The 84403-nt window shown below is 68.5% G+C and carries 88 protein-coding genes and 1 pseudogene (1 of these 89 running past the window's edge); 39 read left to right on the top strand and 50 right to left on the bottom strand.

Annotated elements, in window-relative coordinates; all coding sequences use genetic code 11:
• Positions 1-341 precede the first annotated feature (341 nt).
• The gene (locus tag ACP7A5_RS09390; RefSeq protein ID WP_426041670.1) at positions 342-764 is read left to right on the top strand and encodes a hypothetical protein; all 423 of its coding nucleotides are present in this window, start codon (positions 342-344) and stop codon (positions 762-764) included.
• A gap of 260 nt (positions 765-1024) precedes the next feature.
• On the opposite strand, the gene ACP7A5_RS09385 is transcribed toward ACP7A5_RS09390, so the two are convergent.
• From ACP7A5_RS09385 to ACP7A5_RS09360, 6 genes and pseudogenes are all read right to left on the bottom strand, one after another.
• Positions 1025-2347: an ABC1 kinase family protein gene (locus ACP7A5_RS09385; protein ID WP_426041669.1), complete on the bottom strand. Its 1323-nt coding sequence runs from the start codon at positions 2345-2347 to the stop codon at positions 1025-1027.
• A gap of 4 nt (positions 2348-2351) precedes the next feature.
• Positions 2352-2822: a DUF427 domain-containing protein gene (locus ACP7A5_RS09380; protein WP_426041668.1), complete on the bottom strand. Its 471-nt coding sequence runs from the start codon at positions 2820-2822 to the stop codon at positions 2352-2354.
• Between the two features lie 307 nt (positions 2823-3129).
• Positions 3130-3519, bottom strand: a complete 390-nt coding sequence (locus ACP7A5_RS09375; RefSeq protein ID WP_426041667.1) for a response regulator — start codon at positions 3517-3519, stop codon at positions 3130-3132.
• A complete protein-coding gene (locus tag ACP7A5_RS09370; RefSeq protein ID WP_426041675.1) occupies positions 3516-5384 on the bottom strand; it encodes a PAS domain S-box protein in 1869 nt (622 codons plus the stop codon). The genes ACP7A5_RS09375 and ACP7A5_RS09370 overlap by 4 nt, the downstream gene beginning before the upstream one ends.
• A gap of 87 nt (positions 5385-5471) precedes the next feature.
• Positions 5472-6185 (bottom strand): annotated as a pseudogene (locus tag ACP7A5_RS09365) (PAS domain-containing protein); the annotation flags it as partial.
• A 108-nt stretch (positions 6186-6293) separates the two neighbouring features.
• Positions 6294-6656 (bottom strand): GAF domain-containing protein, encoded by a 363-nt coding sequence (locus tag ACP7A5_RS09360; RefSeq protein ID WP_426041666.1) that lies wholly within the window; start codon positions 6654-6656, stop codon positions 6294-6296.
• Between the two features lie 281 nt (positions 6657-6937).
• On the opposite strand from ACP7A5_RS09360, the gene ACP7A5_RS09355 reads away from it, so the two are divergent.
• On the top strand, positions 6938-7777 hold the full coding sequence (locus tag ACP7A5_RS09355; protein ID WP_426041665.1) for a Ku protein: 840 nt from the start codon (positions 6938-6940) through the stop codon (positions 7775-7777).
• A 174-nt stretch (positions 7778-7951) separates the two neighbouring features.
• Here the strand turns inward: ACP7A5_RS09355 and ACP7A5_RS09350 are convergent, their stop codons facing one another.
• A complete protein-coding gene (locus ACP7A5_RS09350; protein ID WP_426041664.1) occupies positions 7952-8353 on the bottom strand; it encodes a metallopeptidase family protein in 402 nt (133 codons plus the stop codon).
• A 148-nt stretch (positions 8354-8501) separates the two neighbouring features.
• On the opposite strand from ACP7A5_RS09350, the gene ACP7A5_RS09345 reads away from it, so the two are divergent.
• Together ACP7A5_RS09345 and ACP7A5_RS09340 are read left to right on the top strand one after the other, a co-directional pair.
• Entirely contained in the window at positions 8502-10865 is a 2364-nt protein-coding gene (locus ACP7A5_RS09345; RefSeq protein WP_426041663.1) for an ATP-binding protein, read from the top strand.
• A gap of 21 nt (positions 10866-10886) precedes the next feature.
• Positions 10887-11741, top strand: coding sequence for an HAD family hydrolase (locus tag ACP7A5_RS09340; RefSeq protein ID WP_426041662.1), 855 nt, complete (start codon positions 10887-10889; stop codon positions 11739-11741).
• Positions 11742-11811: 70 nt separating this feature from the next.
• On the opposite strand, the gene ACP7A5_RS09335 is transcribed toward ACP7A5_RS09340, so the two are convergent.
• From ACP7A5_RS09335 to ACP7A5_RS09325, 3 genes are read right to left on the bottom strand one after another with little or no spacing between them, the layout of a single operon-like run.
• A complete protein-coding gene (locus ACP7A5_RS09335; protein ID WP_426041661.1) occupies positions 11812-12144 on the bottom strand; it encodes a PilZ domain-containing protein in 333 nt (110 codons plus the stop codon).
• 24 nt (positions 12145-12168) lie between these two features.
• The gene (locus tag ACP7A5_RS09330; protein ID WP_426041660.1) at positions 12169-12951 is read right to left on the bottom strand and encodes a kinase; all 783 of its coding nucleotides are present in this window, start codon (positions 12949-12951) and stop codon (positions 12169-12171) included.
• A 41-nt stretch (positions 12952-12992) separates the two neighbouring features.
• A complete protein-coding gene (locus ACP7A5_RS09325; protein ID WP_298158803.1) occupies positions 12993-13313 on the bottom strand; it encodes a 2Fe-2S iron-sulfur cluster-binding protein in 321 nt (106 codons plus the stop codon).
• 78 nt (positions 13314-13391) lie between these two features.
• Here ACP7A5_RS09325 and ACP7A5_RS09320 point away from each other — a divergent pair, with 78 nt between their 5' ends.
• The gene (locus tag ACP7A5_RS09320) at positions 13392-13625 is read left to right on the top strand and encodes a hypothetical protein (RefSeq protein WP_426041659.1); all 234 of its coding nucleotides are present in this window, start codon (positions 13392-13394) and stop codon (positions 13623-13625) included.
• Positions 13622-13999 (top strand): PIN domain-containing protein, encoded by a 378-nt coding sequence (locus ACP7A5_RS09315; RefSeq protein ID WP_426041658.1) that lies wholly within the window; start codon positions 13622-13624, stop codon positions 13997-13999. Before ACP7A5_RS09320 ends, ACP7A5_RS09315 begins: the two co-directional genes overlap by 4 nt.
• A gap of 157 nt (positions 14000-14156) precedes the next feature.
• On the opposite strand, the gene ACP7A5_RS09310 is transcribed toward ACP7A5_RS09315, so the two are convergent.
• The 4 genes from ACP7A5_RS09310 to sdhC are packed head-to-tail and all read right to left on the bottom strand — an operon-like array spanning position 14157 to position 17607.
• Positions 14157-14954, bottom strand: a complete 798-nt coding sequence (locus tag ACP7A5_RS09310; protein ID WP_425990228.1) for a succinate dehydrogenase iron-sulfur subunit — start codon at positions 14952-14954, stop codon at positions 14157-14159.
• 1 nt (position 14955) lies between these two features.
• Positions 14956-16740 carry a succinate dehydrogenase flavoprotein subunit gene (gene sdhA, locus ACP7A5_RS09305; protein ID WP_426041657.1) on the bottom strand — a complete coding sequence of 595 codons (1785 nt, stop codon included), beginning with the start codon at positions 16738-16740 and terminating at the stop codon, positions 14956-14958.
• A gap of 10 nt (positions 16741-16750) precedes the next feature.
• A complete protein-coding gene (gene sdhD, locus ACP7A5_RS09300) occupies positions 16751-17155 on the bottom strand; it encodes a succinate dehydrogenase, hydrophobic membrane anchor protein (RefSeq protein WP_426041656.1) in 405 nt (134 codons plus the stop codon).
• Complete coding sequence (gene sdhC, locus ACP7A5_RS09295; protein ID WP_426041655.1) at positions 17152-17607, bottom strand: succinate dehydrogenase, cytochrome b556 subunit; 456 nt, start codon at positions 17605-17607, stop codon at positions 17152-17154. The genes sdhD and sdhC overlap by 4 nt, the downstream gene beginning before the upstream one ends.
• Positions 17608-17818: 211 nt before the next feature.
• On the opposite strand from sdhC, the gene ACP7A5_RS09290 reads away from it, so the two are divergent.
• A complete protein-coding gene (locus ACP7A5_RS09290; RefSeq protein WP_426041654.1) occupies positions 17819-18400 on the top strand; it encodes a hypothetical protein in 582 nt (193 codons plus the stop codon).
• A gap of 146 nt (positions 18401-18546) precedes the next feature.
• On the opposite strand, the gene ACP7A5_RS09285 is transcribed toward ACP7A5_RS09290, so the two are convergent.
• Together ACP7A5_RS09285 and ACP7A5_RS09280 are read right to left on the bottom strand one after the other, a co-directional pair.
• Complete coding sequence (locus tag ACP7A5_RS09285; RefSeq protein ID WP_426041653.1) at positions 18547-18963, bottom strand: HIT domain-containing protein; 417 nt, start codon at positions 18961-18963, stop codon at positions 18547-18549.
• A complete protein-coding gene (locus tag ACP7A5_RS09280; RefSeq protein WP_426041652.1) occupies positions 18963-19847 on the bottom strand; it encodes an SIMPL domain-containing protein in 885 nt (294 codons plus the stop codon). The genes ACP7A5_RS09285 and ACP7A5_RS09280 overlap by 1 nt, the downstream gene beginning before the upstream one ends.
• Before the next feature lie 197 nt (positions 19848-20044).
• On the opposite strand from ACP7A5_RS09280, the gene mdh reads away from it, so the two are divergent.
• From mdh to ACP7A5_RS09265, 3 genes are all read left to right on the top strand, one after another.
• Positions 20045-21007 (top strand): malate dehydrogenase, encoded by a 963-nt coding sequence (gene mdh / locus ACP7A5_RS09275; RefSeq protein WP_303694706.1) that lies wholly within the window; start codon positions 20045-20047, stop codon positions 21005-21007.
• Positions 21008-21231: 224 nt separating this feature from the next.
• Positions 21232-22299 (top strand): peptide chain release factor 1, encoded by a 1068-nt coding sequence (gene prfA, locus ACP7A5_RS09270; RefSeq protein WP_426041674.1) that lies wholly within the window; start codon positions 21232-21234, stop codon positions 22297-22299.
• Positions 22300-22409: 110 nt separating this feature from the next.
• On the top strand, positions 22410-23354 hold the full coding sequence (locus tag ACP7A5_RS09265) for an IPTL-CTERM sorting domain-containing protein (protein WP_426041651.1): 945 nt from the start codon (positions 22410-22412) through the stop codon (positions 23352-23354).
• Here ACP7A5_RS09265 and ligD read toward each other — a convergent pair.
• The 3 genes from ligD to greA all read right to left on the bottom strand — a co-directional run bounded on the left by ligD (position 23349) and on the right by greA (position 26791).
• A complete protein-coding gene (ligD, locus tag ACP7A5_RS09260; protein WP_426041650.1) occupies positions 23349-25901 on the bottom strand; it encodes a DNA ligase D in 2553 nt (850 codons plus the stop codon). The genes ACP7A5_RS09265 and ligD overlap by 6 nt on opposite strands.
• Before the next feature lie 33 nt (positions 25902-25934).
• Positions 25935-26102: a hypothetical protein gene (locus ACP7A5_RS09255; RefSeq protein ID WP_425990210.1), complete on the bottom strand. Its 168-nt coding sequence runs from the start codon at positions 26100-26102 to the stop codon at positions 25935-25937.
• A 212-nt stretch (positions 26103-26314) separates the two neighbouring features.
• Complete coding sequence (gene greA / locus ACP7A5_RS09250) at positions 26315-26791, bottom strand: transcription elongation factor GreA (protein ID WP_426041649.1); 477 nt, start codon at positions 26789-26791, stop codon at positions 26315-26317.
• A 223-nt stretch (positions 26792-27014) separates the two neighbouring features.
• Here greA and ACP7A5_RS09245 point away from each other — a divergent pair, with 223 nt between their 5' ends.
• Together ACP7A5_RS09245 and ACP7A5_RS09240 are read left to right on the top strand one after the other, a co-directional pair.
• On the top strand, positions 27015-28250 hold the full coding sequence (locus tag ACP7A5_RS09245) for an NAD(P)/FAD-dependent oxidoreductase (RefSeq protein WP_426041648.1): 1236 nt from the start codon (positions 27015-27017) through the stop codon (positions 28248-28250).
• The gene (locus tag ACP7A5_RS09240) at positions 28247-29392 is read left to right on the top strand and encodes a serine hydrolase domain-containing protein (RefSeq protein ID WP_426041647.1); all 1146 of its coding nucleotides are present in this window, start codon (positions 28247-28249) and stop codon (positions 29390-29392) included. Before ACP7A5_RS09245 ends, ACP7A5_RS09240 begins: the two co-directional genes overlap by 4 nt.
• Here the strand turns inward: ACP7A5_RS09240 and ACP7A5_RS09235 are convergent.
• The 3 genes from ACP7A5_RS09235 to ACP7A5_RS09225 are packed head-to-tail and all read right to left on the bottom strand — an operon-like array spanning position 29377 to position 32855.
• On the bottom strand, positions 29377-30861 hold the full coding sequence (locus tag ACP7A5_RS09235; RefSeq protein ID WP_426041646.1) for an MFS transporter: 1485 nt from the start codon (positions 30859-30861) through the stop codon (positions 29377-29379). The genes ACP7A5_RS09240 and ACP7A5_RS09235 overlap by 16 nt on opposite strands.
• Positions 30862-30871: 10 nt before the next feature.
• On the bottom strand, positions 30872-31804 hold the full coding sequence (gene rarD / locus ACP7A5_RS09230) for an EamA family transporter RarD (RefSeq protein ID WP_426041645.1): 933 nt from the start codon (positions 31802-31804) through the stop codon (positions 30872-30874).
• Between the two features lie 4 nt (positions 31805-31808).
• The gene (locus ACP7A5_RS09225) at positions 31809-32855 is read right to left on the bottom strand and encodes an aspartate-semialdehyde dehydrogenase (RefSeq protein WP_426041644.1); all 1047 of its coding nucleotides are present in this window, start codon (positions 32853-32855) and stop codon (positions 31809-31811) included.
• Between the two features lie 168 nt (positions 32856-33023).
• Between ACP7A5_RS09225 and zapE the strand changes: the two genes are divergently transcribed.
• The 3 genes from zapE (at position 33024) to ACP7A5_RS09210 (ending at position 35707) form a co-directional block, all read left to right on the top strand.
• Entirely contained in the window at positions 33024-34148 is a 1125-nt protein-coding gene (gene zapE, locus ACP7A5_RS09220) for a cell division protein ZapE (RefSeq protein WP_426041643.1), read from the top strand.
• Between the two features lie 65 nt (positions 34149-34213).
• Entirely contained in the window at positions 34214-34759 is a 546-nt protein-coding gene (locus ACP7A5_RS09215) for a YbjN domain-containing protein (protein ID WP_426041642.1), read from the top strand.
• Positions 34760-34939: 180 nt separating this feature from the next.
• Entirely contained in the window at positions 34940-35707 is a 768-nt protein-coding gene (locus ACP7A5_RS09210) for a sulfite exporter TauE/SafE family protein (RefSeq protein WP_426041641.1), read from the top strand.
• A gap of 42 nt (positions 35708-35749) precedes the next feature.
• Here the strand turns inward: ACP7A5_RS09210 and ispG are convergent, their stop codons facing one another.
• The 4 genes from ispG to ACP7A5_RS09190 all read right to left on the bottom strand — a co-directional run bounded on the left by ispG (position 35750) and on the right by ACP7A5_RS09190 (position 41977).
• Positions 35750-36886, bottom strand: coding sequence for a flavodoxin-dependent (E)-4-hydroxy-3-methylbut-2-enyl-diphosphate synthase (gene ispG, locus ACP7A5_RS09205; RefSeq protein WP_426041640.1), 1137 nt, complete (start codon positions 36884-36886; stop codon positions 35750-35752).
• A gap of 198 nt (positions 36887-37084) precedes the next feature.
• Positions 37085-38128, bottom strand: coding sequence for a helix-turn-helix domain-containing protein (locus ACP7A5_RS09200; protein WP_426041639.1), 1044 nt, complete (start codon positions 38126-38128; stop codon positions 37085-37087).
• A gap of 254 nt (positions 38129-38382) precedes the next feature.
• Positions 38383-40656, bottom strand: a complete 2274-nt coding sequence (gene ptsP / locus ACP7A5_RS09195; protein WP_426041638.1) for a phosphoenolpyruvate--protein phosphotransferase — start codon at positions 40654-40656, stop codon at positions 38383-38385.
• 46 nt (positions 40657-40702) lie between these two features.
• Positions 40703-41977, bottom strand: a complete 1275-nt coding sequence (locus tag ACP7A5_RS09190; RefSeq protein WP_426041637.1) for an aspartate kinase — start codon at positions 41975-41977, stop codon at positions 40703-40705.
• A gap of 84 nt (positions 41978-42061) precedes the next feature.
• Between ACP7A5_RS09190 and ubiG the strand changes: the two genes are divergently transcribed.
• Both ubiG and ACP7A5_RS09180 read left to right on the top strand, forming a co-directional pair.
• Positions 42062-42838, top strand: coding sequence for a bifunctional 2-polyprenyl-6-hydroxyphenol methylase/3-demethylubiquinol 3-O-methyltransferase UbiG (gene ubiG / locus ACP7A5_RS09185; protein ID WP_426041673.1), 777 nt, complete (start codon positions 42062-42064; stop codon positions 42836-42838).
• A gap of 99 nt (positions 42839-42937) precedes the next feature.
• Positions 42938-43144: a hypothetical protein gene (locus tag ACP7A5_RS09180; protein ID WP_426041636.1), complete on the top strand. Its 207-nt coding sequence runs from the start codon at positions 42938-42940 to the stop codon at positions 43142-43144.
• Here ACP7A5_RS09180 and ACP7A5_RS09175 read toward each other — a convergent pair.
• From ACP7A5_RS09175 to ACP7A5_RS09145, 7 genes are all read right to left on the bottom strand, one after another.
• Positions 43141-43641 carry a GNAT family N-acetyltransferase gene (locus ACP7A5_RS09175; RefSeq protein ID WP_426041635.1) on the bottom strand — a complete coding sequence of 167 codons (501 nt, stop codon included), beginning with the start codon at positions 43639-43641 and terminating at the stop codon, positions 43141-43143. The genes ACP7A5_RS09180 and ACP7A5_RS09175 overlap by 4 nt on opposite strands.
• On the bottom strand, positions 43638-44099 hold the full coding sequence (locus ACP7A5_RS09170; RefSeq protein ID WP_426041634.1) for a DUF6265 family protein: 462 nt from the start codon (positions 44097-44099) through the stop codon (positions 43638-43640). Before ACP7A5_RS09170 ends, ACP7A5_RS09175 begins: the two co-directional genes overlap by 4 nt.
• 44 nt (positions 44100-44143) lie before the next feature.
• Complete coding sequence (locus tag ACP7A5_RS09165) at positions 44144-44965, bottom strand: AraC family transcriptional regulator (protein ID WP_426041633.1); 822 nt, start codon at positions 44963-44965, stop codon at positions 44144-44146.
• 157 nt (positions 44966-45122) lie between these two features.
• Positions 45123-45557, bottom strand: a complete 435-nt coding sequence (locus ACP7A5_RS09160; RefSeq protein ID WP_426041632.1) for a DUF1178 family protein — start codon at positions 45555-45557, stop codon at positions 45123-45125.
• Positions 45554-46390, bottom strand: a complete 837-nt coding sequence (locus ACP7A5_RS09155) for a carbon-nitrogen hydrolase family protein (protein WP_425990173.1) — start codon at positions 46388-46390, stop codon at positions 45554-45556. Before ACP7A5_RS09155 ends, ACP7A5_RS09160 begins: the two co-directional genes overlap by 4 nt.
• Positions 46390-46647 (bottom strand): glutaredoxin 3, encoded by a 258-nt coding sequence (gene grxC / locus ACP7A5_RS09150; RefSeq protein WP_425990171.1) that lies wholly within the window; start codon positions 46645-46647, stop codon positions 46390-46392. The genes ACP7A5_RS09155 and grxC overlap by 1 nt, the downstream gene beginning before the upstream one ends.
• Before the next feature lie 69 nt (positions 46648-46716).
• Positions 46717-47523, bottom strand: a complete 807-nt coding sequence (locus ACP7A5_RS09145) for a ComF family protein (protein WP_426041631.1) — start codon at positions 47521-47523, stop codon at positions 46717-46719.
• Here ACP7A5_RS09145 and ACP7A5_RS09140 point away from each other — a divergent pair.
• Positions 47522-48406: a methyltransferase domain-containing protein gene (locus tag ACP7A5_RS09140; protein WP_426041630.1), complete on the top strand. Its 885-nt coding sequence runs from the start codon at positions 47522-47524 to the stop codon at positions 48404-48406. The genes ACP7A5_RS09145 and ACP7A5_RS09140 overlap by 2 nt on opposite strands.
• On the opposite strand, the gene ACP7A5_RS09135 is transcribed toward ACP7A5_RS09140, so the two are convergent.
• Together ACP7A5_RS09135 and ACP7A5_RS09130 are read right to left on the bottom strand one after the other, a co-directional pair.
• Positions 48403-48855 (bottom strand): OmpA family protein, encoded by a 453-nt coding sequence (locus tag ACP7A5_RS09135; RefSeq protein ID WP_426041629.1) that lies wholly within the window; start codon positions 48853-48855, stop codon positions 48403-48405. The two genes, ACP7A5_RS09140 and ACP7A5_RS09135, sit on opposite strands and share 4 nt — an antisense overlap.
• A gap of 82 nt (positions 48856-48937) precedes the next feature.
• Positions 48938-49285 carry a YMGG-like glycine zipper-containing protein gene (locus ACP7A5_RS09130; protein WP_426041628.1) on the bottom strand — a complete coding sequence of 116 codons (348 nt, stop codon included), beginning with the start codon at positions 49283-49285 and terminating at the stop codon, positions 48938-48940.
• A 257-nt stretch (positions 49286-49542) separates the two neighbouring features.
• On the opposite strand from ACP7A5_RS09130, the gene ACP7A5_RS09125 reads away from it, so the two are divergent.
• From ACP7A5_RS09125 to ACP7A5_RS09115, 3 genes are read left to right on the top strand one after another with little or no spacing between them, the layout of a single operon-like run.
• Positions 49543-49803, top strand: coding sequence for a hypothetical protein (locus ACP7A5_RS09125; RefSeq protein ID WP_426041627.1), 261 nt, complete (start codon positions 49543-49545; stop codon positions 49801-49803).
• Between the two features lie 45 nt (positions 49804-49848).
• Complete coding sequence (locus ACP7A5_RS09120) at positions 49849-50841, top strand: diacylglycerol/lipid kinase family protein (RefSeq protein WP_426041626.1); 993 nt, start codon at positions 49849-49851, stop codon at positions 50839-50841.
• 2 nt (positions 50842-50843) lie between these two features.
• Positions 50844-51695 (top strand): metallophosphoesterase family protein, encoded by an 852-nt coding sequence (locus ACP7A5_RS09115; protein ID WP_426041625.1) that lies wholly within the window; start codon positions 50844-50846, stop codon positions 51693-51695.
• Between the two features lie 21 nt (positions 51696-51716).
• Here the strand turns inward: ACP7A5_RS09115 and ACP7A5_RS09110 are convergent, their stop codons facing one another.
• Positions 51717-52661, bottom strand: coding sequence for an MBL fold metallo-hydrolase (locus tag ACP7A5_RS09110; RefSeq protein ID WP_426041624.1), 945 nt, complete (start codon positions 52659-52661; stop codon positions 51717-51719).
• A gap of 81 nt (positions 52662-52742) precedes the next feature.
• Here ACP7A5_RS09110 and ACP7A5_RS09105 point away from each other — a divergent pair, with 81 nt between their 5' ends.
• Together ACP7A5_RS09105 and ACP7A5_RS09100 are read left to right on the top strand one after the other, a co-directional pair.
• On the top strand, positions 52743-53345 hold the full coding sequence (locus tag ACP7A5_RS09105; protein ID WP_426041623.1) for a DUF2975 domain-containing protein: 603 nt from the start codon (positions 52743-52745) through the stop codon (positions 53343-53345).
• Positions 53345-53605 (top strand): helix-turn-helix domain-containing protein, encoded by a 261-nt coding sequence (locus ACP7A5_RS09100; protein ID WP_426041622.1) that lies wholly within the window; start codon positions 53345-53347, stop codon positions 53603-53605. Before ACP7A5_RS09105 ends, ACP7A5_RS09100 begins: the two co-directional genes overlap by 1 nt.
• Before the next feature lie 105 nt (positions 53606-53710).
• On the opposite strand, the gene ACP7A5_RS09095 is transcribed toward ACP7A5_RS09100, so the two are convergent.
• The 3 genes from ACP7A5_RS09095 to ACP7A5_RS09085 all read right to left on the bottom strand — a co-directional run bounded on the left by ACP7A5_RS09095 (position 53711) and on the right by ACP7A5_RS09085 (position 54755).
• Positions 53711-53887 (bottom strand): DUF1328 domain-containing protein, encoded by a 177-nt coding sequence (locus ACP7A5_RS09095; protein WP_309628863.1) that lies wholly within the window; start codon positions 53885-53887, stop codon positions 53711-53713.
• Between the two features lie 92 nt (positions 53888-53979).
• A complete protein-coding gene (locus tag ACP7A5_RS09090) occupies positions 53980-54378 on the bottom strand; it encodes a hypothetical protein (RefSeq protein WP_426041621.1) in 399 nt (132 codons plus the stop codon).
• Positions 54378-54755 (bottom strand): glycine zipper domain-containing protein, encoded by a 378-nt coding sequence (locus tag ACP7A5_RS09085; RefSeq protein ID WP_426038650.1) that lies wholly within the window; start codon positions 54753-54755, stop codon positions 54378-54380. The genes ACP7A5_RS09090 and ACP7A5_RS09085 overlap by 1 nt, the downstream gene beginning before the upstream one ends.
• A gap of 204 nt (positions 54756-54959) precedes the next feature.
• On the opposite strand from ACP7A5_RS09085, the gene ACP7A5_RS09080 reads away from it, so the two are divergent.
• The 9 genes from ACP7A5_RS09080 (at position 54960) to ACP7A5_RS09040 (ending at position 66831) form a co-directional block, all read left to right on the top strand.
• Positions 54960-55613: a fumarylacetoacetate hydrolase family protein gene (locus ACP7A5_RS09080; RefSeq protein WP_426041620.1), complete on the top strand. Its 654-nt coding sequence runs from the start codon at positions 54960-54962 to the stop codon at positions 55611-55613.
• Complete coding sequence (gene maiA / locus ACP7A5_RS09075) at positions 55610-56242, top strand: maleylacetoacetate isomerase (protein ID WP_426041619.1); 633 nt, start codon at positions 55610-55612, stop codon at positions 56240-56242. The genes ACP7A5_RS09080 and maiA overlap by 4 nt, the downstream gene beginning before the upstream one ends.
• Positions 56243-56306: 64 nt before the next feature.
• On the top strand, positions 56307-57212 hold the full coding sequence (locus tag ACP7A5_RS09070) for an aldo/keto reductase (RefSeq protein WP_426041672.1): 906 nt from the start codon (positions 56307-56309) through the stop codon (positions 57210-57212).
• A gap of 192 nt (positions 57213-57404) precedes the next feature.
• Positions 57405-60101, top strand: a complete 2697-nt coding sequence (mutS, locus tag ACP7A5_RS09065) for a DNA mismatch repair protein MutS (protein ID WP_426041618.1) — start codon at positions 57405-57407, stop codon at positions 60099-60101.
• Positions 60101-62770 (top strand): [protein-PII] uridylyltransferase, encoded by a 2670-nt coding sequence (gene glnD / locus ACP7A5_RS09060; RefSeq protein WP_426041617.1) that lies wholly within the window; start codon positions 60101-60103, stop codon positions 62768-62770. The genes mutS and glnD overlap by 1 nt, the downstream gene beginning before the upstream one ends.
• A 155-nt stretch (positions 62771-62925) precedes the next feature.
• Positions 62926-64521 carry a murein biosynthesis integral membrane protein MurJ gene (gene murJ / locus ACP7A5_RS09055; protein WP_426041616.1) on the top strand — a complete coding sequence of 532 codons (1596 nt, stop codon included), beginning with the start codon at positions 62926-62928 and terminating at the stop codon, positions 64519-64521.
• Entirely contained in the window at positions 64521-65564 is a 1044-nt protein-coding gene (gene trpS, locus ACP7A5_RS09050) for a tryptophan--tRNA ligase (RefSeq protein WP_426041615.1), read from the top strand. The genes murJ and trpS overlap by 1 nt, the downstream gene beginning before the upstream one ends.
• Positions 65565-65665: 101 nt before the next feature.
• Positions 65666-66355 (top strand): GNAT family N-acetyltransferase, encoded by a 690-nt coding sequence (locus ACP7A5_RS09045; protein ID WP_426041614.1) that lies wholly within the window; start codon positions 65666-65668, stop codon positions 66353-66355.
• Positions 66356-66366: 11 nt separating this feature from the next.
• Positions 66367-66831 (top strand): OsmC family protein, encoded by a 465-nt coding sequence (locus ACP7A5_RS09040; protein ID WP_426041613.1) that lies wholly within the window; start codon positions 66367-66369, stop codon positions 66829-66831.
• A gap of 24 nt (positions 66832-66855) precedes the next feature.
• Here the strand turns inward: ACP7A5_RS09040 and ACP7A5_RS09035 are convergent, their stop codons facing one another.
• The 7 genes from ACP7A5_RS09035 to ACP7A5_RS09005 all read right to left on the bottom strand — a co-directional run bounded on the left by ACP7A5_RS09035 (position 66856) and on the right by ACP7A5_RS09005 (position 74251).
• Complete coding sequence (locus ACP7A5_RS09035) at positions 66856-67629, bottom strand: dienelactone hydrolase family protein (protein WP_426041612.1); 774 nt, start codon at positions 67627-67629, stop codon at positions 66856-66858.
• 203 nt (positions 67630-67832) lie between these two features.
• Positions 67833-69437 carry a bifunctional phosphoribosylaminoimidazolecarboxamide formyltransferase/IMP cyclohydrolase gene (gene purH, locus ACP7A5_RS09030; RefSeq protein ID WP_426041611.1) on the bottom strand — a complete coding sequence of 535 codons (1605 nt, stop codon included), beginning with the start codon at positions 69435-69437 and terminating at the stop codon, positions 67833-67835.
• Between the two features lie 81 nt (positions 69438-69518).
• Positions 69519-69749: a hypothetical protein gene (locus tag ACP7A5_RS09025; protein WP_426041610.1), complete on the bottom strand. Its 231-nt coding sequence runs from the start codon at positions 69747-69749 to the stop codon at positions 69519-69521.
• Between the two features lie 54 nt (positions 69750-69803).
• On the bottom strand, positions 69804-71693 hold the full coding sequence (locus tag ACP7A5_RS09020; RefSeq protein ID WP_426041671.1) for an HWE histidine kinase domain-containing protein: 1890 nt from the start codon (positions 71691-71693) through the stop codon (positions 69804-69806).
• Positions 71596-72462, bottom strand: coding sequence for a hypothetical protein (locus ACP7A5_RS09015; RefSeq protein WP_426041609.1), 867 nt, complete (start codon positions 72460-72462; stop codon positions 71596-71598). Before ACP7A5_RS09015 ends, ACP7A5_RS09020 begins: the two co-directional genes overlap by 98 nt.
• The gene (locus ACP7A5_RS09010; RefSeq protein WP_426041608.1) at positions 72455-73012 is read right to left on the bottom strand and encodes a biliverdin-producing heme oxygenase; all 558 of its coding nucleotides are present in this window, start codon (positions 73010-73012) and stop codon (positions 72455-72457) included. The genes ACP7A5_RS09015 and ACP7A5_RS09010 overlap by 8 nt, the downstream gene beginning before the upstream one ends.
• Positions 73013-73276: 264 nt before the next feature.
• Complete coding sequence (locus tag ACP7A5_RS09005) at positions 73277-74251, bottom strand: ABC transporter ATP-binding protein (protein WP_426041607.1); 975 nt, start codon at positions 74249-74251, stop codon at positions 73277-73279.
• A gap of 75 nt (positions 74252-74326) precedes the next feature.
• Between ACP7A5_RS09005 and ACP7A5_RS09000 the strand changes: the two genes are divergently transcribed.
• Both ACP7A5_RS09000 and ACP7A5_RS08995 read left to right on the top strand, forming a co-directional pair.
• Positions 74327-74563, top strand: coding sequence for a zinc-finger domain-containing protein (locus ACP7A5_RS09000; protein ID WP_426041606.1), 237 nt, complete (start codon positions 74327-74329; stop codon positions 74561-74563).
• A 106-nt stretch (positions 74564-74669) separates the two neighbouring features.
• The gene (locus tag ACP7A5_RS08995) at positions 74670-75227 is read left to right on the top strand and encodes a hypothetical protein (RefSeq protein WP_426041605.1); all 558 of its coding nucleotides are present in this window, start codon (positions 74670-74672) and stop codon (positions 75225-75227) included.
• A 16-nt stretch (positions 75228-75243) separates the two neighbouring features.
• On the opposite strand, the gene ACP7A5_RS08990 is transcribed toward ACP7A5_RS08995, so the two are convergent.
• The gene (locus tag ACP7A5_RS08990) at positions 75244-76434 is read right to left on the bottom strand and encodes an NAD(P)/FAD-dependent oxidoreductase (protein ID WP_426041604.1); all 1191 of its coding nucleotides are present in this window, start codon (positions 76432-76434) and stop codon (positions 75244-75246) included.
• Positions 76435-76726: 292 nt separating this feature from the next.
• Here ACP7A5_RS08990 and clpB point away from each other — a divergent pair, with 292 nt between their 5' ends.
• Together clpB and ACP7A5_RS08980 are read left to right on the top strand one after the other, a co-directional pair.
• On the top strand, positions 76727-79312 hold the full coding sequence (clpB, locus tag ACP7A5_RS08985; RefSeq protein WP_426041603.1) for an ATP-dependent chaperone ClpB: 2586 nt from the start codon (positions 76727-76729) through the stop codon (positions 79310-79312).
• A 426-nt stretch (positions 79313-79738) separates the two neighbouring features.
• Positions 79739-80080 (top strand): GIY-YIG nuclease family protein, encoded by a 342-nt coding sequence (locus ACP7A5_RS08980; protein WP_426041602.1) that lies wholly within the window; start codon positions 79739-79741, stop codon positions 80078-80080.
• A gap of 255 nt (positions 80081-80335) precedes the next feature.
• On the opposite strand, the gene ACP7A5_RS08975 is transcribed toward ACP7A5_RS08980, so the two are convergent.
• Positions 80336-80566 carry a hypothetical protein gene (locus ACP7A5_RS08975; protein ID WP_426041601.1) on the bottom strand — a complete coding sequence of 77 codons (231 nt, stop codon included), beginning with the start codon at positions 80564-80566 and terminating at the stop codon, positions 80336-80338.
• Positions 80567-80825: 259 nt separating this feature from the next.
• Between ACP7A5_RS08975 and ACP7A5_RS08970 the strand changes: the two genes are divergently transcribed.
• Positions 80826-81254, top strand: a complete 429-nt coding sequence (locus ACP7A5_RS08970) for a DUF2141 domain-containing protein (protein WP_426041600.1) — start codon at positions 80826-80828, stop codon at positions 81252-81254.
• 81 nt (positions 81255-81335) lie between these two features.
• Positions 81336-82802, top strand: a complete 1467-nt coding sequence (locus tag ACP7A5_RS08965; RefSeq protein WP_426041599.1) for a carotenoid oxygenase family protein — start codon at positions 81336-81338, stop codon at positions 82800-82802.
• A 37-nt stretch (positions 82803-82839) separates the two neighbouring features.
• Here ACP7A5_RS08965 and ACP7A5_RS08960 read toward each other — a convergent pair whose 3' ends face one another.
• Positions 82840-83619 carry a LytTR family DNA-binding domain-containing protein gene (locus ACP7A5_RS08960; protein ID WP_426041598.1) on the bottom strand — a complete coding sequence of 260 codons (780 nt, stop codon included), beginning with the start codon at positions 83617-83619 and terminating at the stop codon, positions 82840-82842.
• 68 nt (positions 83620-83687) lie between these two features.
• Between ACP7A5_RS08960 and ACP7A5_RS08955 the strand changes: the two genes are divergently transcribed.
• Positions 83688-84113, top strand: coding sequence for a DUF2141 domain-containing protein (locus ACP7A5_RS08955; protein ID WP_426041597.1), 426 nt, complete (start codon positions 83688-83690; stop codon positions 84111-84113).
• 40 nt (positions 84114-84153) lie between these two features.
• On the opposite strand, the gene ACP7A5_RS08950 is transcribed toward ACP7A5_RS08955, so the two are convergent.
• On the bottom strand, positions 84154-84403 hold the 3' portion of the coding sequence (locus ACP7A5_RS08950; protein WP_426041596.1) for a TetR/AcrR family transcriptional regulator. It continues 467 nt past the right edge of the window; 250 of the gene's 717 nt are visible here — the last part of the coding sequence; the start codon falls outside the window, past its right edge; its stop codon occupies positions 84154-84156.

The raw sequence follows: 84403 nt of genomic DNA, 5'->3' as shown, positions 1-84403 counted from the left end.
GCTACGCCCTCCCTACGCCCCAACCCTCGCAAGCGGTGCGCTCGTGACGTCCATCCCGAACACCAAAAGGGGGTCCCTATTGCACGCCTGTAGGGGTCCCTTTTGGACGCCGATTGACAAGAGTGGGGCTTCAGCCCGGTTTTCCGAGCGTCGGTAACGGGTCGCAACCAGACCGTCGCGTACCGGTGGGTAGCGGACATTGCATTGGCGAGGCACAGTGGCTGCATAGCCAGACCCGGTCATTCCCGCACTGCCCGCTGCAAACTCTCGAAAGCGGCGTGAAGTGATCCAGGCGACGCCAGATCACCGATGACCGCAAACCTGCTGATATGGAGGCCGCCATGTCAAAATCTGTTTCCCAGAAAATGGGCATCAGGCCGGCAGCGCGATCGCATTTCGTGAATGCGCCAGCAACGGCTTTGACAGCGATGGCGCACCCCTGCCTCAAAGTCTGCGAACGACTCGAAGGCGATTTCGACTACATCCATTTCTTCGCGTTGACCCAAGCCGCGATGGACCACACTTTTCCCAAGCTCAAAGCCCATCTTGGGAAAACGGGCATGCTTTGGCTGTCATGGCCGAAGAGCAGAAAGCTGGAAACCGACCTGACATTGCCGCAAGTCATCAGGATCGGCTACAGCCACGGACTGGTCGAAAGCACCGCTCTCAGCGTCGATGAGACGTGGTCGGCCTTGAAGTTCACGCATCCCAAACCCGGCAAGATTTACAACAACAGTTACGGCCAACTTCCCGGCGAGCCTTGAATGATCAAGGTCGGCGGGAGGGGCATATGTCCGCTATGGGTCAAACCCGGCGGTTGGAGGTCTGCCCCGGGCCAGACGCGCCGAAGGGCTGTCGAGGATGGTCGGACGTCCGCTGCCGAACCGTGACAGCCCCCGGCTTCGAGGCATTGCGTCACCGCGAGTTCGGTTCGAAGACCCCCGCCGTTCTGCAGTTCCTAAAGAGAGCCTGATTCACGCTTTCGAAAGAAGCGCGCAGCGGGTCTGTCTCGAACGATCAGGCTCTAGAGCCAGGGCTGGACAAGAGCCCTGAGATCGATCCGGGCTTTCAGCCTGGCCGCCAGCAGGGCGGTGCCGCTGATCTTTCGCTGGACGAACAGGATGTCCGAAGGCGGCAGATGCCATGCAGCACTGTCCGCCGCGATCTCCAGCCCTGGTTCGCGCAACGCCGCCAGGAAGCGGCGATCGCCGAAGTCGAACGGACCGGGGCGCTGAAGCTCGCCGAGGATCACATCGATCATGGCGTCGACGCGCCCGCCATGTCGCGCGACGGCGGCCGGGCCGATGAAGCCCGCCGAGAGCGCTGCGGCCCGCGCGGCCATCCGGTCGCCGGACAGACCCGCGTGCAGGAGCTGGCGGTACCCCATGGCTGTGGCCGGCTGCACCGGGCGGGCGGCGCCGAAATCGAGCAGCACCAGCCGGCCGCTATCGGGCTGGACGCGGTAGTTGGCGAAGTTCGGATCGGTCTGCATGACGCCGAACTGGAACAGCTCGCGCAGCACCAGGGTCATGAGGGTGCGAACGGCCGCGTCGCGCGCCGCCTGGGGGGCGGTCTCGAGCGTCTCGATCGGAAGGCCCGACAGGAAGGTCATCGCCAGAACCCGGGACGTCGTCAGCTGTGGATCGAGGGTGGGCACGATGACCTCGGGGGTATCGGCCAGCAGGCGCTCGAACAGCATCATCTGTTCGCCCTCGCGTTCGTAGTCGGCCTCTTCGGCAAGCTGGCGTTTGGCCTCGGCAAGGAGCGGCGCGATGTCGAGGCCCCTGGGCAGGGCGCCGGACATCCTCAGCAAGGTGGCGACGTTGTCGACATCGGACACGATGCTTTCGCTGACTCCCGGGTACTGCACCTTGATCGCCAGTTCGCGGCCGTCGCGGGTGATGGCGCGGTGAACCTGGCCGATCGACGCCGCAGCCATCGGATGCAGGTCGAACCGCTGGAACCGGGTTCGCCAGTCGGGGCCCCACTCGCGCACCAGAACCTTCTGCAACTGGGCCGGGGGCATGTGGTGGGCGCTGTCGCGCAACCGCGCCATGATGGCAGTCAGCTCCGCAGGCAGCAGGTCCCCGGCGTCCATCGAAATGATCTGGCCCAGCTTCATGGCCGCACCCCTCAGATGGGACAGGCGGTCGGCGATCCGTCCGACGTTCGACGGCGTCAGGAGCAGGTCTCGCAGCTGCGGGCGCTCGCCCTCCGCGAGCCGTCGCGCGCCCTCCGCCACCATGCCTCCGGCGACGGATCCCGCCAGCCGGCCGAACTGGCTCAGCCGCGACAGGCGCCCGCGCGGCACCGACCGTCCGTGGGATGAGCCCGTGTCCCGGCTCACGCTCTCACCACGCTAGCGTTCCGGGGCCGCCCTTGAACGGTCCGGCCAGACGCGAGGTGATCCAGCCGCCGTAGAACCCGCCGACCTGGGGCTCGACCGTCTCGCCGTCGACGCTGCAGTGATCGAAGGGGCCGGCATAGAAGGCGATATGATCCCGCAAGCCTTCAAACGGAGGCGTCGGCTCCGGATAGCTCCAGCCGACGCGCGGCAGGACCTGGGCGCCGATCACGACGTCCCAATAGGTCGCCGCGCCCTTCCACTCGCAGAACGAGCCGCCGCCAGCGCGACGCAGCAGCCCAGGCGCGATGTCCGAGGGCGGAATATAGTAGCTGGGCGGATGACTCGTCTCCAACGTCCGCACCGCAGAGCGGGTGTCGGCCACGATGACGCCCGCGTGGACGATCAGAACATGCACGCTGGTCGGCTGGGCTATGGCCGGGCGCGGATAGGCCCACACGCTTTCCTGACCGGGCATCACCGGATCGGGCCGGGAATTCACGCCAGGGCCAGAACCTGTCACCGTCCCTGCCCCCCGCAATCGACCAACCGCTTCCGCATGATGCGGATATGGGAGGACGGCCCGCAAAGTCATCCCGGTGCGACATCGACGCCCATCAGGCGCTCGCGGTCATTGAACGCCTCGCGCCCGCCCTTGCTGCCATCTCCAGCCTTTCGCGTCGGGATCGCCTGACGCGACGACTTCCCGATCTTGCCATGGCGACGGTCGCTGGAACGCGAAGCGCGCTCCCAAGACCTGCTCGACTTGCCGGAATGGAGCGGCGTCAAAGATGGAGTACATTCGCCCGCTTTCGCCCAGCCATCACCATGCGGACCCGTTGCAACAGCCCGTCCGGCGTGAACGGCTTGGCCAGGTAGCCCGAGCACCCCAGCGCTGCCGCTTCGCGGATCGTCTCGCTCAATCGGTTGGCGCTGACAATCAATACCGGCGGAAACCACGCCATCCGCCCCATGGCCTTCAGGACATCCAGTCCGTCTATACGCGGCATGTGGACATCCAGCAGCACGAGCGAGAATCGTGACCGCTTCAACAGGTCGATAGCCGCCTCGCCGTTGTTGACCAGCGACACCTCGAACCCGGCCTGGGTGAGAATGATGTCCATCATCTCGCCGATTGTCGGGTCGTCTTCAGCGATCAGAACAGCGTGTTTCATGCAGCGGCATCGACGTTGGAAGTTTCAACGTTCGAAGCGGTCAACTGGTTGGCAATGGTCGCCATCAGGTCGCGGATCTGGATCGGCTTGCCGACATGGCCATCCATCCCCGCCGCACGACAGGCTGCGACCTGCTCGGGTTGAACATTGGCCGTCAATGCAAGGATCGGCGTGCGCGACACTGGCCCCGACATCGCACGAATGGCCCGCGTGGCGTCCAGCCCATCCATGACCGGCATGTGCACGTCCATCAGGATCAGGTCATAGTCGCCGCTCGCAGCAGCCTGGACCGCTGCTGCGCCGTCGTCGAACGTCTCCAGCACGATATCCCAGCCGCCCAGGATGGCCCGCACCAGTTCGCGATTCGCGGCCGCGTCGTCCGCCATAAGAATCCGGGAGCCCGCTGGTACCTCCGCCAGGGTCTGCGCCTCGACGGTCGCACTGGTCCGCGCCGCGTCAAGCGGCACTTCCAGCCAGAAGGTAGAACCGTGACCCGGCCGGCTGTCCGCTCCGATCTCCCCACCCATCAGTTCGATCAGGCGACGCGAAATGGCCAGGCCTAATCCGGTCCCGCCATAGACCCGCGTGGTCGAGGCATCGGCCTGGGTAAAGCGGTCGAACAGGGCGTCGATCTTGTCGGCCGCGATGCCAATCCCGCTGTCGGTCACCGCGATCCGCAACCGCCCGTCGGCCCAGCCCATGTTCAGTAGAACCCGGCCATGCCCGGTGAACTTCACCGCATTGGACAGGAAGTTCAGCATAACCTGTCGCAATCGCCCCTCGTCGCCCATCAGGGCTTCGGGCAGTCCGGGCTCGACCTCAATATCCAGCGCCAGTCCCTTGGCCACGCACTGCGCCTCAACGATCCCCGCTGCGCCCTCAGCCATGGCCTTCGGATCGAACGGCATGGGATCCAGCCCCACGGCATCCGCTTCCAGTTTGGAATAGTCCAGAATGTCATTGATCACGCTCAGCAGCGCTTCCGACGACGTCGCGATCCGGTCCGCAAAGCGCCGCTCGGCGTCCGGCAGGCTCTGGCTACCTTTCAGCAGCCCCGAAAACCCGATCACGCTGGTCAGGGGCGTACGCAGCTCATGGCTCATATTGGCGAGGAATTCGGACTTGGCCCTGGCGCCCGCCTCCGCGACGTCACGGGCCTCAATCAGCGCCTCCTCAAGGGCTTTGGTCTCCGTAATATCGCGGACCACGTCTTGAAACTCGATCGGCTGCCCTATGGCGTCACGAATGACCTTGGGATGGGCCTCCAACCAGACAAACGATCCGTCCTTGCGGACACCGCGATAAGGCACGCGCGGCGACGGCGTTTCCGGCCCACTTCGCGCATAGTCGGCAAATACAGCCAGAACCCGGTCTACGTCTTCGGGGTGCATGAAGTCACCGGCCGGCTGACCAACCATCTCGTCAGGCCGGTAGCCCATGGGCCCCTCAATCGCGGGAGATAGATAGCGGAACACCCCGTCTATTCCGTAGGTTGCGATGATGTCGGTTGAGTTGTCCGCCAGTAGCCGATAGCGCGCTTCGCTAGCCTTGATCGTCTCTTCCGCCTGAACCCGCTCGGTCACGTCCTGGAAGACGCCATAAAGCGCGATTGTCGTTCCGTCCGGCCCGCATTCGGGCCGACATTGGGAAATCACGGCGCGTTCCTCGCCGTCCGAACGCATCAGTCGCAGTTGGAACTCGCCGGCCTCGCCCGTCTCCATCGCGTTGGCACACCAGTCACGGACGGCCTGCTGGTCGTCCGGATGATAGAAACCAACCGCGTCGTCGAGGTTGGGGTCAAAGGCCTCGGGCGTCACGCCATGGATCCGATAGACCTGCTCTGACCATCGGACATGCCCAGACACAGCGTTCAGCTTCCATGAGCCCAGACCCGCCAGGTTTTCCGCCAGCTTCAGAGTATCGACCAGTTCGGCCTGCTCGGCTTCAACGACCTTCCTGGCGGTGATGTCGCGGACATGGTCCTGCATTTCAAAAACCCGTCCGTCAGCGTCGCGCAAGGCACGGGGCGACGCCTCCAGCCAGACGATCGTCCCATCTGCCTTGAAGACCCGGTATTCGTAGCGCGTGACCTCCGCCCCTGAACCCGCTTCGAGATAGGCCTTCACCTTGGCGCAAACGGCGGGAAGGTCTTCGGGGACGGTAAAGTCGCCTCATTTCCGGCCGATCATTTCTTCCGGTTCGCGTCCGAGGATGGCTTCAACCGACGGCGACACATACAAAAACGATCCGTCTGCCGCGTAGCGCGCGACGATGTCGGTGGCGGTCTCGCTCAGCAGTCGAAACAGGCTTTCGCTCGCCTCGATACGCTCTTGCCCGCGCACTGACTCGGTGATGTCCTGAAAGATGCCGAACAGAGCGACGACCTGACCATCCTGGTCGAGCTCAACCTTGGCCCGGGTCCGCGTGACTCGCTGATCGCCGGCCCGGTCTATGCGCAAGAGCGTGTCATAGCCTTCCCCCTTCGCCAGGGCCCGCTCGATCAGAGCCCAGACGTTCGCCCGGTCCTCCGGGTCATACCGGGGGCTCATGGTATCGAACGTTGGATCGATCGATCCAGGCTCCAGCCCGTGGATGCGGAACACTTCATCCGACCATTCGATCGCCCGCGTCGCGACGTCGTATCGCCAATGACCGACCCCGGACATCGCCTCAGCCATTTCCAGCTTGGCTGCGTGCTCGTATTGGCGGCGTATCAATCGGGCCTTGTCGATCTCATGACCTGCCAGCCGGGCCAGAAGCGCCAGACTATCCATCTAAGCGGCTGTGGGCGCGGGCCGGGCTGCAGTATCGATGACACAGACCGCGCCGTCCTGCGCTCCATCAGCGGTCGTTATGACCGCCCCGGCATAGAACCGCACGCCATCGCGCGTTACCAATCCATTGTCCTGAAACCGGGGATCAAGCGTGGCGTCCTCGACCACCATCGTCGATCCTGCCGGCCCGCCAACCATGTGGGCGCAGAAGGATTCGTCCCGCGTCGTCTGATCTGCGTCATAGCCCCGGTTCGAACGAAACCATTGCCGGTCCTGATCCAGCACAGTGATCAGAGCGATAGGCGCGCCGAACAGTGCCGCCGCAAGTTCGGTCAGCCGGTCGAACGCTTCGCTCTTTGCCATCGCCAAATCCCTGTGAACGCTCAGGGTTAATGCCCGATACCGAACAAAGCGATACCTGGTAAGGTGCGCTTTGGGTCGGGATGCCCACTCGGAGAGCGGGCCGGGAAGGCGACCGTCGCCCGTCGCCTGCTGACGCCGGAACCGCCGGATCATCGCGCTCGATGCACGCCCGCGGGTGACCGGGAGGAGGAGGGGTCCGGGACGCCTCGACCACGCACCGGGCTGAGGCACTGAACCAACCGGCAGGACAAGCATTCGACTCGGTCCCGAGGAGTCGTCCCATGCCCGCACGCCCCACCTGGCAAGGCCATCTGAAGCTGTCGCTCGTCACCTGTCCGGTGGCGCTCTATGCGGCGACGACCAGGACGAACGACGTCTCGTTCCACCTGATCAATCCGAAGACCAACAATCGCATCCGCATGGTCGCGACGGACCCCGATACGGGGCCGGTCGAGCGGTCCGATCTGGTCAAGGGCTATGAGGTGTCGAAGGACGAATACGTCCTGTTCGACACCGCCGATTTCGACAAGGTGAAGCTGGACTCGACGCGGACCATCGACATCGAACAGTTCGTCGACGCCGACGACATCGACCGGCTGTACTGGGCCGACCCCCTCTATGTCGTGCCCGACAAGGGGGTGGGGGTCGAGGCCTTCGCCGTCATCCGCGAGGCGATGGCCAAGCAGAACAAGATCGCCATCGGCTCGCTGGTGCTCAGGAACCGCGAGCGGCGCATCGCCCTGGAGGTCCGGGGCAAGGGGCTGGTGGCCTGGACGCTGCGGGCGCACGACGAGGTGCGCGACGCCGACGACTATTTCGACGACATCCCGACGATGAGGGCGGATGCCGACATGGTCGATATCGCCGCGCGGATCATCAGCCAGAAGGATGCGGACTTCGATCCGACGCTGTTCAAGGACCGCTACGACGAGGCGTTGAAGGCGATGATCAAGGCCAAGCAGATGGGCCAGGGCGTGGTCGAGGCGCCGGAACCGGATGACACCAATGTCGTGGATTTGATGGCGGCGCTCAGGAACAGTCTGAAGGGGTCGGCGGGGGGAGCTGCGGCGAAGAAGCCGGCGGCGAAGAAGAAGGCTCCGGGGAAGAAGAAGGCGGCCTGAGTTTCCCTTCTCCCCTTGCGGGAGAAGGTGGCAGCCGAAGGCTGACGGATGAGGGGTCTCGCCGGCGGGTGGAGTTAGGGGGCAGACGGTAAATTGGCGAGGTCAGCGTGACCCCTCATCCGACCTCCGCTCCGCTTCGGCCACCTTCTCCCGCAGGGGGCGAAGGAAGCATCATCAATCCTCGGCCTCGATGCCGTCGATGTCGTCGTCGTCGAGGCCCATGTGGTGGCCGATCTCGTGGATGAGGACGTGGGCGATGATCTCGGCGAGGCCGACGTCGCCGCGCTCGCACCATTCGTCGAGGATCGGGCGGCGGTAGAGGAAGACGCGGGACGGCTCGGGCGCAGGGCCGAAGCCTTCGCGGTCGCCGATATGGACGCCATGATAGAGGCCGGTCAGGTCGAACGGGTCCTCGAGATCGACCGCGGCCAGGGTCTCCTCGTCGGCGAAATCGTCGATGCGGATGACCACATCCCCGGCGACGGACCTGAACGGCTCCGGCAGGGCGTCCAAGGCCTGGCGCGCCAGCCGGGCGAAGTCGTCGAGCGAAGGGGCCGCTTGGTCGTTCCAGGTCATGGTGGGGGAGTTAGGCGCTCGTCCGGGGCAGCGCCACCGTGGCGCACGGGACTCACCGTCGCGCACGCCCCGACGACTTGTTAACCATCCATTCGCGCCCGGCGCGGCTTCGGCTATGGTCGCGATTCGATCCAGCGGGTGAACGGGTATGGCGGAGGCCGATATCGCCTTTGCGGCGGCGGCGGGAGCGGCGGGGCTGGCCCTGTCGATCAGCGTCTGGGCGTGGCGTCTGCGCCGGGCCGTGGCCGCGCGCGAATCCATGATTGAGCGGGAACGCGCCGCGACGGCGGTGAGCCGGGCGCAGCACGACGGCGCCCTGACCGCCTTCGACGACGTGCGCATCGGGCTGACGCCGGGCGAGCCGCCGCTGTTGCTGGGGCGGCCCGAAAGCATCGAGGCGGTGCGGCTGGCCTTCGCCAGGGATGTGCAGGGGACGCCGGGCGCGGCCCTGGCCGAGGCCCTGCATGCCGGCCTGCCCGAGGCGATCGACGCCCTGCTGGCCGAGGGGACGCCGTTCGAGGCGCACGACGGCGACGCCTGGAAGATCGAGGGCAGCGCCGTCAACGGCACCGCCTGGCTGAGGCTGTCGCCGGTGGTGCGGAGCGTCTCGCAGGTGGACATCCAGGGTAAGCAGGGCGAGGGCGCCGGCGAGCAGGGGTTCGCGGCCGGGCTGATCGCCGACGCCTCGCCATCGCCGACCTGGGTCGTGGATCATGACGGGCGTCTGGTCTGGGCCAACAAGGCGTGGCTGGCCGAGGTGAAGTGCGGAACGGTCGAGGCGGCGCGCGAGGCCCGGGCCAGTTTCGACCGCGGCGCCGACCAGCTGGCGGCCGAGGCGGCGCGGGTCGGGACGCATCAGGAAGGCTTCCGCTGGACCGCCGGAGACGGACGTCGCCGGGCCTGGAAGATCCTGGCCGAGCCCCTGTTCTCGGGCGGCGCGGCCGGGCCGGGCGGGCCGGTGCTGGTCTTCGCCATCGACATGACCGAGGCCGAGGAGACGCGCGATACCCTGCGTCGTCACGTTACGGCCCATGACGAGACCCTCAACCATCTGGCCGATGCGGTGGCCATCTTCGGGCCGTCCAAGAAACTGGCCTTCCACAACATCGCCTTCCAGGTGCTATTCAACCTCGATCCGGCCTGGCTGAACGAACGGCCGACGCACGCCGAGCTGCTGGACCGGCTGCGTCAGCGCCGGATGCTGCCCGAGGTCATCGACTATGCGGGCTGGAAGGCCACGGAGCTGGAGTTCTACGAGGCGACGGAAGCCGCCGCCGACGACAGCTGGTCCTTGCCGGACGGGCGGACTCTGCGACTGGTGCGCCAGCCCCATCCCCTGGGCGGCATATTGCTGCTGTTCTCGGACATCACGGGCGAGCTGAGCCTGCGCAGCCGGTTCAACGCCCAGCTTCAGGTGCAGACGGCCACGCTCGACAAGCTCAACGACGCGGTCGCCGTGTTCGGCTCGGACGGGCGGCTGCGGCTGCACAACGAGGCGTTCGAGACCTTCTGGAGCCTGTCGGCCGAACAGCTGGAGGAGGCGGGGGAGTTCGACGCCATCGCCGAGCTGTGCAAGACGGCCCTGCCCGACGCGGCCCTGTGGCTGGGGCTGAAGGCGCGGGTGGCCGATCCCGATCCCGAGAGCCGCATCGCCGTCTCGGGCGAGGGGCGCACGACCGACGGGCGGACGGCGGCCTGGCAGACCCGGCCCCTCCCCGACGGCGCGACCCTGGTGGCCTTCTCCGACGTGACGGCGCGGCGCGAGCTGGAACAGGCCCTGGCCCAGCGCGAGGCGGCCCTGAAGGAAAGCCAGGCGCTGAAGCGCGAGTTCGTCGGCTCGGTCAGCTATGAGCTGCGGACGCCGCTGACGACCATCGTCGGCTATTCCGAACTGCTGGAGACGATGGGCGATCTGCCGGAACGCAGCCGCCAGTACGCGGGGGCCATCCGCGTCGCCGCCGGCCAGCTGACCCACTCCATCGACGATGTGCTCGACATGGCCCAGATCGACGCGGGGGAGATGGAGCTATCGCTCGGCGACGTGCGCATCCGCGACCTGTTCGCCGAGGCCGTCGAGAAGCACCGGCCGCGGATCGAGGGACGCGGCGCAACGCTGAAGGCCGTCGCCGCCGCCAACCTGCCGGCCATCCGGGCCGATGCGAGGCGGCTGGCGCAGGCCGTCGATCATCTGCTGGACAATGCCGGGCGCTCGGTGTCGGAGGGCGGGTCGGTGTCCCTGCGGGCCGAGGCCAACTCAAGCGAGCTGCGCATACGGGTCGAGGATACCGGCCGCGGCATCCCCTATCATCTGCAGGCGCACGTCTTCGACCGGTTCGTGAAGCGCGAGCGCGGCGGGCCGGGCGTCGGTCTGGCCCTGGTCAAAGCCCTGGTCGAGCTGCACGGCGGCTGGGCCGAGGTGGAAAGCGAACCCGGCAAGGGCGCGGCCTTCATCCTGCACCTGCCGCTGGAGGCCGACAGCCGGGCTGCGGCGCCGGAATTGGCGCTGGGTTGAGCGGAAGAATAAAGACGAGCCATGAGCAAGCTCCTGAAGACCGCCCTGATCTACGATTTCGACGGGACCCTGGCGCGGGGGAATATGCAGGAGGTGACCTTCATTCCCTCGGTGGGGATGGGAATCGGCGACTTCTGGGGCGAGGCGGACCGGCTGACCAAGTCGGCCGATGGCGACAATATCCTGATGTATATGCAGCTGATGCTGCAGCGGGCGCGGCACAGCGACCAGCCGATCACCAAAAAGCTGCTGGCCGAGCACGGTCAGGACGTGAAGCTGTTCGACGGGCTGAAGTCGGATCTGACCGGCACCGGCTGGTTCGAGCGGATCGACGCCATCGGCGCGAAATACGGGCTGGAGATCGAACACTACATCATCTCGGCGGGCCTGGAGGAGATGATCGACGGCTGTCCGATCCGCGACGCCTTCCACCACGTCTTCGCGTCGAAATTCGCCTATGACGACCACGGGGTGGCGATCTGGCCGGCGGTGGGGGTCAATTACACGACCAAGACCCAGTATCTGTTCCGCATCAACAAGGGGGTCCTGAACCACTGGGACCACGAGCGGATCAACCGGTTCACCGCCGACGAGGACCGGGCGATTCCGTTCGAGCGGATGATCTTCCTCGGCGACGGCGACACCGACGTGCCGACCATGAAGATGATGCACACCAAGGGCGGCTTCTCGATCGCCGTCTATGATCCCCGGAACTCGGAGAAGGATCAGAAGAAGATCTATTCGCTGATCTCCGAGGACCGGGTCAATTTCGTCGCCGCCGCCGACTATCGCGAAGGCCAGCCGCTCGACCTGATCGTGAAGGGGCTGATCGGGCGGATCGCGATCAATGCCAGCACCATGCCGAGGATCGAGTAGCCAGCAATTCTTTCGTCATTCCGGGCGAAGCGTAGCGAAGACCCGGAATGACGAAAGAAGAGGATGGGACCTACTGTCCTCCTGCCCTGATCCACGCCTCGCGGGCCGGGAGCAGGCGGGAGGGGACGAGGCCGCGCAGGGCGGACTGGCCCTTGAGCGTGAGCCCGGCCTCTGCGCCCTTGCGCCAGGCGACGTCCGCCTCGATGGCGAGGCCCGCCGCAACGTCCACAATGGTGACTCGGGCGGGCAGGGAAAGCTGACGATCGGTGCGGACCTTGAGGCCGCCCGCCGAGGTGTCGACGATCACGCAGGCCATCTCTATCCCGGGCGCGACCAGGACGGCGCGCGCGTTCGCGGGCGAGCGGGGCTGGAGGCGACGGTCGATGGGTTGGGTCAAGGCCACGGTACTCAACGCGCGGCGAGCGCTTCAGGCGCCGCCGTGATCCCGGATGTGAAGCACGGCGCGGTCTCCGTCCAGTTCGATGACGCTGTCCGCCGTGACGCCGCCGGCCAGCATGTGGCGGGTGATGCGCTCGAAGGCCTGGATGAAGCGGGCCAGTTCGGTACGGCGGGCCCCGGGCACGGCGGCAGGACGGATGCCGAGCAATCCCGCCTCCTGTTCGACCCGCCAGTCGAGGATGCGGTCGAAGGTCGGGGCCTTGAGGAACAGCAGGGCGTCGAAGGTGGCGAACAGGCGGGCGTAACGGGTCGCCAGTGAATGGTTGATCGCGCGGCGCCAGACGGCGTCCGGGTCGTCGATCCGCTCGAGGTCATTGATGGATTCCGACAATTCGGCCGGTCCTTGCGGCGTCGCTCCGAGGCACCAGCCTTCCAGCAGGACAGCGCGGGGCCGGCCGGTGAAGACGGGCCAGTCCGCCTCGGCCCGGCGGTCGTCTGCGAGCTTGTCGAAGGCGGGGATCGCCGCACGGTCCCCTGGCCCGGCGGCGCGCAGGCGGGCCAGAGTCTGATCCAGGAGGGCGAGGTCGTGGGTGGCGGGCGGACCGCGCACGGCGAACAGAGGATGGACGCGGACGGCGAGATCGGCGCGCTCTGCGCGGGTCAGATAGACGTCGTCGAGGGACAGGGCGGCGCAGGCCAGGTGCGTCGCCGCCTCGGCCGCCAGGGTGCTCTTGCCGGACCCTTGAGCGCCCGCGATGGCGATCAGGGGGATGTGGCCCGGCCGCGCGTGGTGGCGGATCAGGTCGTCCACGGCCTGGATCAGCCGCGGATCGACGATGGCAGACTCCGGGGTCAGTGCTGGTTGGCCGGCAGGCGCACGATCAGGCCGTCGAGGGCGTCGGAGACCCGGATCTGGCATGAGAGGCGCGAGTTCGGCTCCACCTCCTCGGCGAAGTCGAGCATCGACTCCTCCATGGCAGAGGGCTTGCCGGTCGCCTCGCGCCAGGCCTCGTCGACATAGACATGGCAGGTGGCGCAGGCGCAGGCCCCGCCGCAGTCGGCGTCAATGCCGGGCACATTATTGCGGACCGCCCCCTCCATGACGGAGAGGCCCGACTTGACCTCAACGGCATGTTCGCGGCCGTCGTGCTCGATGTAGGTGACCTTGGGCATGAGGCGGTCTTGGCAAAGCCTCGAGCCGGAGGCAAGACCGTAAGTTGGTGCCGTATGAAAGATATGGTATCGGCGTCCATGGGCGATCTTCGCAAAATTACAGCCTTCGTACCCGTGGAGCTGATGGACCGGGCGCAATCTCTGTCAGGCGCGGGTGTAACGGAAACCCTGCGGCAAGCTCTGGAGCGCTATGCCGTATCCGAGTGGTCAAAGCGGATGCTGGCGCTGCAAGGCCAGGTCGATTGCAGCGACTTCGATCTCGACGCCCTTCGAGAGGATCGTGAGTTCGATGCTTTCGGAAATGTCGTTTGATCGCAGCGGACACCAGCAGCGTCATTAACTTCCTGACCCGTCAAGAGACCCCTGACGCGCGTCTCGTGGAAGCAGCGTTTCGGGCCGAGACGCTGCGACTGCCGCCGCCGGTGGTCGCAGAACTCCTGTCTTCGCCCAAAGCCGAACCTGCCCTCAGGGGCATAATCGACATGGCGGGGATGCTGCCGATCAGTGAGCATTTCTGGATCGGCGCCGGTGAAATCCGGCGCCGACTTCTGAGCAAAGGACTCAAGGCGCGGCTCGCGGACACGCTGATTGCCCAGTGCTGCCTCGACGCCGGCGTTCCACTGATCACGCGCGACGGCGACTATCGCCACTTCGCGACCCATTGCGGCTTAAAGCTGGCTCTCTAGAGCCTGATCCGTTGAGGAGGAATCGCTACCCGATTCCGCCGATGCGGTGAATCAGGCTCCAGATATGAGCGAGAGCATGATTCACGCCTTCACCAGAACCGCGTAGCGGTTCTGTCTCAAGCGATCATGCTCTAGCCGAACTCCTGATCCGCAGACTTCAGGCCGCCTGCTTCTTGCGTCCCGGGGCGATCATCAGCTTCTTGGTCTCGGCGATGGCCTTGGCCGGGTTCAGGCCCTTGGGGCAGACCTGGGCGCAGTTCATGATCGTGTGGCAGCGGTAGAGCTTGAACGGGTCCTCGAGGTCATCGAGCCGCTCCTGGGTCTTGTCGTCGCGGCTGTCGGAGATCCAGCGATAGGACTGCAGCAGGGCCGCGGGACCCAGGTACTCGGTCTGGTTCCACCAGTAGCTGGGGCAGGAGGTCGAGCAGCAGGCGCACAGGATGCATTCATAGAGACCGTCGAGCTTCGCGCGGTCCTCGGGCGACTGCAGGCGCTCGGTGGTGGGATCCGGATCGTCGGACTGGAGGTAGGGCTTGATCGAGTCGTACTGGGCGTAGAACAGGGTCAGGTCCGTCACCAGATCCTTGATCACGGCCTGGTGCGGCAGGGGGCCGATGGCGATGGTCGAGGACGAGCATTCGTCCCAGCCCTTGGTGCAGGCCAGGGTGTTGCGGCCGTCGATGTTCATCGAGCAGGAGCCGCAGATGCCCTCGCGGCACGAGCGCCGGAACGACAGGGTCGGGTCGATCTCGTTCTTGATGTGGATCAGGGCGTCCAGCAGCATCGGGCCGTGATCGTCGGCCGAGACCTCGAAGACGTCCCACGAGGGGTTGGCGTCGACGTTGGGGTCATAGCGATAGACCTTGTAGGTCTTGACGTTCCTGGCGCCCTTGGGAGCCTTGTGGACCTTGCCCCTGGTCGGGGCCGAGCCGCGCGGGAGGGTGAGTTGAACCATCTCAGTAAACCCTCGCCTTGGGCTTGATGTACTCGATGTCGCTGGACATCGTGTAGGTGTGAACCGGTCGGTAGTCGATCGTGACGTCCTCGCCGGGTCTCTTCCAGGCCAGGGTGTGCTTCATCCATTCGTCGTCGTGACGGTCAGGGAAGTCCTCGCGAGCATGGGCCCCCCGGCTTTCCTTGCGGTTGGCCGCGCTCTCGATCGTGACCAGGGCCTGGTCGATCAGGTTGTCGTATTCCAGCGCCTCGACCAGATCCGTATTCCAGATCATGCCGCGATCGGTGGTCTTGATGTCGGCCGAGCGGGCGGCGATGTCGCGCAGCCTGGCGACGCCCCCGTCGAGGGTCTCGCCGGTGCGGAACACGGCCGCGTCCGACTGCATGGCGTGCTGCATCTCGTTGCGCAGTCTGGCCGTCGACTGGGAGCCGTTGGCGAAGCGGAAGCGATCGAGACGCGCCAGATGTCCGGCGGTCACCGAGGCCGGGGCGGCCGGGACCGGGGCGGCCCTGTCCACGACCTCGCCGGCCCGAAGGCCGGCGGCGCGTCCGAAGACGACGAGATCGGTCAGGCTGTTGGAGCCCAGACGGTTGGCGCCGTGGACCGAGACGCAGGCCGCCTCGCCCACGGCCATCAGGCCGGGGACCACGGTGTCGGCGTTGTCTCCGACCTTGGTCAGGACCTCGCCGTGATAGTTGGTAGGGATGCCGCCCATGTTGTAGTGGACGGTCGGGATGACCGGGATCGGCTCCTTCGTGACATCGACGCCGGCGAAGATCTTGGCGCTCTCGGAGATGCCCGGCAGGCGCTCGTGCAGCACCGCCGGGTCGAGGTGATCCAGGTGCAGGTTGATGTGGTCCTTGTTCGGACCGACGCCGCGACCCTCGCGGATTTCCATCGTCATGGAACGGCTGACGACGTCGCGTGAGGCCAGATCCTTGGCCGACGGGGCGTAGCGTTCCATGAACCGCTCGCCCTCGGAGTTGGTCAGATAGCCGCCCTCGCCCCGGGCGCCCTCGGTGATCAGACAGCCGGCGCCATAGATGCCGGTCGGGTGGAACTGGACGAACTCCATGTCCTGCAGCGGCAGGCCGGCGCGCAGGACCATCGCATTCCCATCACCCGTGCAGGTGTGGGCCGAGGTGGCCGAGAAATAGGCGCGGCCGTAGCCGCCGGTGGCCAGGATGACGAGCTTGGCGCGGAACTGGTGGATGGTGCCGTCGTCGAGCTTCCAGGCCGTGACGCCCGTGCATTTGCCGTCCTGCATGATCAGGTCGAGGGCGAAATACTCGATGAAGAACTCGACCTCGCGGCGCACCGACTGGCCGTAGAGGGTGTGGAGGATGGCGTGGCCGGTGCGGTCGGCTGCGGCGCAGGTGCGCTGGACCGGGCCCTCGCCGTAGTTCTTCGTCATGCCGCCGAAGGCGCGCTGATAGATCTTGCCTTCGTCGGTGCGCGAGAAGGGCACGCCCCAGTGTTCCAGCTCGTAGACGGCCTTGGGGGCCTCGCGGACCAGATATTCGATGGCGTCCTGGTCGCCCAGCCAGTCCGACCCCTTGACGGTGTCGTACATGTGCCACTTCCAGGAATCCTCGCCCATGTTGCCGAGCGCGGCGGAGATGCCGCCCTGGGCCGCCACGGTGTGGGAGCGAGTCGGGAAGACCTTGGTGACGCAGGCGACCTTCAGTCCCTGCTGCGCCGCCCCGAGGGCCGCGCGGAGGCCCGAGCCCCCGGCGCCGACGACGACGACGTCGTATTCGTGATCGACGATTTGATAGTCAGCCATTTTTTCTCGATCAGATCCCGAAACCGGCCGGCAGCGGCGCCGAACCCAGCGCCAGCCGTACGATGAAGAAGACGCTGGCGGCGGCCAGCGCGAGGAAGATCAGGTTCAGCAGGCCCAGCAGCAGGGCCTTGTTCCCCGGACGGTGGATGTAGTCCTCGACGATCACCTTCCAGGCCAGGCTGGCGAAACCGAAGAAGACCAGGGCCGTGACGATCAGAAGCCCGGCGTTCAGCCGGCTGGCGAACCACTGGAGAACGACGTCGTATCCGGCGCCGGCCAGGGTGAAGGCGGTCGACAGCAGCCAGACGCCGAGCGGCATCATCAGGGCCAGCAGAACCTTTTCCAGGGTCCATTCCCCGGCGCCGTGGCGTTCGGAGACCCGGACGCCGTTCTTGTACTGGGCCTGAGCGCTCACAGCGAAACCCTTCCGGTGACGAACAGGGCGACCCAGAACAGGATGGCCAGGGGGACGGGGCCGTAGACGGCGATCGACGACAGCCGGTCGGCGGACGTGATCGTCAGGCCGGCGCCGGTGTCGTTGATCAGGTGGCGACCGCCGTTCAGCAGGAGCGAGAACAGCGCCGCCGTCAGGCCGAAGCCGACGAACAGGCCCAGGGGCGAGCCCGCCAGATCGAGAGCGGCGGCCCAGGCCTCCGGTCCGAAGGCGGCGGCGGCGATCCATGCGACGACGAAGATCGCGCCGACGCTGGCCGCGCCGATGGTGACGCGGAACAGGATCGAGGCCGTCATGGTGATATGCCAGCGCCAGGTCTGCAGATGCGGAGACAGGGGACGAGGGCGGCCGTTGGGCTGGGGGACGAAGCGACCGGTCTGGTCGTCGGCCGCGTCGCCGGTAGGGTTCGACATGCGAATGGTTCTCAAAAAACTGAGACGGAACAGGCGTCAAGCGTGAGTGGCACAGGCTTTACGGACGGTGGCAGGCCGGTGTCAACGCGAGGGTGCAGGGCAAAACGGGCTTGCCGTCACCCTCATCCCGCACTGCGGGGGGCCGATCACGATTTCGCGTGTCGCACGTCGGCGCTGGCCATCGCCGCCGCGAGACGACAAGCTGCCCCCCATGGTCGTTTTCGCACTGATTTCGCTCGCCGTTTCCCCCGCTGCAGTGACGGGGCAGTCGGCGCCCGTGGCCTATACGGCCCAGGTCTATCAGGCGCCGGTGGTGCGACCTTTCGAGCCACCGTCGAATTTCGGCCGTGTCACGGAGGAAGGCGACGGCGGGGGCGATACCCGTCTTCGCGTCATTACGGCCCCGGTCTCGGTCGAGGCCTACCGCCGCAGCTACGAGCATGCGCCGTCGCGGGCGGACAATGCCTACGATGCTGGAGTCAACAACGCCGAGCGCAGCATGGATGCGCGCATGGGGCCGCTGGACGGGCGCTGGCTGTTGAAGGACGGCGAGGGGCGGACGCTGATGACCGTGTCCCTGATGGACCAGGGCGAGACCAGGCCGCTGGAGGGCGGCTATCGCACCGCCGACGCCACGGCCGAGGTCGGACCCCTGACGACGGCCGAACGGTCGGCGGGCGTTCTGGTGCTGGAGATGGGCGGCGGACGACTGTCGCTGCAGTCTTCGGGCGAAGGCTGGAGCGGGACGCTGGCCCAGGGCGACCGCGAGCGGGCGGTCACGCTGGTTCGCTGATTCAGCCCAACCCCGTGCATCCCCGCGAAGGCGGGGACCCAGTGCTGTGGGCGATGGGCTGCGCCAGGTGCGCGTTGACCGTGATCCCGCGCACCGAGGTGCAGCTAAAACCGGGGTCCCCGCCTTCGCGGGGATGCACGGAAATCTTAGGCGAGATCGATCAGATCGAGAGCGCGGGCTCTCGCGGCCGGATCGTAGGGTTCAGCCGGGCCCCGACCCCAGACCGGGTCGGGCCACAGGTCGTCGTCGCGGCGGCGGCCGACGACATGCAGGTGCAGCTGGGCGGTGACATTGCCGAGGGCGGCGACGTTCAGCTTGTCGATCGGGCAGCCCGCCGCCCCGGCCAGGGCGCGGACGATCGCGCCGGCCCGGATCGTCTCCTCCATCAGCACGGCGCGGTCGGAGACCGGCAGATGCTCCAGCTCGGTCGCGCCGGCGACCCGGGGGATCAGGATGAGCCACGGGAAACGGGCGTCGTCCTGCAGCCGGACGTGACACAGGGGCCAGTCGGCGGCGAAGACGGACCCGGCCGCGAAGGCCGGGTCGACGACGAACGCCGCCACTAGTTGAGGCCGTAGACCACGCAGGCCTGGTCGGTGAGCGTCTGCAGCGGCGGCTGGAGCGCCAGCCGCGCCGCCTCGATCTGGGCCTCAGAGGGGGCCTGACCCGGTGCGGGCGGCGGCGGGGGAGGCGGGGCCATGGCCATCATCCGGCTGCCGGTCACGACAACGTCTTCCGACACAGTGGTCGCCTGGGACGCGCCGGATCCATAGGAGGGCCAGCCGGCGAGGACGTCGGTCTGGCAGGCCCGGCCGGTCGGATCGATGACCCGCACCGATCCCAGGGTCGCGCCGGCGTTCTCTGCGGCCGCGCGCGCCCGGTTGGCGGCGTCCCGCACGGCCTCGCGGGCGAGATTGGACCTGGCGACATTGTCGGGCTCCAGGCTGAAATAGACCTGGCTGATGGAGTTGGGCTGGGAGGCGACCACGGTCGCGTAGATCCGCTCCAGCAGGGCCGTGTCGCGGACCGACAGGCTGACGGTGGCCTGGGCCTGATAGCGTTCGATGCGGTCGGCCCGGGTGTTGTCGCGCAGGATCCCGTTCTCGTCGCGATACTGATCGTAGAGGGGCTGGGTCGTCAGGCTGGTCTCGACGCGGACTTTTTCAACGCCATAGGCGGCCAGGGTCTGTGACAGGGCGCGGACCTGGTCGGCGGCCTTCCTCGAGGCCTCGGCGACGCTTCGGTCCACGACCTGGAAGGTGGCGTTGAAGCCGGCGCGGTTGGCCTGGAGCTCGACCCGGACGTAGCCGATCGAGGCGATGACCGGATCGCGCATCCACCAGGGGGCGGGGACATACTGCTGGCCGATGGTGGCGGGGGGCGTCTGGGCCATTGCGGGCGCGGCGATGGCGGATAACAGAAGGGCGGTGGCGAAGTGTGCGCGCATCGGTGTCGGCTCCTCGTCTGTGAGACGGCGACCGTCGCAGGACGCCCGCCGCCGGTAAACCCCCGCTTCCCCGCTTGCGACCATGCCGCACCGGGTCTAGACCGCCGCCCGACGGTTTCTGACATCGCACTGCACAACCCGGCCTCAAGTCGCGCTCAGCGCGGCCGGCCACCGACAAGCCCCTGACGGAGAACTCCATGGCTCGCGCGAAGATCGCCCTCATCGGCGCCGGTATGATCGGCGGCACCCTGGCCCACGTGGCCGCGCGCGAAGCCCTGGGCGACGTGATCCTGTTCGACATCGCCGAGGGCACGCCCCAGGGCAAGGCGCTCGACATCGCCGAGGCCACCGCCGTGTTCGGCTCCTCGGTCTCGCTGAAGGGCGCCAACGCCTATTCCGAAATCGCGGGCGCCGACGTCTGCATCGTCACCGCCGGCGTGCCCCGCAAGGACGGCATGAGCCGTGACGACCTTGTCTCCATCAACCTGAAGGTCATGAAGGCCGTCGGCGAGGGCATCAAGGCCCACGCCCCGAACGCCTTCGTCATCTGCATCACCAACCCGCTCGACGCCATGGTCTGGGCCCTGCAGAAATTCTCGGGGCTGCCGCACGAGAAGGTCGTCGGCATGGCCGGCGTGCTCGACTCGGCCCGTTTCGCCTATTTCCTGTCGGAAAAGACCGGCGTCTCGGTGCAGGACATCCACGCCTGGACCCTGGGCGGCCACGGCGACGATATGGTGCCGATGGTGCGTCACTCGACCATCGGCGGCCTGCCCCTGCCCGACGCGGTTTCGGCCGGCTTCCTGTCGCAGGCCGATCTGGACGCCATCGTCACCCGCACCCGCAAGGGCGGCGGCGAGATCGTCGCCCTGCTCAAGACCGGCTCGGCCTTCTACGCCCCGGCGGAATCGGCCATCGCCATGGCCAAGTCCTATCTGCTGGACCAGAAGCGCGTCCTGCCCTGCGCCGTCTGGCTGTCGGGCGAATACGGCCTCAAGGACCTCTATGTGGGCGTGCCGGCCCTGATCGGCGCGAACGGCGTCGAGAAGATCGTCGAGTTCACCACCAACGACGAGGAAAAGGCGATGTTCGAGAAGTCGGTCGCCTCGGTCCAGGGTCTGCTGCAGGCCTGCAAGGATATCGAGCCCTCGCTGGCTTGACCGACCCGGTCCCTCTCCCCCTGCGGGGAGAGGGCCTGGCACCCGCGGGCAAGGCGGAGACCCGGGCCATCCGGGCGTCCGTGCCTAACCGTCTTGAGGCCGACGCCCGCCGCACACAGTGGTCACAACCGTGCGTGAACGGCCCGGGACACGCACGCGCATCGACACGGCGAGGCCCGACGGAGTAAGACCGCGCCTCGCTTCCGCCGATGGATACCCCGCCCTTGCGCCTGCCCCAGTCCAAGCTCGACCAGGTCCTGGACCGCTTTCATCAGGTGGAGGCCCGCATGGGTGCGGCCACCGACGGCCAGGAGATCGTGCGCCTGTCGAAGGAGCACGCCGAGATGAAGCCGGTCGCCGATGCCGTCATGGCGCTGGCGAAGACCCGGGCCGAGATGGCCGACCTCGAGGCCATGGCCGCTGACCCGGAAATGGCCGACATGGCCGCCGACGAGCTGCAGGTCCTCAAGGACACCCTGCCGGACATGGAGCGGAACGTCGCCCTGCTGCTGGCCCCGCGCGATGCCGACGAGAACGCCTCGGCCGTGCTGGAAGTGCGCGCCGGCACCGGCGGGGACGAGGCCGCCATCTTCGCCGGCGACCTGTTCCGCATGTATTCGCGCTACGCCTCCACGCGCGGCTGGCGCGTCGAGCTGGACAGCGCCACCGAGGGTGAGGCCGGCGGCTACAAGGAGATCATCGCCACCGTCACCGGCGACGGCGTGTTCGGCCGGCTGAAGTTCGAGAGCGGCGTGCACCGCGTCCAGCGCGTGCCGCAGACGGAGACCCAGGGCCGGATCCACACCTCGGCCGCCACGGTCGCGGTCCTGCCCGAGGTCGAGGACGTCGAGATCGACATCCAGGACAAGGACATCCGCATCGACACCTTCCGCGCCTCCGGCTCGGGCGGCCAGCACGTCAACAAGACCGATTCCGCCGTGCGCATCACCCACTTCCCGTCCGGAATCGTGGTGACCTCCTCAGAGAAGTCGCAGCACGTCAACCGCGACAAGGCGATGAAGAACCTGCGCGTCCGCCTCTACGACCAGCAGCGCCAGATGAAGGACAACGCCCGCTCGGATGCCCGCAAGTCCCAGGTCGGGTCGGGCGACCGGTCGGAGCGCATCCGCACCTACAACTATCCGCAAGGGCGGGTCAGCGACCACCGCATCAACCTGACCCTGCACAGCCTGCCCCAGATCATGGAGGGCGACCTCGACCCCCTGCTCAACGCCCTGATCGCCGAGGATCAGGCGGCGAGGTTGTCGGATCTCGAGGCGGAGTTCGCCTGACCTGCCGGAAACTGACCGCGCGCCCATAAGCATTGCGGCCAGCCGAGCGCCTCTATACGCAGGCCGACAGTAGTTTTCCCGCCCTCCCGGCGGAAAACCGGGGGGTACCAATGTTCAAACTGCTTCGCTGGGCGACCCTCGCGGTCGCGTTTTCCGTGCTGTTCGGCCTGTCGGCTCCAGCCTCGGCCCAGACCGTCACGGTCTACGGGTCCAACAGCACGGGCCATGCGGGCGGCGTCTTCGACGCCTCGGGCAATTATTTCGTTTCCCGGAACGGCTTCCTGCAGCGGGTCACCGGCAACGGCACGGTATTCACCGACCTGCTGACGCTCGCCAACTATTCGACCGGAATGGCCGTCCGCGGCGGCAACCTCTATTATTCCGACGAGAACGCCAACGCGATCTACCGCATCGCCACCAACTGCGTCGCGCCCTGCACCCCGACCCTGGTCGCGAACACGCCGACCAATAATCCCGAACAGATCGCGTTCGACGCCGCCGGCAACCTCTTCTACTCGAATTTCCAGAGCTTCGACGTCTACCGGCTCGCCGCAGGCTGCGTGGAGCCCTGCACATCCATCGTCCATGCGAACGGCGGCGGCTTCCAGTTCCGAACCTTCGGCGTCGCGATCGCCGCCAATGGCGATCGCTATTTCTCGACGAGCGCCGGCCGCATCGTCCGGACTCCGGCAGGGTGCGCGGAGCCATGCACGGGAACCCTGGTCACCACGGTCCCGGGCAACCAGGGCGGGTCGCTGACGTTCACGAACGGTGTGCTCTACATGAACGCGAACACCAGCATCTACGCTGTGCCGACGACCGGCGCGGCCGCCACTGTCTATGCCGCCAGCCCGAGCTTCGTGTTCCCGTACGGACTGGCGACGGCACCGAACGGCGACCTGGTCTTGGCCGATCTCGCCTCGGCCAACATCTTCCGCATCGCTCCCGTGATCGTTCCCGTCCCGACCCTGTCGGAATGGGCGATGATCCTGCTGGGCCTGATGCTGGCGGCCGGGGCGATACTGATCGTCCAGCGCCGCACTACCGTCCTATAGGACCGTTTTCAGCAACGACCTGAGGTTCACTGCCCCGGCCCGGAAATCCTTCCACGGGTCGGGCTTCTTCAGCAGCGCGGGATAGCTCCTCAGGGTGAAGGCCTTCGGTTCCAGCCCCACCTTAACCTGCCCCCAGCTCAGCGGACAGGCGATCCCCGCCCCCGGACGGGCGCGCGACGACCAGGGCGCGACCGCCGTCGCCATCCGGCCGTTGCGCAGATAGTCGAGGAAGATCTTTCCGCCCCGCGCCTTCTTGGCCAGGGTCGTCGTGAACCGATCCGGCGCATCGAGCCTCACCTGTTCCGACACGGCCCTGGCGAAGGCCTTGCACTGGTCCCACTCGATCCGGCTCCTGGCGTCCGCCCTGATCGGCACGACGACGTGCAGCCCCTTGCCGCCGGTGGTCTTGCAGAACGGATTGAGCCCAAGCCCCTCCAGTCGCGTCTTCATCGTCCTGGCCGCCGCGATCACATCGTCGAAATCCAGTCCCTCGTCGGGATCGAGGTCGAAGGTGATCTGGTCCGGCGTCTCCGGGTCGCCGGGCGCGCAGCCCCAGGGGTGCAGCTCCAGACCGCCCGACTGGCCGATAGCGACCAGACCGCCGACGTCGACCACGCCGACATAGGGTTTGCGCTCCTTCACATCGATCAGCTTCAGCCGCGGGTTCGAGCCCGGCATGGCGTGACGCTGGAAGAAGACCTCGCCGCCGATCCCCTCGGGCGCCCGGATGATCGACACGGGCCGGTCGGCGACATGGGGCAGGATCCGCTCAGCCGCCGCCTCATAGAACTGGACCAGCTCAAGCTTGGTGATCGCCGGATGGCCATCCGCGGCGGGCCACAGCACCCTGTCGGGATTGGAGATGGTCAGGCCCGCGACCACCGCCCGCGCCTTGCCGGAGGGTTTCGCGGGTTTTGCGGCCTCCTGCGGCGCCGTATCGACCTCGGTCGCCGGCTTGTCCTCACGAAGCCCCTTGAACGCCGCCTGCCTCAGCGAGCCCGAGTCGGTGTAGCCGCCGTGTTCGATCTCCGCGACCAGCACGGGCCTGACCCAGTGGATCCCCGCGCCGCCGCGCGCCGCCCCCTTGCCGACGAAGGGCGATCTGTCCGCCGCCGCCGCCTTCAGCGCCGGCAACAGGGTCTTGAGCAATGATTGATTATAGCCGGTCCCGACCCGGCCCAGAGGCCTTAACCCATGTCCTGCCGGCGCATCGATGTCCTGGACGCCGACAATCAATGATCGAAACCGCGACCCCTCCGAGGTCCAGCCGCCGATGACCACCTCGTCGCGGCCCCGGCATTTGGACTTGACCCAGGTCGTCGACCGCCCGGCCGAATACGGCGCGTCCAGCCTCTTGGAGATCACCCCCTCCAGATCCATCCGACAGGCGCTTTCCAGCACCGCCTGGCCGGTCGAGGCGAAATGCTCGACATAGCGAACCCGCGACCGCGCCCCTTTCGGGATCCGGTCCATATAGGCCAGCAGCCGCGCCTTGCGATGCGACAGGGGCAGGGTGCGCAGGTCTTCGCCGCCCTCGAACAGCAGGTCGAAGGCGAAATAGATCAGCCCGCCGGTATCCCCGTCCGAGATCGCCGCCTGCAGGGCCGAAAAGTCCGGCCTGTGGTCCTCGGCCAGGGCGCACAGCTCCCCGTCCACCACCGCGTCCGGCCATTGCGCCGCATCGGCCGCCTGCTTGGGGAATTTCTTTGTCCAGTCCAGCCCGGACCGAGTCCGCAGCTTCGCCTTGCCGCCGCCGATCCCGAACTGCATCCGATAGCCGTCGAACTTGATCTCGTGCACCCAGCCGGGGCCCGGCGGCGGATGATCGACGACCTTGCACAGCTGGATCGGCGTGAAGGCGGGCGGCCTGGTCGCCGTGCTGGCCAGGGCCTTCGACGCCTTCGGTTTCGGCGGCGCCTTCTGGCCGGTCTTCTTCGACGAGACCCACTCGGTCTTGCCCCCGGCGATCTCCGCCAGCGACCGGCCGGTGGTGACCGAGGCGTCGATTTCCATCAGGGCGTCGCCCTCGCCGGCCACGGCGAACGCGTCCTTCTCCTTGATCAGAAGCCAGTTCGATCGTTTGGACGGCTTGCCGCGATCGGACTTCAGCCGGATCAGGGCCCATTTTCCGACCAGCCGCTCGCCGTGCAGGACCATCTTGATCTGGCCCTTGCGGAAAGCCTCATCGAAGTCTGGCTCCTGCGGCTCCCAGGTTCCCTCGTCCCACATCTGCACCGTGCCGGCGCCATAGTTGCCGGCGGGGATGGTCCCCTCGAAGCCGCCGTAGTCCAGCGGATGGTCCTCGACCTCGACCGCCAGCCGCTTGACCGAGACATCGCGCGACGGCGCCCGGGTCACCGCCCACGACTTCAGGACCCCGTCGATCTCTATGCGGAAGTCATAATGCAGCCGCGTCGCCGCATGCCTCTGGATCAGATAGCGGCGGGGCGCGGCCTTCTTGCCGACGGCTTTGCGACCCTTGGGCTCGGGCGTCTCCTCGAACCGGCGCCTGGCCTGATAGGTCTCGAGCTCGCCCTTCGCCGCCATGCCGTCCTCCCGGCCCCAGGCGGGGCCGTGGAGTTAAACGGCCTGGTCTTCCGGCGGTTGCCAGTCGGGGTGATCGACGTCCTCGCCCCGCGCTTTCGCTTCCTTCTTCGCCAGCTTTGCCGCCGCCTTGCGGGCGGCCTTCTCGGCGTCCGCCTTGTCGCGTTCCATGCGTTCGAAGCCGTAGTTGGGTTTCCTGGCCATGAAGAGAGATGTCCTTTCGAGCAGAGAGCTCATTCCTGCACACCGTGCACCCCTGCCCCCGGGTCTGGCTAGAGCCAGGCCGAGGATAAACTGCGTCCGGGGTCCAGATGGAAACGTTCGTCAACGGGAACAGAAGTGGTGATGCCTGATCCCGGACGCCGGAATTCGCGGTCCTGGACCCCGACCTTCGTCGGGGTGTACGGAGAGATTTCTCAGTCCACCGCGATGATTTCCACAGACTGTCCGGCCACCATCGCCTCGTCGCCGACGCCCTTGCCGATCAGGGCGCGGGTCAGGGGCGAGACGTGGCTGACGGAACCGTTGGCGGGGTCCGCCTCGTCCTCGCCGACGATGCGCCAGGTCTGGGTGCGGCCGTCGTCCCGCGCGATGGTGACCGAGCCGCCGAAGCGCACGCGACCGTCGACCTCGGTCTCGACCAGCTGGGCGGTGGCGCGCCGCGCCGACCAGTAGCGCAGGTCCCGTGTCGCCCGCGCCATCGCTGTCCGGTCCGCCTCGATCGAGCCGGAGGCCTGGGCCGAGGCATAGGCGGCCCTCGCCGACGCCAGCGCATCCTCGATGGCGGCGAGGCCCGCGGCCGTCACCAGATTGGGATGGGTGGAGATGGGTCGGTCCGGCAGATCGGCGGCCGTGGCCTCCAGATCCTCCTCGCGCGTGAAGGCGACGCTCATGATCGGAAAAGTGTATGCGGGACACGGACGTTCCCGCGCAAGCAAGTCGTCTCCTCCCCATCGCAGATGGGGAGGTGGCAGCGAGCCTTTCGCGAGCTGACGGAGGGGCTCTTCGTGCGGCAAGACCCCTCCGTCTCTTCGCTTCGCTACGAGCCACCTCCCCATTCGCCAAGCGGCGAACGGGGAGGAGACCTTTGGCCGGCATCGCGTTACACCCCCGCCCATGACCACCCCCTCCGACCACGCCGTCCACATCATCGGGGCCGGTCCCTCCGGCCTCATGGCCGCCGAAACGCTCGCCAGGGCCGGCGCCCGCGTCGTGGTCCACGATCGCATGCCGTCGGTCGGGCGCAAGCTGCTGATGGCCGGGCGCGGCGGGCTCAACCTGACCCACACCGAGGATCAGCCGGCCTTTCTGGCCCGCTATGCCGAGGCCGCAGAGCCGATCTCCGACTGGCTCGACGCCTTTTCCCCCGACGACATGACCCAGTGGGCGCAAGGGTTGGGCCAGCCGACCTTCGTGGGCTCCAGCGGTCGCGTCTTTCCGCGCGCCATGAAGGCCTCGCCCCTGCTGCGCGCCTGGCTGACCCGGCTGGCCGGGCTCGGCGTCGAGATCCGCGCCCGCTCACGCTGGACCGGCTGGCGGGGCGAGGCCCTGACCTTCGACACGCCCGAAGGCGAGCGGGTCGAACATCCCGCCGCGACCGTCCTCGCCCTGGGCGGCGCCAGCTGGCCCCGGCTCGGTTCGGACGGGCTCTGGGTCCCGGCGCTGGAGGGCGCGGGCGTCGCCGTCTCGCCCCTGGTCCCCGCCAACGCAGGGTTCGACGTCGCCTGGTCCGACATCCTGAGCGAACGGTTCGCCGGTCAGGTGCTGAAGCCCGCCAGCCTGACCTTCGGCGACCAGACGGTGCGCGGCGAGATGGTCGTCACCCGCTACGGCGTCGAGGGCGGGGCGATCTACGCCCTCTCCGCGCATTTGCGCGCCGCCATCGCCGCCGAGGGCTCCGCCACCCTGGTCGTCGACCTGCGCCCCGACCTGACCGAGGCGGCCCTCGCCGAGCGCCTGTCCCGCCCGCGCGGCAAGGATTCCATGACCAACCACCTGCGCAAGGCCGGGGGCCTGTCGCCCGTCGCCGTCGCCCTGCTGCGCGAGATCGGCGACATTCCGCCGGGGTTCGACAAGCTGGCCAAACGGATCAAGGCGGTGCGGCTGAAGGTGACCGGCATCCAGGGGCTGGAGCGGGCCATCTCCACGGCGGGCGGCGTCGAATTCGCCGCTCTGAATCCATCGTTGATGCTGACCTCCAAGCCCGGCGTCTTCGTCGCCGGGGAGATGATCGACTGGGAGGCGCCCACGGGCGGCTACCTGCTCCAGGCCAGCCTCGCCTCGGGCGTCGTCGCGGCCAATGGCGTGCAGCAGTGGCTCGTGTCGCAAACCCCGGATAAGACCCCGGCATGACCAATGCCCCCGAGATTTCCGGCGTCTGCCCGCCCCGCTTCCATGCTGTGAAAGACGCTTTCGCCGCAAACTTCACCGACGCCCCCGACGGGCTGAACGAACAGGCGGCCCGCTTCTCGGTCGTCATCGCGGGCGAGACGGTCATTGACCTGTGGGCCGGGGTCGCCGATCCGCGCGAGAAGACGCCTTTCACGGACAACAGCCTCGTCCCCGTCTTCTCGTCCGGCAAGGCGGTCATGGCCCTGCTGATGGCCTCGGCCGTCCAGCGCGGCAGGCTGGCCTATGAGGAGAAGGTCGCCCACCTGTGGCCGGCCTTTGGCGCCAACGGCAAGGCCGAGGTCACCGTGGCCCAGCTGCTGTCGCATCAGGACGGCCTGCCCGGCTTCGACGAACCCGTCGATCCCGCCATCTGGTTCGACCAGGGCGCCGTGCTCGACCGCCTGGCCGCCCAGGCGCCGATGTGGCCGCCGGGAACCGCCTCCGGCTACCACCCCGTCACGGTCGGCTTCCTCGCCAACGAGGTCCATCGCCTTGCTGACGGCCGCAGTCTGGGTCAGGCCCTGCGCCAGGATTTCGCCAGGCCGTTCGGCCTCGACCTGTGGATCGGCCTGCCCGTGGCCGAGCACGATCGCGTCGCCGCCCTGCGCAAACCCTCGAAGGGCCCCGAACTCGGTCCAATAGACGCCATCAAGACCGCCGCCTTCCTCGACAAGGGCTCGGCTCCCGGCGGGCGCGGCTCGGCCGAATGGCGCTCCATCGAGATCCCGTCCGCCAACCTGCACGGCACGGCCCTGGCCCTCGCCCGCATCATGGGGGTCTTCGCCAACGAGGGCGCGCTCGACGGCCAGACCATCCTCTCCCCCGCCGTCCTCGTCGAGGCGACGAAGCCGCGCATCTCGGGACCTGACAAGGTCCTGCCCTTTGACATCACCTGGGCGGCGGGCCTGATGCGCAACGCGGGGCTGAACGTCTTCGGCCCCAACCCGGACGCGGTCGGCCACTGCGGCTGGGGCGGCAGCTGCGTCATGGCCGACCCGGAGATCAGGCTCTCGGCCGCCTACGCCATGACCCGCCAGTCGCCCTATTTGATCGGCGACCCGCGGGCGCAACGGTTGATCGAGGCCCTCTACACGGCCTTCTGAACCCCATCTTTTTGAGTTCTGGCGGGCGCGGTCAACAGCCCGATGACCCCGGCCAGTCCTGCGCAGACCGCGCAGGCGAGCATCACCCACTGGAAGGCCCGGTGGAAGGCGGCGACCGCCACCTCGGACAAATCGCCCTCGCCCGCCATCACCGCGCCGAGCTGGGCCCGTGCATCGGGCGCATCGACAGCCGCCACGAACACTGCGGACAGCAGGACGCCCAGCAGGGCGATGGCCAGCAGGCCCGCGATCCGGGCCACGGCGTTGTTGACGCCCGAGGCCACGCCCGTGTGGCCCTCCTTCACCGCCCCCATGACCGCCGCCGTCAACGGTCCGACGGCCAGGGTCATGCCCACGGCCATCACCGTCATCCCGGCCAGCGGCCCCGCCACATAGCCGGCGTCCGGCGGCATCAGGGCCAGCAGGATCAGGCCCGTCCCCGCCAGCACAGGCCCGAGGCTGAGGGACAGCTTCGCCCCGAACCGGTCGGCCAGCCTGCCCGCCGCGCCGGAGAACAGCCCCATCACCGCCGCGAACGGCAGCATGGCCGAACCCGCCCCGGTCGCCGACCAGCCGTGCACCCGGATCAGCTCGAACGGCAGGAAGAACATCGCCCCACCGAGCGCGAAATAGAGCAGCAATGTAAGAAGGTTGATTCCGGAGAATACGGGCGAACGGAACAGCGCCAGCGGCATCATCGGATGCGCCTCCTTCGCCTCAGCCCACAGGAATCCCGCCAGCAGCACGACCCCGCCCATCAATCCGCCGATCACCCCCGGATGGGTCCAGCCCAAATCGGGCGCCGCCGTCAGCCCCCAGATCAGGGCGCCCAACCCGCCGATGGCCAGCATCGCGCCCGGCCAGTCCAGCCCCTTCGCCGTCTCGTCCCGGCTCTCCGGCACAGCCCTCAGGGCCACGACCACCGTGATCGCGGCCAATGGGACATTGATCCAGAAGATCGCCCGCCAGTCGGCATGGTCCGCCAGCCAGCCGCCGACCAGAGGCCCGACCATGCCGAACAGGGCCCCGGCCCCGGCCCAGGCCCCGAAGGCCGCCCCGCGCTCGTCTTGCGGAAAGGTCGCCCCGATCAAGGCCAGCGCCCCCGGCGTCAGCAGGGCCGCGCCGATCCCCTGCGCCGCCCGCCCGGCGATCAACAGTTGCGCGGTGGGCGCGAGTCCACAGGCTATGGACGACAGGGCGAACAGGACGACCCCGATCAGGAACACCCGCCGCCGTCCGAACCGGTCCCCCGCCGCCCCGCCGATCAGGACCAGCGCCCCGAGCGTCAGCAGATAGGCGTTGGAAATCCATTGCGCCGCCGCCGGCCCCGCCCCGAGGTCACGCTGGATGGCGGGCAGGGCGACGCCGAGCGCCGAACCGTCGATGAAGGTCAGGCTGGACCCCAGCACCGTGGCGACCAGGATCCACCGCTTTTGCGCCTTCGACAGGTCTGCGTGAGCCTCCGCCATGGACGGGAGGCTAGACCGGTTGCGCGGCCTCCGCCATCGCCCGCCTGGCCGCGCGCGCCCGCAACAGGGCCGCCGCCGCGAACACCCCGGCGCCCAGCCAGATGAAGGCGAAGGATATGGCCCGGAGCGGCGTAAACAGTTCGCCGGTCGCCAGACCGACGCAGAACTGCAGCGTCGGCGCGAGGAACTGGATGAAGCCCATGGTCGACAACGGCATCCGCCGCGCCGCCCAGGCGAACAGCACGAGGGGGAGCACCGTCGCCGGCCCGTTCAGCAGGGCCCAGCCGAAGCCCTCCCATGTCGCGAACCCATGGCCCAGCCCCTGAGTCTGCAGCCAGACCACGAACATCAGACCGAACGGGAGCAGCAACAGGCATTCGATGAACAGCCCTGTCTGGGCGTCCACCGGAATCCGTTTCTTGATCACCCCGTAGGCGCCGAAGCTCAGAGCGAGCGCGATGGAGATCCACGGCGGCCGGCCCAGGGCGAGGGCCTGGAACAGCACCCCGATCGCCGCGAGACCGATGGCGACCCAGCCCCATTTGTCGATCCGCTCGCGGAACAGCCACAGCCCCACAACCATGTTGAGCAGCGGATTGATGTAGTAGCCGAGGCTCGCCTCGAGCGTCGCATGGTGCGTCGTCGCCCAGACGTAGAGGCCCCAGTTCACCGCGATCAGCACCGTCGCCAGCGCCAGCCAGGCCAGGGTCTTCGGCTGGCCCAGCACGGCCCGCACCTGTTTCGACTGACCGGCCAGCAGCACCAGCCCGCCGGCGAACAGCACCGACCAGAGGGCCCGGTGCGACAGGATCTCGGGCGCGGAAAAGCCCAGCGCCGCCTGGCCCATGAACAGCAGGGGCATGAACCCCCACATGACGTAGCAACCCACCGCCGACAGGAAGGCGGCCCGAGTCGGGGCAGGCGTCGGAGCCGGCGGCGCCATGGCCCTAGACGGTCAGGCTGCGATATCCGCTTTTCGGCTTGATCGTGCCCGTCTCGTCCAGCAACTGCGCGATCTGGACCGCGTTCAGGGCCGCGCCCTTGCGCAGGTTGTCGGACACGACCCAGAAGACCAGGCCGTTCTCGACCGTGTGATCCTTGCGGATGCGCGAGACATAGACGGCGTGCTCGCCGGCCGCATCGACGGGCGTGATATAGCCGTCGTGCTCCTGCTTATCGATCACCTGCACGCCCGGCGCCTCGCGCAGGATGGCGCGCGCCTCGTCGGGGCTGATCGGCTTTTCGAACTCGACCGTGACGGCCTCGGAGTGGCCGACGAAGACCGGCACGCGGACGCAGGTGACCGTCAGTTTGATGTTCGGGTCCAGCATCTTGTGGGTCTCGTCCGACATCTTCTGCTCTTCGTCGGTGTAGCCGTCCTCGTTGAACGAGCCGATGTAGGGGATCACGTTGAAGGCAATCTGCTTGGGGAATTTCTTCGGCTTGGCGTCGCCCAGGCCATAGATGGCCTTGGTCTGGTTCCACAGCTCGTCCATGCCTTCCTTGCCGGCGCCCGACACGGATTGATAGGTCGAGACCACCACCCGCTTCGCCCTGGCCGCGTCGTGCAGCGGCTTCAGCGCCACCACCAGCTGGGCGGTCGAGCAGTTGGGGTTGGCGATGATGTTCTTCCTGCCCGCCAGCTTGATCGCGTCCGGGTTCACCTCGGGCACGATCAGGGGCACGTCCGGGTCCTTGCGGAAGGCCGAGGAGTTGTCGATCACCATCGGGCCCAGCTTGCCGATCTTTTCGGACCAGGCGCGCGACACGTCCCCGCCTGCCGACATCAGGACGATGTCGACCCTGGAAAAGTCGAAGCTCTCGATGTCCTGGCATTTGATGGTCTTGTCGCCCCAGGCGACGTCCATCCCCTTGGATTTGCGCGAGGCGACCGCGTGCATCTCGTCAACGGGGAACTCGAGTTCCTCGAGGATGGTCAGCATTTCGCGCCCGACATTGCCGGTGGCGCCCACGATAGCGACAACATATCCCATAAGCGTAGTCCTTCGGACGCGCTAACGCTCGCCACGCGGTGGCTCGCTGCTTGAGCGCGAAAGTTGGGGAGTCCGAGATAAGCAAATCTCGAGGTTCCGCATTTAGGCGTTCGCGCCTGCGAAGCAACCGCTTTTCAGCCGAGGGCGGGCCGGTTAAGGCCCAGTTCCATGCCGTCACACATTGCCCGCGCTTATGCCGATCGCCTGAAGTCGGGGCTGCTGACCGCCGATCCGGCGCAGCAATCCGCGATCGCGGCCCTGACACGGCTGGAAAAGGACCTCGGCAAGCGCGGCTTCTTCGGCGGCCTGCCGGAGGTGCGCGGCCTCTATCTCTGGGGGCCTCCGGGGCGCGGCAAGTCCATCCTGATGGACCTGTTCTTCGCCAGTGCGCCCGAGCCGCGAAAGACCCGCGCCCATTTCCACGCCTTCATGGCCCGGGTCCACGACCTGATCCGCCAGTGGCGCGAGGGCGACCGGAAGGCGCGCCAGGCCGTCTTCGGCACGCACAGGGGCGACGACCCCGTCGAGCCGGTCGCCGCCCTGATTGCCTCGGAAGCGCGCCTGCTCTGCTTCGACGAGCTCCAGGTCACCGACATCGCCGACGCCATGATCCTGGGCCGGCTGTTCGACGCCCTGTTCGAGAGGAAGGTCGTGGTCTGCATCACCTCCAACCGCGCCCCGGACCAGCTCTACAAGGACGGCATCAACCGGCCCCTGTTCGTCCCCTTCATCGAACGCATCAGGGAGCGCTGTCAGGTCGTCGCGCTCTCGGGCGCCCGCGACTGGCGGCTCGACCGGATCAAGGCCTCCCGCGTCTGGTATGACCCTGGAATGCAGCAGGGGGGCGAGGTCGGCGCCCGCCGAGAGGGTTTCGAACAGCTGTGGATCGACCTGAAGGGCGACATGCCCGAATGCCCGGCGCATCTGGCCGTTCTGGGCCGCGACGTGGTCATCCCGCGCACCGCCGGCGGCCTCGCCCGCGCCACCTTCGCCGAACTGTGCGAACAGCCCCTTGGGCCGCAGGACTATCTGGCCATCGCCGGGCGGTTCCACACCCTGTTCCTCGACGGCGTGCCGCTGCTGACGCCCGACAATCGACAGGCCGCCCGCCGCTTCGTCACCCTGATCGACGCCCTGTATGAGGCCAAGACACGCCTGGTCGCCATGGCGGCCGGCGCCCCCGAAAGCCTCTATCCGACCGGCGACGGCGCCTTCGAGTTCGAACGCACGGTGTCCCGTCTGAACGAGATGTCGTCGCAGTCCTGGCTGGAACGGGCCGAGCACACGGACTGAACCCCTTGCCGGCCTTCCGTTCGCCGCAAAGGCCTCTAGGCTCGCCCTCTCAACGGAACATGCCCATGAAATCCATCGCCGCCGCCGCCGCCGCCCTCCTCGCCGTCACCACCGCCCCGGCCCTCGCCCAAGACGCGCCCGCTGCGCCCGCGACCCAGTCAGCCCCGGCCCGCTGGAGCGGCCTGACGGTGGCGGAGATCACCGGCCGGCTCACCGCCGCCGGCCTGACCGTCGCCCCGCCCCAGACGAACGCCGACCGGGTCTATCTGCGCGTCGATGACGGCCCGATGCGCTGGGTCATGACCCTGTTTTCCTGCACCGACGGCGCCTGCCCGGACGTGCAGTTCACGGCCGTCTTCTCCGGAGCCGACGCCACGCCGGACATCGTCTCGCGCTGGAACGGCGACCGCCGCTTCGTGAAGGCCTTCTACGCCGCGCCCGAGACCGAAGGCGCCGACCCCCAGGCCGTGGCCCAGTACGACGTCCTCCTCAGCGCGGGCGCGGGCCCGCAGCAGCTCGACGATCCCATCCAGGTCTGGCGCAGCCTCGCCAGCGACCTCGGCCGCACGGTGGCGACGCCGCAGGCGGGGGCGGGGGCGGTGGCGAACTGAGCCCTCATTCCCCTGCAGCCGGCGCCAGGTGCTGGCGGCGCGGCGGAGAGTCTCCGCTGACAAGTCCGTGTGAGGGTGTGTGGCCAGGCAACCCGATCGGGTAAAATCGGTTAAGACGGGACCGGTGACGCTTCCAAGCGCGCACGATCGATACCCTACAGGGGCCGAATGGACACGTTCTTGCTGTTTCTTCTGGTCGGCTTGGTCGCCCAGGCGGTCGATGGCGCCCTGGGTATGGCCTATGGCGTGATCTCGTCGTCGGTGCTTCTGGCCCTGGGCGTGCCGCCCGCGACGGCTTCGGCCAGCGTGCACGGGGCCGAGGTCTTCACCACCGCCGCCTCGGCCGGCAGCCATATCTGGCATCGCAACGTGGACTGGCGGCTGCTGACGCCGCTTGCCGTCGCCGGGGTGATCGGCGGCTGTCTGGGCGCCTATGTGCTGGCCGGCATCGACGGCAGGGTCATCAAGCCCTTCGTGGTCGCCTATCTGGCGCTGATGGGGGTCTACATCCTGTGGCGCGCCGGGCATGACAGCCCCCTGCGCCGCATACGCTCATGGGTGACGGCCCCGCTGGGGCTGGTCGGCGGCTTTCTGGACGCCATCGGCGGCGGCGGCTGGGGCCCGACGGTGTCCTCGACCCTCATGGGGGCCGGTCAGGAGCCGCGTCGCGCCATCGGCACGGTCAACACCGCCGAATTCTTTCTGACCGTGGCCATCTCGGCGACCTTCGTCTGGGCCCTGGTGACCGGACACTGGAAGGATGCAGACGCCCTGACCAACCATGCCTCGGCCGTGGCCGGCCTGGTGGTCGGCGGGCTGGCGGCGGCGCCCTTCGCCGGCCTCATCGCCAAACGGGTGCCGCGGCGGGTTCTCGCCTATGGGGTCGGGATCGTGCTGGTGCTGCTGGCCGGCGTCCAGGGATTGCAGCTGGCGGGCGTGCTGGCCTGAGGCCGGATCAGGCGTCGGGCGTGGCGATGTAGAGCCTCATCGTCACTCGGCGGCTTCGAGGGCGGCGGTGCGGGCGGCGTCCAATTCGGCCGCGCGGGCCTCCACCAGCTCGACGATGTGGTCGATCATCCCGCCATTGGCCAGTTTGTGGGCCATCTTGCCGTTCAGGTAGACCATGCCCGAGCCGGCGCCGCCGCCGGTGAAGCCCACGTCGGTGTAGAGCGCCTCGCCCGGGCCGTTGACGACGCAGCCGATGATCGACAGCGACATGGGCGTGGTCACATGGGCCAGCTTCTCTTCCAGGAGGCCGACCGTCTCGATGACGTTGAAGCCCTGACGCGCGCACGACGGGCAGGCGATGATGTTGACGCCCCGGTGGCGCAGGCCGAGCGACTTCAGAATGTCGAACCCGACCTTGATCTCCTCGACCGGATCGGCGGCGAGGGAGACCCGGATGGTGTCGCCGATCCCGGCCCAGAGCATATTGCCCATGCCGATGGCGGACTTGATCGTGCCCGAACGCAGCGGGCCGGCCTCGGTGACGCCGAGGTGCAGGGGGCAGTCGATGGCCTCGGCCAGCTGCTGGTAGGCGGCGACGGTCAGGAAGGGGTCTGAGGCCTTCACCGAGATCTTGAACTCGTGGAAGTCGTGGTCCTGAAGGATGCGGGCGTGGTTCAGGGCCGATTCGACCATGGCCTCGGGGCAGGGCTCGCCGTATTTCTCCAGCAGCTCCTTCTCCAGCGAGCCGGCGTTGACGCCGATGCGCATGGAGCAGCCGTGGTCCTTGGCCGCCTGGATGACGTCGCGGACGCGCGACGCATTGCCGATATTGCCCGGGTTGATGCGCAGACAGGCAGCGCCGGCCTCGGCCGCCTCGATGCCGCGTTTGTAGTGGAAGTGGATGTCGGCCACGAGCGGGACCTTCGCCTCACGGGCGATGGTGCGGAAGGCGGCCGTCGAGGCCTCATCGGGGCAGGAGACACGGACGATATCGGCCCCCGCCTCTTCCAGCTCGCGGATCTGACCGATGGTCGCGTTGGCGTCCGAGGTCAGGGTGTTGGTCATCGACTGGACGCTGATCGGGGCATCGCCGCCGACCGCGACATTGCCCACCATGATCTGGCGAGACTTCCGGCGCTCGATGTGGCGCCAGGGACGGATGTGGGAATGGTCGCTCATGACAGGGTCAATATAGGCGCGGAGCGGAGACAAGGCCATGACGGCTTGCTGTCTCCTCCCTGCGCCGCAGGCGTGGGGAGGTGGCTCGAAGCGTAGCGGAGAGACGGAGGGGTTCTTCGTGCGGCAAGAACCGCTCCGTCAGCTCGCGAAGAGCTCGCTGCCACCTCCCCATCGCTGCGCGACAGAGAGGAGACGAGATCAGCGCGCCAAGGTCTGCTGCCCGGTAGAGACGGTCTGAACCATGGCCGCCTGCTGGGTCGAGGCCGCCGCGCGGGCTGCTGCGGCCTGGGCGGCGAGGGCCTGGGCCTGGACCTGGGCCGCGGTCTGGCGGGCGAGGGCGGCAGCGCGGGTGTTCAACTGGCTGAGCGGCGTCAGTGCGGCGGTCAGGGCCCCTCCATACTCTCCGTTCAGATAGACGTCGAAGGCGGTGGGATCGGAAACGTCGATGGTTCCGGAGAGGCCGATCGGAGCGCGCCAGGCCTCTCCGGCTGCGAGCTGGCGGGCGAACAGGACGCTGCCGTCAGACAGTTTGACGATCAGGGCGCCGGTCTTGCGGGCCTGGAGCACGACCTGGGATGCGGTGGCCGAGGCGCCGTAGACAGCGCCGCGCGGGTTGAAGGCGGCCTGGACGGGCGGGGCGTTCGCCGCCGCAGCCGCTGCGACGGCGGCGGTGTCGGACGGATCGACGCCGGTCAACTGCGCCTCCAGGCCGGGCGTGATGTAGAGGACAGGCGTGGTCTGGTCGGCCGGAGCCGGTTGGGGCGCGCCGACCCGCAGGCCGCTCTGGCCCGGAACGTCTCCGAGGCTCCAGCTTTCGGGAACCTCGGCGATGTCGGAGGGCTGGGGCGCGCGGATCAGGCTGACGCGCTGGAACACGTTCCAGCCGATGACTGCCACGACCACGATCAGGATGCCGCCGACGATGCGCGGCGAATAGCGACGCACCTCCTCGAAGGCGACGCCGGTCGGCGCCTGCAGCGGCACCGAGGCGTCCGGCGTCTCGCGTTTGTAGCGTTCGACCGCCAGTTGCTCGTCGAGGCCCAGGGCGCCGGCATAGGCGCGCACATAGCCGATGGCGAAGACGCGCGACGGCAGGCCGGAGATATTGTTTTCCTCGAGCGCGTTCAGATAGCGCTGGTGCACCCGGGTGTCGGCGGAGAGTTCGGCCATGGACTTGCCGGAGAGTTCGCGGGCCTTGCGCAGGCCGTCGCCCAGAGTCGCCGCGTCAGTGATGGAGGGCACAGGGTCCTTCCAGTCCGGATGAGCCCGAAATTCATCGGGGACATTCCCCGTATCCAGCGCCATGACGCTTCGCCCCACACTCGGCCCGACCGGGAATTCCAGCCGCGCCGTACTCGACCAGGGCCCGCTTACCACGTTGGTATGACGGATCCCGCCTCCCCCCGGAGGCCCACTCATATCGTCCTGTGGATAACCCATTTCAGCCGCCGGTTCAACGCCTTGTTAAGCTTGAATCCGTCCCCGGACGGGACGGATCACAAACCGACGTTCAACTTCCGGGCCAGGCTTTCGATTTCGCTGCGGATCGATCCGGCCGAGGATCCGAGCAGGTTGTTCATGCCGCGTTTCGCCGCCGTCAGATCGGTCGTCAGGATCATCCGTTTGACCGGTCCGATGCCGCCCGCCGGGGCCGACAGCCGGGTGAAGCCTAGGCAGATCAGGGCGAAGGCCTCCAGCGGCCGGCCGGCCAGCTCGCCGCAGACCGAAACGGGCGTGCCGGTCTCGGTGCAGGCCTTCTGGATCGATTGCAGGGCGCGCAGGGCCGGCGGCGACAGGGCGTCGTAGCGATCCGAGACCAGGGGATTGGTCCGGTCAGCGGCGTACATGTACTGGAACAGGTCGTTGGAGCCGACCGAGACGAAATCGGTCATCGGCAGCAGGGCGTCCAGGTGCCAGAGCAGGCTCGGGCACTCGATCATCGCCCCGACGCGCAGGGTCGCCGGCAGGGGCCGACCGCGACGCCGGGCCCATTCGCATTCCACATCGACCAGTTCCCGGGCGGCGCGGAATTCGTCCACCGTGGCGATCATCGGGAACATGACGCGCAGCTCCCGCCCGGCCCCCGCGGCCAGAAGCGCGCGCAGCTGGAGACGCAGCAGGGACGGGCGGTCGAGACCCAGGCGGATGGCGCGCCGTCCCAGGGCGGGATTCTCCTCCCGCTCGGTGGTCTCCATATAGGGCAGGACCTTGTCGCCGCCGATGTCGAGGGTGCGGAAGGTGACGGGCCGGTCACCGGCCGCGTCGAGCACCAGTTTGTACAGGGCCGTCTGGGAGTTCAGGCGCGGCAGTTCCTCCGACACCATGAACTGGAACTCGGTGCGGAACAGGCCGATGCCCTCGGCGCCGGTCTCGTCCAGGTTCTCCAGGTCGACGGCGAGGCCAGCGTTGGTCAGCAGGGTGATACGGGTTCCATCGACGGTCACGGCCGGGACGTCGCGCAGCCTGGCGAACTCGGCCTGACGCTGTTCGCGCACGGCCATGCGCGACTGGATCGATTCCAGCATGTCGGGACGGGGTCGCAGATACGCCTCGCCGGTCTCGCCGTCGACGATTACGAGGTCGCCCTCGCTCAGCCGGTCGCGCACGCCCTGCAGACGGCCGACGCAGGGAATCTGGAGGGCGCGGGCGACGATGGCGGCGTGGCTGGCCGCCGAGCCTTCCTCGATCAGCAGGCCCTTCAGCTTATGCCGCGGATACTCCAGCAGATCGGCCGGACCGAGGTTGCGCGCCACCAGGATGGCGTCGTCGGGCAGGACGCGCTGCCCCGGCTTCTCGCCGCCCAGCACCCGCAGCAGCCGGTTGGCCAGGTCCTCGAAGTCGTGCAGCCGTTCCTTGATATAGGGATCACGGGCCTGGGCGAAGCGGGCGCGGTGTTCGTTGCGCACCCGGTCGACGGCCGCCTCGGCGGTCAATCCGCCCCGGACCGCCTCCTCCAGAGACCGGTTCCAGCCCCGGTCGTCGGCGAACATGCGGTAGGTTTCCAGCACCTCGAACGACTGGCCGGACAGCTTGCCCTGTCCGCCGTCGAGCAGGGCGTCGATGGAGGTCTTGAGGACCGTGAGCCCCTCGCGCAGGCGGATTTCCTCGACCTGCTGGTTCTCGGCCAGCAGCCGTTCCGGCGGCAGGGGCGCCTCGTGCAGGACCACGCGGCCGAAGGCCAGACCTTCGGCGAACCTTTGGCCCTTGATGCGTTCGGGCCGGTGGGGCGCGACCTCGATGTCACGCAGCTCCTCCTGGGCCAGCAGTTCGCCCGAAGCCACGGTCTCGGCCAGGACCATGGCGATGGTCTGGATGTCCTCGACCTCGTCGGGATCGTAGCGGCGTTCGGCCCGGTTCTGGACGACCAGGACGCCGATGGCCCGACCTCCACGCAGCAGCGGGGCGCCGAGGAAGGCATGATAGGGATCCTCGCCCGTCTCCGGCCGGTAGGAGAAGCTGGGGTGGCTCGGCGCGTCCGACAGGCTGATCGGCTGGGCCAGGCGAGCCACCTCGCCCACCAGGCCCTCGCCGGGCTTCAGGCGGGTGGCGTGGACGGCGTCGCGGTTCAGGCCGTGGGTGGCGAACAGCTCCAGCTCGCCCGAGGCCCGGCGCAGATAGATGGAGCAGACCTCGGCCACCATCGACTGGGCGATGGTGGTGACCACGACGTCCAGACGACCCTGGGCGGGACCGCCATCGGCCATCGCCTCGCGGATCTGGCGCAGGAGGACGCGAGGTCCCCTGGTCATCGATCCGCCCGCTATGGCCATCCGGTCTCCCTGTCGGCCCCCGGGATGGGGACGGGTTCAGCCGATACTATACCGCTTCCAGCCCATAGGCCGAATGCAGGGCGCGAACGGCCAGCTCGGCATAGGCGGCGTCGATCAGGACGCTGATCTTGATTTCCGAGGTCGAGATAGCCTGGAACTTCACGCCCTTGTCCGCCAGGGCCTTGAACATGGTCTGGGCGACACCCGCGTGACTGCGCATGCCGACGCCGACGACCGAGACCTTGGCCACGTCCTCGTCGACGCGGATTTCCTCGAAGCCGATGTCCTTCTGGGCCGCGCGCATCAGCTCGGCGGCGCGCGCTGCGTCTCGCCTGCCGGTGGTGAAGGTCAGGTTGACCGCCCCCTCGGTGCGGGCCTGCGACTGGACGATCATGTCCACGTTGACGCTGGCCTCGGCCAGGCGGGTGAAGACGTCGGCGGGGGCGTCGACCCGGTCGGACAGGCCCAGCAGGGTGATACGGGCCTCGTCGCGGCTCATGGTCACGCCGGACACGATGCGTTTTTCCACGATTTCCTCCTCGTCGCAGATCAGGGTGCCGGACTTGGCGGGCAACACGCCGTTTTCGTCGGGTTCGATGAAGCTGGACAGCACGCGCACCGGAACCTGCATGCCCATGGCCAGTTCGACCGAGCGGGTCTGGAGCACCTTGGCCCCGAGCGACGCCATTTCCAGCATCTCCTCGTAGGAGACCTTCTCGAGCCGACGGGCCCGGCTCTCGATGCGCGGGTCGGTCGTATAGACCCCGTCCACGTCCGTATAGATGTCGCAGGCGCAGCCCAGAGCGGCGGCCACGGCCACGGCCGAGGTGTCCGATCCGCCCCGGCCCAGGGTGGTGATCCGGCCGGTCGGCGACACGCCCTGGAAGCCCGGGATGACCGCGATCTCTCCGGCGTCCAGCGCGGCGCCCAGTTTCTCGCCCGGCACGGCGACGATGCGGGCGCGGGCGTGATCCTCGTCGGTGAGGATCGGAATCTGCCAGCCCATCCAGCTGCGCGCGTTCAGACCCATGTTGCGCAGGGTGATGGCCAGAAGACCCGAGGTCACCTGTTCGCCCGAGGCGACGACGACGTCGTATTCGTCGTCCGACAGCGGCAGGCCGGCGGCGGCGCTTCCCGCGCCGTCCGTCCAGGCCACCAGTTCGTTGGTCTTGCCCGCCATGGCGGAGACGACGACGGCCACCGAATGGCCGGCCTTGACCTCGGCGGCGATGATCCGGGCGGCGCGGCGAATACGCTCGAGGTCGCCCATCGACGTGCCGCCGAACTTCATCACCAGTCGTGTGTTGGTCGGCCGCGTCATCGTGGCGTTCGTCCCCGTCTTGCCAGAAAGCCGCAAAAGGGGTTCACCCTTGCGTCCATGGCCGCTTCTACCGACCCGTCGACGATGCGCAAACCCCAAACGGGGCAGGGTTTTGCCGATATAGCCGAAGGCGCCAGCATCGATCCCGCCGACGTGGCCCGGTTCTCGGCCCAGGCGGCGGAATGGTGGGACGCGAGCGGCCCGTTCGCCCCCCTGCACCGGTTCAACCCGGCGCGGCTGGCCTTCATCCGCGACCGGGTGGCCGAACGGTTCGGGCGCGACCCCAGGACGCGCGCGCCGTTCGAGGGCCTGAGCCTGATCGACATCGGCTGCGGCGGCGGCCTGATCGCCGAGCCGATGCGGCGAATGGGGTTTGCCGTCACCGCCGTCGACGCCTCGTCCGAGAATATCGGCACGGCCCGGGCCCATGCGGCCGAACAAGGTCTCGACATCGCCTATCGCGCCGCGACGGTGGAACAGGTCGAAGCGGAAGGCGCGGGGCCTTTCGACGTCGTTCTGGTGCTGGAAATCATCGAGCATGTGGCCGACCCGGAGGCCTTCATCCGGGCCTGTTCGCGGCTGATCGCGCCCGGCGGGATCCTGGTCGTCGCCACCCTGAACCGGACGCTGAAGTCGCTGGCGCTGGGCAAGATCGCGGCCGAATACATCCTGCGCTGGGTGCCTGCGGGCACGCACGACTGGCGTCAATTCCTCAAGCCGGACGAGATCCGGTCGATGCTGTCGGCCGAGCCGGTGGCGGTGACCGGCCCCTTCGGCCTGAACTATTCGCCGCTCAGCGACCGCTGGAGCGAGAGCGCCGGGGCTGACGTCAACTACATGATGCTGGCCACGCGGGACTGACCGCAAAGCTTACGGAGATTTCATCCAGCTGTCAGACTTGTAACGGGATTCTGGCCGAGCGCGGTGGCAACGAGGAGCCATAGCAATGGAGCCTTCCCGATGAAACGCCTGCTGATTCTCGCCACCGTCTCCGCCGCCCTGATGACCTCGGGCTGCATCACCTTGATCGACGCCGACGGCGACGACTCCTGGCACGGCAACAACGCCCAGCCGTTCGACGCTGCACGCGAGGAGTGCGACGACCGCACCGAAAGTCGCGACGCCTTCATAGTCTGCATGGCCGAGAAGGGCTGGACCCGCAGCTAGACCGTTCTCGTCATATAGCGGGCGTCGGAGCCGTAGCTGATCAGTTTGGCCGCCATCTCCGGCGTCTCGCGCACGTCGAACCCGTGGCCGCGCCAGAAGTCGACGGCGTCGTTGACGGCGACCAGGGCGATCGTCGTCCGGCCGCTCGCCCTGGCCAGATCGACCACAGCGGCCACCGCCGGCCTCGACCAGCCCTGCCCCCGCATCGCGGGCGTCAGGACGAGGTCGTGCAGATAGAGGATCGAGGCGTCCGCTGGAGTCGCCTCGATCAGGGTGTTGAGCGTCGGCGCTGCGTCCCTCGTCCACGGATAGGCGACCAGATAGCCCTCCAGCGCGCCCGGCGTCTGAAGCACGAAACAGCCCGCCGGGTTGAGGGCGAGCCGGTTCTCGAAACAGTCCCGGCCCTCGAAATGGTTGGGAAAACCGATGACGGCGATCCCGGCGACGCGATCGAGGTCGGCTTCGGTCATCGGCCGCCAGCCGGTTGCAGTCGTCACGGGGTGGGACATCTCGTATTCAGCTCGGCCTTGTCGAATCGCCAGTCCATCGCCTGGTCGCGGTCGCCCATCCGTCCCTCGATCCGGGCCGTCAGGACGTCGCCCGTCCGCTGATAGATGACGCGCTGGGGAAAGTCGTTGTCGAGGTTCTGGAACACCACTCGCGAGGCCGAGGCCGCGAGCACTGGAAAGGCGGTCGCCGCCGCGCCGCCGGGCTGGGCGACATAGGCCATGACGCCGTCGATCGGGGCCACCCGCGCATACTCGAACGACGTCTCGCCCGAGGCCACCGTGACCGCCGCGCCGATCAGGACGCTGCCGCGCGGGTCGGTCCAGGTCTCCGATGCCTCGCGCCCTTGCGAACAGTCCAGCCAGTAACCGGCCATCCAGGCCAGATCGGGCCGGGCCGGCGCGGTCTGCAGCGCTGCAGCGGCGAACAGGGCGGTCAGGCTAGTCATCCGCGTCCTCCAGGCGGCCGCGTCGTGCGGCGACGGGTCAAAGCCTAGGCCAGGTGCGGCGGGCCCGGCTTGTAGGTTTGCGACGCGATGGCGCGGGCCAGTTCGACCTGTTCACGCGCCCATTCGGTCGCCGTGCAACCGAGGAAACGGCGGAAGTCGCGCGCCATCTGCGGCTGGTCGAAATAGCCGGCGCCCAGCCCCGCCTCCAACCAGCCGCCCGCCTCGGGCGTCGGTTCCAGCGCATGGTCGAACACCCGCCGGAACCGCAGCACGGAGCGCAGCATCCGGGGCGAGACGCCGACCCGGTCGAGGAAGCGGCGCTGCAGGGCGCGCTGGTCGGCGGAGGAGCGCACGGCGGCGGGCGCATCGTCCATCATCGCCTCGACCTCGGCGCGGACGACCGGATCGACGGTCCAGCCCTGTTGGAGCCGCAGCGCCTCCAGCCGGTCGGTCATGGCCTTCGTCTGCGCCTCGGGATCGCCGGCGGGCGGCCGGACGCCTCTGAGCCGGTCGACCATGTCCAGCCGCCCGTCGGTCGCCGTGCTCAGCGGGGCGCCCAGCCAGTCGCGGGCGCCGTCGGGGTGGAAGCGGACGGCGACCAGTTCGACCGCGCCGACCGGGCGTATGGCGATGGGCCGTGTCATCTGGCCGGCGAACAGGGCGGACGGCTGCAGGCGCCAGACCCCGTCCGGCCCCTCCTCCTCATAGGGGGCGCCGATGTCGAGGATCAGTTCGGGACAGCCGTCGGGGGCGATCCGCTGGACGGTGTCCGACGGTTCGGGATTGGCGTAGGTCCAGATCACCTTGACCCAGGGGGCCAGGGACGGCGGCGGCGGGAACTCGGCGTAGCGTTCTTCGATGTTCAAACGGCGATCCCCCAATCCTGTTCACCGTGCACCCCGGCGAAGGCCGGGGTCCAGATGGAATGACGCGTTTCAGGGGGGGAGCCGGTACGTCGTCCAACCTGCCCGAGTCCGTGATCTGGATCCCGGCCTTCGCCGGGATGCACGGAGGGAAGGGACCTCAGTTCGCCTTGCCCGGATCGATCGGGGCCGGCGGCAGGGCGGCGCAGGGGACGCCGTCCTCCTTCAGCGCCTTGACCTCGGCAGGCGTGGCTTCGCCGTAGATCTCGCGCTTCTCGGCGGCGCCCTCGTGGATGGCGCGGGCTTCGCGGGCGAACGTATCCCCGACATAGTCAAAATTCTGCTCGACGTGGCTGCGCACCTCGCGGGCGGCCTGCATCATCATCGTCTGGACCCGGGCCGTCATGTCGGGATCGGCGCCGCGAGTCTTCGTGCCCGCGACGGCCGGCGCCATGATCTGTTTCGACACGGCGTGGGAGCCGCAGAACGGGCATTCGACGAGGCCGCGCACCGCCTGATCGTCATAGGCGTCGGACGACCCGAACCAGGCTTCGAACGGGTGGGCGTGATCGCAGACGAGGGCGTAACGGATCATGGAGCGGTGAACTCCCGGTCGTGACGCAGGGCGGGCACGGAAGAGCGGGCCTTCTCGACGGCCGAGACGTCCAGCCTTGCGTGCAGTACGCCCGGTTCGTCGTGATCCAGTCTGGCGATCACCTCGCCCCAGGGACCGACGACGGTCGAGCGGCCCCAGGTCCTGCGGCCGTCCTCGTGCGTCCCGCCCTGGGCCGGGGCCAGGACGAAGGCGCCGGTCTCGATGGCGCGGGCGCGCAGCAGGGTCTCCCAGTGGGCCTCGCCGGTCGGGACGGTGAAGGCGGCCGGAACCGAGATCATGCCGGCGCCGGCCTTGGCCAGCTGGCGGAACAGATGCGGGAAGCGAATGTCGTAGCAGACCGTCAGGCCCAGACGGCCCCAGGGCGTATCGGCCACGACCGCGCCGTCGCCGGGCCGGATCGTCGAGCTCTCGCGGTAACTTTCGCCATTCGGCAGGTCGACGTCGAACACGTGCAGCTTGTCGTAGCGGGCAACGATGCCGCCGCCGGCGTCGATCAGCAGCGAGCGGTTGGCGGCCCGGTCGTCTCCGGCCTGCTCCGACTTGACGATGGCTGAGCCCATCAGGATCCAGACGTCCAGCTCCGCCGCCAGATGGCGCAGGCCCAGGACGACGGCGTCCTGCCGTTCGCTGACGATGGCGAGACCGCGGCGGTCCTTGCGCTGTTCCAGCAGGTTCGACCCCTCGGGCGTCAGAATGAATTTCGCGCCTTGTGCCGCCGCCTGCCGGATCAGGGGCTCGACATGGGCCAGCGCCGCAGCCTGCGTCCCCGGGGTGCGGGTCTGGATCAGAGCGATGGGCAGGCCCGAAGACATCAGGCGGCCAGAAGCGCGTCGAGCTGGCCGCGCCGGTCTAGGGCGTGCATGTCGTCGGAGCCGCCGATGTGTTTTCCATCGACGAAGATCTGGGGGAAGGTGGCCTTGCCGCCCGACTTCTGGATCATCTCGGCCTTCTTCTTCGGGTCGTTGGAGGCCACGATCTCGGTGAAATCGACGCCTTTGCGCGCCAGCAGGCCCATGGCCGCCATGCAGTAGGGGCAACCGGGTTTGGTGTAGAGGACGACGTCGGCCAAGGCGGCAGCTCCGAAAAATTAGTGTGATCGACCGTGCACGGTGCAAGGCGTACGGATCGAACCGTTCCCCTATCTAGGCAGTTCCCGCGCCGTTCGCACCCTCGCGATGACGGCCAGGTCCACGGCGCGGGCGCCGGCCTTGAGAAGCGCGCGGGCGCAGGCCTCGGCCGTCGCCCCTGTGGTCAGGACGTCGTCGACCAGCAGGATGCGCCGCCCGCGTACCTGTCGCGCCGCAGCTTCGGACACGGCGAAGGCCGATTTCACATTCAGCTTGCGGCCGCGCAGGCTGCGTCCGCCCTGGGTTTCGGTGGCGCGGGCGCGGATCAGGGCCTCGGGCAGATAGTCGCGGTTCGCCGCCCGGGCGATCGGCCGCGCGATCTCGGCGGCCTGGTTGAAACGCCGGGCCAGCAGGCGCGAGCGATGCAGCGGCACAGGCACGACGGCGTCGCAGTCCTCGATGAGAGGCGCGGCGGCCCGGCCCAGCCAGCGGGCGAACAAAGATGCGAACTGCTGCTGATCGCCATGCATGAACTTCAGGATCAGGCCGCGCGAGGCCGTGTCGTAGACGCAGGCGGCGCGGGCCCGGGCGAAAACATAGGGCTGGGCCAGACAGGCGGCGCAGCGATCCGAGGCGAAGTCGCCGCCGTCATATTCGAACGCCGCCCCGCAACCGTCGCAGACGGGGTCTTCCAGAAAGATCACCCGGCTCCAGGCGCCGGCGGTCAGGCCGGCGGCGGCCGTCGCTTCGCGGCTGTCATGGGCCATGGGCGGCAGGATCAGGTCGGCCAGGCCCCGGCCGAAAGACGTCAGCCTTCGACCGATCCGCGACCGGCCGTCTTCCCAACGCTCGCTCCAGCCCCCATCCTCAACAGCCATGACCGAACCCGGCCCTCCCCTGATCTTCGACGCCGCGCGGCGGGCGGCCCGGCTGGCGCGGTCGGAGCGCCGTTTCGCCGACGCCGACTTCCTGCATCACCGCGCCGCCGAGAACGCCGTTCTCAGTCTCGAGGCGACCTTGCGGGAGTTTCCGGTCGCCGTCGACCTGTCTGCGCACCCGGGACCGTTCGCCCAGGCTCTGGCCGGGAGCGATGCCGCTGGCCGGGTCGGATCGCCGCGCGCGGTCGGGGATCGGACGGATCGCGCCGGACCGGGCGCCAGGACGCTGGACATCGAGCCGGGGTCGGCGGATCTGATCGTGTCCTTGATGACCCTGCACTGGGCCAACGACCTTCCCGGCGCGCTGAGCCAGATCCGGCGGACGCTGAAGCCGGACGGGCTGTTTCTGGGGACGCTGCTGGGCGCGGGGACGCTGAAGGAGCTGCGCGGCGTGCTGACCGAGGCGGAGCTGGCCGAACGCGGCGGGGCCCAGGCGCGGGTGTCGCCCTTCGCCGACGGCTTCGACGGGGCCGGCCTGCTGCAGCGGGCCGGGTTCGCCCTGCCGGTGGCGGACGTGGATCGGTTGACGGTTCGCTATCCGGACCTGTTCGCCCTGATCCGCGACCTGCGCGCCATGGGCGAGACCAATGTGCTGGCGGGCGCGGTCCGGCCCCTGACCCGGCCGATCATCGCGCGGGCGGCCGCCCTCTATTCAGAACGATATGGCGAGGCCGATGGCCGCATTCCGGCGACGTTCGAGATCGTCAACCTGGCGGGCTGGGCGCCGCATGAGAGCCAGCCGAAACCGCTGCCGCGCGGATCGGCCAGAGTCCGGCTCGCCGACGCGCTGGGCGTCGTCGAGCACGGACGCCACGACCCTTAGCGGGGCGCGGCCTCGACCAAAACTTCGGTGCGGCGGCGCAGGGGTTCGGCCACGCCTGAGGACGTCGTGGCGCCCTGATCGCCTGCAGCCGTGAGCTCAAAAGCGGGCGTCGGCCATCCGGCGGCGGTCAGGGCCTCGGCCACCGCGAGGGCGCGTTGCTCGGACAAGGCCTGATTGGCGTCGGCGCCGCCCGTGGACGACGCCAGGCCCAGCACCTGAACGGTCTTGATCTCGCAGCCCTGAAGTTGGGTCGCGGTCAGGCCGATCGCCGTCCGCGCGGCCGGCGTCAGGCTCGCCTGGTCCTCGGCGAAATAGATGTCGAACCGCTTGGCGGCGCAGGCCGAGGGCTCGGTCACCAGCTCGTCACGGCTGGGCGTCCGCAGGGTTGAACACCCCGCCAGCGCCATCGCTGCCAAACTGGCCGCCAGAATAGTCGATTTCATCGTCATGTCGCCGCCTCCCTGAATTCTGTCGCGGAAAGGGCGGCCCGCCATCGACGAGCCGCCCTGAAAAACCTTGCGGTTCAGTATCCTAGTAGCGACGCTGGCCGTTTTCCCAGTAGCACTCGTCCTGGCGGTTGTCGTAGCAGTAGTAGTAATTGCCGCGATTATCGCGGTAGCGCTGCTGGGCGTTGCGGTCGGCTTGCGAGCCGCGGACTGCGCCGACGGCGCCGCCGGCGAGGCCGCCGATGAGAGCGCCGGTCGCGGCGTTACCCGAACCAACGTTGTTGCCGATGATGGCGCCGGCGACAGCGCCGAGGCCGGCGCCGATGGCGCCCTGGCGGACGGTCTGGTTGCTGCTGCTGTTGCCGTACGGGTCGCTGGCGCAGGCCGTGGCCAGCAGACCGGCGGCTCCGATCGCGAGAATTGCCTTGTTCATAGGATGGTCCTTCATTCCTGATGTTTCGCCCCGGGAGCGAGAACGCTGGATTATGGCAGAGGTTCCGCGCCTATGCTCCCGGTTAACGATGACATATGACTGCAGTGCGGGCGCGCGAGGGGCGTGGTCCGCGTTACGGCAGTCCGAGGGGGTTATTTATGATGCGTTTTCCTGAACCGGTTCGTATGGCGGACGACGACCACGCCAGCCCTGTGTGGGCCCGCTCGAAACGGCGAGGCGGTGGCGGAGGCGGGTTCGTGGGACTGATCGTCACCCTGCTGGCGCTGTTCGGCGTTCTGACCGCGGTGCTCGGCGTCAAGGAGCAGTCGCTGGCCGAGGGCGGGGCCATGATGGACGGCTGGATCACGGCCGGCGTCGATCAGGGCAGGAAACTGATCGGCCAGGCCCCCGAGGCCGCCGAGGTCGCCGTCGACAAGGCGGGCGCGGCCGCAGAGAAGACCGGCGACGCTCTGGAAGCCGGCGCGGCGACCACGGCCGAGAAACTTCAGACGCAATAGTGAAGCTTCGCCGGAACGACCGGCGAAACGACGCGTTCGGGGCGAATGACCGAAACGACACTGCCTGACGTCGAAATCTCGACGCCCGACGACGCGGCCCAGGACTCCGGTTCCGGGCCGCGCAATCTGACTGCTCATGTGGCGATCACCCGGGTGGTGGTGCTGGTCAATCCGCTGTCTGGTTCGGTGGGCCCGCGCGCGGCGGCCGAGGTCGAGGCGATCCTGGCCGACTATCCGTGCGAGGCGGAGGTCGTCGAACTGGTCGGCGAGACCATGGACGCCCAGATCAACACGGCCATTGCGTCCTCGCCGGACGTGCTGTTCGTCCTGGCCGGCGACGGCACGGCGCGGGCGGTCGCGTCAAGGGCCGGGCCGAACGGCCCGCTGGTCGCCCCGTTGCCGGGCGGGACGATGAACATGCTGCCCAAGGCGCTTTACGGCACGACCGACTGGAAGGTCGCCCTGCGCCGCGCGCTCGAGCATGGCGAACCGCAGTGCGTATCGGGCGGCTCGGTCGAGGGCCAGGCCTTCTATTGCGCCGGCATCTTCGGCTCGCCAGCCCTGTGGGCGCCGGCCCGGGAGGCGATGCGCACCGGCAAGCTGAGCCTGGCCTGGACCTATGGCCGACGCGCCCTGCGCCGCGCCTTCTCGGGCAAGATCCGGGTTGAGCTGGATGGCGGCAGGGCGCGGCGCAGCGAGGCCCTGGTTCTGATCAGCCCGATGATCTCCCAGGCCATGGACGCGCCCGTGGGACTGGAGGCGGCCGCCATGAACCCGGCCGATGCGGCCCAGGCCTTCCGCCTGGCCGCCACCGCCCTGTTCAGCGACTGGCGTCAGGATCCCTCGGTCATGACCCAGCCCGCCAGGCGCATCCGCATCCGGGCCAGGTCGCGGATCCCGGCGGTGCTGGACGGCGAGCCGACGCTCCTGCCGCACGATACGACGGTGACCTTCATCCCCAAGGCCTTCCAGGCCCTGGTCCCCGAGCCGCTTCAGCCCGAGTCCTCCGGGTCCGGGACGGCCGGGGACGTCGTGTGAGCATGGGGCGGGTTCTCCAATTTTCGGACGTCCATTTCGGGGTCGAGCACAAACACGCCTGCGCCGCCGCGCTCGACTATGCCCATGCCGAGCCCAGCGATCTGATCCTGATCACCGGTGACATCACCCAGAAGGGCTATCCGGACGAGTTCGCGGCCGCCGGCGCCTGGATCAAGGCCATGCCGACGCCGCGCTTCGTCATCGTGGGCAATCACGACGTGCCCTACTGGGACGTGGCGGCGCGGCTGTTCTGGCCGTGGAAGGCGTTCGAGACGGCGACCGGCCATCCGGCCCATGACGGAGAGTTCGTTTCCGACGCCGTCATGGTGCGGGGCGTGACGACGGCCCGCGGCTGGCAGGCGCGGGCCAACTGGTCCAAGGGCGTCATCGACCTGGACCAGACCCGACGCGCGGCCGAGGCCCTGCGCGCGGCGCCGGTCGGGGCGCTGAGAATCCTGGCCTGTCACCATCCGCTGATCGAGATGATCGGCGCGCCGATGACCGGCGAGGTCAAGCGCGGCGAGGCGGCGGCGACGATCTTCGCCGAGGCGGGGGTCGATTTGATCACCACGGGCCATGTGCATGTGCCTTTCGCCCTGCCCATCGACCTGTCGGACCGCTGTTCCTACGCCATCGGCTGCGGGACCCTGTCGCACCGGGAGCGCGGAACCCCGCCCGGCTTCAATGAGATCCTGTGGGACAAACATCAGATCACCGTCAACGCCATCGCCTGGACCGGCGACCGGTTCGAATGCAGCAAGTCCTGGAAGCTGCCGCGCCGCCAGGACACGCGTCATGCCGAGACCGCGCCCGATCCGGCCGTACCGGGGGTGAAGGAGGCGGCGGCGGTGTGAGTTCCGCCAGGCGGATCAGCCTCACCGCCCCTCTACCTGCCCCGTTCGCGACTGGTGCCCAAGGAAGACCTCCACCGCCGGGTGGGTGACTGAGAAGCGTCGCAGGCGATCTGCAGACCGCTCGGCGGCAGCGCGCGCGGCGAGGGGAACGGGCTGGGGCATTCCGGCTTCCCAGCCGAGGCGGGTGCTGACCGCGTCGCCGACGACCAGTTTCGGCCCGTCGACGGCATTGACCAGGTAGGCGGTCGACCCCGTCGAGTGCCCTGGAACGCTGATAACCCAGACCGAGCCGTCGCCGAAGACATCGACTATGCCGTCGAAGGCGTCATCCGGGTCGGGCTGGAAGGCCCATTCATGCAGTGGGCCATAACCCTCGAGGATGGCGTCGGCCGGACTGCCGAGCAGGAGGTTGATCCGGCTGCGTTCCTGCGCCTCACCCGGCCCGAGATAGACGGGCGTCGCGAGGGGCAGATCGATCAGGCCGCTGATATGGTCGAAATGCAGATGGGTCAGGAAGACCGCGCCCGGTGCGGTCTCGTTCGCCAGCCACTGGCCCATAGTCCGGTCGATCCGGACGTTCAGATCCCGCACGCCGCGCCGCATGACCCAGTTGAGTCGGTCTTCGAGCGTGGCCGAGACCCCCGCGTCGATCAGGACCCGTCCGAACCGGGGATGGTCGATGACATAGGCATAGATCGTCGCCTCCTCGTCGCCCTTGGGCACGCCGGCGGTTCGGGGATCGTCGAGGTCGATGAAGGCGCCGCGTCCGCCGGTCCATCGGGCGAAGGCGACGCGCTGGAAGGTCACCACCCCCGGCCGCGCCAGACTGGCCTCCATGTCCGAGGTCGCCGCCGGAATACCGAGGTCTGCGGCGGTCACAGGATGACGGGTGGTCGGAGTCGCGCAGGCCGAAACGGCGAGGGCGAACGCCAGTCCGGCGAGCAGGGACGGGAATTGGCGCGACATGACGTGTCCTCGATTGCAATGGATGGAATATCGAAATACATAAAAATATAACTGTCAATCAGACAATCTGTGACGCATTTCATGGCCCTGATCCTTGAGTTCCCGCCGCCCGCTCCGACCGAACCGCCGGCCTTCGGTCGAATCCGGCGGTTGAGCCGGCCGTTGGAGTGGCTGTTCGCCGGCCTGCTAGGGCTGGGGGCGATTCTGCTCGCCGTCGCGGTCGTCGCCGTCCTCGTCTATGCTGGAACCCGGCTTCAGGTCCGGCCCGGCGGCATGCAGATCTTCATCGACGCCCAAGCCCCCGCCTTGCACCCCGGCTGGACCACCGTGGGCAGTTTGCCGGTGATCCAGAAGCTGGCGCTCGCGACCTCTGCCAGCCTGATGATGATCCCGGCCCTGGCGGTGCTGTGGCAGCTGCGGCGGCTGTTCGGTCTCTATAGCGCGGGCAGGGTTCTGTTGCCCGAGAATGCCCGATGCATGACGACGATCGCGCTGTGGCTGATCGCCTATGCGGTCGCCCCGACGCTTGGCCATATCGTTGTGACCTTGGCCGGTTTCGACGACGAGGGCTGGTTGCGTATGGACAGTGTGAAGGCCCTTGGTCTCGGCCTGATCCTGTTCGTCGTCGCCCGGGTGATGGCCTGGGCCGCAGAGGTCCACGACGACGCCTCGCGGTTCGTCTGATGCCCATCGTCGTTCGTCTCGATGTGATCATGGCCCGGCGCAAGGTGCGCTCCAATGTGCTTGCGAGAGCCATCGGCATTTCCGAAACCAATCTGTCTCTGCTCAAGTCCGGCAAGGTGCGCGGGGTGCGGTTTGCGACCCTGGACGCGATCTGCCGCTATCTGGACTGTGCGCCTGGCGACATTCTCGAATACGCACCCGGGTCTGACAGGAGCGAAGAAGCTGACGGTCCGCGCACATCGTCGCGTCGGAGAGCCTGACAATCAGGCAGCGAGGACGGGCAGTGACCTCGATGTACCCCGGTCATAGAAAAAGCCGCGACCCGAAGGCCGCGGCTCTTGCTCTGTCGTGCTGGCCTCAGCCGGCTATATGCGCGTCCCGCGTCCCCGAAGTCCGCCCGCGACCAGCGAGATGACGAACAAGATGATGGCGATGACGGCGACGAACTTGGCGATTTCGAACGAGAAATTGGCGATCCCGCCGAAGCCGAGAACGGCAGCGACGAGGGCGACAACGAGGAAAATGATGGCCCAGCGAATCATGGACGGCCCTCCTTGAAAGGGGTTGATGACAGGCGCCGCCCAACCTCGACGCCGCCTGTCTGATCAACGTGCCAATGGCTTTGCCGTTCCGCCTATCGCCGGTACCGCGTGTGCGATTTCTCGGTGAAGGCCGCCGCGACCATAGTCGCCAGCGCCGGGTTGCGCAGGAAGATCCAGCCTCCGGCAAGCGCGGCGACCGTGCCGAGGATCGGACGCGTGCGGAACAGGGCATAGGCCCGGCCGCCGAGACCTTCGGGCTCTTCTTCCTCGTCCTCGTCCTCCATCACGCCGGCGGCGTTGAGGAAGACGATGGCCACGATGATCGCGATCAGGGCGAAGACCCCGGCCGTGATGGCGGCGGCGCCCAGGGCGGGCAGGACCAGGGCGAGCGCATAATACAGGGTCGCACCCAGGGCGACGATCGCCACGAAGGCGCTGGCGGCGACCACGAAGGCCGCCGTCAGCTTTTTAACAAGCCCCTTGCCGATCATCAGCGGCGACGACCCGCCAGCAGCAGACCGAGCACCACGCCCACGCCAAGGGCGATGGCGGTCGACTGGACCGGACGCTCCTGGACCCGCTCGGTGATGTAGCGCTGGGCTTCATCGAAACGCTCCGAGGCGTCGTCGTAATACTCGCGGCCGCGCACGCGGGCCTGGTCGTAATAGCCGCGGGCCTGGTCGCGCATTTCGTCGGCGCGCTCACGGATGCGGGCGTCGGCCTCGGCGGCCTTTTCGCGCAGGCGCGCCTCGGTCTCGGCCGCCCTGGCCTTCAGCCGCGCGGTCTCCTCGCGGGCGCCGACCTTCAGATCCTCCTTGAGGGTGTTCAGGTCGTTCTTGATGTCTTCTCTAGCCTTGGTGGTCGCCATGGTGCCGCGCTCCGTTTAATCAGCTTGGCCTTAGATACAGGCCTAGTCCGGGGAACGCCAGATTGCGGCGGCGGTTCCTTTGCGGTGCAGCAAGAAGGATGGCTGGTGGTGGGTGATTGCTGACGGGTGGAGGCAGGGTTTCAGCCGCCGGTCACGCGCCACCAGCCACTTCTCAAAACCCGCGAGCGCTCTACAACGGCAACCATGATCTCTTTCCTGTTCCCCCCCGCTCCGGCCGTTTCCCTGCCCGTCGTCGGCGATGCGCGCCGTTTTCCGGTGCGGCGCATCCTGTGCGTGGGCCAGAACTATGCCGCCCATGCGCGCGAGATGGGCAATGATCCGACGCGCCAGGCGCCCTTCTTCTTTTCCAAACCCGCCGACGCCATCGTTACCGACGGCGGCGACCCGGCCTATCCATCGGCGACGGCGAACCTGCACTACGAGGTCGAGCTGGTGGCTGCGATCGGCGAGGGTGGAGCCATCGTCGGATGGGCCGTCGGCGTCGATCTGACGCGGCGGGACCTGCAGGCCCAGGCAAAGGAGAAGGGCCGTCCGTGGGATGCGGCCAAGGGATTCGACCAGTCGGCGCCCTGCGGCGCCCTGACGCTCGGCGCCCTGCCGGAGCCGGAGGGGGCCATCATCCTCACCGTCAACGGCGAGACGAAACAGTCGTCGACCCTGGCCGAGATGATCTGGAACCCCGCCGAGATCGTCGGGAAGGCGGGCGAACTGTGGGCGCTCCAGCCCGGCGACCTGATCTTCACGGGCACGCCCGAGGGCGTCGGGCCCCTGGTCGCGGGCGATGCGGTCGAGGCGACCGTCGCCGGTCTCGAAACCCTGAGGTTCACGGTTCGATGATCCTGCACGGCTATTTCCGTTCCAGCGCGGCCTACCGGACGCGCATCGCCCTGAACCTGAAGGGCGTCGACTACGAACAGCAGGACATCGACCTGCGCACCGGGGCGCAGCGATCGGAGGCCTTCCTCAAGCTGAACCCGCAAGGGCTGGTGCCCGCGCTGGAAGTGGACGGCGTGGTCCTGACCCAGAGCGCGGCCATCCTGGAATGGCTGGACGAGACCTATGCCAAGCCGCCGCTGATGCCCGGGAGCGCCATCGGCCGGGCCCAGGTGCGGGGGCTGATCGGGCTGATCGCCTCGGACATCCATCCGCTCAACAATCTGCGCGTCCTGACCGAGCTTCGGACGACCTTCGGGGCCGATCAAACGCAGATCGACGCCTGGGCCGGACGCTGGATGGTCCCGGGGTTCGAGGCCCTGACCGCCCTGACGGCGAACCAGGGCAAGGGCTGGCTGCACGGCGACGCCCCGACCCTCGCGGACTGCTATCTGATCCCGCAACTCTATTCGGCGCGGCGGTTCAACGTGGACCTGGCGCCGTTCGCCGCGCTGACGGCGATCGAGGCGCGGGCGCTGGCCCACCCCGCCTTCGCCGCCGCCCATCCGGACCAGCAGCCCGGCGCCGACTGACCGAGTCGCGTTCCGCCGGTAAGGAACCGGTAGGGTCTCCCTCAGCATCGCTTAAGCATTGCCGGTGCAGAATGGCCGGGTGAAATCAGGCGTTTCCCCTTCCCCGGCCGCGAAGCTGGCCCTCGCGGTCGTGACCGAGCCTGAGCGCGCGCTCCCGATTCCCGTCGGCGCACGCGAAGAGGCGATGCGGACCCTGTTGCAGACGGCCGCAGACGCCGGCGTCGCCCTGATCGCCACCCGCCCCCAGGGCGACGGCGAGCGGCTGCTGGGACAGGCCTGGCCCTTCCCCTCGCCCTTCTCCGTTTCCGTGCGCACCGTGGCCCTGTCCGAAGGGCTGGACCGGGTCGAGGCCCGCGCCCGTCGTTCGCTGGAGCGGATGGGCCTGCCGCGCGGCGACGTCCTGCTGGCGTCCGGGGCGGGCGATCTGGCCGGGGCCGAGGGTCGCGCCCTGTGGGACCGGATGCAGGCGCTGAAGGACCGCGGCCTGTACAAGCGCATCGGCTTCATGGCGACGATGGAGGACGGGCCGACGCTTCTGGCACGCCGCTTCCAGCCCGACGTCGTGCAGATGCCCTGCAATATTCTCGACCAGCGGCCGGTGACCGAGGGCGTGCTGAGCGACCTCGCCGGGATGGGCGTCGACGTCCATGTCTCGTCGGTGTTCGCACGCGGCCTGTTGTTCACCAATCAGGAAAACCTGCCGCCGCATCTGGCCGGTCACGGGATCGCCCTGTCGCGCACCCGGCGGCGGCTGGCCGAGGCGCGGATCGATCCGATGCAGGCGGCGCTCGCCTTCTGCCTCGGCCTGCCGCCGGCCGCGGCGGTGGTCGCCAGCGTCGCTTCGGCCGCCGAACTGCGCGCCGTCCTGGCCGCCGCCCACGCGCCGCGTCCCGACCTGGACTGGGACGCCCTGGCCTTCCAGGAACCCGCCGTCCTCAGCGCCGGATACCGCCGACAGGTCGCGGCCTGATCCTCCAATCCTCCCCCGCTGGGGGAGGTGGCGCGGCGCGCCTTCGCGACGTGACGGAGGGGGCTCGCACCCGTTTCCGTGTTCGCGGATGGCCCCCTCCACCCCAGCGCAAGCGCGCTGCGGTCCCCCTCCCCCGATGGGGGAGGAATAGCTTGAGCCGACGCGGACGATCCGTCACCCTGACGGACCGTCATGAACGCCCCCCTCTCCCATCCGCCGAAGACCGACGCGACCGCTCCCGATCAGGGCGTCGTCACGCCCTTCATGGCCCAGTATCTGGCGGCCAAGGCGTCGCAGCCGGATGCAGTGCTGTTCTTCCGTATGGGCGATTTCTACGAGCTGTTCTTCAGGGACGCGGAGTTGGTGGCCGCCGCCATCGGCCTGACGCTGACGAAACGGGGCAAGCATCTGGGCGAGGACATCGCCATGTGCGGCATGCCCCACCATGCGGCCGAGGGCTATATCGCCCGGCTGATCCGCCAAGGCTTCCGCGTCGCCATCTGCGAACAGATGGAGGACCCCGCCGAGGCGAGGAAGCGCGGCTCCAAGTCCATCGTCCGGCGCGACATCGTGCGGGTGGTGACGCCGGGGACCCTGACCGAGGATTCGCTGCTCGATGCGCGCGGCGCCAACCGGCTGGCGGCCGTGGCGATCCGTAAGGGCCGCGCGGCCGTGGCGGTGGTCGAGCTGTCGGCGGGCGCCGTGGACTGCGTCGCCTGCGATATCGGCGATCTGGGCGCGACGCTGGCGGCGTTTCGGCCGAGCGAGGTGCTGGTCACCGACAAACTCTATTCCGATCCCGAGCTGAAAGGCGCGCTCGACGGCTCCGGCGGCGTGGTCCAGGCGCTCGCGTCCGCCGTGGCCGAACCGGCGGCGGCGGGCGGTCGGGTGGCGCGCCTGTATGGCGTGGCCTCGCTGGACGGGTTCGGGGCGTTCGAGGAGGCGGAGGTCTCCGCGCTCGGGCTGATCGCCGCCTATCTGGAGACCACCCAGGCGGGCAAGGTCCCGGCCCTGGCGCCGCCGCGCCGGTCGGGCGATGCGGGCTTCCTCGCCATCGATCCGGCGACGCGGCTGAGCCTCGAGATCGACCGGACGCAGCGGGGCGAGCGCGAGGGATCGCTGCTGGCCTGTATCGACCGGACGGTGACCTCGGGTGGGGCGCGGGCCCTGGCCGAGCGGATCGCCCGGCCGCTGCGCAATCCGGTTGAGATCAATCACGGACTCGATGCGGTCGAATGGCTGCTGGAGCGGCGGTCGCTGCGGCGGGACCTGCGCGACGGGCTGAAGGCCTCGGCCGATGTGGCGCGGGCGGTGTCGCGGCTGGCCTTGGGGCGGGGCGGACCGCGCGACCTGGCGGCGATCCGGGCGGGCCTGACCATCGCCGAAGCCTTGGCCGGGCTGTTCACCGTCTCGCCCGATCCCCTGACCGGGCCGCCGGCGCGGATCGTCGGCTGTCTGGACCGGCTGACCCTGTCGCCCGATCTGGCGCGGCTGATGCTCGACCTCGCGGAGGGTCTGGCCGAGGAGCCGCCGCATCTGGCGCGCGACGGCGGCTTCGTGAGGCCGGGCTTCCGGCCGGAGCTGGACGCCGCCCGCACCCTGCGCGACGACAGCCGCCGGGTGGTCGCCGATCTGGAGGCCCGCGCCGTGGCCGACAGCGGCGTGCCGTTCAAGATCAAGCACAATGCGGTGCTCGGCTATTTCCTCGAGACGACGGCCAAACATGCCGAGCCCCTGTTCCGGGCTGGACCGGAAAGCCCCTTCATCCACCGCCAGACCCTGGCGGCCCAGGTGCGGTTCACGACGGTCGAGCTGTCGGAACTGGATGCGAAGATCAGCCAGGCCGGGCACCGGGCGCTGGCCATGGAGGGCGAGACCTTCGAGGTCTGGCGCCGCACCGTGCAGTCCCTGGCCATGCCTTTGCAGGCGGTGGCCGATGCCCTGGCCGAACTCGACGCCACTGCCGCCCTCGCCGAATGGGCCGAGGAGGTCGGGGCGGTCCGACCCATGGTGGACGATTCCAGGGTCTTCGCCGTCGAAGGCGGCCGGCATCCGGTGGTCGAGGCGGCGGTGAAGCGGGCGGGCGATCCGTTCACGCCGAACGACTGCAGGCTGGACGGCGATGGGGCGGGATGCGCGCGGCTGTCGATCGTCACCGGGCCGAACATGGCCGGAAAGTCGACCTTCCTGCGCCAGAACGCCCTGCTGGTGGTGCTGGCGCAAGGGTCGTGTTTCGTGCCGGCGAAGTCGATGCGTCTGGGCGTCGTCGACCGGCTGTTCAGCCGGGTCGGGGCGGGGGACGACCTGGCGCGGGGACGCTCCACCTTCATGATGGAGATGGTCGAGACGGCCGCCATCCTGACCCAGGCCACACCACAGAGTTTCATCGTTCTGGACGAGATCGGGCGGGGCACGGCCACCTATGACGGCCTCGCCATCGCCTGGGCCTGCGCCGAGGCCCTGCACGACGTGAACAGGGCCCGGACCCTGTTCGCCACCCACTATCACGAACTGGCGCGGCTGGAGGAGCGGCTGGACCACGTCTGCAACCTGTCCATGAAGGCAAAGGAGTGGAACGGCGAACTGGTCTTTCTGCACGAGGCGGCGCCGGGGGCGGCGGACCGGTCCTACGGCGTCCAGGTGGCCAAGCTGGCAGGTGTGCCTCCGGCCGTGGTCGCCCGTGCGCGGGCCGTGCTGGACCGGCTGGAGACCGAAAAGGCCGCGCATGGGCGGCTCGACGACCTGCCGCTGTTCGCGGTGATGGAGCCGCCTGCGCCGGCGTTGAAATCGGCGATCGATGAGGCCGTGGCGGCGCTGGATCCCGATGCGCTCAGCCCGCGCGAGGCGCTGGAGGCGCTGTACCGGCTGAAGGGGCTGGCGAGGATTTGATGTCGACCCTCGACGCCCGTCTCGACGCCATCGTGTCCGGTCCGGGCGTGCGGCCCGCCGTCGCCGCCATCCTGAAAGCTCACTACGACGCGGCGCGCGAGAAGATCGCGGCGAAACTCGCGGCCGGTCTGCCGGGCGTGGACGTGGCGCGCCTCTATTCCGCGGCGGCCGACGAGCTGTTGCTCGCGCTGTGGCGGTTTACGACCGAGACCCTCTATCCGTCCCACAACCCGACCGAGGCGGAGAAGCTGAGCCTGATCGCGGTCGGCGGCTACGGCCGGGGCGTGCTGGCGCCGTTTTCGGATCTGGACCTCGTCTTCCTGCGGCCGTGGAAGACCACCGCGCGGACCGAGACAGTGGCCGAGTTCATGCTCTACGTCCTGTGGGACCTCGGGCTGAAGGTCGGGTCGTCGGCCCGGTCGGTGGATGAGGCCCTGTCGCTGGCCCGCTCCGACATGACCATCCGTACGGCGCTTCTGGAGGCCCGGCCTCTGGCGGGCGACGAACAGGTCACCGAGAATTTCCTCTGGCGCTTCCGGGGCATGGTGACCAACGCCGATCCGCGCCCCTTCATCGCCGCCAAGATGGAGGAGCGCGACGGCCGCCACGCCCGGGCCGGCGCCGTCCGTTATCGCGTCGAGCCGAACATCAAGGATGGCAAGGGGGGGCTGCGCGACCTCAACACCCTGTTCTGGATCGCGCGGTCGCTGGCGCCGGAAAGCCCGCTGGGCGCCCGGGTGCTGGATGAACTTCTGACGCCGCGCGAGCGCCGGGCCTTTGAAGAGGCCTTCGACTTCCTTTGGCGGGTGCGGGCGCATCTGCATCTGGCGGCGGGTCGCGCCGAGGAAAAGCTGACCTTCGACCTCCAGCCCGAGGTGGCGCGGCGGATGGGGTGGCGCGGCCGGGGCGACGAGCCGGCGGTCGAGCGGTTCATGCGCCGATACTTCCTGGTCGCTCGCGACGTCGGCGGCCTGACACGGGCCATGAGCGCGACGCTGGAGGCCCGCCACCAGAAGAAGACGATGAGCCTGTCGCGGCTGATCCCGGGGCGCAAGCGGGACCTGGGCGTGCCCGGCTTCATCGAGGACGGCGGGCGGCTGTCGGTCACGGGGCCGGAGGTCTTCGCCGAGGATCCGGTCAAGCTGCTGACCCTGTTCGTCTGCGCCGACCAGCATGACCTGGACGTCCATCCCCATGCCTTCTCCGCCGTGACCCGGTCGCTGGCCCTGGTGACGCCGAAGCTGAGACGCGATCCGCGCGCGACCGCAGCGTTGCTGCATGTGCTGGCGCACGGGCAGAGGCCCTATCGCGTCCTGACCATCATGAACGAGGCCGGGCTGCTGGGCCGGTTCCTGCCCGAATGGGGCCGGATCGTCGGCCAGACCCAGTTCAACATGTACCACGCCTATACGGTCGACGAGCACACGCTGCAGGCCATCGGCATCATCAACGACATCCAGCGCAGCAAGCTGAAGGACGATCATCCGCTGGCCACCGAGGTGATCCATCTGATCGCCGATCCGGAGGCCCTGATGCTGGCCATGCTGCTGCATGATGTCGGCAAGGGCGGCGAACGGGGGCAGCTGGAGGACGGGGCGATCGCCGCAAGGCGCGCCTGCGAACGGCTGGGGATCGAGACGCGGCGGATCGAGATCGTGGTCTGGCTGGTGCGGCATCACCTGGCCTTGTCCGACTACGCGCAGAAGCGGGACATTTCCGATCCCGCGACCGTGCAGGCGTTTGCCGAGATCGTCGGCGATCCCGAGCGGTTGCGGATGCTGCTCGTCCTGACGGTGGCCGATATCCGCGCCGTCGGGCCGGGGGTATGGAACAGCTGGAAAGGCCAGTTGATGCGCAGCCTCTACGGCCGGGTCGAGGCCCTGTTCCGGGGCGAGACCGCCGTCGGGGCCGATCCCCTGGCCGACCATGCTGACCTCGTCGCCCGCGCCTGCGCCACCGGGGCGGCGGCCGAGGCGCGCCGGGGGCCGGGCACGATGGAGGCCACGACCGAAATCGCCCTGGCTGCCCGCGACCGGCCGGGCCTGTTCGCCGATCTGACTGCAGTGCTTGCGGCGGCGGGGGCCGACGTCGCCGGGGCCCGGGTGGCGACCGCCGCCGACGGCACGGCCCTGGACGTGTTCCAGGTCCAGGACGGGGCCGACCGTCCCTATGGTCACGACGAGCCGCGTCGCCTCACCTCCCTGATCGCCGCGCTGGAGGCGGCGGCGCGCGGCGAGACCCCGGTCTCTCCCCCCGCCATGCCCAAACCCTCGCCGCGCCGCGCGGTGTTCGACGTGCGGCCGGTGGTGATGATCGACAACGCCGCCTCGGCAGACGCCACGGTGATCGAGGTCTCGGGCGCCGACCGCCCGGGCCTGCTGGCCGAGCTGTCCCGCACCCTGTCGGATCACGCCCTGTCGATCCGCTCGGCCCATGTCGCGGGGTTCGGAGAGCGGGCGGTGGACAGCTTCTATGTGACCGATGCCGAGGGCCGGAAGATCACGTCGGACGCCGTGCTGGACGAGGTCCATGCGGCGCTGGAAGCCGTGCTGGACCGGACGCCCGAGCAGCCGCAGGGCCGCCGCATCACCGCGGCGCGGGCGAGTGCGCGCGACGTCTCCGACCTGAGGCCCCGCAAGGCCGTTTCGCCCGGGCCGGAACCGCGCTAAGGCCCTTCAAATCCCGCTCATCCCGGCGAAAGCCGGGACCCAGTTCTTTGGACGATCGGCGCCGCCTTGTTCGCATTGACGTTGATCCCGCGCACCAATGCCCAGCGAAAGCACTGGATCCCGGCTTTCGCCGGGATGAGCGGAAGTGGATACCCATGAGCCTGGCCCGCAACACGCTCGTTCAGGCGACCCTGACGCTGGGCAGCCGTATCCTGGGCTTCGCCCGCGACCTGGTCCTGTCGGCCCGCTTCGGCCAGGGGCCGATGATGGACGCCTTCACGACGGCCCTGATGCTGCCCAACATGTTCCGCCGCCTGTTTGCGGAAGGGGCCTTCGCCCAGGCCTTCGTGCCCATCTATGGCGGCGTGCGCGCGCGTGACGGCGAGGAAGCGGCGGCCGTGACGGCGTCCGAGGCCCTCAGCTTCATGTTCGCGGTCGTGGCCGGGTTCTGTATCGTCCTGCAGGTCGCCATGCCCTGGATCATGCCCGTGCTGCTTTCGGCCTATCGGGACGACAGCGGCGTGATGTTCGCAGCGACCACCGCCGCGCAGCTGACCATGCCCTATCTGGCCTGCATGACCATCGCCTCGCTGCTGTCCGGCGTGCTGAACACCTCGGGCCGATTCGCCCTGTCGGCAGGCGTGCCGGTGTTCCTGAACCTGTGCACCCTGGTGCCCCTGCTGGCCCCCAGCTTCCTTCCGATGAGCCCGCCGACGACCCTGCTGGCCGTCTCCGCCGCCGTCACCGTGTCCGGCGTCATACAGGCGGGGCTCCTGTGGTGGGGCGTGCGTCGGCTGGGCATCCGGTTGAACCTGTCCTGGCCCCGGCTGACGGCCGGCGTGTCGCGTACGCTGAGGCTGGCCATTCCGGGCGTGCTGGCGGGCGGGGCCCTGCAGCTGAACTCGGTGGTCAGCCAGCTGCTGACCGGGTCGAACGAGGGGGCCCGCTCGGTGCTCTACAACGCCGACCGGCTTTACCAGCTGCCGCTCGGCCTCGTCGGCGTGGCCATCGGCCTGGCCCTGGTGCCGCGCCTGACCAAGGCCTTCGTCTCGGGCGACCACGAGGGCGGGCGACGGACGCTGGACGACGGCATTACCCTGTCCATGGCCTTCACGCTGCCGGCCGCCGTAGCCCTGTTTGTCATCCCCTTCTTCATCATCGACGCCACGGTGACGCGCGGGGCCTTCACCAGCCTGGACGCGGCCCGCACCGCCGATGTGCTGCGCCAGTTCGCCTGGGGCGTGCCCGCCTTCGTCCTGGCCAAGGTCCTGACCCCGCCCTTCTTCGCGCGGGAGGACACGCGCCGTCCGATGATCTTCGCGGTGATTTCGGTCGTGGTGACCGTGGCCCTGGGTTCAGGTCTGTTCTTCTGGTTCAGCCGGATCGGCGTCGACGGGGTGCTGGGCCTGGCCATCGCCACGTCCGTCTCGGCCTGGATCAATGTCGCGCTTCTGGGCGGGACCCTGATCCGCGAAGGGGTCTGGGCCGCCTCCGTCCGGTTCGTCGGCAGGTTCTCGCGCGTGCTGGCCGCCTCGGCCGTCATGGCCGTCGTCCTGATCCCCGCCAGCCTCTTCTACCGCGAGCTGAGCCAGAGTCTGTTCGCCAAGGAGATCGCCGTGATCGCGGTCGTCGGCGTGGGCGCTCTTGTGTATGGGTTATGCATCGTGCTTTTCCGCGCCGTCAGCCTCTCCGAACTGAAGGCGACGCTGCGACGTGAACCGGGGGCGTCCACCCCCACCGGACTCGAGTAATGACTGACGCTTCTGCGACCGCCCCCGCCTACACCGGCCCGCGCCGCATCCTGAGCGGCATCCAGGCCTCCGGCGCCCTGCATCTGGGCAACTATCTGGGGGCTTTGAAGCGGTTCACGGCGCTGCAGGAAACGGGTGCGCCCTGCTTCCTGTTCGTGGCCGACCTGCACGCCATCACCGTCTGGCAGGACCCGGCCCTGCTGGCCGCCCAGACGCGCGAGATCGCGGCTGCCTATATCGCCTCGGGCCTGGATCCCGAGAAATCGACCATCTTCCCGCAGTCGGCCGTGCGCGCCCATGCCGAACTGGCCTGGATCCTGAACTGCGTCGCCCGCCTCGGCTGGCTCGACCGGATGACCCAGTTCAAGGAGAAGTCGGGCAAGCACAAGGAGCGGGCCTCGGTCGGCCTCTATACCTACCCCGTGCTCCAGGCCGCCGACATCCTGCTCTACAAGGCGACCGAGGTGCCGGTGGGCGAGGACCAGAAACAGCATCTGGAACTGACCCGCGACATCGCCGGCAAGTTCAACACGGACTTCAACGCGCCCGGCTTCTTCCCCCTGCCCGAACCCCTGATCCAGGGGCCGGCGACGCGGGTCATGTCCCTGCGTGACGGGGCGGCCAAGATGTCCAAGTCCGACCCCTCGGACCAGAGCCGCATCAACCTGACCGACGACGCCGACACCATCGCGTCCAAGATCCGCAAGTCCAAGACCGACATGGGCGTCATGCCCGAGCCCGGCGAGAGCCTGGACGAACGGCCGGAGATCAAGAACCTGATCGCCATCTACGCCGCCCTGTCCGACCGCACGCGCGAAGAGATCACGGCCGAGTTCGCAGGCCAGGGCTTCGGCGCCTTCAAGCCGGCGCTGGCCGACCTGGCCGTGTCGTCGCTGGCGCCTGTCACGGCCGAGATGCGCCGCCTGATGGATGACCCGGCCGAGATCGACCGCGTCCTGAAGGACGGCGCCGAACGCGCCGCCGAGATCGCCGACCCGGTCATCGCCGAGGTCAAGAAGATCGTTGGTTTTTGGCAGGCCTGATCGCGTCCCCGCCTGCGCGGGGATAACGAGGGTGAGCGGTTTTCGGACCTGGCCTCGTCACCGGGGCTGACGCGAAATCTCCTGCGGGCTAAGGCGTGGCCATGACCCATCCTCTGGACCGCGCCGTGTGGAACGCCCTGACCAGCCGGTTGTCGGGCTTCGTCACCGCCGACTCCGGTGCGCGCGCCGTGAGGATCGATCCGGAGGTCGGGATCTTCGTCTCCGGCGCCGATGCGGAACCCGAAACGCTGAAGGCGATGGCCGCCCTGGCCCGGGCCCACCCCGGCGCGGGACTGGTCGAGAAGACCGGCGGGCCGCTGGCCGAAGTCGACCTGCCCGGCGTCGAGGTGATCAACCGCATCCCGCTGCTCCAGATGGTCTGCGAGGTCCTGACGCCGGGTGGACCGGACCTCGCGTTCGAGACCCTGACCGAGACGGATGCGCCCGAGATGCTGGCGCTCGCGACCCTGACCCGGCCCGGCCCCTTCCGATCAAGGACGCGGCGGCTGGGGCCCTTCATCGGGGTCAGGCAGGACGGGCGGCTGGTGGCCATGGCGGGGCGGCGGCTGCGGGTCGACGGCTTCACCGAGCTCAGCGGCGTCTGCACCCATCCCGATCATCGCGGACGCGGCTATGCAGGTGGGCTGTCGCGGGCGGTGGTCGGCGAGATACTGGCGACCGGCGAGGCCGCCTTCCTGCACGCCTTTGCCGGGCATGACGCGACCATCGCCTTCTACCGGTCGCTGGGATTCGGGGCCCGGGCGCCGATGACCTATACGATCCTCAAGTAGCGGAGAGCCGGATGAGCGAGCACGTCGCGACCATCGCCTGGAGCCGGGGCGACCAGCCCTTCGCCGACAAGCGCTATTCCCGCGCTCACGACTGGACCTTCGACGGCGGGGCGGTGGTGCGCGGGTCCTCGGCGCCGTCGAGCGTGCGCATCCCCTTCTCCGACCCGGCGGCGGTCAACCCGGAGGAGGCTTTGGTGGCCTCCCTGTCCAGCTGTCACATGCTGTGGTTCCTCGACTTCGCGGCTCGCGCCGGGCTGGTCGTGGACCGGTATATCGATCAGGCCTCGGGCGTCCTGGGCCATGACGGCGCCGGGCGAAGATATATGAGCGAGGTGACCCTGCGGCCCGTCACGGCCTTCGCCGGTCGCCAGCCGGATCAGGCCGAACTGGACCACCTGCACCATGAGGCGCACGAGAGTTGCGACATGGCCAACTCGGTCAGGGCGACGGTCCGGGTCGAGGCCTCGCTTGGCTGACCCGGCCCTCCGCCAGGGTGTCCGTCAGGCGGCGGCTTGGACCGGACGCGGCGCGACGGCGACGTCTTCCAGCAGGGCCCTGAACCGGCGGATCGCCTCGCCGGTCAGCTCGGCGTCGTATTTCATCGGCAGGGCCGTCATCGGCTCGTCGAAACTGTGGGTGCCGGGCGCGATCCAGGTCTCGACCTCGACGCCGCAATTCCTGACCATGTCATGGACCCGCTCTGCGTTGCGGACCGTGGTCAGGTGATCCCGTTGCGAGATGACGGCCAGGGTCTTCGGACAATGCCGCCAGGGTCGCATCCGGTTCAGGGCCGCGACGCCCACATAGGGATAGGCCAGATAGGTCGCCTTGACCCCCGACAGGTCGGCGGTCTCCGCGTCCCTGACGCCAAGCGCCTTCGCACGGTCCGGATCACAGCTCATGGCCTCCATGATGCCCCAGCCGCCGTGGCTCCAGCCGGCCAGGGCGATGCGGGTCCCGTCCACGTCTGGCCGGGCCGAGACGCCCTGGATCGAGGCCATCACATCGCCGGCCCGCTCCCAGCCGCGCAGCATCAGGCCGGTGCAGACCGTGGCCATGGCGAACTCGCGCGACCAGCCGCGCGGGGCGTAGGAATCCACGATCACCGCCCGCCAGCCGGCCGCCTTCGCCGCCTGGGCATACATCGGCAGGTGGCCGCGCAGGCCGCCGCAGCCGTGGAACAGGATCGCCGTCGGCCGCGGCCGGTCATCGTCGGGGCCGACGACGGTGGCACAGGGCTCAAGCTTCGCCCAGCGGTCGGAGAGGGTGTCCATGGGGCACCCTAACCCCTTCTCCCCTTGCGGGAGAAGGTGGCTGAGCGAAGCGAAGTCGGGTGAGGGGTCACGCCGGCGGCTGGATCAGGGGCTGGCAACGTAGACGCCGGATGTCAGCGTGACCCCTCACCCGACCGCACGAGGACGACGGCTGCGCCGCCGTGTGCGGGCTCCCTCTCCCGCAAGGGGAGAGGGATTGGGCTCTAGTGCCGGAACACCCGCACGCCGGTGAAGGCCATGGCGATGTTCTGTTCGTCCGCCGCCGAGATGACCTCGGCGTCGCGCATGGAGCCGCCCGGCTGGATCACCGAGGTGGCGCCGGCCGCCACGGCTTCCAGCAGACCGTCGGCGAAGGGGAAGAAGGCTTCCGACGCACAGGCGGACCCCTGCGCCAGCGAATGCGCCAGACCCTTGGCCTCGCCCGCTTCCCTGGCGCGGATGGCGGCGATGCGGGCGCTGTCGCGGCGGTTCATCTGGCCGGCGCCGATGCCGGCGGTCTGGCCGTCCTTTGCATAGACGATGGCGTTGGACTTGACGTGTTTGGCGATCGTGAAGGCGAACAGCATGTCCTCGATCTCCTGAGGCGTCGGCTGGCGGCGGCTGACGATCCTGAGGTCGGCGGGCTTGATCAGCGAACGGTCGCGCGACTGGACGAGGAAGCCGCCGGCGACGCTGCGGAACACCTCGCCCGGCCCGTGCGGGTCGGGCAGGCCGTCGGTGATGAGCAGGCGCAGGTTCTTCTTGGCCGCGAAGACAGCCCTGGCCTCGTCGTCGGCGCCGGGGGCGATGACGACCTCGGTGAAGATTTCGGTGATGGCGCGGGCGTCGGCGCCGTTCAGCGGGCGGTTGACGGCGATGACGCCGCCGAAGGCCGAGACGGCGTCACATTCCAGAGCGCGGGCATAGGCCTCGCCAAGGTCCTTGCCGACCGCCACGCCGCAGGGGTTGGCGTGTTTGACGATGACGCAGGCGGGGCTTTCGAACTCGGCGACCAGCTCATAGGCGGCGTCGGCGTCGGCGATGTTGTTGTAACCCAGTTCCTTGCCCTGGATCTGGGTGGCGTGGGCGACGCCGGGGCGGGTGTCTCCAGTGCGGTAGAAGGCGCCCGTCTGATGCGGGTTCTCGCCGTAGCGCAGGGTCTGGGCCAGCGAACCGGCGAGGGATTTGCGGGCCGGGGCGGCGTCTTCCAGCTGTCCCGCGAACCAGCCCGAGACGGCGGCGTCATAGGCGGCGGTGCGGGCGAAGGCGCGGGCGGCGAGCTGTTTGCGCAGGGCCAGCGACGTCGAACCGGAGGTCTTCAGGGCCTCGACGATCAGGCCGATGCTTTCGCTGTCGACCGCGACGGCGACATAGCCGTGGTTCTTGGAGCCCGAGCGGATCATGGCCGGGCCGCCGATGTCGATGTTCTCGATCACGGCGTCGAAACCGGCGCCCGAGGCAACGGTTGATTCAAACGGATAGAGGTCGATCCAGACGATATCGATCGGACCGATTCCGTGCTCGTCCATCGCCGCCCTGTGATCGGCGGCGTCGCGCACGCCCAGCAGGCCGCCGTGGACCACGGGATGCAGGGTCTTGACCCGGCCGTCCATCATCTCCGGGAAGCCGGTCAGGTCGGCGACGTCCTTCACCGGCAGGCCGAACCCGGCGATGGCGGCGCGGGTGCCGCCGGTCGAGACCAGTTCGACCCCGGCCTCGTGCATCGCCCGCGCGGCGTCCTCCAGACCCGTCTTGTCCGAGAGCGAGATCAGGGCGCGGACGGGCTTCACCGCGTCGGGGGCGGGCGGAAAGTCGGGAGCGGCGGGCATGGGCGAATCCGGGGGAGGGGGAGGATGCGCGCGCGTCTAGCACCACGAGGCGCCGGGGTCACCTGATGGCGGGTCGCGAACCTAGACCCGGATGTCGAGCAACTGGCCGAGACGAGGCAGACGGGGGGAGTCGGGCTCGCTCGTCTGGGCGGTCTGGAGCGTCTGCGCGGCCTGCGGACGGGTCTGGGCCGCCTGGACCTCGTTGAGCGCTGCCCGGAAGAAGGCGGCTTGCGCGGCTTTCGCCTGGGCCGACGGTCCCGCCGGGGTCAAGGCGGGCAGGGTCTGCGGGATGTCGGGTCGAATCGCGCTCATGCCGACAGGGTTAACGAATGCTGTCGAGAAAGGGTTAACGACAGTCCTGGCGGGCTATCGCTCGCCGCTTGAGCCCGAGGTTAGCCAGGTCGTTTCGCCAGCCGCGTTGAGGGACATCATCCGGCGCAGCCGGCTCTCGACATCCGCCATGCGATAGGGCTTGGCGAAAATCTGCGAGCCCGCGAGATGGTCCGGCAGGATGTTGGTTTGGTCGTATCCCGTGCTGAAGGCGAACGGGATACCGCGGTCCTTGAGAATACCGGCGATTTTCCAGGACATCTCGCCGTCGAGGTTGACGTCCAGCAGAGCGGCATCGAACGTCTCGGTCTGAGCGAGCCTGATCGCCTCGCCCAGGCGCGTGGCCGGACCGACCACCGTCCAGGACAGATCCTCGCACATCGCCTCCAGCGTCAGGATCACCAGATAGGAGTCCTCGACGATCAAGAGTCTCGGCTTGTCGGGAATATCATAGGCGGGAACGGGAGCCTCCGGCGGTTCGACCCGCATCAAGGCTCTGTCGCCGATATCCACCAGGGCCGATTTGGGCAGGATGATCTCGCAGACGACGCCCGTCGGCGCGTAATCAATCGTAGCCCTGCCGCCGGTCTCGAGGGCGAGGGCGCGCTCGATCAGGCTGGAGCCGAAGCCGCGTCGGGTCGGAGCCATCACGGTCGGCCCACCGGTCTCCCGCCACGTCAGGATCAGGGATCCGTCATCGGAAACGCGCCAGGCGACGGAGATCTGCCCCTCGACCCGAGAAAGGGATCCGAACTTGGCCGCGTTGGTGGCCAGTTCGTGCAGGGCGAGCGACAGAGACAGCGCCGACTTGGGGGTCAGAACCGCGTCATCACCCTCGAGATGAACGACCCCGGACCCCTGGATATAGGAGCCCAGTTCCTCGGTCAGCAGGCCCTCGACCGAGACGCCTTCCCAGCGACTTTGGGTCAGCAGGCTGTGCGCCTTGGCCATGGAATGGATCCGCCGGTCCAGACCTTCGACAAAGCCGGTCAGCGAGGCTGCGTTTCGGCTGGATTGGGTGACCAGGGCCTGGATGTTGGCCAGGGTGTTCTTCACCCGGTGATCCAGCTCGGCCACGAGCAGCTTGTCCCGCTCATGCGCCTTGGCCCGTTCTCGTGAAGCCGCCTCGATCCGACGCAGCACGACCTGAAGCAGCGAGACCCGCAGGTCGAACGCGGAATCGACCTCGGCGGCGGTCCATGGGAGTGCCCGGTTTCGCACCGTGTGCTTCCAGACCTCGAACGATTTGCGCGGCGATATACGATCGCCGTCATTGCTGGTTTTTGAGGGTTTAGTTGGATCACCGGCCCAAAGGGCGGTCTCGACCAGCTCGGGTCGAAACCACAGGATGAAGTCGGAGGGATCGCGCGACACGGCGATGACCAGCAACCCCGAGGCGACGTTGGCGAAGTCCTTGGCCGGCGGGTAGATCTCGCTCAACCGATCGGTCGAAAACACGCCTTCGGTATCGGTCATATAGGACGTCAGCCATTCCGCCAGGGCCTTGATCTGCGCCTTGTCGGGCGTGGCTCCCAGAGAGGTGGTCACGCTTTCCACCCGGACCGCGACCCCGCCGCCCCGCTGCCCGTCCAGAGCGATATCGCCGCCATGGATATAGTCGAGCAGATTGGGGGTCTGCTGTGTCAGTCCATAGGCATAGTCCTCCACGCCTGCGAGGTTCAGCATCAACTCCTGGAGGATCTTGCGGCTGGCCAGACGGGCCTCGAACTGCTCGCTCTTCTCGCGGGCCTCGAGTTGAAGCGAGAACATGGACCCGAACAGTTCGCAGACAGCCCGCAAATGTCGGGGCAGGATCCTCGGGCTGTCGTTATGGCAGGCGATCAACCCCCACAGCTTTCCCGCCACGATGATGGAAATCGACATCGAGGCATTGATGCCCATGTTGCGCAGATATTCGCGGTGGATCGGCGAAACGTCGCGCAGGACCGCATGGCTCATGTCCAGCGGCTTGTCGGTGCGCGGATTCAGCTCCGGCGTCAGCGGCGCCGGATCGTAATCGAGCTGGGTGATCAGCCGCAGCCAGCTCCTGAGGTAGAGCGCCCTGGCCTGTTGGGGAATGTCGGCGGCCGGATATGTGGAGGTCCAGGAACGGCGCCAGTTCGGGGGCGCGGCTTTCGGCGATCACCCAGCCTGACCCGTCCGGCATGAAGCGATAGATCATCACCCGGTCGTATTGCGCCACGCGACGCACGCTCGCCGTCGCCATCTGACAGAGCGAGAACAGCGACGGCGCCGCGCTGAACCCCTCGACCATCAACTGCACGGCCGCCAGCGGATCGGCGACGAAGGCATCGTCGGTCGCGGCGGCCTCGAACTCCAGCACCAGATCGCCGTCGACGCGGTGCGCGCTGGCGTCGAGCGGGGCACCCCCCGCGATGCGCAGAACCGGGTCGAGCAGGTGGCGCGGCTTGACCAGGTCCGGCTCCTGGCTGAGGGCCCGAATGCGATTGATCTGTTCGCTGGAGAACAGGTGGTCGAGCGGTCGGGACAGAAGGGCGCTGACGGGGCGACCGAGCAGGCCTTCGGTGTCTCCCGCCGCCTGGAGCACACGAAGACTGGCGCCATCGAGCACCAGCATGGCTCCGTGCGGCAGGATCGCGCCCGGGATGTGGATCGGTTCGCGGTCGCAATTGGTGAGGTCAACCTGGTCGCGGGCAAGGACGGAGTCAGTCATCGGTATCGTTCCATCCGCCAAGCCAGCATTCGAACAGTGCAAAAGTCGTCGTCGCGGTGGAGATGATCGTCGCCTGCTGTTCCCCCGTCCAGTCTGTGGCGGATAACCGGGCGAGATAGGCGCGCCAGGCACGGCCGGTTTCGGACTGATAGCCGGTGAAGAAGCGACGCCCGTCCAGAACGCCGACGCCAACGAGCCCCTTCAGGCCGCGCGCCAGGGTGACGCCCCCGAGGGCAGAGCCCTCGACGACGTAGAGCGCACCGAGGAGCGCTTCAGGCGAAACGACGGCCGGAAATCCGCGACAGAGGGGCAGGGCGGCCTTGCGCTCTGGAGTCATCCCCAGCGCCGCGAGGTCCATCTCAAGCCAGACGCTCCGTTCCGGCTGAAGCCGGGCGGCGCGTTCGAAGGCGATATGGAATCCATACAGACGCGCCAGGAGGCGACGGTAGGCCAGGCTGTCGATGGCGCCATCCTGAACCGCAGCCAGCCCCGGATGCTGATGGAGTCGCTCATGGATTTCGTGCGTCGCGGCGCGCAGGGCCTGACGCAAGACATCCGGGGGTCGGTGGGCGACCCGTACAGGGTCGCGTGCATCAGAAGACGCAAGATGGTCCGTGGCCATTGAGCCTACGAAAAGCACGTTTTCCCCGCCCAGGCGAGGATCACCGGGATACGGTGAGAGAACTACGCCAGTGGCGAAACGGCGAAGCCGCAAGAGGGTTCCCGCGAAGGCAGAAAAAGTTGAAGTTCCGGGTTCCACCCACGGCGGACATGTCGAAAGCTCTAGACCCTGGATGGGGGCGAATGCCCCGGTTCAATCCTTCGTCGGGCTGACCGCGTTCACATCCCCATAGGTCAGGGCCAGGAAGACGTCCTCCAGGTCCGGGTCCTCGGTGGTGATGTCCGAGATCGTGATCCCGGCGGCGCGCACGGCGGCCAGCACCTGTTCGACCGACGACTGGCCCTTCCTGTAAGTGATGGCGAAGGCGCCGTTGGCTCGCGCCACGACATCGAACCCGGCCACGGTCGGCAGGCCGTCCAGCGGATGCTCCGGCGTCACCACGACGTTCCTCGTATCCAGACGGCGCAACAGCTGCGGCGTCGGCTCGCAGGCCACGACCTCGCCCCGGTTCATGATGGCGATGGTGTCGCAGAGCTCCTGCGCTTCCTCAAGGTAGTGGGTGGTCAGCAGGATGGTGACGCCCTCGGCGTTGATGCGCCGGACGTACTCCCACAGCTGGCGACGCAGCTCGACATCCACCCCCGCCGTCGGCTCGTCCAGGATCAGGATCGGCGGATTGTGCACCAGGGCCTTGGCCACCATCAGCCGCCGCTTCATCCCGCCCGACAGGGCCCGCACATAGGCGTTGGCCTTGTCCGACAGGCCCAGGGCTGCCAGCAGCTCGTCCGAACGCCGCTCCGACTTCGGCACCCCATAGAAGCCGGCCTGCACCTCCAGCGCCTCGCGCGGGGTGAAGAAGACGTCGGCGACGATCTCCTGCGGCACGACCCCCAGGGCCGCCCGCGCGTCACGCGGCCGTTCGTCGATGTCGCGGCCCCAGATGGCGGCGGTCCCGCCGGTCTTGTTGACCACGCCCGCGAGGATGTTGATCAGCGTCGACTTGCCCGCTCCGTTCGGGCCCAGCAGGCCGAACATCGACCCTCGCGGGATGACCAGATCGACCCCTCGCAGGGCCGTCTTCGGCGGCGACTTCTTCGAGCCCGCATAGGTCTTTTCCAGCCCGCGCACCTCAATGGCGTTGACGGGCAGAGCTTCGGTCTCGGTCATAAGGGGCTTTCGGCGCGGGAGCAGGCCGTCTAACTAGGCGTCGCGCCCCTCCACGCCAAGACCACGGAACGATCCATGCCGCCGCGCCACCCCGATCACCTCGTCCTCCCGCCCGAGGAAATCACGGTCGCCACCAGGCGCGTGGCCTGCGACGGCGGCGGCGTGCTGGGCCATCCCCTGGTCTATCTCGACATGGGCGGGGAGAATTTCGTCGAATGCGGCTACTGCGACCGCCGCTTCGTCCTCTCGGCCGGCCACCATTCCGAGAACGAATACCTCGACCCGGCGGCCCGGCCGCCGGAAGCGCACTAGATCGGGGCGCACCGATCGCTGCGGAGGGTAGCCGTCAGCTTCCGTCTGAAGATTGTCGTTCTCAGAGTGATGTCGCGCTGATAAGCCGGTCGACCAAGGGCAGCCCATGATAATCCGCAATCTGATGCTCGTGTCGGTCCTGACGCTCGGGGCCTGCACACAACCGGCCGCTCCGGAAGACGCCCGCGACACGGCTCCGGGCGCCGCCAGTACCGATCAAGCGACGGCGCCCGATCCGGACTCGCCCGGCAACGAACTGCCGGTCGCCGCAGACCTCCTTGCCGGCGCGCCCCTGTCTGGCCGATGGGAAGATGTCGGCGAGGGCGCCACCGTGGGCGTGTTGTTCACGTCTCCAGACTACGCCGATACGCTCGCGATCGGCTGCAACACCGGCTCGGGCGAGGCCTATATCAACTGGACCATCCAGAACCCTGCCGAGGATGGAGAGGTCCGCATCTACACCGAAGCGAAGACCGAGATCTTCGCCGCCACCGGCACAAATGCGGGGGCCGCCATCCGCACCATTGACGTCACCGGCTCCGACCCGCGTCTCGCCGTGCTGAAGACGACCCAGGCGAAGTTCGGCGTCCAGGCCTCGGGAGAGGCCATCGTCGTGCCGTGGGATCCGTCGATCGCCCGGGTGCTGAACGAGTGCGCGGGCTGACAGGTCAAATCAGACCCTAGCAGGCCTGCCCCGCCGCCCAGCCCGAGCTCCACGCCCACTGGAAATTATAGCCGCCCAGCCAGCCCGTGACGTCGACGACCTCGCCGATGAAATAGAGGCCCGGCACGGATTTCGTCGCCATGGTCTGCTGGTCCAGCTGGTCCGTAGCCACCCCGCCCAGCGTCACCTCGGCCGTACGATAGCCCTCCGACCCCACCGGCTTGACGGTCCAGCCGTTCACCGCCGCATCCAGCCGCGCCAGCACCTTGTCCCCGACCTCGGCCAGCTTGCCGCCGACGCCCTCGCGCGCCGTCAGCACCTCGGCCAGCCGCCGCGGCACGATATGGCCCAGCGCCGTGTGCACCGCCTGTTTGCCGCCGTTCTCGGCCTTCGCCGCCTTCAGCCGCCCCAGCACGTCGACCCCCGGGGCCATCTTCACCGTGATCGCCTCCCCCTCGCGCCAGTAGGAGCTGATCTGCAGGATCGCCGGCCCCGACAGCCCTCTGTGCGTAAACAACATGGCCTCCTCGAACCTCGTCTTCCCCGCTGAGACCACCGCATCGACCGCCACCCCCGCCAGCGGCGTCGTCTGTTCCAGCAGCCCCGCCTCGAATGTCAGCGGCACCAGGGCCGGCCGCGTCTCCGTCACCCGCAAGCCCATCTGCCGTGCGAGGTCATAGCCCCACCCCGTCGCCCCCATCTTGGGGATCGACTTGCCGCCCGACGCCACGACCAGCGACGCGCAGCGCACCAGCGACCCGTCCGACAGCGCCGCCTCGAACCCCTCGCCGACCCGCTCGACCCGGTCGACGCCGACGCCCGTCGACAGGACCACCCCCGCCGCCCGCATGTCGTCGGTCAGCATGCGGATGATCTGTTTGGCGCTGTCGTCGCAGAACAGCTGGCCCAGGGTCTTCTCGTGCCAGGCGATGCCGGCCCGGTCGACGCGCTTGATGAAGTCGTGCTGGCTGTAGCGCTTCAGCGCCGAGGCCGCGAACATCGGGTTCTCGCCCAGAAAGTTGGCGACGCTCGTGCCCGTATTGGTGAAGTTGCACCGGCCCCCGCCGCTGATGCGGATCTTCTCGCCCGGCGCCCGCGCATGATCGACGACGCGCACGCTGCGCCCCCGCCGCCCCGCCTCGATCGCGCACATCATCCCGGCCGCGCCCGCGCCGACCACCAGAACGTCGAAGGTCTCAGTCTTCATCCCCGCCGCTTAGCATGCCGCGGCCCCGGGATCAGGGTGTCCGGCGCCGATCGATGCGCCAGTGCGCCCATTGGACCTGACCGCTTCCCGACCTGCGCAATCGCGAGCCGGGCCGGGGCGGCGTCCGCCTGGGCGCCCTCGACGCGGGCGTCGATTTTGCGGAAGCGGCGCCGGAGGAGCGTCAGGACTTGTGTGGCCGCATCGCCACACCCAAGTCTTGCCCCAGATCAAGGCGTCGCTTCACACAAGGACGCACGGATCCTGTCCGCCTTTCCGGGGAAACCGACCTCTCATGAATCTCGACCTCTATTCCGACCGCGCCAAACAGGCCGTCCAGTCCGCCCAGTCGCTGGCCCTCGCCCGCAAGCACCAGCAGTTCGCCCCCGAGCACCTGCTGAAGGTGCTGCTGGAGGAGCGCGACGGTCTGGCCCGCAACCTGATCACCGCCGCCGGCGGCGACCCGGCTAGGGCCTCCGAGGCCGCCGAGGCCCTGCTGAAGAAACGCCCCCAGGTCGAGAGCGCCACCAGCCAGCTCTATCTCGACGGCGCCACCGCCCGGGTCTTCGCCAATGCCGAGGAGACGGCCAGGAAGGCCGGCGACGCCTTCGTCACCACCGAACGGATCCTCGCCGCCATCGCCCGCGAAGGCGGCCCCGCCGGCGACGCCCTGAAATCCGCGGGGGTCACAGCCGAGAAGCTCGACGCCGCCGTCGCCGATGTCCGCAAGGGCAAGACCGCTGACTCCGCCGCCGCCGAGGACGGCTACGACGCTCTCAAACGCTACGCCCGCGACCTGACCCAGGCCGCCCGCGACCAGAAGATCGACCCCGTCATCGGCCGCGACGAGGAGATCCGCCGCACCATCCAGGTCCTGGCCCGGCGCACCAAGAACAACCCTGTCCTGATCGGCGAACCCGGCGTCGGCAAGACCGCCATCGTCGAGGGCCTGGCCCTGCGCATCGTCAACGGCGACGTGCCCGAGAGCCTGAAGGACAAGACCGTCATGAGCCTCGACATGGGCTCCCTGATCGCCGGCGCGAAGTATCGCGGCGAGTTCGAGGAGCGGCTCAAGGCCGTGCTCGGCGAGGTCACGGCTGCCGAGGGCCAGATCATCCTGTTCATCGACGAGATGCACACCCTGGTCGGCGCCGGAAAGGGCGACGGCGCCATGGACGCCTCCAACCTGCTCAAGCCCGCCCTGGCGCGCGGCGAGCTGCACTGCGTCGGCGCCACCACGCTCGACGAATACCGCAAGCACGTCGAGAAGGACGCAGCCCTGGCCCGCCGCTTCCAGCCCGTGTTCGTGGCCGAACCGACGGTCGAGGACACTATCTCGATCCTGCGCGGCCTGAAGGAGAAGTACGAGGTCCACCACGGGGTCCGCATCTCCGACAGCGCCATCGTCGCCGCCGCCACCCTGTCGAACCGCTACATCACCGACCGCTTCCTGCCCGACAAGGCCATCGACCTGATCGATGAGGCCGGCAGCCGCGTGCGCATGGCCGTCGATTCCAAGCCCGAGGCCCTCGACGAGATCGACCGCCGTCTGGTCCAGCTGAAGATCGAGCGCGAGGCCCTGAAGAAGGAGACCGACAGCGCCTCGGTCCAGCGACTGGAGAAGCTGGAAGACGAGATCTCCGACCTCGAGATCGAGTCCGACGACCTGACCGCCCGCTGGAAGGCGGAGAAGGACAAGGTCGGGCAGGGGGCCCAGCTGCGCGAGACCCTCGACCGCCTGCGCGCCGAACTCGCCGCCGCCCAGCGCAACGGCGACCTCGGCCGTGCGTCCGAGATCGCCTACGGCCAGATCCCCCAGATCGAGAAACAGCTCGATCAGGCCGAGGCTGACGAACAGACCGCCTCGCCGCTTACGCCGGAGGTCGTCGACGCCCAGCAGATCGCCGCCGTCGTCTCCCGCTGGACCGGAGTCCCGGTCGACAAGATGCTGGAGGGCGAGCGCGAGAAACTGCTGTCGATGGAGGACGCCCTGCGCGGCCGCGTCGTTGGTCAGGACGCGGCGCTGGAAGCCGTGGCCGACGCCGTCCGCCGGGCGCGCGCGGGCCTCAATGACCCCCACCGTCCGCTCGGCTCCTTCCTGTTCCTCGGCCCCACCGGCGTCGGCAAGACCGAGCTGACCAAGGCCCTGGCCGCCTTCCTGTTCGACGACGAGACCGCCATCACCCGCATGGACATGTCGGAATACATGGAGAAGCACTCGGTCTCACGCCTGATCGGCGCCCCTCCGGGCTATGTCGGCTATGACGAGGGCGGGGCCCTGACCGAGGCCGTGCGCCGCCGCCCCTATCAGGTCGTGCTGTTCGACGAGGTCGAAAAGGCCCACCCCGACGTGTTCAACGTCCTGCTCCAGGTGCTCGACGACGGCCGCCTGACCGACGGCCAGGGCCGGGTCGTCGACTTCCGCAACACCCTGATCATCATGACCAGCAACCTGGGTTCAGAAGCCCTGGCCAACCAGGGCGAGGGTGACGATGTCGAGGCCGTCCGCCCCTATGTCATGGAGGCCGTCCGCGCCCACTTCAGGCCCGAGTTCCTGAACCGCATCGACGAGATCATCCTGTTCAGGCGTCTGGGTCGCGACCAGATGGCCGGCATCGTCCGCATCCAGCTGTCGCGTCTGGAAAAGCTGATGGCCGACCGGAGACTGACCCTGTCGATCGACGACGGCGCTTTGGCGTGGCTGGCCGACAAGGGCTACGACCCGGTCTACGGCGCGAGGCCTTTGAAACGGGTGATCCAGAAGGATCTGGTGGATCCGATGGCGAAGAAGCTGCTGGCCGGGGAGCTGGAGGACGGCTCGGTGATCGCCGTGTCAGCGGGGGCGGACGGGCTCAATATAGGAAAAGCCCAGGTCCACTAGGACCTGGACCGATTGTCATCCCGGGCCGCGCTTGCGGACCCGGGATCGGGAAGGCGCGGGTGCACTAGGGGCCGTCTGCGACCGCTCACCCCCTTCCTTCTCCCGGTGGGAGAAGGTGGCGAGCGGAGCGAGACGGATGAGGGTCGGGCCTGTCCGTCGGCGAAGCCGTCGCACGGACGGGGACACCCCCTCCTTTCGTCATCCCCCGGCAAGCCGCGCCTTCGCGGCGCAGACCGGGGGACGCAGCGGCGCGCGGGAGCGCGAACCTGCCACGCACACGGGCGGCCGACATCGTGGTTGAACAGGTCGCCTTCGGCGCCGCTGGGTCCGCCGGTCTTCGCTTCGCTACGCCGGAGGATGACGAAAGGTAGGGAGGAAGCGGGGGCAGAGGATGACGAAAGGAAGGGGTGCGCATAGGTTGTGCGGATGGGGACCCATCGCACCTTTATCGCGACCTACATCATGGCCAGCGGACGGAACGGCTGGGTCTATGTCGGGATGTCGTCGAACCTCCACGCGCGGGTGTGGAAGCACAAGAACGGGACCTATGACGGCCACACCGCCGAGCACGGCTGCGATCAGCTCGTCTGGTACGAACAGCACCAGTGGGTGACCGAGGCGATCCGGCGCGAGAAGCGGCTCAAGAAATGGCTGCGCGACTGGAAGCTGGCGCTGATCGAGAAGGACAACCCGCAGTGGCTCGATCTCGCGGCGGACTGGTACCCGGTGAATGATCCGAACTGGGAGCCGCCGACGGAAGACGACTGATACCCATCAACGGACGCCCGGATTCCGCTCGTGATTTCAACGGCCGGCCCTGACGAGGGGCTTTTTACGCGGCGCCCCTCGCGGCGGGCTTATCCTGCACGAGGGTCCGAATCCGGCCGATCGCTTCGGACTCTTCGGACGCTTCGGACGGTGTTTTGCCGTCCGCCCGACCAGACTCTACGGACGCTCCGGACTCCCTTTGCGGAGTCCGGGCCGCCCACACCCCGCCTCACCGACCACGGCAGGGAAGACGCCCTAGTTCCGGGTCAACCGGCTGGCCCCGCCCCGGATTTCGCAGGCGTAGTCGGTCTGGGGCCGGCCCGTCTGGGCGCCCGGGATGGGGCTGAGGATCCCGCCCCGCTCGCGGCAGTCGGCGGTCAGCTGGTCCAGCTCCTGGCCATAGGTCGGATGGGAGCCCGGGGTCGTGGCGCAGGCGCTCAGCAAGGCGGCCAGCAGAAGTGATGAAAGGAGGATACGCGCGGTCATCGGCAAGTCTCCGGTGGAGGGTCAGCCCCGGACCGCATAGTGCGCCCGAACGGCTCCGCTGGCCACCTGTCCGTTGACGCAGGACGCTGCGCAGAGGTGTTCGTTCGCGCATCGCGACCGGCCATGCGTCGCCGTTCACGAAGCCGGGCCGTCCGTCGCCGCAACTCCGCTGGCGGCCGGGGCGGGGCGGGGCGACCGTCGGGACATCGAGATCCACCGGAGGCTTCACTTGACGCCTCTCCTCACAAGGACCGTCAAGATGATCCGCACCGCCGCCTTCGCCCCCTTCCTGCTCGCCACGACCCTCCTGACCGCCGCCCCCGCCCTGGCCTCCGACCCGGCCAGCCTGGCCCTGACCTTCGACACCGGAGCGAACACCGGGGCCGTGATGGTCGCGCTCTATGACGAGACCGGCTACGCCGGGGGCCAGCCGGTCCGCGCCGCCCGCATCGACGTCGCCGCCGGCGAGCATAGCGTCACCTTCGAAGGTCTCCCGGCCGGCGACTACGGGGTGAAGGCCTTCCACGACCTGAACGGCAACGGCCAGATGGACACCAACCCCTTCGGCATGCCGGTCGAGCCCTACGCCTTCTCCAACAACGCGGTCGGCAACATGGGCCCCGCCAGCTGGGACCGCGCGAAATTCAGCGTTTCGGGCGTCGCCAGCCAGACGATCAGCATCCGCTGATCGTCAGTCTTGAAGAGGGCTAACGCAGGCGACGCGGTCGCCTGCTGCTTGAGCCCGGTTTCCTTTGTCCAAGAGGCCGACATGACCCCCTCCCGCCGTCATTTCCTGATGGGCGCCGCCGCCCTGTCCGCCGCCGTCGCCACCCCCGAAAGGGTCCGTGCCGCGATCGCCGGGGAGGTTGCCGCTCCCTGGGCCCTGGCCACCGCCGACCTCGAAGGCGACATCGCGCCGCGCCCCATGCGACTGGTCCACGGCCGGGCGCCGGCGGGGCTGGAGGGTACCCTGTTCCGCAACGGTCCGGGCAAGTTCCGCCGCCCCGGCGGCAGCGCCACCCACTGGTTCGACGGGGACGGGCTGATGCGATCGTTCACGGTGAACGACGGCGCGGTGACCCTGGCGGCCCGCTTCGCCGACACGCCCAAACGCCGCACGGAGACCGAACTCGACGCCGTCGTCACCCCGGGCTTCGGCACGGCCGGCGACGCCCGCGCCCGGGTTGGCTCGGCCGACGACGCCAGCGCGGCCAACACCGCCGTCATGGTCACGGGCGACAAGGTCTGGGCCTTGTGGGAAGGCGGCTCGCCGCTGGCGATGGACGCCTCGACCCTCGCGACGGAACAGTTCGTCACCCTGCGCGACGACCTGAAGGGCATGCCGTTCCAGGCCCACCCCCGTTTCGCCCCCGACGGCACGGTGTGGAACGTCGGCATGAGCGGCGACCAGGCCATCGTCTGGCACCTGAACCGCGACGGCTCCCTGATCGACGCCCGGGTCCTGCGCCTGCCGCGCGCCAGCTATCTGCACGACTTCACCGCGACGGAGCGGCATCTGATCTTCGTGCTCCAGCCCTGGGTCTTCGATCACCGCGGCATGCCCTATTCGACCCAGTTCGCCTGGAAGCCCGAGCTGGGGACCCAGGTGCTGGTCGTCGACAAGGCCGACCTGACCGCGACCCGGATCTATGAACTCGAGACCTTCAGCTTCTTCCACCTCGGCGACGGCTGGGAAGAGGCCGACGGCACCATCCGCTTCGACGTCGCGGCCGGCAGGGATGTGGCCTTGGCCATCGCCGGGGCCCGGGCTCTGGTCGAACAGCGCGGCACGGTCCCCGGCGAGCATGCCGTGCTGAAACTTGTCACCCTGCACACCGACGGCCGCGCCGAACTGGCCTCCAGCGGCGTTACGGCCGAGTTTCCCAAGGCCGATCCGCGTCGCGCCGGCCTCGCCCGTCGCCTGACCGCCCACGTCGCCGGTGAACGCCCGGACCGGCCGCTCCCGACCGGTCTGGCCACATGGGACTGGGACGCGGGCCGATCCGACCGCTTCCTGTTCGGCGATGACCAGATCATGGAGGAGGCGGTCTTTGTCCCGAAGCCGGGTGCCTCGGCCGAGCGCGACGCCTGGCTGATCGCCCCGTCGATCAACCTGGCCGAGGGCGTCACCGAGTTGCACGCGTTCGACGCTGCACGGGTGTCCGACGGGCCGGTCGCGACATGGCGGGCCGACGTGGCCCTGCCGGCCGGATTTCACGGGGCGTGGAGGGGGTAGAGGGCTCAAGTCGCGCGACCGGGCGGTCGTCGGGGGATCAGTACCAGCCGGCCTCGCGCAGGGCCCGGGCGTAGCGGCGGCTCACCGGCGCGGTCACGCCGTCGTCGAGGGTCAGGGTCGCGCGACCGTCTCCGCGGGCCACGTCGCGGACCGCGTCCTTCGCCACCCACCAGCTGCGATGGGTCTGGGAGCCTTCGAGGCCTTCCAGCTCCTCCAGGGCGTCCGACAGCCGCATCAGGATCAGGTCCGATCCCCGGTCGGTATGGATGCGGAGATAGTGATCCTCCGCCTGCACCGCCCGGATCGCCGCGCCGCGCAATTTGGTCGGCAGGCGGTCGGGGAAGCGGGCGGGGGCGGAGCCGGCGGGCGCCGCATGGGTCTGGATCGGCTGCGCCCTGGACACGAAGACGTTGATGGCGCTCAGGACGCTGGTGATGGTCAGCACCGGACCGACCATCAGCGGCAGGGTCGCCAGCGGATACACGTCTCCTTCGAACACCAGGCCGGTGACGAACCAGACCAGAACCGAGACCGGGCCGGTGATCGCCCCGGTCAGGGCCGCCACCGCGAGCCACGGCCGCTCGTCCATGTCGATCCAGCGATCGATCAGCAACGAGCAGACCTGCCCCCACATCGCCCCCGCCAGCATCACCGGCATCCAGTAGACGAGCCGCATCCAGAGGGGCGCATTGATGGTGTGGAACGCCCCGGTCAGCGCCAGAACGGCCCCGGCCGCCGCGGCGATGGCCAGGCTCCGCGCGAGTCCCACCATGATGGTGCGCGCCGGTAAGCGAACAGAGGCGACGGTGGCGGTCATGGCTGGACGAACCTCTCCGGCGCGTGTCTCGTGGCTGGGCTTTAACCTGTCCACGAAAAGGCGTTTCGATGAAGTTGGCAATCCTGGCTGGCGTTTTGGCGACGTTTCTCACCGGTTCGGCCTCGACCGCAACCGCCGCAGACCTGACCCTGGACCTGTCCACGCGAGGCTCTGGCGGGCGGATTGCGGTGGCTGTCTATCGCGACGCCGAGTCCTTCCGGCGTGGCGAGGGACCGGTCGCCAGCCGAATGGTCGACCGCACCGGCGCCGTGACCTCCGTCGTCATCACCGGCCTGCCGCCCGGACGCTATGCGGTGGCGGCCTTCCACGACACGGACGGAAACGGCGACCTGACCCTGTGGCCGATCGGTCTGCCGAGGGAGGCCTATGGCTTCTCCCGCAACGCGCGCGGTCGTTTCGGCCCGCCGAACTTCTCTGCCGCGGCCTTCGCCCTCCCGGCAGCCGGAGCCCGGCAGGCGTTCGCGCTGCGCTAGGCTCGGACCGTCAGAGACTGCGTCAAGAGAGCGATAGCCTCTAGGAAGACGGAGGGCACACCGCGCGAAAGCCCGCCGAGGCGAAGCGGACCATGTAGTCGCACGCCGTCTCCAGATCGCCCGACCGGCACAGGCCGCTCGACAGCCGGTCCAGCCGCCCCGTCTCGCCCAGCGTCAGGGTCAGGGCGCCCGACAGGTTATGCCAGGCCCAGTACAGGTCGACATCGCGGGCCTGCGGCAGGATCAGCTTGATCAGCTCGATCAGCCGCCGGATGGCCGGGTCATAGTAT

Origin of the sequence: Brevundimonas sp. TWP2-3-4b1 (assembly GCF_049897665.1) — a bacterium.
Taxonomy (GTDB): Bacteria; Pseudomonadota; Alphaproteobacteria; order Caulobacterales; family Caulobacteraceae; genus Brevundimonas; species Brevundimonas subvibrioides_B.
This window is presented reverse-complemented; position numbering and strand designations above follow the sequence as displayed.

Excerpts from the sequence above, each read along its gene's own strand:
- murJ (WP_426041616.1), top strand. The coding sequence starts at position 62,926 with ATGAGCCTGGCCCGCAACACGCTCGTTCAGGCGACCCTGACGCTGGGC.
- ACP7A5_RS09035 (WP_426041612.1), bottom strand. The coding sequence starts at position 67,629 with ATGGACACCCTCTCCGACCGCTGGGCGAAGCTTGAGCCCTGTGCCACC.
- ACP7A5_RS09135 (WP_426041629.1), bottom strand. The coding sequence starts at position 48,855 with ATGACGATGAAATCGACTATTCTGGCGGCCAGTTTGGCAGCGATGGCG.
- zapE (WP_426041643.1), top strand. The coding sequence starts at position 33,024 with ATGCCGTCACACATTGCCCGCGCTTATGCCGATCGCCTGAAGTCGGGG.
- maiA (WP_426041619.1), top strand. The coding sequence starts at position 55,610 with ATGATCCTGCACGGCTATTTCCGTTCCAGCGCGGCCTACCGGACGCGC.
- ACP7A5_RS09340 (WP_426041662.1), top strand. The coding sequence starts at position 10,887 with ATGAGCAAGCTCCTGAAGACCGCCCTGATCTACGATTTCGACGGGACC.
- trpS (WP_426041615.1), top strand. The coding sequence starts at position 64,521 with ATGACTGACGCTTCTGCGACCGCCCCCGCCTACACCGGCCCGCGCCGC.
- ubiG (WP_426041673.1), top strand. The coding sequence starts at position 42,062 with ATGCGCAAACCCCAAACGGGGCAGGGTTTTGCCGATATAGCCGAAGGC.
- ligD (WP_426041650.1), bottom strand. The coding sequence starts at position 25,901 with ATGGCGGCGAAGGGCGAGCTCGAGACCTATCAGGCCAGGCGCCGGTTC.
- ACP7A5_RS09235 (WP_426041646.1), bottom strand. The coding sequence starts at position 30,861 with ATGGCGGAGGCTCACGCAGACCTGTCGAAGGCGCAAAAGCGGTGGATC.
- ACP7A5_RS09355 (WP_426041665.1), top strand. The coding sequence starts at position 6,938 with ATGCCCGCACGCCCCACCTGGCAAGGCCATCTGAAGCTGTCGCTCGTC.
- ACP7A5_RS09120 (WP_426041626.1), top strand. The coding sequence starts at position 49,849 with ATGACCGAAACGACACTGCCTGACGTCGAAATCTCGACGCCCGACGAC.
- ACP7A5_RS09255 (WP_425990210.1), bottom strand. The coding sequence starts at position 26,102 with ATGGCCAGGAAACCCAACTACGGCTTCGAACGCATGGAACGCGACAAG.
- ACP7A5_RS08960 (WP_426041598.1), bottom strand. The coding sequence starts at position 83,619 with ATGACCGCCACCGTCGCCTCTGTTCGCTTACCGGCGCGCACCATCATG.
- ACP7A5_RS09090 (WP_426041621.1), bottom strand. The coding sequence starts at position 54,378 with ATGATCGGCAAGGGGCTTGTTAAAAAGCTGACGGCGGCCTTCGTGGTC.
- ACP7A5_RS09320 (WP_426041659.1), top strand. The coding sequence starts at position 13,392 with ATGGGCGATCTTCGCAAAATTACAGCCTTCGTACCCGTGGAGCTGATG.
- ACP7A5_RS09110 (WP_426041624.1), bottom strand. The coding sequence starts at position 52,661 with ATGTCGCGCCAATTCCCGTCCCTGCTCGCCGGACTGGCGTTCGCCCTC.
- ACP7A5_RS09085 (WP_426038650.1), bottom strand. The coding sequence starts at position 54,755 with ATGGCGACCACCAAGGCTAGAGAAGACATCAAGAACGACCTGAACACC.
- mutS (WP_426041618.1), top strand. The coding sequence starts at position 57,405 with ATGAACGCCCCCCTCTCCCATCCGCCGAAGACCGACGCGACCGCTCCC.
- glnD (WP_426041617.1), top strand. The coding sequence starts at position 60,101 with ATGTCGACCCTCGACGCCCGTCTCGACGCCATCGTGTCCGGTCCGGGC.
- ACP7A5_RS09170 (WP_426041634.1), bottom strand. The coding sequence starts at position 44,099 with ATGACTAGCCTGACCGCCCTGTTCGCCGCTGCAGCGCTGCAGACCGCG.
- ACP7A5_RS09095 (WP_309628863.1), bottom strand. The coding sequence starts at position 53,887 with ATGATTCGCTGGGCCATCATTTTCCTCGTTGTCGCCCTCGTCGCTGCC.
- ACP7A5_RS09105 (WP_426041623.1), top strand. The coding sequence starts at position 52,743 with ATGGCCCTGATCCTTGAGTTCCCGCCGCCCGCTCCGACCGAACCGCCG.
- rarD (WP_426041645.1), bottom strand. The coding sequence starts at position 31,804 with ATGGCGCCGCCGGCTCCGACGCCTGCCCCGACTCGGGCCGCCTTCCTG.
- ACP7A5_RS09180 (WP_426041636.1), top strand. The coding sequence starts at position 42,938 with ATGAAACGCCTGCTGATTCTCGCCACCGTCTCCGCCGCCCTGATGACC.
- ACP7A5_RS09245 (WP_426041648.1), top strand. The coding sequence starts at position 27,015 with ATGACCACCCCCTCCGACCACGCCGTCCACATCATCGGGGCCGGTCCC.
- ACP7A5_RS09190 (WP_426041637.1), bottom strand. The coding sequence starts at position 41,977 with ATGACGCGGCCGACCAACACACGACTGGTGATGAAGTTCGGCGGCACG.
- clpB (WP_426041603.1), top strand. The coding sequence starts at position 76,727 with ATGAATCTCGACCTCTATTCCGACCGCGCCAAACAGGCCGTCCAGTCC.
- ACP7A5_RS08990 (WP_426041604.1), bottom strand. The coding sequence starts at position 76,434 with ATGAAGACTGAGACCTTCGACGTTCTGGTGGTCGGCGCGGGCGCGGCC.
- ACP7A5_RS08955 (WP_426041597.1), top strand. The coding sequence starts at position 83,688 with ATGAAGTTGGCAATCCTGGCTGGCGTTTTGGCGACGTTTCTCACCGGT.
- greA (WP_426041649.1), bottom strand. The coding sequence starts at position 26,791 with ATGAGCGTCGCCTTCACGCGCGAGGAGGATCTGGAGGCCACGGCCGCC.
- ACP7A5_RS09290 (WP_426041654.1), top strand. The coding sequence starts at position 17,819 with ATGGTCGTTTTCGCACTGATTTCGCTCGCCGTTTCCCCCGCTGCAGTG.
- ACP7A5_RS08975 (WP_426041601.1), bottom strand. The coding sequence starts at position 80,566 with ATGACCGCGCGTATCCTCCTTTCATCACTTCTGCTGGCCGCCTTGCTG.
- ACP7A5_RS09325 (WP_298158803.1), bottom strand. The coding sequence starts at position 13,313 with ATGCCCAAGGTCACCTACATCGAGCACGACGGCCGCGAACATGCCGTT.
- ACP7A5_RS09080 (WP_426041620.1), top strand. The coding sequence starts at position 54,960 with ATGATCTCTTTCCTGTTCCCCCCCGCTCCGGCCGTTTCCCTGCCCGTC.
- sdhC (WP_426041655.1), bottom strand. The coding sequence starts at position 17,607 with ATGTCGAACCCTACCGGCGACGCGGCCGACGACCAGACCGGTCGCTTC.
- ACP7A5_RS09040 (WP_426041613.1), top strand. The coding sequence starts at position 66,367 with ATGAGCGAGCACGTCGCGACCATCGCCTGGAGCCGGGGCGACCAGCCC.
- ACP7A5_RS09145 (WP_426041631.1), bottom strand. The coding sequence starts at position 47,523 with ATGGCTGTTGAGGATGGGGGCTGGAGCGAGCGTTGGGAAGACGGCCGG.
- ACP7A5_RS09215 (WP_426041642.1), top strand. The coding sequence starts at position 34,214 with ATGAAATCCATCGCCGCCGCCGCCGCCGCCCTCCTCGCCGTCACCACC.
- sdhA (WP_426041657.1), bottom strand. The coding sequence starts at position 16,740 with ATGGCTGACTATCAAATCGTCGATCACGAATACGACGTCGTCGTCGTC.
- ACP7A5_RS09280 (WP_426041652.1), bottom strand. The coding sequence starts at position 19,847 with ATGCGCGCACACTTCGCCACCGCCCTTCTGTTATCCGCCATCGCCGCG.
- ACP7A5_RS08970 (WP_426041600.1), top strand. The coding sequence starts at position 80,826 with ATGATCCGCACCGCCGCCTTCGCCCCCTTCCTGCTCGCCACGACCCTC.
- ACP7A5_RS09350 (WP_426041664.1), bottom strand. The coding sequence starts at position 8,353 with ATGACCTGGAACGACCAAGCGGCCCCTTCGCTCGACGACTTCGCCCGG.
- ACP7A5_RS08980 (WP_426041602.1), top strand. The coding sequence starts at position 79,739 with ATGGGGACCCATCGCACCTTTATCGCGACCTACATCATGGCCAGCGGA.
- ACP7A5_RS09360 (WP_426041666.1), bottom strand. The coding sequence starts at position 6,656 with ATGGCAAAGAGCGAAGCGTTCGACCGGCTGACCGAACTTGCGGCGGCA.
- ACP7A5_RS09240 (WP_426041647.1), top strand. The coding sequence starts at position 28,247 with ATGACCAATGCCCCCGAGATTTCCGGCGTCTGCCCGCCCCGCTTCCAT.
- ACP7A5_RS09140 (WP_426041630.1), top strand. The coding sequence starts at position 47,522 with ATGACCGAACCCGGCCCTCCCCTGATCTTCGACGCCGCGCGGCGGGCG.
- ACP7A5_RS09115 (WP_426041625.1), top strand. The coding sequence starts at position 50,844 with ATGGGGCGGGTTCTCCAATTTTCGGACGTCCATTTCGGGGTCGAGCAC.
- ACP7A5_RS09000 (WP_426041606.1), top strand. The coding sequence starts at position 74,327 with ATGCCGCCGCGCCACCCCGATCACCTCGTCCTCCCGCCCGAGGAAATC.
- ACP7A5_RS09015 (WP_426041609.1), bottom strand. The coding sequence starts at position 72,462 with ATGACTGACTCCGTCCTTGCCCGCGACCAGGTTGACCTCACCAATTGC.
- ACP7A5_RS09100 (WP_426041622.1), top strand. The coding sequence starts at position 53,345 with ATGCCCATCGTCGTTCGTCTCGATGTGATCATGGCCCGGCGCAAGGTG.
- purH (WP_426041611.1), bottom strand. The coding sequence starts at position 69,437 with ATGCCCGCCGCTCCCGACTTTCCGCCCGCCCCCGACGCGGTGAAGCCC.
- ptsP (WP_426041638.1), bottom strand. The coding sequence starts at position 40,656 with ATGGCCATAGCGGGCGGATCGATGACCAGGGGACCTCGCGTCCTCCTG.
- ACP7A5_RS09345 (WP_426041663.1), top strand. The coding sequence starts at position 8,502 with ATGGCGGAGGCCGATATCGCCTTTGCGGCGGCGGCGGGAGCGGCGGGG.
- mdh (WP_303694706.1), top strand. The coding sequence starts at position 20,045 with ATGGCTCGCGCGAAGATCGCCCTCATCGGCGCCGGTATGATCGGCGGC.
- ACP7A5_RS09380 (WP_426041668.1), bottom strand. The coding sequence starts at position 2,822 with ATGCCCGGTCAGGAAAGCGTGTGGGCCTATCCGCGCCCGGCCATAGCC.
- ACP7A5_RS09025 (WP_426041610.1), bottom strand. The coding sequence starts at position 69,749 with ATGAGCGCGATTCGACCCGACATCCCGCAGACCCTGCCCGCCTTGACC.
- ACP7A5_RS09225 (WP_426041644.1), bottom strand. The coding sequence starts at position 32,855 with ATGGGATATGTTGTCGCTATCGTGGGCGCCACCGGCAATGTCGGGCGC.
- ACP7A5_RS09045 (WP_426041614.1), top strand. The coding sequence starts at position 65,666 with ATGACCCATCCTCTGGACCGCGCCGTGTGGAACGCCCTGACCAGCCGG.
- ACP7A5_RS09310 (WP_425990228.1), bottom strand. The coding sequence starts at position 14,954 with ATGGTTCAACTCACCCTCCCGCGCGGCTCGGCCCCGACCAGGGGCAAG.
- ACP7A5_RS09160 (WP_426041632.1), bottom strand. The coding sequence starts at position 45,557 with ATGATCCGTTACGCCCTCGTCTGCGATCACGCCCACCCGTTCGAAGCC.
- ACP7A5_RS09390 (WP_426041670.1), top strand. The coding sequence starts at position 342 with ATGTCAAAATCTGTTTCCCAGAAAATGGGCATCAGGCCGGCAGCGCGA.
- ACP7A5_RS09130 (WP_426041628.1), bottom strand. The coding sequence starts at position 49,285 with ATGAACAAGGCAATTCTCGCGATCGGAGCCGCCGGTCTGCTGGCCACG.
- ACP7A5_RS09155 (WP_425990173.1), bottom strand. The coding sequence starts at position 46,390 with ATGTCTTCGGGCCTGCCCATCGCTCTGATCCAGACCCGCACCCCGGGG.
- ACP7A5_RS08965 (WP_426041599.1), top strand. The coding sequence starts at position 81,336 with ATGACCCCCTCCCGCCGTCATTTCCTGATGGGCGCCGCCGCCCTGTCC.
- ACP7A5_RS09005 (WP_426041607.1), bottom strand. The coding sequence starts at position 74,251 with ATGACCGAGACCGAAGCTCTGCCCGTCAACGCCATTGAGGTGCGCGGG.
- ACP7A5_RS09375 (WP_426041667.1), bottom strand. The coding sequence starts at position 3,519 with ATGAAACACGCTGTTCTGATCGCTGAAGACGACCCGACAATCGGCGAG.
- ACP7A5_RS09265 (WP_426041651.1), top strand. The coding sequence starts at position 22,410 with ATGTTCAAACTGCTTCGCTGGGCGACCCTCGCGGTCGCGTTTTCCGTG.
- ACP7A5_RS08995 (WP_426041605.1), top strand. The coding sequence starts at position 74,670 with ATGATAATCCGCAATCTGATGCTCGTGTCGGTCCTGACGCTCGGGGCC.
- ispG (WP_426041640.1), bottom strand. The coding sequence starts at position 36,886 with ATGAGCGACCATTCCCACATCCGTCCCTGGCGCCACATCGAGCGCCGG.